This window comes from Kushneria phyllosphaerae, from assembly GCF_900312995.1.
Lineage (GTDB): Bacteria > Pseudomonadota > Gammaproteobacteria > Pseudomonadales > Halomonadaceae > Kushneria > Kushneria phyllosphaerae.
Genome location: NZ_ONZI01000001.1, coordinates 514,184 through 627,310, shown reverse-complemented (window position 1 = coordinate 627,310; position 113,127 = coordinate 514,184). Strand labels below are relative to the sequence as shown.

The 113,127-nt window shown below is 60.7% G+C and carries 105 protein-coding genes, 1 tRNA gene and 1 riboswitch (2 of these 107 only partly in view); of the genes, 55 read left to right on the top strand and 51 right to left on the bottom strand.

The genetic code is table 11. The features are described 5' to 3' along the window. Positions 1-121, bottom strand: partial view of an SEC-C metal-binding domain-containing protein gene (locus KSP9073_RS02750; protein WP_108841412.1) — the 5' portion only. Its footprint begins 65 nt before the window's first position; 121 of the gene's 186 nt are visible here — the first part of the coding sequence; its start codon is at positions 119-121; its stop codon lies off the left edge, out of view. A 370-nt stretch (positions 122-491) separates the two neighbouring features. On the opposite strand from KSP9073_RS02750, the gene KSP9073_RS02745 reads away from it, so the two are divergent. Then, positions 492-986 (top strand): Hsp20 family protein, encoded by a 495-nt coding sequence (locus KSP9073_RS02745; RefSeq protein WP_108841411.1) that lies wholly within the window; start codon positions 492-494, stop codon positions 984-986. A gap of 93 nt (positions 987-1,079) precedes the next feature. On the opposite strand, the gene KSP9073_RS02740 is transcribed toward KSP9073_RS02745, so the two are convergent. Then, complete coding sequence (locus KSP9073_RS02740) at positions 1,080-1,748, bottom strand: GntR family transcriptional regulator (protein WP_108841410.1); 669 nt, start codon at positions 1,746-1,748, stop codon at positions 1,080-1,082. 283 nt (positions 1,749-2,031) lie between these two features. On the opposite strand from KSP9073_RS02740, the gene KSP9073_RS02735 reads away from it, so the two are divergent. The 6 genes from KSP9073_RS02735 to KSP9073_RS02710 all read left to right on the top strand — a co-directional run bounded on the left by KSP9073_RS02735 (position 2,032) and on the right by KSP9073_RS02710 (position 9,081). Beyond that, positions 2,032-3,270: an NRAMP family divalent metal transporter gene (locus tag KSP9073_RS02735; protein WP_108842005.1), complete on the top strand. Its 1,239-nt coding sequence runs from the start codon at positions 2,032-2,034 to the stop codon at positions 3,268-3,270. A 35-nt stretch (positions 3,271-3,305) separates the two neighbouring features. Further along, a complete protein-coding gene (locus tag KSP9073_RS02730; RefSeq protein WP_108841409.1) occupies positions 3,306-4,076 on the top strand; it encodes a LamB/YcsF family protein in 771 nt (256 codons plus the stop codon). Continuing rightward, complete coding sequence (locus KSP9073_RS02725) at positions 4,073-4,855, top strand: putative hydro-lyase (protein ID WP_108841408.1); 783 nt, start codon at positions 4,073-4,075, stop codon at positions 4,853-4,855. The genes KSP9073_RS02730 and KSP9073_RS02725 overlap by 4 nt, the downstream gene beginning before the upstream one ends. A 33-nt stretch (positions 4,856-4,888) precedes the next feature. Continuing rightward, positions 4,889-6,496 (top strand): 5-oxoprolinase subunit B/C family protein, encoded by a 1,608-nt coding sequence (locus tag KSP9073_RS02720; protein ID WP_108841407.1) that lies wholly within the window; start codon positions 4,889-4,891, stop codon positions 6,494-6,496. Further along, complete coding sequence (locus KSP9073_RS02715; RefSeq protein ID WP_243409082.1) at positions 6,493-8,271, top strand: acetyl/propionyl/methylcrotonyl-CoA carboxylase subunit alpha; 1,779 nt, start codon at positions 6,493-6,495, stop codon at positions 8,269-8,271. The genes KSP9073_RS02720 and KSP9073_RS02715 overlap by 4 nt, the downstream gene beginning before the upstream one ends. 180 nt (positions 8,272-8,451) lie before the next feature. Then, entirely contained in the window at positions 8,452-9,081 is a 630-nt protein-coding gene (locus tag KSP9073_RS02710; RefSeq protein ID WP_108841406.1) for a hypothetical protein, read from the top strand. Between the two features lie 57 nt (positions 9,082-9,138). On the opposite strand, the gene KSP9073_RS02705 is transcribed toward KSP9073_RS02710, so the two are convergent. Continuing rightward, positions 9,139-9,642: an Lrp/AsnC family transcriptional regulator gene (locus KSP9073_RS02705; protein WP_108841405.1), complete on the bottom strand. Its 504-nt coding sequence runs from the start codon at positions 9,640-9,642 to the stop codon at positions 9,139-9,141. Positions 9,643-9,712: 70 nt separating this feature from the next. Then, the gene (locus KSP9073_RS02700; protein WP_108841404.1) at positions 9,713-10,369 is read right to left on the bottom strand and encodes a hypothetical protein; all 657 of its coding nucleotides are present in this window, start codon (positions 10,367-10,369) and stop codon (positions 9,713-9,715) included. A 307-nt stretch (positions 10,370-10,676) separates the two neighbouring features. Here KSP9073_RS02700 and KSP9073_RS02695 point away from each other — a divergent pair, with 307 nt between their 5' ends. Then, entirely contained in the window at positions 10,677-11,603 is a 927-nt protein-coding gene (locus KSP9073_RS02695; RefSeq protein ID WP_108841403.1) for a 2-hydroxyacid dehydrogenase, read from the top strand. A gap of 132 nt (positions 11,604-11,735) precedes the next feature. Here the strand turns inward: KSP9073_RS02695 and KSP9073_RS02690 are convergent, their stop codons facing one another. The 10 genes from KSP9073_RS02690 to KSP9073_RS02645 all read right to left on the bottom strand — a co-directional run bounded on the left by KSP9073_RS02690 (position 11,736) and on the right by KSP9073_RS02645 (position 25,068). After that, positions 11,736-12,794 carry a CAP-Gly protein gene (locus KSP9073_RS02690; RefSeq protein ID WP_108841402.1) on the bottom strand — a complete coding sequence of 353 codons (1,059 nt, stop codon included), beginning with the start codon at positions 12,792-12,794 and terminating at the stop codon, positions 11,736-11,738. 303 nt (positions 12,795-13,097) lie between these two features. Next, the gene (locus KSP9073_RS02685; RefSeq protein WP_108841401.1) at positions 13,098-14,558 is read right to left on the bottom strand and encodes an NAD-dependent succinate-semialdehyde dehydrogenase; all 1,461 of its coding nucleotides are present in this window, start codon (positions 14,556-14,558) and stop codon (positions 13,098-13,100) included. Between the two features lie 29 nt (positions 14,559-14,587). Further along, entirely contained in the window at positions 14,588-16,240 is a 1,653-nt protein-coding gene (locus KSP9073_RS02680; protein ID WP_207771392.1) for an ABC transporter ATP-binding protein, read from the bottom strand. 4 nt (positions 16,241-16,244) lie between these two features. Then, positions 16,245-17,102: an ABC transporter permease gene (locus tag KSP9073_RS02675; protein WP_108841400.1), complete on the bottom strand. Its 858-nt coding sequence runs from the start codon at positions 17,100-17,102 to the stop codon at positions 16,245-16,247. A gap of 65 nt (positions 17,103-17,167) precedes the next feature. Beyond that, on the bottom strand, positions 17,168-18,124 hold the full coding sequence (locus tag KSP9073_RS02670; RefSeq protein WP_108841399.1) for an ABC transporter permease: 957 nt from the start codon (positions 18,122-18,124) through the stop codon (positions 17,168-17,170). A 105-nt stretch (positions 18,125-18,229) separates the two neighbouring features. Continuing rightward, positions 18,230-19,867, bottom strand: coding sequence for an ABC transporter substrate-binding protein (locus KSP9073_RS02665; RefSeq protein WP_108841398.1), 1,638 nt, complete (start codon positions 19,865-19,867; stop codon positions 18,230-18,232). Between the two features lie 102 nt (positions 19,868-19,969). Further along, positions 19,970-21,244 carry an NAD(P)/FAD-dependent oxidoreductase gene (locus KSP9073_RS02660; protein WP_108841397.1) on the bottom strand — a complete coding sequence of 425 codons (1,275 nt, stop codon included), beginning with the start codon at positions 21,242-21,244 and terminating at the stop codon, positions 19,970-19,972. A 49-nt stretch (positions 21,245-21,293) separates the two neighbouring features. Continuing rightward, positions 21,294-21,968: a haloacid dehalogenase type II gene (locus KSP9073_RS02655; RefSeq protein WP_108841396.1), complete on the bottom strand. Its 675-nt coding sequence runs from the start codon at positions 21,966-21,968 to the stop codon at positions 21,294-21,296. 197 nt (positions 21,969-22,165) lie between these two features. Further along, positions 22,166-23,497: an NAD(P)/FAD-dependent oxidoreductase gene (locus KSP9073_RS02650; protein ID WP_108841395.1), complete on the bottom strand. Its 1,332-nt coding sequence runs from the start codon at positions 23,495-23,497 to the stop codon at positions 22,166-22,168. 95 nt (positions 23,498-23,592) lie between these two features. Beyond that, the gene (locus tag KSP9073_RS02645) at positions 23,593-25,068 is read right to left on the bottom strand and encodes an aldehyde dehydrogenase family protein (protein WP_108841394.1); all 1,476 of its coding nucleotides are present in this window, start codon (positions 25,066-25,068) and stop codon (positions 23,593-23,595) included. Between the two features lie 252 nt (positions 25,069-25,320). Between KSP9073_RS02645 and KSP9073_RS02640 the strand changes: the two genes are divergently transcribed. Beyond that, positions 25,321-26,175 carry a GNAT family N-acetyltransferase gene (locus tag KSP9073_RS02640; RefSeq protein WP_108841393.1) on the top strand — a complete coding sequence of 285 codons (855 nt, stop codon included), beginning with the start codon at positions 25,321-25,323 and terminating at the stop codon, positions 26,173-26,175. Between the two features lie 172 nt (positions 26,176-26,347). Here the strand turns inward: KSP9073_RS02640 and KSP9073_RS02635 are convergent, their stop codons facing one another. The 3 genes from KSP9073_RS02635 to KSP9073_RS02625 form a co-directional block, all read right to left on the bottom strand. Then, positions 26,348-27,298 (bottom strand): 3-hydroxyacyl-CoA dehydrogenase family protein, encoded by a 951-nt coding sequence (locus KSP9073_RS02635; protein ID WP_108841392.1) that lies wholly within the window; start codon positions 27,296-27,298, stop codon positions 26,348-26,350. A 52-nt stretch (positions 27,299-27,350) separates the two neighbouring features. After that, complete coding sequence (locus KSP9073_RS02630; RefSeq protein ID WP_108841391.1) at positions 27,351-28,319, bottom strand: sugar phosphate isomerase/epimerase family protein; 969 nt, start codon at positions 28,317-28,319, stop codon at positions 27,351-27,353. Positions 28,320-28,418: 99 nt separating this feature from the next. After that, the gene (locus KSP9073_RS02625; protein WP_108841390.1) at positions 28,419-29,810 is read right to left on the bottom strand and encodes a GntP family permease; all 1,392 of its coding nucleotides are present in this window, start codon (positions 29,808-29,810) and stop codon (positions 28,419-28,421) included. Between the two features lie 184 nt (positions 29,811-29,994). Here KSP9073_RS02625 and KSP9073_RS02620 point away from each other — a divergent pair, with 184 nt between their 5' ends. The 6 genes from KSP9073_RS02620 (at position 29,995) to KSP9073_RS02595 (ending at position 36,680) form a co-directional block, all read left to right on the top strand. Beyond that, positions 29,995-30,942 carry a LysR substrate-binding domain-containing protein gene (locus tag KSP9073_RS02620; protein WP_108841389.1) on the top strand — a complete coding sequence of 316 codons (948 nt, stop codon included), beginning with the start codon at positions 29,995-29,997 and terminating at the stop codon, positions 30,940-30,942. 104 nt (positions 30,943-31,046) lie between these two features. Further along, positions 31,047-32,267, top strand: a complete 1,221-nt coding sequence (locus KSP9073_RS02615; protein ID WP_108841388.1) for a pyridoxal phosphate-dependent aminotransferase — start codon at positions 31,047-31,049, stop codon at positions 32,265-32,267. Between the two features lie 120 nt (positions 32,268-32,387). After that, positions 32,388-33,584: a multidrug effflux MFS transporter gene (locus tag KSP9073_RS02610; protein WP_108841387.1), complete on the top strand. Its 1,197-nt coding sequence runs from the start codon at positions 32,388-32,390 to the stop codon at positions 33,582-33,584. Between the two features lie 142 nt (positions 33,585-33,726). Then, positions 33,727-34,788, top strand: a complete 1,062-nt coding sequence (locus KSP9073_RS02605) for an ABC transporter substrate-binding protein (protein ID WP_108841386.1) — start codon at positions 33,727-33,729, stop codon at positions 34,786-34,788. Between the two features lie 5 nt (positions 34,789-34,793). Then, a complete protein-coding gene (locus KSP9073_RS02600; protein WP_108841385.1) occupies positions 34,794-35,837 on the top strand; it encodes a FecCD family ABC transporter permease in 1,044 nt (347 codons plus the stop codon). Positions 35,838-35,873: 36 nt separating this feature from the next. Continuing rightward, positions 35,874-36,680 (top strand): ABC transporter ATP-binding protein, encoded by an 807-nt coding sequence (locus KSP9073_RS02595; RefSeq protein ID WP_108841384.1) that lies wholly within the window; start codon positions 35,874-35,876, stop codon positions 36,678-36,680. A 1-nt stretch (position 36,681) separates the two neighbouring features. On the opposite strand, the gene KSP9073_RS02590 is transcribed toward KSP9073_RS02595, so the two are convergent. Next, positions 36,682-37,356 (bottom strand): GntR family transcriptional regulator, encoded by a 675-nt coding sequence (locus KSP9073_RS02590; RefSeq protein ID WP_108841383.1) that lies wholly within the window; start codon positions 37,354-37,356, stop codon positions 36,682-36,684. Between the two features lie 258 nt (positions 37,357-37,614). Here KSP9073_RS02590 and KSP9073_RS02585 point away from each other — a divergent pair, with 258 nt between their 5' ends. The 4 genes from KSP9073_RS02585 to KSP9073_RS02570 all read left to right on the top strand — a co-directional run bounded on the left by KSP9073_RS02585 (position 37,615) and on the right by KSP9073_RS02570 (position 41,776). Beyond that, positions 37,615-38,652 carry a 4-hydroxythreonine-4-phosphate dehydrogenase PdxA gene (locus KSP9073_RS02585; RefSeq protein ID WP_108841382.1) on the top strand — a complete coding sequence of 346 codons (1,038 nt, stop codon included), beginning with the start codon at positions 37,615-37,617 and terminating at the stop codon, positions 38,650-38,652. Positions 38,653-38,750: 98 nt separating this feature from the next. Next, positions 38,751-39,701 (top strand): Bug family tripartite tricarboxylate transporter substrate binding protein, encoded by a 951-nt coding sequence (locus KSP9073_RS02580; protein ID WP_108841381.1) that lies wholly within the window; start codon positions 38,751-38,753, stop codon positions 39,699-39,701. An 85-nt stretch (positions 39,702-39,786) separates the two neighbouring features. Further along, on the top strand, positions 39,787-40,260 hold the full coding sequence (locus KSP9073_RS02575; protein ID WP_133240970.1) for a tripartite tricarboxylate transporter TctB family protein: 474 nt from the start codon (positions 39,787-39,789) through the stop codon (positions 40,258-40,260). Positions 40,261-40,264: 4 nt separating this feature from the next. Then, positions 40,265-41,776, top strand: a complete 1,512-nt coding sequence (locus tag KSP9073_RS02570; RefSeq protein ID WP_108841379.1) for a tripartite tricarboxylate transporter permease — start codon at positions 40,265-40,267, stop codon at positions 41,774-41,776. Positions 41,777-41,843: 67 nt separating this feature from the next. Here KSP9073_RS02570 and rhtB read toward each other — a convergent pair whose 3' ends face one another. Next, positions 41,844-42,467, bottom strand: coding sequence for a homoserine/homoserine lactone efflux protein (gene rhtB / locus KSP9073_RS02565; RefSeq protein WP_108841378.1), 624 nt, complete (start codon positions 42,465-42,467; stop codon positions 41,844-41,846). A gap of 122 nt (positions 42,468-42,589) precedes the next feature. Continuing rightward, positions 42,590-43,285: an IclR family transcriptional regulator gene (locus tag KSP9073_RS02560; protein WP_108841377.1), complete on the bottom strand. Its 696-nt coding sequence runs from the start codon at positions 43,283-43,285 to the stop codon at positions 42,590-42,592. Between the two features lie 150 nt (positions 43,286-43,435). Between KSP9073_RS02560 and KSP9073_RS02555 the strand changes: the two genes are divergently transcribed. From KSP9073_RS02555 to KSP9073_RS02545, 3 genes are all read left to right on the top strand, one after another. Then, positions 43,436-44,299, top strand: a complete 864-nt coding sequence (locus KSP9073_RS02555; protein WP_108841376.1) for an SDR family oxidoreductase — start codon at positions 43,436-43,438, stop codon at positions 44,297-44,299. 141 nt (positions 44,300-44,440) lie between these two features. After that, on the top strand, positions 44,441-45,703 hold the full coding sequence (locus KSP9073_RS02550; RefSeq protein ID WP_108841375.1) for a D-mannose isomerase: 1,263 nt from the start codon (positions 44,441-44,443) through the stop codon (positions 45,701-45,703). 123 nt (positions 45,704-45,826) lie between these two features. Then, positions 45,827-47,029 (top strand): PQQ-dependent sugar dehydrogenase, encoded by a 1,203-nt coding sequence (locus KSP9073_RS02545; protein WP_108841374.1) that lies wholly within the window; start codon positions 45,827-45,829, stop codon positions 47,027-47,029. Positions 47,030-47,086: 57 nt separating this feature from the next. On the opposite strand, the gene KSP9073_RS02540 is transcribed toward KSP9073_RS02545, so the two are convergent. Together KSP9073_RS02540 and KSP9073_RS02535 are read right to left on the bottom strand one after the other, a co-directional pair. Next, a complete protein-coding gene (locus KSP9073_RS02540) occupies positions 47,087-48,046 on the bottom strand; it encodes an MBL fold metallo-hydrolase (RefSeq protein ID WP_243409081.1) in 960 nt (319 codons plus the stop codon). Continuing rightward, positions 48,033-49,856: a glycoside hydrolase family 15 protein gene (locus KSP9073_RS02535; protein WP_108841372.1), complete on the bottom strand. Its 1,824-nt coding sequence runs from the start codon at positions 49,854-49,856 to the stop codon at positions 48,033-48,035. The genes KSP9073_RS02540 and KSP9073_RS02535 overlap by 14 nt, the downstream gene beginning before the upstream one ends. A gap of 321 nt (positions 49,857-50,177) precedes the next feature. Between KSP9073_RS02535 and KSP9073_RS02530 the strand changes: the two genes are divergently transcribed. Then, on the top strand, positions 50,178-50,969 hold the full coding sequence (locus KSP9073_RS02530) for a sulfite exporter TauE/SafE family protein (RefSeq protein ID WP_108841371.1): 792 nt from the start codon (positions 50,178-50,180) through the stop codon (positions 50,967-50,969). Positions 50,970-51,095: 126 nt separating this feature from the next. Further along, positions 51,096-52,538 (top strand): YfcC family protein, encoded by a 1,443-nt coding sequence (locus KSP9073_RS02525; RefSeq protein WP_108841370.1) that lies wholly within the window; start codon positions 51,096-51,098, stop codon positions 52,536-52,538. A gap of 79 nt (positions 52,539-52,617) precedes the next feature. Here KSP9073_RS02525 and KSP9073_RS02520 read toward each other — a convergent pair whose 3' ends face one another. The 4 genes from KSP9073_RS02520 to KSP9073_RS02505 all read right to left on the bottom strand — a co-directional run bounded on the left by KSP9073_RS02520 (position 52,618) and on the right by KSP9073_RS02505 (position 56,406). Further along, positions 52,618-53,220, bottom strand: coding sequence for an SEN1982 family lipoprotein (locus KSP9073_RS02520; RefSeq protein WP_108841369.1), 603 nt, complete (start codon positions 53,218-53,220; stop codon positions 52,618-52,620). Positions 53,221-53,369: 149 nt separating this feature from the next. After that, entirely contained in the window at positions 53,370-54,326 is a 957-nt protein-coding gene (gene mmuM / locus KSP9073_RS02515; RefSeq protein WP_108841368.1) for a homocysteine S-methyltransferase, read from the bottom strand. Next, positions 54,323-55,765 (bottom strand): amino acid permease, encoded by a 1,443-nt coding sequence (locus KSP9073_RS02510; protein ID WP_207771391.1) that lies wholly within the window; start codon positions 55,763-55,765, stop codon positions 54,323-54,325. The genes mmuM and KSP9073_RS02510 overlap by 4 nt, the downstream gene beginning before the upstream one ends. 299 nt (positions 55,766-56,064) lie before the next feature. Next, the gene (locus KSP9073_RS02505) at positions 56,065-56,406 is read right to left on the bottom strand and encodes a zinc ribbon domain-containing protein YjdM (RefSeq protein ID WP_108841367.1); all 342 of its coding nucleotides are present in this window, start codon (positions 56,404-56,406) and stop codon (positions 56,065-56,067) included. A gap of 263 nt (positions 56,407-56,669) precedes the next feature. On the opposite strand from KSP9073_RS02505, the gene KSP9073_RS02500 reads away from it, so the two are divergent. The 3 genes from KSP9073_RS02500 (at position 56,670) to KSP9073_RS02490 (ending at position 59,423) form a co-directional block, all read left to right on the top strand. Then, positions 56,670-57,242 carry a manganese efflux pump MntP gene (locus tag KSP9073_RS02500; protein ID WP_108841366.1) on the top strand — a complete coding sequence of 191 codons (573 nt, stop codon included), beginning with the start codon at positions 56,670-56,672 and terminating at the stop codon, positions 57,240-57,242. A gap of 92 nt (positions 57,243-57,334) precedes the next feature. Beyond that, entirely contained in the window at positions 57,335-58,495 is a 1,161-nt protein-coding gene (locus KSP9073_RS02495; protein ID WP_108841365.1) for a hypothetical protein, read from the top strand. A gap of 115 nt (positions 58,496-58,610) precedes the next feature. Next, entirely contained in the window at positions 58,611-59,423 is an 813-nt protein-coding gene (locus tag KSP9073_RS02490) for a mechanosensitive ion channel family protein (RefSeq protein ID WP_108841364.1), read from the top strand. Positions 59,424-59,495: 72 nt separating this feature from the next. Here KSP9073_RS02490 and arfA read toward each other — a convergent pair whose 3' ends face one another. Further along, the gene (gene arfA, locus KSP9073_RS02485) at positions 59,496-61,010 is read right to left on the bottom strand and encodes an arabinosylfuranosidase ArfA (RefSeq protein WP_108841363.1); all 1,515 of its coding nucleotides are present in this window, start codon (positions 61,008-61,010) and stop codon (positions 59,496-59,498) included. A gap of 58 nt (positions 61,011-61,068) precedes the next feature. After that, positions 61,069-62,487 carry a glycoside-pentoside-hexuronide (GPH):cation symporter gene (locus tag KSP9073_RS02480; RefSeq protein ID WP_108841362.1) on the bottom strand — a complete coding sequence of 473 codons (1,419 nt, stop codon included), beginning with the start codon at positions 62,485-62,487 and terminating at the stop codon, positions 61,069-61,071. Positions 62,488-62,778: 291 nt separating this feature from the next. Here KSP9073_RS02480 and KSP9073_RS02475 point away from each other — a divergent pair, with 291 nt between their 5' ends. From KSP9073_RS02475 to KSP9073_RS02455, 5 genes are all read left to right on the top strand, one after another. Beyond that, positions 62,779-63,117 (top strand): tRNA-binding protein, encoded by a 339-nt coding sequence (locus KSP9073_RS02475; protein WP_243409080.1) that lies wholly within the window; start codon positions 62,779-62,781, stop codon positions 63,115-63,117. An 11-nt stretch (positions 63,118-63,128) separates the two neighbouring features. Next, complete coding sequence (locus KSP9073_RS02470; protein WP_108841360.1) at positions 63,129-63,788, top strand: HD domain-containing protein; 660 nt, start codon at positions 63,129-63,131, stop codon at positions 63,786-63,788. Positions 63,789-63,903: 115 nt separating this feature from the next. Further along, positions 63,904-64,182 carry a hypothetical protein gene (locus tag KSP9073_RS02465; protein WP_108841359.1) on the top strand — a complete coding sequence of 93 codons (279 nt, stop codon included), beginning with the start codon at positions 63,904-63,906 and terminating at the stop codon, positions 64,180-64,182. 125 nt (positions 64,183-64,307) lie between these two features. Next, positions 64,308-64,943: an NAD(P)H-dependent oxidoreductase gene (locus KSP9073_RS02460; RefSeq protein ID WP_108841358.1), complete on the top strand. Its 636-nt coding sequence runs from the start codon at positions 64,308-64,310 to the stop codon at positions 64,941-64,943. 272 nt (positions 64,944-65,215) lie between these two features. After that, a complete protein-coding gene (locus KSP9073_RS02455) occupies positions 65,216-65,419 on the top strand; it encodes a cold-shock protein (RefSeq protein WP_086621314.1) in 204 nt (67 codons plus the stop codon). A gap of 215 nt (positions 65,420-65,634) precedes the next feature. Here KSP9073_RS02455 and KSP9073_RS02450 read toward each other — a convergent pair whose 3' ends face one another. Further along, a complete protein-coding gene (locus KSP9073_RS02450) occupies positions 65,635-67,200 on the bottom strand; it encodes a methyl-accepting chemotaxis protein (protein ID WP_108842001.1) in 1,566 nt (521 codons plus the stop codon). 210 nt (positions 67,201-67,410) lie between these two features. Between KSP9073_RS02450 and KSP9073_RS02445 the strand changes: the two genes are divergently transcribed. After that, positions 67,411-67,893, top strand: coding sequence for a GNAT family N-acetyltransferase (locus KSP9073_RS02445; RefSeq protein WP_108841357.1), 483 nt, complete (start codon positions 67,411-67,413; stop codon positions 67,891-67,893). A gap of 15 nt (positions 67,894-67,908) precedes the next feature. Here KSP9073_RS02445 and KSP9073_RS02440 read toward each other — a convergent pair whose 3' ends face one another. Beyond that, on the bottom strand, positions 67,909-69,234 hold the full coding sequence (locus KSP9073_RS02440; protein ID WP_108841356.1) for a DUF2254 domain-containing protein: 1,326 nt from the start codon (positions 69,232-69,234) through the stop codon (positions 67,909-67,911). A 166-nt stretch (positions 69,235-69,400) separates the two neighbouring features. On the opposite strand from KSP9073_RS02440, the gene rluF reads away from it, so the two are divergent. Continuing rightward, on the top strand, positions 69,401-70,504 hold the full coding sequence (gene rluF / locus KSP9073_RS02435; protein ID WP_108841355.1) for a 23S rRNA pseudouridine(2604) synthase RluF: 1,104 nt from the start codon (positions 69,401-69,403) through the stop codon (positions 70,502-70,504). Between the two features lie 60 nt (positions 70,505-70,564). Beyond that, a complete protein-coding gene (locus tag KSP9073_RS02430; protein ID WP_108841354.1) occupies positions 70,565-71,401 on the top strand; it encodes a YrhK family protein in 837 nt (278 codons plus the stop codon). A 106-nt stretch (positions 71,402-71,507) separates the two neighbouring features. Here KSP9073_RS02430 and KSP9073_RS02425 read toward each other — a convergent pair whose 3' ends face one another. From KSP9073_RS02425 to KSP9073_RS02410, 4 genes are all read right to left on the bottom strand, one after another. Then, positions 71,508-72,074 (bottom strand): HD domain-containing protein, encoded by a 567-nt coding sequence (locus KSP9073_RS02425; RefSeq protein WP_108841353.1) that lies wholly within the window; start codon positions 72,072-72,074, stop codon positions 71,508-71,510. A 125-nt stretch (positions 72,075-72,199) separates the two neighbouring features. Continuing rightward, positions 72,200-73,129, bottom strand: a complete 930-nt coding sequence (locus tag KSP9073_RS02420) for a retron St85 family RNA-directed DNA polymerase (RefSeq protein WP_108841352.1) — start codon at positions 73,127-73,129, stop codon at positions 72,200-72,202. 24 nt (positions 73,130-73,153) lie between these two features. Continuing rightward, on the bottom strand, positions 73,154-74,188 hold the full coding sequence (locus tag KSP9073_RS02415) for a retron St85 family effector protein (protein ID WP_108841351.1): 1,035 nt from the start codon (positions 74,186-74,188) through the stop codon (positions 73,154-73,156). Positions 74,189-74,607: 419 nt separating this feature from the next. Continuing rightward, positions 74,608-74,684, bottom strand: a tRNA-Arg gene (locus KSP9073_RS02410). 179 nt (positions 74,685-74,863) lie between these two features. Here KSP9073_RS02410 and KSP9073_RS02405 point away from each other — a divergent pair. The 4 genes from KSP9073_RS02405 (at position 74,864) to KSP9073_RS02390 (ending at position 78,354) form a co-directional block, all read left to right on the top strand. Next, positions 74,864-75,187 carry a c-type cytochrome gene (locus KSP9073_RS02405; protein WP_108841350.1) on the top strand — a complete coding sequence of 108 codons (324 nt, stop codon included), beginning with the start codon at positions 74,864-74,866 and terminating at the stop codon, positions 75,185-75,187. A gap of 80 nt (positions 75,188-75,267) precedes the next feature. Beyond that, positions 75,268-76,122 carry a hydroxyethylthiazole kinase gene (gene thiM, locus KSP9073_RS02400; RefSeq protein ID WP_108842000.1) on the top strand — a complete coding sequence of 285 codons (855 nt, stop codon included), beginning with the start codon at positions 75,268-75,270 and terminating at the stop codon, positions 76,120-76,122. Positions 76,123-76,126: 4 nt separating this feature from the next. Further along, positions 76,127-77,689, top strand: coding sequence for a 1-hydroxycarotenoid 3,4-desaturase CrtD (gene crtD, locus KSP9073_RS02395; RefSeq protein WP_243409079.1), 1,563 nt, complete (start codon positions 76,127-76,129; stop codon positions 77,687-77,689). Next, a complete protein-coding gene (locus KSP9073_RS02390; RefSeq protein ID WP_108841349.1) occupies positions 77,689-78,354 on the top strand; it encodes a carotenoid biosynthesis protein in 666 nt (221 codons plus the stop codon). Before crtD ends, KSP9073_RS02390 begins: the two co-directional genes overlap by 1 nt. Positions 78,355-78,496: 142 nt before the next feature. On the opposite strand, the gene KSP9073_RS02385 is transcribed toward KSP9073_RS02390, so the two are convergent. Next, on the bottom strand, positions 78,497-79,585 hold the full coding sequence (locus KSP9073_RS02385) for an acyltransferase family protein (RefSeq protein WP_108841348.1): 1,089 nt from the start codon (positions 79,583-79,585) through the stop codon (positions 78,497-78,499). A 254-nt stretch (positions 79,586-79,839) separates the two neighbouring features. On the opposite strand from KSP9073_RS02385, the gene KSP9073_RS02380 reads away from it, so the two are divergent. Beyond that, entirely contained in the window at positions 79,840-80,877 is a 1,038-nt protein-coding gene (locus KSP9073_RS02380) for an Ldh family oxidoreductase (RefSeq protein WP_108841998.1), read from the top strand. A 12-nt stretch (positions 80,878-80,889) separates the two neighbouring features. Here KSP9073_RS02380 and aphA read toward each other — a convergent pair whose 3' ends face one another. Both aphA and rep read right to left on the bottom strand, forming a co-directional pair. Continuing rightward, a complete protein-coding gene (aphA, locus tag KSP9073_RS02375) occupies positions 80,890-81,456 on the bottom strand; it encodes an acid phosphatase AphA (RefSeq protein WP_108841347.1) in 567 nt (188 codons plus the stop codon). Positions 81,457-81,832: 376 nt separating this feature from the next. Then, positions 81,833-83,884: a DNA helicase Rep gene (gene rep, locus KSP9073_RS02370; protein WP_108841997.1), complete on the bottom strand. Its 2,052-nt coding sequence runs from the start codon at positions 83,882-83,884 to the stop codon at positions 81,833-81,835. Between the two features lie 120 nt (positions 83,885-84,004). Between rep and KSP9073_RS02365 the strand changes: the two genes are divergently transcribed. Both KSP9073_RS02365 and KSP9073_RS02360 read left to right on the top strand, forming a co-directional pair. After that, entirely contained in the window at positions 84,005-84,586 is a 582-nt protein-coding gene (locus KSP9073_RS02365) for an STN domain-containing protein (protein ID WP_108841346.1), read from the top strand. A 104-nt stretch (positions 84,587-84,690) separates the two neighbouring features. Beyond that, positions 84,691-85,197 carry a GNAT family N-acetyltransferase gene (locus KSP9073_RS02360; protein WP_108841345.1) on the top strand — a complete coding sequence of 169 codons (507 nt, stop codon included), beginning with the start codon at positions 84,691-84,693 and terminating at the stop codon, positions 85,195-85,197. Here the strand turns inward: KSP9073_RS02360 and trmL are convergent. From trmL to pyrE, 3 genes are all read right to left on the bottom strand, one after another. Further along, entirely contained in the window at positions 85,155-85,619 is a 465-nt protein-coding gene (trmL, locus tag KSP9073_RS02355; RefSeq protein WP_108841344.1) for a tRNA (uridine(34)/cytosine(34)/5-carboxymethylaminomethyluridine(34)-2'-O)-methyltransferase TrmL, read from the bottom strand. The two genes, KSP9073_RS02360 and trmL, sit on opposite strands and share 43 nt — an antisense overlap. 170 nt (positions 85,620-85,789) lie before the next feature. Continuing rightward, entirely contained in the window at positions 85,790-86,341 is a 552-nt protein-coding gene (locus KSP9073_RS02350) for a YfaZ family outer membrane protein (protein ID WP_108841343.1), read from the bottom strand. Between the two features lie 174 nt (positions 86,342-86,515). Then, a complete protein-coding gene (gene pyrE, locus KSP9073_RS02345; RefSeq protein WP_108841342.1) occupies positions 86,516-87,169 on the bottom strand; it encodes an orotate phosphoribosyltransferase in 654 nt (217 codons plus the stop codon). 86 nt (positions 87,170-87,255) lie between these two features. Here pyrE and KSP9073_RS02340 point away from each other — a divergent pair, with 86 nt between their 5' ends. After that, complete coding sequence (locus tag KSP9073_RS02340) at positions 87,256-88,017, top strand: exodeoxyribonuclease III (RefSeq protein ID WP_108841341.1); 762 nt, start codon at positions 87,256-87,258, stop codon at positions 88,015-88,017. 217 nt (positions 88,018-88,234) lie between these two features. Here the strand turns inward: KSP9073_RS02340 and KSP9073_RS02335 are convergent, their stop codons facing one another. Beyond that, the gene (locus KSP9073_RS02335; protein WP_108841340.1) at positions 88,235-88,633 is read right to left on the bottom strand and encodes a RidA family protein; all 399 of its coding nucleotides are present in this window, start codon (positions 88,631-88,633) and stop codon (positions 88,235-88,237) included. A 283-nt stretch (positions 88,634-88,916) separates the two neighbouring features. Between KSP9073_RS02335 and KSP9073_RS02330 the strand changes: the two genes are divergently transcribed. Then, on the top strand, positions 88,917-89,516 hold the full coding sequence (locus tag KSP9073_RS02330) for a TetR/AcrR family transcriptional regulator (protein WP_108841339.1): 600 nt from the start codon (positions 88,917-88,919) through the stop codon (positions 89,514-89,516). Positions 89,517-89,553: 37 nt separating this feature from the next. Here KSP9073_RS02330 and rph read toward each other — a convergent pair whose 3' ends face one another. Beyond that, positions 89,554-90,276: a ribonuclease PH gene (gene rph / locus KSP9073_RS02325; protein ID WP_108841338.1), complete on the bottom strand. Its 723-nt coding sequence runs from the start codon at positions 90,274-90,276 to the stop codon at positions 89,554-89,556. 142 nt (positions 90,277-90,418) lie between these two features. Here rph and KSP9073_RS02320 point away from each other — a divergent pair, with 142 nt between their 5' ends. Next, positions 90,419-91,285: a YicC/YloC family endoribonuclease gene (locus KSP9073_RS02320; protein ID WP_108841337.1), complete on the top strand. Its 867-nt coding sequence runs from the start codon at positions 90,419-90,421 to the stop codon at positions 91,283-91,285. A 67-nt stretch (positions 91,286-91,352) separates the two neighbouring features. On the opposite strand, the gene KSP9073_RS02315 is transcribed toward KSP9073_RS02320, so the two are convergent. The 4 genes from KSP9073_RS02315 to KSP9073_RS02300 form a co-directional block, all read right to left on the bottom strand. After that, the gene (locus KSP9073_RS02315) at positions 91,353-91,688 is read right to left on the bottom strand and encodes a DUF190 domain-containing protein (protein WP_108841336.1); all 336 of its coding nucleotides are present in this window, start codon (positions 91,686-91,688) and stop codon (positions 91,353-91,355) included. 72 nt (positions 91,689-91,760) lie between these two features. Next, on the bottom strand, positions 91,761-92,288 hold the full coding sequence (gene ppa / locus KSP9073_RS02310) for an inorganic diphosphatase (protein ID WP_108841335.1): 528 nt from the start codon (positions 92,286-92,288) through the stop codon (positions 91,761-91,763). Between the two features lie 30 nt (positions 92,289-92,318). Next, positions 92,319-93,623 carry a phosphopyruvate hydratase gene (gene eno / locus KSP9073_RS02305; protein ID WP_108841334.1) on the bottom strand — a complete coding sequence of 435 codons (1,305 nt, stop codon included), beginning with the start codon at positions 93,621-93,623 and terminating at the stop codon, positions 92,319-92,321. 60 nt (positions 93,624-93,683) lie between these two features. Further along, a riboswitch (Fluoride riboswitch) is annotated at positions 93,684-93,747 on the bottom strand. A gap of 183 nt (positions 93,748-93,930) precedes the next feature. After that, the gene (locus tag KSP9073_RS02300; RefSeq protein WP_108841333.1) at positions 93,931-94,845 is read right to left on the bottom strand and encodes an MBL fold metallo-hydrolase; all 915 of its coding nucleotides are present in this window, start codon (positions 94,843-94,845) and stop codon (positions 93,931-93,933) included. Between the two features lie 255 nt (positions 94,846-95,100). On the opposite strand from KSP9073_RS02300, the gene acuR reads away from it, so the two are divergent. Next, on the top strand, positions 95,101-95,736 hold the full coding sequence (gene acuR / locus KSP9073_RS02295) for an acrylate utilization transcriptional regulator AcuR (RefSeq protein ID WP_108841332.1): 636 nt from the start codon (positions 95,101-95,103) through the stop codon (positions 95,734-95,736). A gap of 63 nt (positions 95,737-95,799) precedes the next feature. Continuing rightward, entirely contained in the window at positions 95,800-96,783 is a 984-nt protein-coding gene (gene acuI / locus KSP9073_RS02290) for an acrylyl-CoA reductase (NADPH) (RefSeq protein WP_108841331.1), read from the top strand. A gap of 24 nt (positions 96,784-96,807) precedes the next feature. On the opposite strand, the gene KSP9073_RS02285 is transcribed toward acuI, so the two are convergent. Beyond that, positions 96,808-97,989: an MFS transporter gene (locus tag KSP9073_RS02285; RefSeq protein WP_165814127.1), complete on the bottom strand. Its 1,182-nt coding sequence runs from the start codon at positions 97,987-97,989 to the stop codon at positions 96,808-96,810. 138 nt (positions 97,990-98,127) lie between these two features. On the opposite strand from KSP9073_RS02285, the gene KSP9073_RS02280 reads away from it, so the two are divergent. The 4 genes from KSP9073_RS02280 (at position 98,128) to KSP9073_RS02265 (ending at position 103,909) form a co-directional block, all read left to right on the top strand. Continuing rightward, positions 98,128-99,021: a LysR substrate-binding domain-containing protein gene (locus KSP9073_RS02280; RefSeq protein ID WP_108841329.1), complete on the top strand. Its 894-nt coding sequence runs from the start codon at positions 98,128-98,130 to the stop codon at positions 99,019-99,021. 58 nt (positions 99,022-99,079) lie between these two features. Continuing rightward, entirely contained in the window at positions 99,080-99,781 is a 702-nt protein-coding gene (locus KSP9073_RS02275; RefSeq protein WP_108841328.1) for a CPBP family intramembrane glutamic endopeptidase, read from the top strand. 229 nt (positions 99,782-100,010) lie between these two features. Continuing rightward, the gene (locus tag KSP9073_RS02270) at positions 100,011-102,218 is read left to right on the top strand and encodes a hybrid sensor histidine kinase/response regulator (protein WP_165814126.1); all 2,208 of its coding nucleotides are present in this window, start codon (positions 100,011-100,013) and stop codon (positions 102,216-102,218) included. Beyond that, a complete protein-coding gene (locus KSP9073_RS02265) occupies positions 102,215-103,909 on the top strand; it encodes a response regulator (protein ID WP_108841326.1) in 1,695 nt (564 codons plus the stop codon). The genes KSP9073_RS02270 and KSP9073_RS02265 overlap by 4 nt, the downstream gene beginning before the upstream one ends. Here the strand turns inward: KSP9073_RS02265 and KSP9073_RS02260 are convergent. Then, positions 103,903-105,336 carry a WecB/TagA/CpsF family glycosyltransferase gene (locus KSP9073_RS02260; protein WP_243409078.1) on the bottom strand — a complete coding sequence of 478 codons (1,434 nt, stop codon included), beginning with the start codon at positions 105,334-105,336 and terminating at the stop codon, positions 103,903-103,905. The genes KSP9073_RS02265 and KSP9073_RS02260 overlap by 7 nt on opposite strands. Before the next feature lie 354 nt (positions 105,337-105,690). Here KSP9073_RS02260 and KSP9073_RS02255 point away from each other — a divergent pair, with 354 nt between their 5' ends. The 4 genes from KSP9073_RS02255 (at position 105,691) to KSP9073_RS02240 (ending at position 110,228) form a co-directional block, all read left to right on the top strand. Then, positions 105,691-106,974, top strand: coding sequence for an oligosaccharide flippase family protein (locus KSP9073_RS02255; protein WP_108841325.1), 1,284 nt, complete (start codon positions 105,691-105,693; stop codon positions 106,972-106,974). Further along, a complete protein-coding gene (locus KSP9073_RS02250) occupies positions 106,971-107,900 on the top strand; it encodes a glycosyltransferase family 2 protein (RefSeq protein WP_165814125.1) in 930 nt (309 codons plus the stop codon). Before KSP9073_RS02255 ends, KSP9073_RS02250 begins: the two co-directional genes overlap by 4 nt. A gap of 304 nt (positions 107,901-108,204) precedes the next feature. Next, positions 108,205-109,197, top strand: coding sequence for a glycosyltransferase family 2 protein (locus KSP9073_RS02245; RefSeq protein WP_207771388.1), 993 nt, complete (start codon positions 108,205-108,207; stop codon positions 109,195-109,197). After that, the gene (locus KSP9073_RS02240) at positions 109,194-110,228 is read left to right on the top strand and encodes a glycosyltransferase family 4 protein (RefSeq protein ID WP_108841323.1); all 1,035 of its coding nucleotides are present in this window, start codon (positions 109,194-109,196) and stop codon (positions 110,226-110,228) included. Before KSP9073_RS02245 ends, KSP9073_RS02240 begins: the two co-directional genes overlap by 4 nt. 1 nt (position 110,229) lies before the next feature. On the opposite strand, the gene KSP9073_RS02235 is transcribed toward KSP9073_RS02240, so the two are convergent. The 3 genes in view from KSP9073_RS02235 to KSP9073_RS02225 are tightly spaced (at most 35 nt apart) and all read right to left on the bottom strand, a layout consistent with a single transcriptional unit that may run on beyond the window. After that, on the bottom strand, positions 110,230-111,429 hold the full coding sequence (locus KSP9073_RS02235) for an O-antigen ligase domain-containing protein (protein WP_207771387.1): 1,200 nt from the start codon (positions 111,427-111,429) through the stop codon (positions 110,230-110,232). Positions 111,430-111,464: 35 nt separating this feature from the next. Next, positions 111,465-112,877 carry a GumC family protein gene (locus KSP9073_RS02230; RefSeq protein WP_108841321.1) on the bottom strand — a complete coding sequence of 471 codons (1,413 nt, stop codon included), beginning with the start codon at positions 112,875-112,877 and terminating at the stop codon, positions 111,465-111,467. Continuing rightward, positions 112,874-113,127, bottom strand: partial view of a polysaccharide biosynthesis/export family protein gene (locus KSP9073_RS02225; protein ID WP_133240969.1) — the final stretch only. 955 nt of this gene lie beyond the right edge of the window; the window shows 254 of its 1,209 coding nt (coding positions 956-1,209); its start codon lies off the right edge, out of view; the stop codon is at positions 112,874-112,876. The genes KSP9073_RS02230 and KSP9073_RS02225 overlap by 4 nt, the downstream gene beginning before the upstream one ends.

Here is a 113,127-nt window from a genome sequence, read left to right as displayed (position 1 = left end):
CATCCTTCAAGGCGTTGCGCACCGGTGTCTGAGCGCCGTGATTACAATTGGGGCCGTGGACGTGTCCATGATGGTCATGATCGTGCTGACAGTTCGGGCCGTGAATGTGGGGCTGATTCATGTGATGTTTTCCAGTGATCGTAATCCCGTGATTATCGACGCCTGGCGACAAAAAAGAAGCCCCCGACAAAGACTAAACATACCGCTATCAAAAGCCTGTGCCGGACGCCCTGCTCCGGTTGAAAATTTTTTTGTATTGACCCGTTGAAACCTGAAGAGCCGACCCTATTTTGCCTGACAGTGGTGCGCAATCGGCTGACAGGGATTTTTTTCAGGGAAGACTTGAAACGCCGCAGGACGCCACTATTTACCATAATGTCGCGATAACAGGCTCACTCAGAGTTGCCAACGCGAGCGCAGATGCTGCCCATGCAGGTCTGCAAGTACCCACTCACGGTAGTGACAAACTTTGCTGTTAATCAGGAGGTTTTATGAACGCCATGACCCTTTCCCCACTCTTTCGTCGCAGCATCGGCTTTGATCGCCTGAATGATCTATTCGAGCAGGCCGTTCACAACGACGGACCCAGCTATCCGCCCTACAACGTCGAAAAGCACGGCGACAATGACTACCGTATCGCGGTGGCCACGGCCGGATTCGCCGAGGAAGAGCTTGATGTTAACGTCGAAAATCGCGTACTGACCATTACCGGCGGGCGCAGCGAGCAGGACAGTGGCACGTCAGGCGTCACCTGGCTGCATCGCGGCATCGCCAAACGCGCGTTCCGGCTCTCCTTCAGGCTTGACGAAAACATCGAGATCCAGGGCGCAAGGCTTGAAAACGGCCTGTTGATGGTTGACCTGCTGCGCGTGGTTCCCGAGCAGCAGCGCGCCCGTCAGATCCCGATCAACACGGGCCGGCATGCCCTGAGCGACTTCTCGAACCAGAAAGCACGTGCCGAATCCGGCGAGACCGTCAGCGCCTGAGAGGCCAATATCGCCCGCTCAGGGCGATAAAAACGACGTTAAAAGGCCCCGCCAGCCATGGCGGGGCCTTTTGTCATTTGATCATCGAGGCCTTCAAGTCGCAACCTGACGCTCCCAGGCGGCCAGCACAACCCGTTCGGACTGAGCCAGATACTGCTCCAGCAGAGCCACGGCCGCTTTTGTATCACTGGCTTCAAAGGTCTCCAGCACCTGCCGGTTCATGTCGACATAAGGGGCATGCAGCCACTCCTTGTCGGACATCAACCCGAAGGCGAGACGCAGCTCGGCCAGAATCTGGCGAAAAAAGCCGTTCAGCCGAGGGCTGTCCGCCAGCGCCACGATGGCACCATGAAAGGCCATGTTGGCCGTACCCACTGCCAGCCAGTCCTGCTGCTCGCTGCGCGCGTGCGCCTCATCCACCGCGACGCGCATCTCTCTTACCGCCGGATGGCTGGGCCAGGCCTCGCTGAGCGCACGGCATTCGATAAAGCGCCGCAGGCGGTAGATCTCGACAATGGAGGCGGCATCGGGGCTGGTCACGAAGACACCGCGATGCGGCTGATGCGTGACCAGACCTTCATGGGCCAGCGTGCGAAAGGCTTCCCGGAGTGTATTGCGCGACACGCCCAGCCGCTCACACAGCGCAACTTCCGACAGACGCTGCCCGGGAGTGAACGCCCCTTCTACCAGCAGGCGTCGAATGCCCGCTGCCACGGTGTTTCCCAGAGATTCCCGCCTGTCTTCCAGAGCCTGCTTTTTCATGTAAACGCAATTCCGATCATGACGTTGAGACCCACCCAGTGTTCCCGATAAAGGGGGCTGCCGACAAGCTCGCCTCTCGCCCCGAACTCGCGCACCAAAAAAGAGCCTCATCGCGTTCTGTTGCGCCGAAATGGAACGCAAGTCGAATATCTTCACGTCGCCTTCGGGGCTATTGTTGAACAATCAACACGGGCAACACCTACAAAATCCGGCCGATCAGCCCATTGTGGCACGCCAATTGCTGGTATGGCCTGTGCCCCCTTCCTCTTTCGGAGCCTTTGACATGGCAGATACTCCTGACGTCGGGTTCGCCCGCTCCCGACGTGCCTCACTGATTGGTGCCGTCTTTTTGATGGCCACCTCGGCCGTGGGCCCCGGTTTTATCACCCAGACCGCTACCTTTACCGCCACAATGGGCGCGGCCTTTGCCTTCGGCATTCTGGCCTCGATCCTGATCGACCTGGTGGTACAGCTCAATATCTGGCGGGTGGTCACCGTCACCGGCATGCGCGCCCCCGAGGTCGCCAACGCGGCGCTGCCCGGCAGTGGTTATCTGCTGGCCGTGTTGATCATCATTGGCGGACTGACCTTCAACGTCGGCAACATCGCCGGCGCAGGCCTGGGGCTCAATGCCCTGCTGGGGCTGGACACGACATGGGGCGGGCTGATCAGCGCCGTGATTGCCGCCGGTATTTTCTCTTCCCGACGCGCCGGCGTGGCCATCGATCGCATCATCATCGTGCTGGGCGTGTTGATGATGGCGATGACGGTGTTCGTCGCCATCGCGTCCAACCCGCCCGTGGGCGAGGCGCTGCGCCAGACCGTGATGCCCGACACCATCAACTTCGCCACCATCACTACCATCGTGGGCGGCACCGTCGGCGGCTACATTACCTATGCCGGTGCCCACCGTCTGCTGGACCGCGGCCTGGGCGGCGTCGATAACGTCGAGACCGTCTCGAAGGCGGCACTGCGCGGCATCCTGGTCACCGGGCTGATGCGCTACATCCTGTTTCTCGCCATTCTCGGCGTGGTGGCCAGCGGCGTGATCATCGACGTGTCCAGTCAGAGCGCCAACCCGGCCGCTCAGGCCTTTCAGGCCGCCGCCGGAGAGCTGGGCCTGCGCGCCTTTGGCCTGATTCTGTGGGCCGCCGGCATCACCAGCATCATCGGGGCGGCCTACACCTCCATGAGCTTTTTAAGCGCCTTTCGCCCCGGCATCAGCGAGGGCATACGTAACCGCGCCACACTGGTGTTCATCGCCATCTCACTGATCGCCTTCGTGTCGATAGGCACCCCGCCCGCTGCGCTACTGGTGTTTGTCGGTGGCTTTAACGGCCTGATTTTGCCGGTAGGGCTGACGCTGTTCATTTACGTGGCCTGGCAGCGTAGTGACCTGATGCACGGCCATCGCTACCCACGCTGGCTGCTGGTCTCCGGCGCCGTGGTCTGCGCGCTCACCTGGTATATGGGCTTTAACGCCATCGGCCCGATCTTTGCCTTTCTGACACCGTCTGCCTGACCTTTTGACACTGTCTTCCTGAACAGGAGCCTCACATGTCCTTTATCGATTTAAACAGCGATCTGGGAGAAAGCTTCGGCCAGTGGCACATGGGTGATGACGCTACCATGCTCGGTATTGTCACCAGCGCCAACGTCGCCTGCGGCTTTCATGCCGGCGACCCGGCCGGCATATTGCGCACCCTGAAGGCGGCGGCCAGCCATGGCGTCACGGTCGGTGCTCATGTCGGCTATCCGGATCTGGTGGGTTTTGGCCGACGCAACATGGACATCGCCAGCGATGAACTGCGCGCCGATGTGATCTATCAAATCGGCGCCCTCAAGGGACTGGCCCGCGCCGCCGGCACGCAGGTGCGCTATGTCAAGCCACACGGGGCGCTCTACAACACCATTGCTCACGACCGGCGCCAGGCAGATGCCGTGCTGGCCGCCATTGATGATGTCGATGCCTCCCTGGTCCTGATGACGCTGGCCGGGTCGCCGCTGAACGAGTGGGCGTGCAAGGCCGGCCTGCGCGTGGCCGCCGAGGCCTTTGCCGATCGCGCCTACAACCGTGATGGCAGCCTGGTCTCGCGCCGGGAAGCGGGGGCCGTGCTCCACGATGCCGACCAGGTCGCCGAACGGATGCAGCGTCTGGCGCGAGAGGGCGTGATCGAGTGCATCGACGGCCACGACATTGCCCTTCAGGCCGATTCCATCTGTGTCCATGGCGACAGCCCCGGCGCCGTCGCACTGGCGGCTGCCGTACGATCACGACTGGCCAGAAGCGGCATCAAGCTCAAGGCCTTTGCAGAGACAGGGCCATGAGCGCACTCGAGCAGGCCCGTCAGGCGCGCGAGCGCTTTCGAGCCGGTGAGCGTCGGCCCACTGCCGGACTCGCCCCGGGCATGACCCAGGCCAATCTGATCGCCCTGCCACGTGACTGGGCATGGGATTTTCTGCTCTATGCCCAGCGCAATCCGCAGGCCAGCCCGGTACTGGAGGTCAGCGATCCCGGCGACTGGCGCACCGTCCTTGCCGAAGGCGCGGATCTTCGCACCGACCTGCCGCGCTACCGGCTCTGGCGCGACGGCGTGCTTATCAAGGAGCTCGATGATGCCAGGCCCTGCTGGGAGGAGCATCCGGATCTGATCACCTTTTTGATCGGCTGTAGCTTCACCTTTGAAAGCGCCCTGATCGAGGCCGGCATCGAGGTTCGCCACATCACCGACAACACCAACGTGCCGATGTATCGCACCACTCTGCCCTGTCGTCCGGCCGGGCGACTACGGGGCGAGGTGGTGGTCTCGATGCGTCCGCTCCCGGCCGCCCATATTGCCCGGGCAAGCACCATCACCGCACGCTACCCCGGCGTTCACGGTGCCCCGATTCATGTGGGCGACCCGGGCGCATTGGGTATCCGGGACATCGACCAACCCGACTTCGGCGATCCCGTACGTATCGAGCCCGGTGAAATCCCGGTGTTCTGGGCCTGTGGCGTGACCCCGCAGGCGGCCGTGATGGCCTCGAATGTGCCCTTTGCCCTCACCCACGCCCCCGGGCACATGTTCATTACCGATGTGCCGGGCAACCGCTATCACGTCTGACCGACACGCCACGGCACGCTTTCAGGAGTTCCTGTGAGAATACTTCCCGTCAATCTGAGCACTCTGCTCGTCGAGCTGGATGACCTGTCGCAGGCACTGGGGCTTTTTGACCAGCTCCAGCGAGCGCCGATCAGCGGGGTCACCAACGTCATTCCGGCCGCGCGTACCCTGCTGGTGAGCTTCATGCCGGCACGCATCAGCGCCGAACAGCTGAGCCATACGCTGATGGCATGCCCTGTCAGCGTTGGTGCCAGCCACCAGCACGGCGAGCTGATCGAGATTCCCGTGTACTACAACGGTGAGGACCTTGATGACGTGGCAAGACATTTGTCGCTGAGCACCGACGAGGTGATCCGGCGTCACGGCGCACATGAGTATCAGGTTGCCTTCTGCGGCTTTGCGCCAGGCTTTGCCTATCTGGCCGGCGGTGCAGGCTTTGACGTGCCCCGGCGCGATACGCCTCGCACCCGTATTCCGGCCGGTTCCGTGGCACTGGCCGGCACCTTCAGCGGAATCTACCCGACCGACAGCCCCGGCGGCTGGCAGCTGATCGGCACGACACCGCTTGAAATGTGGGACATCCATCGCGAGCCGGCCGCGCTGCTCCAGCCCGGCATGCGTGTGTGCTTCAGCGCTACCGGAGATGCGCCCGAGCGGGTCAGCATCAGCGTGCCTCGCGATACTTCCGAGCCCTCGACTACCGACACCACGCCTTGCCTGGAAGTCCTGCAGCCCGGGCTTCAGAGTCTTTTTCAGGACCTCGGCCGTGAAGGCCAGACCGGCCAGGGCGTCTCCGGTGCTGGCGCCATGGACAAAAGTGCCCTGCGCAGTGCCAACCGAATTGTCGGCAACCCCTCCCATTCCACGGTCATCGAGACCGCCCAGGGTGGGCTGTCGCTGCGCTGCCACCGACCCACCATCGTGGCCGTGACCGGCGCGCAAACCACGGTATCGATCAAAACCGCCGAGGGCACCCGGCATGACGGCGCACGCTGGCAGCCCATTGAGCTCGCCGAAGGCGACACCCTGACGCTGGGTGCGACCACGGCCGGCGTGCGCTGCTATCTGGCCCTGCGCGGCGGCTTTGATGTGGCCCCGGTGCTCGGCAGCTGTGCCACCGATACGCTGGCAAAACTCGGGCCGGCACCGCTAGCGCGCGGCGATACCCTGCATTCTGCCGGGCTTGCCATCACGGCACTGTCGCTCGGTGAGTCGCCGGAATTCGATCTGCCTCGTGCCGGTGAGTGCATCACGCTCGATATCATCATGGGACCGCGCAGTGACTGGTTTACCGATGAAGCGCTGACCCTGTTGTGCGAGCAGACCTGGCAGGTCACTCCACACTCCGACCGGGTCGGGATCCGACTTGAAGGTGAGCACCCACTGACGCGCCAGCGCAGCGAAGAGCTGCCCAGCGAGGGCACGGTCACCGGCGCCCTGCAGGTGCCGGCCAGCGGTCAGCCGGTACTGTTTCTGGCCGATCATCCGCTGACCGGTGGCTACCCGGTGATCGCCTGTGTGGCCGATCACCATCTGGACCTGGCCGGGCAGATTCCCCCCGGCACCACCGTTCGCTTTCATCCGCTTACCCGTTTCGCACCGCTGGCCGGTGAGAACAGCCTGCATGAGGTCACGTCATGAATGCCCCCGAGACACATCCCCCGCTGAACAACAGCCTGCGCCCCCTGAAAAGGGTTCTGATTGCCAATCGTGGCGAGATCGCGGTGCGCGTCATTCACGCCTGCCGCGATTACGGCGTCACGTCCGTTGCCGTCTACGCCGAAGGGGATCTCGACGCCCTGCATGTGCGCCTGGCCGATGAAGCCTATGGCCTGGGCGGTGAACGCGCCGGGGAAAGCTATCTGTCAATTGAGAAGCTGCTCGACGTTGCCCGTCGTGCCCATGTTGATGCCATTCACCCGGGCTATGGGTTTCTTTCCGAGCGCGCCGACTTTGCCCGCGCCGTGCAGGACGAAGGGCTCGTCTGGATCGGTCCGAACCCGGACACCATCGATGTGCTGGGGGACAAGGTTCAGGCACGGCGACTGGCGCTCAAGGCGGGCGCCCCGCTGGCTCGCGGCACCGAAGACCCGGTAAAAAACGCCGAGGACGTCGTGGCCTTTGCCGAGGAGGTGGGCCTGCCGATCGCCATCAAGGCGGCGTTTGGCGGCGGCGGGCGCGGTCTCAAGGTGGCCTGGCGCATGGACGAAGTCGCCGAGTGCTATCACTCCGCGGTCCGGGAGGCCGAAGCCGCCTTCGGCCGCGGCGAGTGCTTTGTCGAGCAGTATCTTGATCGCCCGCGCCATATCGAGGCCCAGATCATGGGCGATACCCACGGCAATGTGGTGGTGGTCGGCACCCGCGACTGCTCGCTGCAGCGGCGCAATCAGAAGCTGGTCGAGGAAGCCCCAGCCCCCTATTTAAGCGACGAGCAGCGCCAGCGGATCCATCAGGCCGCCCACGACATCTGCACCAGCGCCGGCTATATCAGTGCCGGCACGGTCGAATTTTTGCTCGCCAGCGACGACACCCTCTCCTTTCTTGAGGTCAACACGCGCCTGCAGGTGGAACACCCCGTCACCGAAGAGACGGCCGGCGTGGATCTGGTTATCGAGCAGCTGCGCGTTGCAGAAGGTCATCCCCTCTCCTTTACCGAAACGCCGACGCCGCGCGGCCACAGCTTCGAATTTCGCATCAACGCCGAGGACGCCGCCAAGGGCTTTCTGCCCACGCCCGGCACCGTCGACGTCTTCACGGCCCCCACCGGCGCTGGCGTGCGCCTGGATACCGGCGTGATGAGCGGCGGGCGCATCTCAGGCCATTTCGATTCCCTGATGGCCAAGCTGATCATCACCGGCGCCACCCGCGAACAGGCCATCGCCCGGGCGCGACGCGCGCTTGAGCATTTCGAGATTGAAGGCGTGGCGTCAACACTGCCTTTCCATCGCGCGGTGATGGCGCACCCGGATTTCACCGGCCCAGACACGTTCAACGTGCATACGCGCTGGATCGAGACCGACTTTCAGGACACGGCTCTGGAGTGGGCACCTCGCCAGCCCCCGGCCACCGAACCCGGCATGCTGCACGCCATGATCGATATCGACGGCAAGCGCCACCGCATCGGGCTGCCCGCCGCGCTGCTTCAGCATTTTGGCTCAAGTGAGGCAGGCCTTGCCGTCGAGACGCAGCAGGCGTCGACAGAAGGCAACGTTACGGCACCCATCAGCGGCACGCTGCTGGCCTGGCAGGTCGAGGACGGCGCTCGGGTCAACGAGGGTGATGTGATCGCGATCATGGAAGCGATGAAAATGGAGATACAGATTGCGGCCGAGATCAGCGGCCTCCTTACCCTTCAGGTCCAGGCGGGCGAGTCGATCGAGGCCGGGCGTGTCATCGCCGGGATTACCCCACAGTAACGGGCCTGATACCAAAGAGAATGCGAAAGGATTCGCTAACCGCTGCCGACCTGCCAGATTGAAGGGTGTCCCGGCCTGATGATCGATGCCCCTGCGGTGAAATGACGTCATGACGTCGATGTCACCGAATGGACGACATCGGCCATGGGCCATCCGGGGTACACCACAGGAGTACAGGTCATGGAAGAACAACTCGTTGTTGCCGTATATGACACCGAAGCCAACGCTGACGCCGCCATGCAGGATCTGCGCAATGCCGGCATCCCTGAAAGTGCCATCAACCGTCATGCGCAAACTGAACACGACAGCGCCGTGTCACATGAAGCAAGCGAAGAGGAGAAAAAGCCGAGCTTCTGGCAGCGCCTGTTTGGCAAGCATGATCATTCCGAGGACACCAGCGCGTACGACCGCAATGTAGAACGCGGCGCCACCGTGATCGCCGTTAGAGCACTGGTGGCCGATCTGGATCGCATCGAGGATATTCTGGAGCGACACGACCCCGTCGACATTGACGAAAAAAGCGTCGAACACCGCGACGGAGAAGGACTGACTGGAAGCATGGGGGCCGGCACGGCGCCGAAGGTGACGTCCGGGCATGACAACGCTCACGCTGACCCAGCCATGCTCGCTGATCGCGAGGCGCCACTACCGCTTTCCGAGGATGACCTCGTCACCGGCCAACATGACGGCGAGCGCAGCACGCCGTCACGAGTCCGTCGCCACAATGTCGATGCCCCATGGGATGACAACGATGCTCCACGTGACGAACCGACCGGTCGTGACGACCCGCTGGACCTGAACAAACGCTGAGTTTTTCGCCATCAAAAAAAACCCGGTGCCAGGCATCGGGTTTTTTGTGTTCTGACGTCAGGCGCTGCCAGGACTGCCTGACAGCAGCGTGCGCAGCGGGAGCTGCTCCTTGACGATGGGCGATTTAATCACGATGTAGCTGAAATACTTTTCGATGCCGATTTCGCGCTCGATCAGTGCCTCCATCACGCTTTGATAGTGGGCAATGCTGCGGGCAATAAAGCGCAGCAGATAATCATAGCCCCCACTGATCAGGTGACATTCCATCAGCTCGTCGATCTCGCGAATGCTTTGCTCAAAGCGAAGAAAATCCTCCCGGCGATGATCACACAGGGTGACCTCGGTAAACACGGTCACGCTTTCCAGCATTTTGGTCAGATCAAGGCGCGCCTGAAACGAGGTGATATAGCCGGCACCTTCAAGTCGCTTGACTCGCTGCAGGCAAGGACTTGGAGAGAGGCCGACGGCGTCGGCCAGATGCACGTTGGTCATGCGACCATCGTTTTGTAGCTGAACCAGAATATTGATGTCGATGCGATCGAGTCGAACGGAACCCACCATGAAGCGCCTTTTTTTTGTGTCTTCGGGCCCGCCTGCTGCTGCCAGAGTGTGCGGGGGTCGCCTCCCCTGTCTAAATGATTTCACGACGCAGGGCAAGCTGATGCGCGCCGATGAAGTCACCCAGCGATGTGAACTGCCACGTCGTCGGCGCACCAAAAGGCGCCTGGCCCGGCCTTGATCGTGTAATGCGACAATAGCCCGCACCGCGTAACGTCGGCGCAGGCCCTGCGCTTACCAGAAGCACCTCGGGGTCCTTCACGATCTCGTGGATGGCAGCCCGGGCGGCTACAAAGCTGCCGGTGGCCAGCCGCTCGTGGGTGGCAAGCCCGATCCGAGCGTCCAGCGCTGCAAATTCACGTTCATCGAGTGAACTCACCACACTGAGCCGGTAGAACTTGCGCAGATAGTGAATGGCGCCCGGGGCATCTTCATAGAGCGTGCCGGCATCCACCGTGCCGGCAAAGGTAATACCGGCCTGCCAGTCACTTTCAAGCCCCCACTCGCGGGCCAGCGCGCAGTAGACCACGCAGTGGGCCGACACCGTGTTCATGTCGGCATCGGTCAGCGCATGCAGGGCCCGGAAGTAATCCGCCAGCACCTGGTCCTGCGCCGGTGGGTCTCGCATCTGTTCCAGCAGCGGCGCAAGCCCTGCGATGATCGTCGTGTCGCGATCCATCAACACCCCGTGTGCGGCAATGCACAGTCTTGGGTAATCCGTCAGCTGCATCCCTTGAGCTCCTCTTCGCTCTGGTCGACTTCGGGCCCGTTATGGGCGAGCCTCTCTGCCATGCTTTCCAGACTACGATGCCCGCGGCCTCAGGTGACGTGCGTATTTCGCCCCGTTACCGCGGATCGCACTGAATCCCGGGGGCTGCACGGCATGATTCACTGAGGCGGCTTCCCGACAGTGCAATCTGCGCTCGAAACCCGAAATTCGGACCATTCACGTCGCGCAGCGCCCCATAACGGTATCGCATGCGCGTTGATCAAGGGCACGATAGAAGACCTGTCCAACCATCGTGAGGCGCCCTGTCATGGCACTGCTGTACAAATCCGATCCCGACCGCGGCCGACGCTGGCAGGCCCTGTTTGCCGAGCACGCCCCGGATATCGAGTTTCGCCAGTGGCCGGACATTGGCGACCCCGAAGACATCCGCTATCTACTGGCCTGGCAGCCGCCGGAGGATATCGCTACCCTGCTGCCCAACCTTGAGGTGCTGTTCGCCACCTCCGCCGGTATCGATCAGTTCGACCCGGGCGTCCTGCCTGACGGGCTTCCCGTGGTGCGCATGCTGGACCCTGCCATCGAGCAGGGCATGATCGAATATGCCACCTTCGCCACGCTCTGGCGGCATCGTCACATGAGTGATTACGTGCGCCAGCAGCACGACCGACACTGGCAGGCCCACATGCTTGTTCCTGCCGGCCGGCGACGCATTGGGGTGCTGGGGCTCGGGCAGCTGGGCGGTGCGATCGCATGCCATCTCAAGGGCTACGGCTTTCAGATCAGCGGCTGGGCGCGCACGCCGCGCAACCTGCCCGGCATCACCACCCATGCCGGCGTTGAAACACTCGATGCGTTTTTATCCGAATGCGACATTTTGATCTGCGTTTTGCCGCTGACCCGGGATACCCGCGGCGTGCTCGATCACGCCTTGTTTGAGCGTCTGCCGCAGGGGGCATCACTGATCAATATGGGGCGCGGCGACCATCTGGTAGAGGCCGACCTTGCCCGGGCACTGGACAGCGGCCAGCTCTCCGGCGCGGTGCTGGATGTGCTGGCCGAGGAACCACCGGCGCCGGATCATCCCTTCTGGCATGACCCACGCATTCTCATGACGCCACATGTCGCGGCCATGACCCAGCCCGATACCGCTTTCCCGGTGCTGCTTGAAAACCTGCGCCGCCATCAGCGTGGCGACGCCATGATCGGACAGGTCGACCGCCAGCGCGGTTACTGAATACCGCCGGGGCCGGCGGACATGAAAGGCACAATAAAACGCCCGGCACATGGCCGGGCGTTTTGGGGCAATCAACCCTTGAATGTCCTGATGAAATGCCCTGATGGATCGTCCTTATGGACAGCCCCGCGCTTAACGACGACGGGTCTGCACATCATGACGCGTCTGCATCCTGCCGCCCAAAAGCCCGGCAAAGCTGCTGATCAGGGCAGCGATGACCATGGCAACGAAAGCCATCATGGCAGAGTTGCGCAGGCTTTCGGCGGCCTGTTCAGCCCCTTCACGCAGCGATTTCTCGGCCTCGGCCAGCTCCTGCTGCGCCTGTTGGATGTAGGTGTCCAGACGATCGACCTGCTGTTTCATCTGTGCCACGCCCTCATCGAGTCGGGCCATGGATTCATCAACAAACTGTTCGGCGTCGGATTGGCTCATGTCGGTGTTGCTGGCCAGTGCATTGACCAGCGCATCACGATCAACGTCCTGCTTGATGTTTTCAAGACGCGCCTGCTGCTTGTCGACCAGCTCCTTGAGGATGGCTTCATAATTGGAAGGGTTACTGGCCAGATGGCGGGCAGCGGTCTGAATATCATCACCAGCCGCCTGCGCCTGATTGCTCAGATACTCGGGCTGCAGTGAGCCGGTATCCGTATCACGCAGTACCTGACTGACCTGACGTTGAAGGTTCTGATCCTCCAGCAGGGAATCGCCATCAGGGGAAAAATCGAAGTTTTCGCTGAGGTGCTCGCCCAGAGAAGAGGTGGCACTGCCAAGCCCCTTTGCCACACTGCCGGTGACCTGACCGGCCCCTGAAACGATCGAGCCCACCGCACTGGCGCCGCCGGAGACGATACTGCCGGCGGCAAACCCGATCAGTACCATCGATATCAGCGTCGCGGTCGCCCAGCTCAAAAAACCATGGATAAAACCACGCACGTTGGCCAGTCGCCCCGCCACGAAACCACCGGCAGCAAAGCTGATCACCAGAAACACGGCAGAGGAAATGCCAAAGGCCGTACCCAGCCCGTCAAAGGGGTTGTTCGACATGGGGTCGATCACACTGGAACCGATGGCGGTTCCCAGCAGCGACAGAATGGCGGAAATGGCGAGCACGGTCACCACACCTGCAATGACACTGCCCCATGAGACGCGATCGATCGACTCACGCACGGTTCCAACGGTGGTGTCGGCCATTGTCTAATTCCTTTTATGAAGCGCCACCTTGTGACGCTCTTCAACAGGTCAGTCCCGATGGGCACCGAACTGTTTCCATTGAGACAGGCCATGCCTGCCCCTCATTTCTTCATGCCATCACACCTTTTCAAGGTAGCCTCATAAGTGCCCGCAGGCGCTGTATTTAATATTTATTTCATTGGAATGGTTAAAGTTGGTCATCATCGAGGTCCAGACCACGTAAAACGGCCCGGCATCTGCCGGGCCGTTTAGCCATTACCGTTCTGGTCTACGGTCGTCCTTATTTGCGATGATCCGCTTGATTTACGATAGTCCGCCCATGTGGAATGCCTTTTCCTCGAAGTACTCGTCAAGGCCCTGGCGCGCGCCTTCGCGCCCCAGCCCCGACTGCTTGACGCCGCCGAAGGGCGCCACTTCCATCGAGATCGCACCGGTATTGAGCCCCACCATACCGAACTCCAGTGCCTCGCCGACGCGCCAGGCGCGGCGCATGCTTTCGGTGAAGAAGTAGGCCGCGAGACCAAACGGCGTGGCATTGGCCATGCGCAGCGCCTCTTCTTCAGTCTCAAATCGCATGATCGGTGCCACCGGGCCGAAGGTTTCCTCGCGGGTAATCCGCATGGTTTCGGTCACGCCAGTCAGAAGGGTCGGCACCACCTGCCGACTGTGGCCATCAGGCACGCCGCCGCAGACCAGCTGTGCGCCGTGGTTCAGCGCGTCATCGATATGGGCTGCTACCTTCTCCACGGCCTGATCGTTGATCAAGGGGCCAATACTGACGCCCTTGTCCATGCCGTTGCCGCACTTGAGCGCGCCCATCGTTTCTTCCAGGCGCGCCACGAAACGGTCGTGAATGCCGGACTGCACCAGAATGCGGTTAGCACACACGCAGGTCTGACCGGCGTTGCGAAACTTGCTCGCCATGGCACCGGCCACGGCAAGCTCAATGTCGGCATCATCAAAGACGATCAGCGGCGCGTTGCCCCCCAGCTCCAGGCTCAGGCGCTTGATCTCCTCGCTGCACTGGCGCATCAAAAGCCGCCCGACACGGGTCGAGCCGGTAAAGGAGAGCTTGCGCACCACCGGGTTACCGGTCAGCTCGCCACCGATGCCCTCCGGCAGGCCGGTGACGATGTTGATCACGCCGGGCGGGAAGCCGGCACGCTCGGCCAATACCGCCAGCGCCAGCGCCGACAGGGGGGTGAGCTCCGAGGGCTTGATCACGATCGGACAGCCCGCGGCCAGCGCCGGGGCGCACTTGCGAGTGATCATGGCGTTGGGGAAATTCCACGGCGTAATCGCCCCACATACGCCCACCGGCTGCTTGAGGACCAGAATGCGTCGATCTGCCGTCGGTGCAGGGATGGTCTCGCCGTAGGCACGGCGGGCTTCTTCTGCAAACCACTTCACAAAGCTTGCCCCGTAGCGGATCTCACCGCGGGACTCCTCCAGCGGCTTGCCCTGCTCGCGGGTCATGATCAGCGCCAGGTCTTCAAGATTGTCCAGCATCAGATCGTGCCAGCGCATCAAAAGCGACGCCCGGTCCGCCGTCGGGCGGGCGCGCCACGCGGGCCAGGCCGCCTCGGCGGCGGCAATGGCACGGCGGGTTTCCTCTGCGCCCATGGCGGCCACGCCAGCGAGTGTCTCGCCACTGGCCGGGTCAATGACATCGATGGTCGTGCCATCATCGGCGCGGCACCACTGACCGTTGATAAACCCTGCGACCTGCCAGAGTGACGGGTCGTTCAGCACCGGTCTGCTCATGTTGTCCTCTCCTGCCTGTTGGTAATGATTCATGCCACCGGCACTGCCGTCTCGCGACGCTGTGGCCGGCTTTCCAGCCAGCCCTGCCGCAGTTCAGGCACCGAGCCGATCAGCCGGCGCGTGTACTCATGCTGCGGGGTGTTCAATACCTGCCTGCACGGCCCGCTTTCCACGCACTGCCCCTGATAGAGCACCATCACGTCGTCGCACAGCGAGCGTACGGTGGAGATGTCATGGCTGATAAAGAGATAGGCCACGCCCAGCTCGCGGCGCAGTTCGACCAGAAGCTCCAGAATGGCCGCGCCGACGACCGTATCGAGGGCCGACGTCACCTCATCACACAGGATCAGATCCGGTTTGGCCGCCAGCGCCCGGGCCAGGTTGATGCGCTGTTTCTGACCGCCGGAGAGCTCGCCGGGCTTGCGCTCCAGCAGGTTGCGCGGCAGCTTCACCAGATCCATCAGTTCCTCGACGCGGGCACGACGGGCGCGACGGTCCAGGTTGAAGTAGGTCTCCAGCGGCCGATTGAGCAGGCGCTGGACACTGTGGGCCGGGTTGAGTGCATTGTCGGCACTTTGAAAGACCATCTGGATACGGCGAAACTGCTCCGGCGTACGTCCGCGCAGCGTGGTCGAGAGTTCGCGCCGATCAAACTGGACGGCTCCATGAGACGGCGCCACCAGCCCCGCCACTGCACGGGCCAGCGTCGACTTGCCCGACCCCGACTCCCCGATCACGCCCAGCGCCTGACCGCGCACCAGATGCAGATTGATGTGCTCAAGCACCACGTTCTCGGGGCGACCGTGCGTATCGCGCGCGCCATAGCCGACCTGCAGGTCATCGATATCCAGCAGCTCGGCGCCGTGGCGGCCTTCCACGGGAGACAGGTGATCCTGCGGGCGGGCCGCGGCCAAAAGGCTGCGGGTATAGTCGTGCGCCGGCTGTTCCAGAATGGACGCCGTGGTGTTGTGCTCCTGGGTCTCGCCGTTTTGCAGCACCAGCACCTGATCCGCCATCTGCGCCACCACGGCCAGATCGTGTGACACATAGATCGCCGTGGTGCCGCGCTCGCGCATTACCTGCTTGAAGGCGCGCAGCACCTCGATCTGGGTGGTGACATCCAGCGCGGTGGTCGGCTCGTCGAGCACGACCAGTGCCGGGTCAGTAATCAGCGCCATCGCTGCCATCACGCGCTGCAGCTGCCCGCCGGAGACCTGGTGCGGATAGCGCTCACCGATGTGCTCAGGCTCCGGCAGGGCCAGATCATGAAACAGCGACACGGCCTTTTGACGCGCCTCCTGACGGCTCATGACGCCGTGAATCAGCGCGCCCTCAATGACCTGGTCCATCAGCGTGCGCGAGGGATTAAACGCCGCGGCCGCACTCTGGGCGATGTAGGAGACCCGGTGCCCGCGCAGCGCACGGGTCTGAACGGGATTGAGCGACAGGATATCGGTCTCGCCCAGGCGCACGCTGCCACCGGCAATGCGACAGCCACTGCGGGCATAGCCCAGCATGGCCAGCGCAATGGTGGTCTTGCCCGAGCCTGACTCACCGATCAGTGCCAGGACTTCTCCCGGTGCCAGTTCAAAATGGATATCGTTGACGATGACACGTTCCTCACCGCCCGGCGGGGTGGCGCAGATCCTGAGATCGCGCACGGAGAGTGATTCTCCCAGCATGATGTCACTCCTTTTGCGAGCCGCGACTGTTGGACAGACTGTCGATCAAGAGATTGGCACCGATGGTCAGCGTGCCAATGGCCAGCGCCGGGGCAATGACTGCCAGCGCCCCCTGGCTCAACCCGCCGATGTTTTCACGCACCAGCGAGCCCAGATCCGCCGCCGGTGGTTGAACGCCCAGCCCCAGAAAGCTCATGCCGCTGAGCAGCAACACGATGAAGACAAAGCGCATGCCCATGTCGGTCAGTACCGACTGGATCATGTTGGGCATGATCTCGACGGCAGCAATGTAAAAGCGTCCTTCACCGCGGGTCCGGGCCACCTGAACGTACTCGAGCGTGGCCAGGTTGGTCGCCAGGCTGTGCGAGATGCGAAAGGCCCCAGGGGCATAGCTGAGCACGGCTGCAATGATCAACAGGGGAATGGAAGTACCAAAGGCGGACACCATGACCAGCGCCATCATCTTGCTGGGAATCGAAATCAGGGTGTCGAAGATGCGGCGTATGCCCTCCTCCAGCCAGCGCGGCAGCAGGACGGTCAGCATGCCAAATCCCGCCCCCACCAGACTCGACAGCAGGGCTGCCACCACGGCCAGTCCCACGGTGTAGCGGGCCCCGGTCAGAATGCGACTGAGCATGTCGCGCCCCATGTAGTCGGTGCCCAGCCAGTGGGCAGCACTCATGCCGCCATAGATCTCATCGGAGACAAAGGCGCCCATCGGATAGGGCGAAAAAAGAGGACCGAAAATGGCGATCAGCACCCACGCGCCGAACACACTCAGCCCGATCCAGCGGGTCAGCTTCAAACGGGGTTTGTTGCGCCGTGCAGGCGTGGCGATCGGCAGTCGGCTTCCCTGGCTCATGCGCCGGCGGGACGCCTGGTGTGGTGACAAGCCTGGGCGACGATGTGGCATGGCATGGGTCTCACTCATCGGTTTCGCAGCCTCGGATTGGAAAGGATCGCGCACAAGTCGGCCACCATCACCAGAATCAGATAGGCGCCGCAAAAGAGCATGGCGCAAGCCTGAACCAGGGCGAGATCCCGGTTGGACACGGCATCCACCATCAGACTGGCGATACCCGGATAGTTGAAGATCGTCTCGACGATAATGACCCCGCCCAGCAGGTAGGAGAGGCTCAGCGCCACGGCATTGGCGATCGGCCCGACCGCATTGGGCAGGGCATGGCGCAGCACGCGACGCATGGGGGGTACCCCCTTGAGCCGCGCCATTTCGATATAGGCGCTGTCGAGCTGATCGATCAGCGCTGCGCGGGTCATGCGCGCCATCTGCGCAATCAATACGCAACACAGCGTCAGCACCGGCATGGCGTAGATCCGCACGAAATCGCCCAGATTATCGACCGTCGAGACATAGGAAAGGGCCGGCAGCCAGCCCAGATGTACAGCAAAGATCAGCACGGCAATCGTTGCGACCAGAAACTCCGGCACCGCCACCATGGACAGCGTCACGATATTGAGCACCCGGTCCACGTTGCCGCCGCGACGCATGGCCGCCACCAGCCCCATGAGCAGGGCCACGGGCACGGAAATGGCAGTGGTAATGGCCGCCAGCAGCAGCGAGTTGGGCAACCGGTCATTCATCAATTGGGACACTGCCATGCCATTACTGGCCGACATGCCCAGATCACCGGTGGCAAAACCGCTCAGCCAGTGCCAGTAGCGCAGCAGTGCCGGCTGATCGAGCCCCAGCTCAACGCGCAGTGCCGCTACCTGCTCGGGCGTGGCGAACTGCCCCAGGATCTGCTGGGCAGTGTCACCCGGCAGCAGGGAGGTAATGGCAAAAATGACCAGCGACACCAGAAACAGTGTCAAAAGACTTGAGGACAGACGTCCCAGCACCAGTTTGGGCATGGTGTTGCGCATTCTTCGCCTCCGGATTGGGGGCCGGTCGGGGCGCGAAAACCGCGGGCAATCCGGGATTCCGCGCCTGATTCGATGGCCGCAGTGACAGGAAAGGCAACAGTGCCCTTACGCGTTCCACCAGATGTTTTCAGCGCACATGTAGCCCATGAAGCTGCCCAGCGGAATGGTTTGATCCATGCCGCCGATGCGAGCGTCATAACCTTCCACATCACTCAAAAACACCGGAATGCCGATGCCGCTCTCGTTGTGAATCATGGTCTGCATGTCGGCATACATCTGCTTGCGTTTGGCGACATCGGGCTCGCTTCTGGAAGCCACCAGCAGCTGGTCGAACTGCTCGTTTTTCCAGCCCGACTCGTTCCAGGGTGCCTTTGAGGCAAAGAACTGTGAGAGAAGAATATTGGCCGTGGGGCGCGCGTTGATGTTGCCAAAGCCCAGCGGGTGCTTCATCCAGTGATTGGACCAGTAGCCGTCACCCGGCACCCGATTGAGGTTGATATTGAGCCCGGCCTGGGCGGCAGACTGCTGCAGCAGCTGGCCCATCTCTTCGGAGTAATTGGCCGCCGGCGAGACCACAATCGGCACGCGGGCACCGGAGACGCCGGCCTTTTTCAAAAGCGCTGCAGCCCGCTCGGGATCGTATTCACGCTGTGGCAGGCCATCGAAATAATACGGGGAAGACGGTGCGATCGGCTGGTCATTGGCGATCTCGCCGTAGCCGCGCAGGGCCACGTGCTTGATCTGCTCGCGATCAAAGAGATATTTCATGGCCTCGACGAACTCGGGCCGGCTGCCGGGCTGTTGATCCACCCGCATGATCAGATCGGTGTAGTTGCCCGAATTGGTGGCCTTGACCCTGTGGCCATCGCCCTGCTTGATGCGATCGGCGTTGCGCCCGGTGAGGTTGTTGATCATCTGGACATCGCCGGAGAGCAGTGCATTGACGCGCGCTGACTCGTCGCTGATGCCTACCATCTCGATGGCATCAAGATGCGGATAACCCTCGCGCCAGTAGCTCTCGTTACGCACCGCCACCGAGCGCACGCCGGGGCTGAACTCCTGACACTTGAACGGCCCGGTGCCGATGCCCTTGGAAAAATCGGTGGTGCCATCGGGCACGATCACCAGATGGGAAATCGCCAGAATCGAGGGCAGTTCGATATTGGGTGAGGTCAGGTTGAATTCGATGCGCCGGTCGTCCAGCGCCTTGATACTGCCGATCTGTTCGACCATCGACAGCACCTTGGAGCCGACGCCCGGGTCCTTGTGGCGCATGATCGAATAGATGACGTCCTGCGGCGTCAGCGATTTGCCATCATGGAAGGTGACCTCCGGGCGCAGGGTAAATACCCAGCGATCGCCGTTGTCGCTGCTTTCAAACGTCTCGGCCAGCGCCGGCTGCGGCTCGAGCTGCTCGTTGAACCGGGTCAGACCATTGTAGAAGGTGTAGGCGCGTACGTAATCAATGGCCGTGGAGCCCTTCGCCGGGTCCAGCGACTCGCTCGAGGAGGACGAGTGCGCCGCCATGCGAATGCGCCCGCCACGTTTGGGTTCGGGCTGCGCCTGAGCTGCCCAGCCGCGCGACAGGCCCGGCCACATGCCGCTGCCTGCGGCCACAATGCCAGCCGCACCCAGCATTTTCAGCGCCTGACGGCGGGACAGTCCGGCCTGCATGGCGCGATAGACCTGCAGGCTCTGCTCCGGGGAGACGAATCCGTCATCACCCTGTTTATTGTGTGTCATGAGCCTTCTCCTTCTGCCTGAAATTGTTATTGCATTCGGATACAGCGCTGCATCGATGACAGCCTTGAGCTGTCCTGTTGTTCTGGACGTTCGTGTTCCTGACTAGTGCAGCCGGTCCTGCAGGCGATACCAGCTGCCCACCAGAGGTAAAAACCAGGGTTTGCCGAAATGGCCGGGAATCGCCGGCCAGTCATCGCTGTGCCAGGGATACTCCTTGCGCTGACCCAGCATCATCTCGGCCAGCATGCGGCCCATGTGAACCGACATCTGCACACCGTGGCCGCTGAACCCCATGACGTAGTACATGCCGTCATGGCGACCGGCGTGCGGCAGGCGGTCGCGACTCATGTCCACCAGCCCGCCCCAGCAGTGCGACAGCGGCGTGTTGCCAAGCTGCGGAAAGGTCTCGGCAAGGCCACGGCGCAAAATCTCGCCGCTTTTGGCGTCGGACTTGCCACCGGACATGGCGAAACGGGCGCGTCCGCCGAACAGCAGGCGATCATCCGGGGTCAGGCGGAAATAGTGGCCGATGATGCGGCTGGTCACGCACGCCCGACGATGGGGAATCAGCTGAGCGCACTGATCCTTCGAGAGCGGCTCGGTGACCACAATAAAGCTGCCCACCGGTGCCATCCGACGACGAAACCAGTTCAGCGGACCAACCTGAGAGGCGCCGGTGGCCAACAGCACATCGTTGGCCAGAAACTCGCCGTTCGGCGTGGTCAGTCGATAGCGCTCGCCCTCGCGCTCAACGCCGTTCATGGGGGTATGTTCAAAAAGATGCGCGCCGTGACGCACGGCCGCCTCGGCCAGCCCCGCACCAAAGCGACCCATGTGCATCTGGCCGCCGTTTTTCTGCCAGAGCGCGCCATGAAAGGCTGGTGAATCCACCTCACGCCGCGCCTCTTCTCTGGAGAGCAGCGCCACGTCAGGGTCGACATCGCGGCGAATCGCCTCACAGGTCCGGGCAAGCTTTTCGTAGTGTTCGGGTTTGGCGGCGAGCTTGAGCTTGCCGCGACGCAGATAGTCGCAGGCAATGCCCTCCTCCTCGATCACCTGCTCGACAGAGGCCACCGCCTCGCTGTAGCTGCGATAATGGAGCATGGCCTGCTCGCGGCCGAGCTGGTCGACCATGCTGGCGTAGTCCTGGGCCACACCGGTATTGCACTGCCCGCCGTTGCGACCGGACGCTTCGCCGATCACGCGCCCGGCCTCCAGAAGGGCCACGCGGGCGCCTCCACGGGCCAAAGTGCGCGCCGCGGACAGCCCGGTAAGACCACCGCCGATGACGGCCACATCATAGTGACCTTCGGGAGGATGGGTGCGGGCACCGGTGAAGGCCGGCGCCGTATCAAGCCAGTAGGACTCAAACTTCATGGACGCTCTCCCAAAAGGGGTCGCAGTGACGATTCACGGACCGACCGGCTCAGAGACCGACCAGTGCCGGCAGACCGCGGATATCGGCAATCTCAGTGGCCCCATAACCGTCACAGAAGCCCTCGTGATTGCGCGCCACGAACGCCTTGTTTTTAATGCCCATGAAGTGCGCCGACATCAGGTCATAGCGAAAGCTCGAGGAAACATGCAACAGCTCATCGGGCTGGCAGCCCAGGGTATCGATCATCGCTTCGAAGGCCGCCAGACGGGGTTTGTAGACCTGAAACATTTGCGCCGTGAAGACCTTGTGAAACGGCACTTCCAGCTTTTTGACGTTGTCCATGATCTGGCTGTCATCAGCGTTGGAGTAGATCACCAGCGGGATTTTATCGGCGATTTTGGATAACCCCTCGATCACGTCCGGATGGGGGCCCCAGCTCGGCACGGCCTCGAAATAGCGCATGCCTTCGTTATCGCGATACGCCACGCCCCAGCGCTTGCAGGTACGCTCAAGTGCCGTGCACAGCACCTCTGAATAGGGCTTCCAGGGGCCGAGCACTTCATCAAAGCGATAGGCACCAAAGGATTTGACGAAGGCGTCCATGCGATCGGCATCCGGGATGCGATCGGCAAAGAGTTCGCGCGTCATGGCGCCCATCTGAAAGTTGGTCAGCGTGCCGTAGCAGTCAAAGGTGATGTACTTCGGGCGCATGATGTCGCTCATGGTGTGTCGTCCTGTGTTGTCGTGCCGTTAACGGCGAAGATTGTTGTGGACGGTTTGCTGTGGACATTGGCCCCCAGCGGGGGCCATGGCTTCATTACAGCACTTCCCGACCATCGCAGGACGCTGAAAGCCCGGGGGCTGTCGGTACAAAACGCCCTTTTTCATGGAGCGCACAGCACAGACTGCGGCAGGCAGGATCACATCATCTCGGGCTGACGAATGCGGCTGCCGCGAGCAAAGCGGTCAATATGGTAGGGCGCGGGATCTACTACAGGCGTGGCGCCGGTGATCAGATCTGCCGTCAGCTGACCGGCTGCCGGGACGATGCCAAAGCCGTGACCGGAAAAGCCCGAGGCGATGATAAAGCCCGGAATGGCCTCCACCGGTGAGATGATCGGCACCATGTCCGGCGTGGTATCGATCATGCCGCCCCAGGCGCGGGCAAGATGCACGCCCTTGAGTGACGGGTATTCCGCATGCAGCCCGGCCAGCGCGGCGCGCGCCTGCACCATGTCGGGGGTGGGGTCCAGAATGCGCTGGCGCTCAAAGGGCGAGATCTGATCGAATTGCCAGCTGCCGGCGGCTTCAGGCCCCTGAAAGAAGGAGCGCCCGACCCGCACCTGCAGCTTCTTGGCCAGCTTGCTGCGATAGGCGCCGTAGAATTTCGTGGCGTAGCGCAGCCCCTGAGGGCTGATCTCCACCCGACCGCGGCCGGGCAACGCCAGCGTATAGCCGCCGTCAAGGCGCCGTCGCAGGGCAATTTTCGGGGTGGTCAGACAGCCCGGCGTGACCTCGGGGGCGGTGGTGGTCTGTACGGTAGTGCCCATGATGTTGGCTGCCGGCAGCTCGACCCCATGACGGCGGCAAAAGCGTGAACTCCAGGCACCGCCGGCACAGATCACGCTTGAGGTCCGAATCAGGCCGCGTTCGGTCCACACGCCACTGATGCGACCGCCGGAAAGCTCCAGCCCGCGCACGGCGCAGTTTTGATGCACATACGCACCGCGTTCGCGGGCACCAGAAGCGATGGCCGGACACGCCATGGCGGGTTCGGCGTGGCCGTCGGTGGGCGACCAGATGCCACCAAGCCAGCGTGATGTGGTGCCGGGTGCGCGTTCATGGGCCTGCTCGGCGGTCAGCACCTGGCTGACAAAGCCATGCGCCCGGGCCTTTTCGCCCCAGGCCTCCCATTTGGCCAGGCTTTCGGGGTTGTCAGTGGTATAGACGATGCCGCTGCGACGAAAGCCCACGTCACGGCCGATCTCGCCAGACATCGCCTCCCAGCGATTCAGGCTGTGCATCGCCAGCGGCAGCTCGAACATGTCGCGGTTTTGCTGGCGTACCCAGCCCCAGTTGCGGCTCGACTGCTCACAGCCGATCAGCCCCTTTTCCAGAAGCGCCACCGACACGCCCCGACAGGCCAGCTCATAGGCCGTGGTGGTGCCCACAATGCCGGCGCCGATGACCACGACATCGACCTGCTCGGGAAAGTTGGGACTGTCGTGAACGGTATCTACGTTGACGAACATGTTCGAAAACCTCTTCTCTTGTTGTTGGCCGTCAGCCAATCGATACGTCATTGTGCGACAGGTGAGGCATCTCTATCTGCACCTCAGGCCGCACCTCAGGTGTTCAGATCGATCAGCACACTCTTGTGATGCAGGTTGGCCTCAAAGGCGGCCCGGCCCAGATCACGGCCGATGCCGGAGCGCTTGTAACCGCCGGTGGGCAAAATATAGTCATTGCTGCGCCCATAGCGATTGACCCACACGGTGCCGGCGCTGAGCCGGCGTACGGCGCGCAGCGCCCGGCCGATATCGGCGGTGTGAACCCCCGCCGCCAGGCCATAAACCTCGTGTTCGGCCAGCGCCAGCGCCTCTTCTTCGTCATCAAAGGCCTGCACGCTCAGCACCGGCCCGAAAATCTCCTCATGCACTGCCGGGTTATCGCTTTTATCGACCCGCAGTATCGTGGGCCGATAGAAACAGCCGCCAAACGACGTTTCAAAGCGCGTACCACCTGCGATCAGCTCGGCACCGGCGCCCAGGGCACGCCCAATGACCGACTCGATACGGTGGGTCTGGGTCTCGGAGATAATCGGTGAAAAGCGCGTCCCTGCCTGCCAGGTCAGCCCGGGGGCCAGCCCGTCGAAATAGGTTTTCAGCCGCTCGAGCATGGGCTCAAGCAGTGAGCGCTCGATCAAAAGGCGCGAGCCTGCCACACAGACCTGGCCGGCGTTGCCGGTAATGGCAGCGGCAAGCGTGGCCGCGGTGCGATCCAGATCGGGAATGTCGCCAAACACCAGCTGCGGGCTCTTGCCGCCCAGCTCCAGCGTCACGGGTTTCGGGCCGGTCTCGGCGCAGGCGCCCATGATACTGCGGCCGGTGGCGGTCGAGCCGGTAAAGGTCACCTTGGCCACATCGGGATGACGACACAGGGCGTCCCCGGTGGTGGCCCCATCGCCCTGAATCACGTTGAAAACGCCCGGCGGCATACCGGCCTCGATGGCCAGTTCGGCCAGACGTACCGCCGTGAAGGGCGTCATTTCGGAAGGCTTGAGCACCACGGTATTGCCGGCTGCCAGTGCCGGTGCCACCTTCCAGCAGGTCATGCTGAGTGGAAAATTCCAGGGCGCGATGGCACCCACCACCCCCAGCGGCTCGGCAATCTGCATGCCCAGACTGTCATGGGCGGTGGCCGCCACTTCGCCGCCGTGCTTGTCGGCAAACTCGGCAAAAAACCGGACCCCCTCGGCGGTATAGGGCACATCCCAGGCCCGCGCCTGATCGATCGGCCGGGTAGACCCCAGCGCTTCAAGCGGGGCCAGATAGTCGATATCGGCCTCGATCAGATCCGCCCAGCGCCGCATGATGCGCGCCCGTTCGCGCGGGGCGCGCCGCGCCCAGTCAGCATGCAAAAACGCCTGCCGAGCGCTGGTCACTGCCTCATCGACCCGAGCGGCATCGGCCACTGGCAGCCCGGCATAGGCCTGTCCATCGGCCGGTCGAGTGACCTCGAGCGCCGCACCTCCCTGCACCTGACGGCCATGAATGAAGTGGGCACAGGGGATCGTGATATGGGCAGGATCGAAACTCGGCATGGTGGGCTCTCTCGAGGGGTGAAGGGGCTCGCCCGGAACACCGGGCGAGGCACTCCCTTCATGCTAAGGCCAATGGCCCGGCACGGGGTGCCGAGTGTGGCCGCACTCGACGCAGTTGATGCGTCAAAGCCGTATCGATTCGGTCAGATCTGCCGAATTGCATGGCCGGCCCTGCCCGGGCGTGGCACACGATCAGAGCGCATGCGACAGTAACCCTCCCCCTACCTGACACCTTCATGGGAGCCTGCTGTCATGTCTTCATCCTCATCGCAATGCTCGGCCGATACCTCACAGGAACTCTGCTGGCGCCCGCTGCATGACAACGATCTGGTGCAGGCGCATGGGCTGTCACAGCGGCTGGGGTGGCCGCATCGCCCTGAGGACTGGGCCACGATGCTCAGGGTGGGCCACGGCGTCGCCATCGAAACCCCGGACGGAACATTGATCGGCACCGGCTTTTGCCTGCCGCAAAATCGTACCGCCACGCTTGGGCTGGTGATCATAGATGACGCCTGGCAGGGCAAGGGGCTGGGACGCGCCATGATGACCCGCCTGATGGCACTGGCCGAGAATCGTACCCAACTGCTGGTCGCCACTGTGGCCGGTGCTCCGCTGTATCAAAAGCTCGGATTTACGCCGTTCAGTACCGTCTGTCAGTACCAGGGGGTGGTGACAAACGCCCCGGAGACGCCGGAAGCGCTTGAGGGGCTGCGTGCGATGACCGAGCAGGACCTTGAGGCCATCATGGCGCTGTCGCCCGATAACGCTGTCCATGTCGAGGCCGTGCGTCAGGCCACGCAGGGCGTCGTGATCGAGCGCGACGGCCAGCTCGTGGGGCTGGCCCTGCGCCGTCCCTACGGACGCGGCGAGCATATCGGCCCGGTCATGGCCGAATCAGCGGCACAGGCTCAGGCGCTGATGGCCACGCTGCTCTCACATGCACAGGGCGCCTTCGTGCGGCTGGATCTGGTCGACCCACAGGAGGACAGCCTGCTGACCGAATCGGGCCTTGCCTGTGTGGATCGGGTCGTGCGCATGCGCCGTGGCCCGGCGGTGGATGATAGCGTGCTGCCCCGCTTTGGCCTGATCAATCAGGCGATGGGATAAACGCCTGCCGGCCCTGATCGACGAGACGATGTTTCACGTGAAACATCGTCACCAGTGAACGAGGCCCTTGCGCTGACAGGCATCCGGCTTTCTGACACGACGACCTCTGTACACAAAAAAGCGCCCGCTCGAATCATCGAGCGGGCGCTTTTGAACATTGCCGTCAGCCGGATTATTTCATCGGCGGCGGCCCGAGTTCCTTCATCAGCTCGGAGAGCTTCACGTAGGCCCGGTTGCGCCAGGCAATCAGGTCAGGAATACGCTCGGCCGGCACGTCGGTGAAACCGCCGCCACTCTTGGTCCCCAGCTTGCCCTGCTCGATCAGCGAACTCAGTACCTCGGGCGTGGCGAAGCGCTCGGGGAAGTCGGTCTGCAGCGACTGATAGCAGAAGTTGTAGACATCCAGGCCTGCCATGTCGGCAATCGCAAACGGGCCGAAAAACGGCAGTCGGAAGCCAAACGTGGTACGCACCAGCGTATCGATGTCTTCGGGGCTGGCCACACCTTCTTCCAACAGCTGCGTTGCCTCGTGAAACAGCGCGTACTGCAGACGATTGAGCACAAAACCGGTCACGTCCTTGACCGTGGCCGTCTCCTTGCCGGTCTCATGAACGATCGCACAGGCGCGCTCGACAACGGCGGGGTCGGTGCCTTCATGCGGGATGATCTCCACGCCCGGCACGAACGGTGACGGATTGGAGAAATGCACGCCCAGAAAACGCTCTGGGTTGGTGACCGCTTCGGACAGTTTGGCAATCGAGATGGTCGAGGTGTTGGTGGCGATGATCGCATCCGGACGCGCCGCAGCACTGACACGCTTGAAGATCTCATGCTTGATATCGATCTTCTCGGGCACGGCTTCTTCGATGAAATCGGCGTCACGTACCGCGTCCTCGATGGACTCGGCGACTTTCACCTGACGTTCGATGCGCTCGACGGCGTCGCTCGGGAACAGGCCGTCGGCGACGAATTTGCGGGTTTCCTCGATCAGACGCTCGCGGTTGGCCTGGGTGACTTCAAGCGATACGTCACTGATCAGAACCTCGGCGCCGGCCAGCGCCATGACCTGGGCGATACCGCCGCCCATGTAGCCCGAGCCGACAATGGCAATCTTGCGTGTCATGAAACATTACTCCCTGTGGTCATGATGTCATCATTCTGCGGTCCCGGGCTCATCAGCCCTGGCGGACCTGGCTCTTGCCGAGGGCATAGTCCGACGTGCGCGGCAAAACCTTCTCGCGCAGGTACTGCTGGTTGGTGCTGGACACGCTCAGACCGTCACCGCCGTAGTGCTCGGTACAGATCATGCCCTGATAGCCGTTGGCGATCGCAATCTCGATCGACTTGCGGTAGTTGATCAGTCCAAGCTCCAGCGAGGTGGGCATGGCCACATAATGATCGCGCGCCACGTCCTCGTCACGGATATAGTTCTTGACGTGCCAGTAGTTGGCATACGGCAGGGTCTTTTCCATGATTTCGAGCCACGACTCGATCGGGCGGTGCAGGCGCACCAGGTTGCCCACGTCGGGGTTGATACCGACGTTATCCAGACCGATGTCCTTGACCAGCGCCACGGTGGAATCCGCCGTACCGATGTAAGTGTCCTCATACATCTCAAGCGAGATCAAAAGGCCCAGCTCCTCGGCGTGACGCCCCAGCTCCTGCAGGCGCTTGACGGTCAGATTCCACGCATCCCGATCCCCTTCCGGGGATTTGTAGCCCTCCACTGTCCAGAACCACAGCTGCTTTTGCTGCTCGGGCGTCAGCGCCTGGTGCAGGCCCACCGACACCACGCGCGCGCCCATGGCCGCCGCGGCTTCCAGCGTACGGTGGGTATAGGCCAGATTTTCTTCACCATGTTCGGCATCCATCACGCTGCGCCGCACCGCCGAAATGGCGGGCAGGCCAAGGCCGGCCTCTTTTGCCGTACGCACCAGCTCATCAAGGCGCTGGGTCGACAGATCGCCCGGTTTGATCCAGTTATCAAAGAGATCGACATTGGTAAAGCCTGCCGCGCGGATTTCATCAAAAACGCTGCGCCAGTGAGAGGCGTCGGCCTCGTTGACGCTGCGTCCCTGAGGATCGACACCCGGAAAGGGAAGGGTTGCGGCCGTGATCGGCCAGTCATCAGCGGTATAAGCCATGAGTACATCTCCTTGTGAGGGGCTTGCAGAAGGCTTGCAGGGGCCGCAATCAGGGCCCGGGGCAACCTGCCCGCAGACCCGCTGTTGTAAAGGAAGGCGTTACGAGACCAGAGCGAAAATCGCCCAGGCCAGCGCAAAGGCCATCAGGGAAATGCCGACCGACATCACGCTCCAGGTCCGCAGCATGGTGCGGGTCTCGACCTGCAAAAACCGGCCGACCAGCCAGAAGCCCGAATCGTTGACGTGGGAGTAACCGATGGCGCCGGCCACGATGGCGGTAGTTATACAGGCCGCCGGCATGCCGGCCAGTTCCGGCTGGGCCAGTACGGCAGGCGCCATGATGCCGGCGGCCGTGGTGCCGGCCACGGTGGCCGAGCCCTGGGCGATACGAATGACCGAGGCAATGAGGTAACCGGCCAGAATCAGCGGCATGCCAATGGCATCCAGGCTTGCCGCCAGCGCGTTACCAATGCCGCTGGCGGTCAGCACGCCGCCGAACATGCCCCCGGCACCGGTAATCAGGATGATGGTGCACACCGGCGCTAGGGCCTTTTCAATGATGTCGTTGATGGCATCCATCGGCGCCTTGAGCCCGCGGCGAAAGATCAACAGCCACATTGCGACACAGGTGCTGATCAACAGCGCAATCGGGGTCTCACCAATGACGATGAAGACGTCCAGCAGAGGGTTGTCATCCGGCAGGGTACCCGCCGAGATTAGCGTCGAGATGCCGGTATTCATGAAAATCAGCACCAGCGGCAGCAAAAGCACCAGTAACACGGTGCCAAAGGCAGGCGGCGACGCACCGTCGTTTTCCTCCCCGCCCATCACGTCCGGAACCGGTTGAAATGGGGTCTTGTTGGCAAGGGTGACGGCAAGGCGATAGCCCATCACATACCAGGTGGGCAGACCGACCAGCAGCCCGACAAAGAGCACCAGACCAATATCGGCGTGCAAAAAGACCGCTGCAGCGACGGGCCCGGGATGTGGCGGCATCAGGGCATGCATGACCAGAGCGGCCCCCGCGACCGGCAGACCGTACAGCAACACCGAGCCCTTGAGCTCGCGCGCCACCGCAAAGATGATCGGCAACATCACCACATAGGCGGCGTCGAGAAAGATCGGAAAGCAGAACAAAAGCGCGGCAATCGATAACCCCAGGGGCGCCCGTTCACGTCCGCAGATGCGAATCAGGGTGTCAGACAGCACGCGAGCCCCGCCCGAGACGGCAACGATCCGCCCCAGCACGGCGCCAAAGCCGATCAGCATGGCCACGTTGCCCAGCGTTTTGCCAAAACCGCCGGTCAGGGTCGCGATCAGATCGCTGACGTCGATACCGGTGGCCAGCGCCGTGGCGATACTGACCATAACCAGTGCAAAGAAGGGATGCAGACGAACGCGAATGATCAACAGCAGCAGGATGGCGATGGCACCCGCCGAGATCGAAAGCAGAAGAGGTGTGGATAAAGCGGCTTCGGTGGCGCTGGGCATAACCGGCTCCGGGTAAGGCCATGGCGTCCGGGGCAGGCCGATGCGCCATTGGTCGCAAAATGCCTTACATCACTGTAAGTCCAATACCGCAGACGATATCTTCCCCGGGTAATACCCGACCAATGCCGGTCATGCCGAAAGGTGATGACCATTTTGATATCACTTTCATAACGAGCCGCACGTCATGGGCACTCTGCCGGAAGACTGGTTTTTTAGATCACGACTAAAGTTGCGTCATCTACAGCTTTTTGTGGCCCTTGGCGAACAGGGCAATCTGCATCGCAGCGCCGAAGTGCTGGGCATCAGCCAGCCCGCGGCCTCCAGACTGCTGATTGAACTCGAGGAGCGTCTGGGCACCACCCTGTTCGAACGTCACGGCCGCGGGCTCTCGCCCAACCTGTATGGCGAACTGATGATTCGCCGCGCCCGAACCATCATCGATGAACTTGAACGCGCCGGGGAGGAATTCAACGCCATCCGTGCCGGACACGCCGGGCTGGTCCGGGTCGGCACGGTCATGGAGCCCGCCGTGGCCCTGCTGACGCGGGCCATTGAGCAGATGCACGGCGAGCGCCCGGGACTTCGCATCAACGTGCACGTGGACGTCAGTCGCGCCCTGATCTCCGGCCTGCTCGACGGTCATTACAATTTTGTGATCTCTCGCATTCCGGCCGGCTTCTCCGGAGAGCACTTCGTGTTTGAAGAGATCGGCGAGGAGGAAATCTGCTTTATCTGCAGTCGCAACCATCCACTGGCCGAGCAGCCGGTGCCGGCGCTTTCTGCCATGGTCGACTACCCCTGGGCGCTGCAGCCGCCCGGCACCCTGATGCGCCAGCGTGTGGATGACCTGCTGCGTCATCGTGGCCTGGAGCCGCCCCACTGGATTGTGGATACCTCGGATCTGACCACCTCACTGGCGCTGGTCAATGCCTCGTCGTTTTTGACCGTGGCGACCCGGGGCGTGGCCGAGCTTTTGTGCGATCCGCAGCGCTTTCGCATCATCTCGTCGTCCACGCGCCTGAGCGTACAGCCCTACGGGCTGGTCAGCCTGCGCCGCCAGCAGCTGCCACCGGGGGTGGCCGCCATGATGCATCTGCTGCGCCAGCTGATTCGTCAGCCGCCGCCGATCTGATGATCTGACGACACCCTTCATGCGGCCACGCGGCGTGCGCGTGGCCGCCCACGGTCAAAGCCGTTACTCTGGGGACCTCTCCCCTGCTGACCGGAAGGTTGACCATGACCACGCTTGCCCGCCGCCTGAGCACGATAAAGCCCTCTGCCTCGATTGATATCTCGCGCCGCGCCGCCGAGATGCGCCGGTCGGGACTGGATGTCATTACCCTGTCGCAGGGCGAGCCCGATTTCGATACGCCCGTCCATATCGCACACGCCGGCAAGCGCGCCATCGACGAAGGCCACACCCGCTATACCGATGTCGATGGCACCCCCGAGCTCAAAAAGGCGGTAGTGGCCAAGTTCGAGCGGGACAACGGTCTGCACTACGCCACCGATCAGATTTCGGTGGGCACCGGGGGCAAGCAGGTCATCTTCAACGCCCTGTTTGCCCTCATTGACCCGGATGACGAGGTCATCATTCCGGCGCCGTACTGGGTCTCCTATCCGGACATGGTGCGTCTGGCCGAGGGCATGCCGGTCTGTGTCGAGTGTGATGAAACCCAGGGTTTCAAGCTCACGGCCGAGCAGCTCGAGGCCGCCATCACGCCGAAGACGAAATGCCTGATTCTCAACTCCCCCGGCAACCCGACCGGCGCCGGCTATCACCGCGAAGAGCTGGCCGCACTGGGTGAGGTATTGAAACGCCACCCCCAGGTGTTCGTGATCAGCGACGACATCTATGAATATCTCGCCTATGACGGCTGGACCTTTACCACCCTCGCTGCCGTGGTGCCGGAACTGTTCGAGCGCACCCTGACCGTCAACGGCGTCTCCAAGGGATACGCCATGACCGGCTGGCGCATCGGTTTTGGCGGCGGCCCGAAGGATCTGATTCGCGCCATGGCGATGCTGCAGGGACAGATGACCACCAACCCCAGCGCCATTTCACAGGCTGCGGCCGTGGAAGCCCTTGATGGTCCCCGCGACTTTCTGGAAGAACACCTCGAGATCTTTCGCCAGCGCCGCGACATGTGCGCGGCGGCTTTCAATGCCATTGATGGGCTGTCGTGCCGCGTTTCTGAAGGCGCGTTTTATCTTTTCATCAGCTGCCAGGGATTGATCAATCGTCAAACGCCCGAAGGCGAGGTGCTTGAAAGGGATGTCGACGTGGCGCGGTTTCTGCTCGAGCAGGCCCATGTGGCCGTCGTGCCAGGCACGGCCTTCGGTCTGGCGCCCTGGTTTCGGGTCTCCTTTGCCGCCGCCACCGAGCGGCTGGGCGAGGCCTGCGAGCGTATTGCCCAGGCCTGCGAAACCCTGACAGCGCCTGACGCAAGCGACTGATGTCGACCCGGTCGGTCGTCCCCTTGCCGGGGCGGCCGACGGGCAGCGCGTTGATAATGCCTCTCATGTCGCCATAATGGCGGCTTCATTTCCTCGACCGACTTCAGGCATAAACGCTTCATGGCACCCAGACCCCCTTCTCACCTCTCGCTGGCCGTGGTGCTGGCGCTGACGGCCGCCATCGGCCCCTTCTCGCTTGACGCCTATCTGCCCGCCTTCCCCGCCATGGCCGAATCGCTTGGCGTGTCGATCAGCGATGTCTCTCTGAGCGTCTCGGTTTATATCTTCACGATGTCGATCGGCCAGCTCATTGGCGGGCCGCTGTCCGACCAGCTCGGGCGTCAGAAGATCATGTTCTCCGGGCTGATCCTCTACAGCGTGGCCAGTCTTCTGATCTGGCAGAGCGAGCAGCTTGAAAGCCTGCTGGCCTTTCGCGCCCTGCAGGCCTTCGCCGCCGGCTGGACCCTGGTGTCGGTACCGGCGCTGGTGCGTGACCGTGTGCAGGGTGTGGAGGCCGCGCGCCTTTTCAGCCTGATCGGCCTGATCATGGTGGTCGCCCCCGGTATCGCGCCCACCGTGGGCGGGCTGCTGCTGAGCCTGGGCGGCTGGTCATTCATCTTTTTGTTTCTGGCGCTCTATGCCCTGCTGGTCATTCCACTGCTGAAGCTGGTGGCCTTCAAGAAGACCGGCGCGGCACCAAAGGGAGCACCGGGTCCGAAGGTCAACATCCTCAGGCGCTACGCTCAGGTGCTGGCGACCCGTCAGGCCCTGCCCTTTCTGTTCTGGCAGGCCGCCTCGTTTTCGGTGCTGATGATCTTTGTGACCCACGCCTCCTTCGTCTATCAGACCCATTTCGGCGCCAATGAACACACCTTCGGGCTGCTGTTCGGGGCCAACGTGATCGTCATGCTGATCGCGAACCTGACCAATCGCTCCCTGCTGGAGCGCTTCGGCTCGCGGCGCATTCTGCGCGGCGCCACCTGCATTCAGGCCACGGCGATTGTCGTGCTGATACTGGCCAGCGTCTTCGATGCCGGGCTTTATGTCTTTTTGCCGGCGATGATGGTCAGCATCGGCATGGTCGGCGCCATTGCGCCCAACATCCAGGCCACCTTTATCGAGTACTTCGGTGTTAACAGTGGCACGGCGGCGGCGCTGCTGGGCGCCTCGCAGTTCGGCATCGCCGGCATTGTCAGCGCGCTGTCCTCACGCCTGCCGACCTCGGTCACGGCGGTGGTGCTGGCCATGGCGGCGTGCTCGGCGGTCTGTCTGTGCATGCTGGTACTGTCCCTGCGCCAGGAGCGCGCCGCGGTCTGAACCTGTCCGGCCGGATCCTGGCAACGATTGAATCACTGCATGAATGATGCAACATGCCCGACTGAATCCTGCTCGCTTTTGTCGGCCGGGTTCGTCGGGTATGTTCGTATCTCGATCCACCGCTCCTTCACCGGTCCTTCTGATGCCCCTTGCGCTTTCACGTCTGTCCCTGTGTGCCCTGTCGCTTTTGCTCATGCTACCGGCCCTTCAGGCAGCGGCCGCCGACGCCGGTAGCCACCATCCCGTGACGCTGGACAACTGCGGCACACACATCACCCTGAAGGCCCCGCCGCAGCGGGCGGTCAGCATCGGCCAGAACACCACTGAAATACTGCTCTCGCTGGGCCTGGCCGATCGCATGGCCGCCAGCGCCGTATGGATCGGTGACGTGCCGGAGAATCTGAAGGCCGCCAACGACCGTGTACCGCGACTCTCCAGCGGCATTCCGGGCCTTGAAAGCGTGCTGGGACAAAACCCCGACCTGGTCGCAGCGCAGTTTGAAACCGATATCGGCCCCCGGGGTCGCATCGCCAGCCGCGAGCAGTTTGCGTCACTGGGCGTGCCGACCTATCTCTCTCCCACCGACTGTGTGGGACGCCTTTATGGCGGCGACACCAACCCTGATGGCGCCCGCACCCGGGCGTTCGACATGTCGCTGGTATATCGGGAAATTCAGGAACTGGCGGAGATTTTCAACGTCTCGGCGCGCGGTGTTGATCTGGTCGAGGCGCTGCGCGCGCGCGAGGCCCGCGCCGCGGCCGCAGATGCCGGCATGCCAGCGGATCTCTCCATGGTGTGGTGGTTTTCCAGCGCCGAACTTTCAGGCGATGCCTGGGTGGCCGGACAGTTCGGTGCGCCGGGCTACATCATGAAAAAACTGGGGGTGCACAACATCATCAAAAGCCAGGAGGAATGGCCGGCGGTAAGCTGGGAGCGCATCGCAGAAGCCGACCCGGACGTGATCGTGCTGGGCCGGATGACGCGGCGCAACTTCCCGGCCGATGACGTGGCTCAAAAGATCGACTTTCTCGAGCATGACCCGGTTACCCGAGAGATGCGCGCGGTGCGAGAGCACCACTTTATCGTGCTGGATGCCCAGGCGATGAACCCGACCCTGCGCACCCTGGAGGGTCTCGAGATCGTGGCCAATGGCCTGAGCAGGCTGAGGCTGACCGGTGCCTCCGCACCGGATGAGACGCCATGAGTCCCATGCAGGGCCGTTTCGCCGGCGCCCGGCATCGTCAGGGGCTGCACCTGGGGTTGATCGTACTGGCGCTGATGGTGCTGGTACTGTCGATGGCGCTGGCAGTGTCGATCGGCGAGATTCACATCCCACTGGCCACGACCTTCAAGGCACTGGGCAACGCGCTCGGGGTCAGTGAGTACCCACTTGATCGCATTCATGAAAGCATCATTCGCGAATATCGCCTGAGCCGGGCACTGGTGGCCGCCTGCTGCGGCGCGGGGCTGGCACTGTGTGGTGCCATCCTGCAGGCGCTGCTGCGCAATCCGCTGGCCGAACCCTACGTGCTGGGCATTTCGGCGGGCGCCTCGACCGGGGCGGTGTGCATCATGGTGCTTGGTGTGGGCGGCGGTGCGATGGGGCTGTCGCTGGGGGCCTTTCTGGGCGCGCTGGGCGCCTTTGCGGTCGTACTGGCGCTGTCCCGCGGCGCATCCACCAGCCCCAATCGCATCATTTTAGCCGGCGTTGCCGGCTCGCAGCTGTTCAACGCGCTGACGGCCTGGGTGATCAGCACCTCGGCAAGCGCCGAGCAGGTGCGCGGCATCATGTTCTGGCTGTTGGGCAATCTGGGCGGGGTACGCTGGCCGGAGGTAACGCTGGCACTGGCGGTGGTGCTGCCGGGCTTTGCGATCTGCCTGCTGTTTGCCCGGGCGCTGGATGCCTTTACCTTTGGCCAGGACGCCGCCGCGGCCCTGGGCATTCCGGTCGGCGCCGTCCGCCTGATCCTGTTTGCCGTTACCGCACTGATGACGGCCACCATGGTCAGCATGGTCGGGGCCATCGGCTTTGTCGGGCTGGTCATCCCTCACGCCGCACGCTTTATGGTGGGCACGGCGCATGTGCGTCTGCTGCCGGCCTCGCTGCTGATCGGGGCCATCTTCATGGTGCTGGCCGACATCGTCTCGCGGGTGATTTTGCCCCATCAGAGCCTGCCCATCGGCGTGGTCACCGCGCTGGTTGGCGCGCCGGTCTTCGCCATGATCCTCTATCGCGCCCGGCCACCCTTATGACAAAAGTGACCACTTACTTACCCGGAGAGACATAGCATGTCGATACAGGCCCACGCGGTCAGCTGGTCGACGGCCGGCCGCCTGATTGTCGATGACGTGAGCCTTGCCATTACGCCCGGCGACACCGTCGGGCTGCTCGGACCCAACGGCTCGGGAAAGTCGTCGCTTTTGCGCCTGTTATGCGGCCTGCGGCGCGTGACCAGAGGCGTTGTGACGTTTGATGATGCCCCGCTTGAGCAGTTGAACCGTCGCGACGTGGCCCGGCGGCTGGCAATGGTCGAGCAAAACGCCACCACCGATGCCGACGTGACGGTGCTGGATGTGGTCCGGCTGGGCCGCACCCCGTGGCGCTCGATACTCAGCGGCTGGCGTGAAGAGGACAGCACTGCCGTTGAACAGGCTCTGGTCCAGGTCGGCATGGAAAGCCGACGCTACCAGAGCTGGCATACGCTCTCCGGTGGTGAACGCCAGCGCGTCCACATCGCGCGGGCACTGGCCCAGCGCCCGCGCGAGCTTTTGCTGGACGAACCCACCAACCATCTGGACATTCAGCACCAGCTGGAGATCCTCGCGCTGGTTCGACGCCTTTCCACCACCTGCGTGATGGCGCTACATGATCTCAATCTCGCCGCGATGTTCTGCGACCACCTGGTGCTTTTAAAGGAAGGCCGCGTGGCAGAAGCGGGTAAGCCGGAGTCAGTACTCACTCCCGAGCGCATTCTTGATGTCTATGGCGTGGATACCGTGATCGAGCGCTCACCGCATCATGGCTGCCTGCACGTGCACTATCTGCCGCGTAAAGAGATGACCCTGCCGCGTAAAGAGACGAGCTCGCAGGCATGACTCACACCATGTGTCTGACCCGCTGCCAGGCATAGCCCAGATGCTCCCCCAATGCGGCCACCAGCGTCTCGGCATCGCGGCCCTCCAGCGCTGCCATGATCATCTCGTGCTCACATACCGCGGATGCCCATTTCTCGGGGCCATCATGTCCGATAAACCGGATGCGCTTGAGTTTTGACTGCAGCGAGGTGTGCACCTGCGCCAGCGGCTCATTGTGGGCCAATGCCACGATGGCTGTGTGGATCTGCTGGTTGGTCTTGTAATAATCGAGCCGGTTGCCCGAGTGGTAGTACGCCATCATTTGATCGTGCAGCCGACGCACTTCCATGATCTCTTCATCGCTGGCGCGATCACAGGCAATTCTTGCCGCCAGTTCCTCAAGCGACCGGATCAGGACCAGCATGTCCTCAATATCGCGCGCTGAAAACTGGCGCACACGCGCCCCGCGTTGTGGCACCAGCTCGACCAGCCCTTCGCTTGCCAGAAAACGCAGTGCCTCACGCAGCGGCGTGCGCGATACGCCCAGCGTTTCGCACAGCGGCCCTTCATAAATTCGCACGCCCTGCTCCAGCTCGCCTTCAATAATCATGTCGCGCAAGCGATTGGTAATCGCATCATGCAGCGAATGCCGGGAAATGGTGCCGGCAGCCTCATTCAGGCCCTGTGTCCTTGTCATGTCATGTCCTTTTGCCCTGAAGCTGAATCAATATTGGCCCGGCACCCTTGTATCGCCTGGCAGGTCATCACAACAGCATGCCCGGCTATATGACAGCGTTTTGAAGCATCATTTCAGGCAATGGCAAGAGATGCTCCAGGACTTATGGTTAAGACCGTAATGCCAATTTTGGGACCAACGTATAATGTATACATTATGCATTAGGGCGCACTCTCATCGTCAAGACACACTTCCTGTTCTTGAAAGGTGAGACATCACATGACAACCAGTACGTCTTTTTCTGGAGCCCACCGCCCCCTGATTGCACTGGCCATGGGCGACCCGGCAGGCATCAGCCCGGAGCTGACGGCCCGCCTGGCGGCCGACCCGCAGGTCAATGCCGCCGCAAGGCTCGTGATCATCGGGGATCGACGCGTGTTCGATGAAGGCGCCCGTTCCGCAGGGCTTTCCCCCGACCTGGCCGACACCACCCTCGAGGGCTTGAAAGCCGGCGCACCGGATCAGGTCGCCTTTATCGATCTCGGCCATCTATCCCCTGATGAAATCGAACGCGGCGTACCCTCACTGGCAGGCGGCACGTTCTGTTCACGTAATTTTAACGAAGCACTGGCGCTGGCCAATGAGGGTCACGTGGAAGCGGTCTGCTTCACCCCGTTCAACAAGCAGGCGATGCGCTACGCCAATCCTGACTACGACGATGAAATTCGTTTCGTGGCACGGGCCATCGGCTTCAGCGGGAAGGCACGCGAGTTCAACATTCTGGACAACATCTGGAACGCGCGGGTGACCTCGCACATTCCGCTGTCGCAGGTCGCTGCTTCGCTCAATGAAAACGCCATTCTCGAAGAGATCGCCCTGACTCAGCAGTGCCTGGAGCAGTCGGGCATCGAAACCCCGCGCATTGCGGTGGCAGGTCTTAACCCGCATGCCGGCGATGGTGGCAACTTCGGCCGGGAAGAGATCGAGATCATCGAACCGGCCGTGGCGCGCGCCCGCGACAACGGCTGGGCCGTCGAAGGGCCCTTTCCGGCGGATACGGTCTTTCTACGCGCCCCTCGCGAGGGCTATCACGCTGTGCTGACCATGTATCACGATCAGGGACAGATCGCGATGAAACTGATGGGCTTTGACAGCGGCGTCACAATGCTGGGCGGTTTTCCATTCCCGGTCTGCACGCCGGCCCATGGCACAGCATATGACATCGCAGGCCGTGGTATCGCCGATATCGGCGCTTCACGTCAGGCCCTGCTGCTGGCAGCCCGCATGGCTTCCCGTCTGCAGCAGACAGTGGACTGAGCCGGACGGCCAGATATTCGAACACCGTGTCTGCCTGAAGAGACAGTGACTGACCAGGCAACGCGTTAAAACGCAGTGACGCTAACCGGGAGAATCACATGAAAATTTCAATACTGGCGGCCGGGCTGGTCGCATTGGGTCTGACAACACAGGGGCAGGCCGCAGAGTTTCCCAGCAAAACCATTGAAGTGGTCACTCACTCCGGCGCCGGTGGCGGCACGGACCTGACCGCCCGCGCCATGGTTCGTGCCGTTGAGCCGATCATGGGTACCGACATGATCGTGGTCAATCGCCCGGGCGGCGCCGGGGTAGTATCGCTTAAATACCTCGCCGACCGCCCCAGTGACGGCTATACGCTGCTGACCTGGACGACCGGACACGCCGTACAGCAGGCCAAGAATGGCGCGACCACGGCAGAAGGGCTGATTCCGATTGCTCGTGCAACCAACGACCCGCAGGTACTGATGACCGCCTGTGGAAAATTCGAGGATGCACAGGCCTTTATTGATGCCCAGAAGGAAAAGCCGCTGCGCTATGGCGTCACGCATGTGGCCAACATCGATGACGTGTCGGCCTTCATGTTCGGCAGGGCAGCCGGCATTCAGCAGCCTCAGATCGTACCGTTTGAAGGCGGTGGCGATCTTGAAACCAATCTCATCGGCGGCAACGTCGACGTGGCGGTCCTCAACTACGGTGAAGCCGCCGCACAGATCGATGCCGGGAAAATCTGTCCCATGATTGTCATGGCCGACACACGCCTTGCAAGCGCACCGGATGTGGAAACCACGGCCGACCTGGGCATCGATGCCGACTACTCCACCGTACGCGGGTTTGCCGTGGCCGAAGGCACCCCACCCGAAGTGGTGGAAAAACTGCGTGCAACGCTGATGGAAGGCATGCAGGGCGACCAGTTCGGCAAATTCCTGACCTCAGCCATGGGGCTGAGCCCGGAAACCTCCGTTGCCGATTACAAGGTCTGGGGCGAGCAGATGAATGCGGCGGTGAAGAACATGAACGCAGCGCTTGTCGAGCTGGGATATATCGAATAACCCTTTGATCAACGCTGGCACGGCCGGTCCGCCGGTCGTGCAGGACAGCCGATCAAAGCCCTTTTCCATCGACCGGGGCCATTTCATGCAACCTTCTCGCCTTGTTCGTCATTCAGGACCGCTGCTGGCGGCAGGACTGCTCGCCATCCTGGCCTTTGTACAGACCTATACCTTCAAGTCGGTCCCGGCCATTCTGGCCCGCGGCCTTCAGCCGGCCACCTTTCCGCGTCTGGTGACGGGGCTGATTCTGATCCTTGCCGTCATCGCCTTTATCCACGACCTCAGAAGACCGCCGGCACCGGGGGAAGCCCTGCCGAAAGTGCTGTTTTCCACCACGCTGCTTTTGGTGATCTTCTCGGCACTGCTCGCCTCGAACCTGTTTTTGATCGCGCTGATCACGGTCACGGTGGGCACGGCCCTTTTATGGGGAGAGCGACGCGTGCTGGTACTGACGGCGCTGGCCTTGTCACCGGTCATTGCGATTGTGCTGTTCGATATCGGCCTTGAAGTCAGATTTCCACGCAGCCCGCTTTTGAACCTCTACTACGAATGGCGCTGATACCATGACCGATCTATTGATGTCCGGGCTTTCTGCCCTTGCCGATCCGTCGCTTCTGTTGCTGATTGTGGTCACGACTCTGGCGGGTACCGTGATTGGCGTGCTACCGGGCCTGAGCGGCACTACAGGAGCGGCACTGGCACTGCCCTTTACGCTGACCATGGACCCGGTCTCGGCGGTCGTAGTGCTGGCCACCATTTATGGATCTTCCACCTTTGCCGGCTGTATCACGGCGATTCTGATCAACACCCCCGGCACGTCCGCATCGGCCACGACCTGTCTGGATGGCTATCCGTTGGCCAAAAAAGGAGAGGCCGGCCGCGCCATTGGCATTGCCACCCTCTCCTCCTGTTTTGGTGGAGTCGTCAGCGTAATCTTTCTGCTCTTTGCCGCGCCCATGCTGGCCGGCATTGCCTATGAGTTCGGCCCACCGGAATATTTCGCGCTGTCCATTTTCGGTCTGTCGATGCTGGCGACCATCGGCGGCGGCTCGGCGGCCAAAAATCTGATGGCCGGGGCCTTTGGCGTGCTGCTGTCGACCGTTGGGGTGCACATGATGACCGGCACCGAGCGCTATACCTTTGGTACCAGTGCGCTTTATGACGGTATCGGCTTTGTGCCGGTCATGATCGGACTTTTCGGCATCGCAGAATTTTTAAGGCAGTCAACCGAACTGGGGCTCAAGCGGGAAGTTCTGGGCATGAAAGCTGCCCGCCTGCCAACATGGGCAGATATTCGCCAGATCAAAAATACCGTACTGCGGGCCACCGGCATCGGTACCTTTGTCGGCGTGCTGCCGGCTGAAGGGGCCACCATCGCGTCGATGATCAGCTATAACGAGGCACGCCGAACATCCAAAAACAAGGATGCGTTCGGCAAGGGCGCCATCGAAGGCATTGCGGCCTCGGAAGCGGCCAACAACTCGGCGGTCGGCGGCTCACTGGTGCCAACCCTGGCCCTGGGTATTCCGGGCAGTCCCACCGCTGCCATCATTCTGGCGGGCCTTCTGGCACAGGGTGTGCAGCCGGGGCCGACGCTTTTCAACGAGCAGGGCCATCTGCTCAGTGCGCTCTTTGCAGCACTTCTGGTGGGCAACCTGCTGTTTCTGGTCATCGGACTTGGTGGTGCCAGATTCTACGCACGCATTACGCAGATCCCGGTGCCGATCCTTTGGCCACTGGTGTTTCTATTTTCGATTATTGGCGCCTATGCCATTCGACAATCGGTGTTTGATGTCTATGTGGCGGTTGCCTTCGGGGTCATCGGCTTTTTAATGCAGCGCTACGGTTTCTCGGTCGTGTCACTGGCCATCGGCCTGGTGCTGGGGGTGATGGTCGAGCAACGCCTCGGGCAGAGCGTGGCGATGTACAACGGCAACTGGCTTTTGATGTTTACCCGCCCGATCGCGCTGGTGTTTTTCGCTCTGACCCTGCTGTCCCTGTTTGGCCCGATGGTCTCGAGCCGGCTCAAACGCAAAAAGGCGCTGGCACGCACGCTCCACCATACCCGTACGTAGTTGGCTGACATGAAAACGCCCTGCCGGATTATCGACAGGGCGTTTTTCATTCATGGCCCGACCATCGTCAGGCCCGCCAGGTGGCCAGAAGCCCGGCGACAAAAACAAACAGCCCGCCAAACAGACGATTGAGCAGGCGCTGCTGGCGCGGTGAGCGCAGCCAGCGGGCGACCAGCGTCGCAAGACCTGCAAAGCCGCACATGACCAGAATGTCGATGCCGATCATGGTCACACCCATCACCGTAAACTGCGTGACGCGCGACAGCGCCGGGTCGAGAAACTGCGGCAGCAGCGCAATCATGAAAATCGTGGCCTTGGGATTGGTCACATTGACCAGCACGCTCTTCCAGAATCGTCTTGCCGCGCCTTCGTGAGGCGCGCCCGTCGAGGCGGCCTCGATATCGACGGTCTTCTCTCGCCACTTGCTGATGCCCAGATAGATCAGATACGCCACCCCGACCCACTTGACTAGTGCGAAAGCCAGTTCAGAAGACGCCAAAAGCGCCCCCAGGCCCGCGCCCACGACCAGAATCTGCACACCCAGCCCGACCTGCAGTCCCAGAATCGCCGGCAGGGTGCGCTTGAGCCCATAGCGCATACCGTTGGACATGGTGTTGATGGCACCGGCACCGGGCGTGATGCTGATCAAGATCGAGGCGGCCAGAAAGGCCCAGAAGAGCTCGGGGGACATGCAGGCATCCTCGTGGCAAACGAAAAGGGATCAACATGATAAGCCGAAGGACTTGAGAGAGAAATATCGCAGGACGCTTCATATGCCCTCGTGACCCTGCGCCATTCACGCTGTCACCGGCATCAGTCCTGGCATAACCGAGTCATCAGGGCAGCCAGTGTTTCAAGCCTTGACGAGGACAACCGAACACTCGGCCCGGCGACGCCGAAGCCGGCGCGCAGCTCGCCATCCTCAAGCCAGGGGACAGCCACGGCATTCACTCCCGGCAGGTAATTCTCTTCATCCAGGGCATAGCCACGCGCGGCAATGCGGTCAACCTCGCCGACAATGCCGGGGCCAATTCGACTGGCGTGTAATGACAATAGCTGCTGTCGGAGCATTGGCATGAAAGCCAGAAAGAGCAGACCAATGGCCGAGCCTTCCATTGGCGTGCGCTCGCCCTGTTGACTGGAGGCGCGCAGGGTTTGAGGGCTTTCAATGGCGTCCAGAAAGAACACCTCATCGCCAGAGGGCACGGCAAGAAATACCGTCTCGCCGCTGGCTTCTGCCATGGCTTCAAGGCGCGGACGCAAGCGCCGTCGCAGGCCACTGTCATCACCGGCAATACGTGCGAGATTGAGGATACGATCGCCCAGATAATAGCGCGTATCGCTGTGCCGACGACGCACATACCCCAATGCAGTCAGCGTTTTGAGAATGTTATGCGCTGTCGTGGCCTTGAGCTGGGTAACCTCGGCAATCTGCTGCAAACGCAAGGCGCCACCGGCATTGGCGATACATTCCAGAATATGGAGAGCCCGCTCGATGGACTGGATCATAACGAATAAAACCTTTCATAATTTTCAATATTGTTGAATATAACGCATATATTTGAAATATAAATCCTTTAACACTAAATTTAGTAAGGTCTTTTCCTGAAAAGCGTTCTCGCTTTTTCTTTATTTCGCCCGGACACAAGGAGCCGTCCAATGGTCAGCAAAACCGAGATTCATGCTCAGCAGCAGGAACTGCCCGGCAGGGAATCTCTGATGCAGCCGCCTGCGGAGTTCATCCGCCCGGGCTATCGCGGCAGCGCAAAGCTTGAGGGAAAAATCGCCTTGATTACCGGTGCCGACAGTGGCATCGGTCGCTCGACAGCGATCCATTTCGCGCGTGAAGGCGCCGACGTCGCCGTGATGTACCTCAGTGAAGAGGAAGACGCCCTGGAAACGCAGCGATTGGTGGAAGCCGAAGGCCAGCGCTGCCTGCTGATTGCCGGCGATATCCGCAATGCCGCCTTTTGTCGAGACTCGGTGCAAAAGGTGGTCGACCATTTCGGGGGGCTCAACATCCTGGTGAACAACGCCGGGACTCAGCAGGTCAGCACCGATTTGACCGAGCTGAGCGACGAGCAGTGGGAGCAGACCTTCGCGACCAACATGCACGGCATGTTCTACCTGACCAAAGCCGCACTGCCGTATCTGAGCGAAGACGATGCGATTATCAATACCGCCTCGGTGAACGCCTATATCGGCCCCGACTTTCTGGTGGACTATAGTGCCACCAAGGGCGCGATCATCAGCTTTACACGCTCGCTCTCCAACCAGGTAGTGGGAAGTGGCATCCGGGTCAATGCGGTGGCTCCGGGGCCGGTCTGGACGCCATTGCAGCCAGCGACACTGGGCGCCCACGACCCGGAGATGCTCGAAAACTTTGGCGCCGAGACACCCATGGGACGTGCCGCGCAGCCATGGGAGCTGGGACCATGCTATGTTTTTCTGGCGTCGCTGGACGCAGCCTTCATGAGCGGTCAGACGCTGCATCCCAACGGGGGCGTCGTGGTCAACGGTTGAGGCCTGGCGGCTGGCCGGCAACCCGGAAGGTGTTCACCGGTTCACGCTGGTCGGCCAGGGTGGCACGGACATTTGCGCGCGCCACCATCATTAATGATGACGACTATCTCACTTCCCTGGGCGAAGGAGGCCCAAACTCATATGTCCGGTACCACACCCTATCTCCCCTCGCGTCATGACAGCTGGCTCGACCGTCCAGCGCACCACCACTGGCTCGAGACGGAAGGCCAGCGGCTGCTGGCCTTTTACCGCGCCTCGCGCCATCCCGAGTGCGGTTTCGCCGCGCTGGATGACCAGGGCCGACTGCCCGACGATGCCCATCCCGACACCATGATCACCGCGCGCATGACCCACTGCTTTGCGCTGGCGGCCATGCGCGGTGAGCCCGGCGCGGCGTTACTGGTGGCACACGGTGTGGCCGCCCTGCGGGGTGACCTGCGCGATCACGAACACGGCGGCTGGTTTGGCGCGCTGCCGCGTGAAGGCGAGACGCAGACCAAGCAGGCCTATATCCACGCGTTTGTCGCACTGGCCGCCGCCAGCGCCTGGCAGGCCGGCCACGAAGATGCCGGTCCCCTGCTGGAGGATATTCTTGAGGTCCTCGAAACGCACTTCTGGGACGAAAACGAAGGCCGGCTGCGAGAGGGCTTTTCCCGCGACTGGCGCGAGGATGAGGCCTACCGCGGTGGCAACAGCAACATGCACGCCACCGAGGCCTTTTTGCAGCTTGCCGATGTGCTTGATGCCCCCAAATGGCGTCGGCGCGCCCTGTCGATTGTCGAGAAGATCATCCACGCCCACGCCCGACCCAACGACTATCGCGTGGTCGAGCATTTCGACAGCGACTGGCAGGAGTGGCGCGACTACAACCAGGACAAGCCCGGCGACCCGTTTCGCCCCTACGGCGCAACCCCTGGCCATGCCTTCGAGTGGTCCAGGCTGATGCTGCATCTGGAAGGCAGTCTGCTGCGCGATGGCGATCATGCACCGGGCTGGCTGATCGAGGACGCCCGCGGCCTGTTTGATCATGCCACCGAACTGGCCTGGCACGTCGATGGTGAACCGGGGCTGCTCTACACCCACAACTGGGACAACCAGCCGGTCGTCCACGAGCGCATGCACTGGGTGGTGGCCGAGGCGGCAGCGACCGCGGCCATGCTGCTCAAACGCACCGGAGACATCGGCTACGAGCGCTGGTACCGCTGCTTCTGGGACTATATCGATCGTTTCATGATCGATCGCCAGCAGGGCAGCTGGCATCAGGAGCTCGACCGCCACAACCGCCCCTCCGCCACCGTGTGGTCCGGCAAGCCGGATCTTTATCATGCCTACCAGGCAACCCTGCTACCCCGCCTGCCGCTGGCACCCACCATGGCGCGGGCGATCGCGGACGGCATGCTGTAGTTTCTCAGCCAATGCACGGCCTTTCGGCTTGAGTCAAAGCTGAAGGGGCCGGGCAGTGACACGTTTGGCATGCGAGGCTGAATCGATCCACAAGTGTTGATTCAGCCTGCCGGGAGAGTGTCCATGCGTGTCGCGTCGTCAATATCACCCCTGTTTGCCCTGCTGATCCTGTCTGCGCCCGTCTTGGCCGAGCCGGTCCCGACCGGACCACCCAATGCGCCGTCCCAGACGCCGGCCTTCGAGGGCCAGACCCACGCACCGCAGCTGCAGGAAACGCTCGAACTCGAATCCAAAACCATCGCCGACGGCCTTGAGCATCCCTGGGGGCTCGCCTTTCTGCCCGGTGGTGACATGCTGGTGACCGAACGAGCCGGGCGGCTGCGCCGCATCACGCCGCAAGGCGAGATATCAGAACCAATATCGGGCCTGCCCAGGGTCGATGCCCGAGGCCAGGGCGGGCTTTTGGATGTCAGTCTCGGCCCGGATTTTGACACTGAGCGGTGGGTCTATTTGAGCTACGCCGAGCCGCGTGACAGCGGTGAAAATGCCACCGCGGTGGCCCGCGGCAGGCTCACCGAGGATGCCACTCGCCTGACCGGCGTCGAGACCATCTTCCGCCAGCAGCCGGCCTGGGATTCCACCAAACACTTTGGCTCACGGCTGGTGTGGGGCACCGATGGCACACTCTGGATCACGGTCGGCGAGCGCTCGCTGGTCGAGCCGCGCCAGCTGGCCCAGACGCTGGACAACACCATTGGCAAGGTGGTCAGAATCAACGCCGACGGTTCAATTCCCGACGACAATCCCTTCACCCAGCGCAATGAGGCTCGAGGCGAGATCTGGTCCTATGGCCATCGCAACGTGCAGGGTGCCACCCGACACCCGGACACCGGCGAGCTCTGGACCATCGAGCACGGCCCCAAGGGCGGCGATGAACTCAACCGTCCCGAGCCCGGACGCAATTACGGCTGGCCGGTGATCACCTACGGGGAAGACTACTCCGGGGCGGCCATTGGCCAGGGCATCACCCATAAAGAGGGCATGGAGCAGCCGGTTTATTACTGGGACCCGGTCATCGCCCCCGGTGACATGACGTTTTATACCGGTGCGCTGTTTGACGACTGGCAGAACAACATCCTGATCGCCTCGCTCAACCCGGGCGGCATTGTCCGACTGACGCTGGAGGATGGCCGCGTCACCGGCGAGGCGCGCTATCTTGAAAACCTGGGTCGGGTCCGCGATGTCGACCAGGGGCCGGACGGCGCCCTGTGGCTGTTGACCGACCAGAGCGATGGTGCGCTGATCCGCGTCCAGCCGCAGAAGTAATGTGGCTTCAGGTTACAACGTCCCGCGGTTGCCTTAACCGCGGGGCGTTACTGCCCGTCAGCGTGGACCCGGCATCTGGCACGACTCAAGCGCGCGACAGTAGCGCTCGACCGAATATTTGACGGCCTGGCCGGCGCCCGAAGGGATTTCACTGTCCTTGAAGGCACAGTAGAGCGCGTCAAAATCGAGCGCCTCCAGGGCCTCGCCCATGGCCCTGACGGTGGTCGCCGGCAGCGGAATGTTGTTGGGATAGGACCACATGAACGAGGCCAGCCCGTCCGGGGTCACCAGCAGCGTATCGCCGCCCAGCAGCAGCTTCTGCGTCGGGTAATGCAGCACGCTGGCCCCCGGAAAATGGCCGCCCAGCCGGTGCAGGGCCACCCCCGGCAAAAGATCGAGACGATCCCCCTGCCAGAACGACAGCCGTGACGAGGGCTGCATGATCCACTGGCGGTCATCCTCATGCACATGTACCGGGCAGTCGAAAGCCTCGGCCCAGCTGGCGATGGTGCTGTAGTAATGCGGATGGGAGATGGCAATGGCGGTCAGGCCGCCAAGCGCCTGGATCTGCTGGAACGTGGCGTCATCAAGCAGGCTGATGCAGTCCCATAGCACGTTGCCGTGGGGCGTCTGCAGCAGCAGCGCACGCTGACCGATGCCGAATTTCGGCGTGCTGCAAAGGCTGAAAAGCCCGGGCGTGAGCGACTCGAACTCGTTGGCATACTGCGCGGCAAGTGCCTCGGGGGTGGTCCAGCGCTGGCCACTGGCCGGTACATACTGACGCTCGTCGGCACAGACCGGACACCGATCAGGTGTCTGGCCCGTCTCGTCATACTGTACGCCGCAGGTGGCACACAAAACGCCCTTCTTGAGCATGTCCCCTTTACTCCTGATTGAGTGGCTGTTGTTATTCATGGCCATGATGGCACCGCTGGCCCGGGTCTGTCGCCGCTCACGCGCTCGGTCATGACCCCGCCAGTAGCGCTCATCCAAAAGTGCACCTCTAGTAGTGCGCATCCTCCAGCGTGCGACCGGAGAGCGCATTGGCCGCGCAGATCTGGGCCAGGTGACTGAGCCCCTGAGGCACATTGCCCAGATGCTCGCCGGTCGAAGGATCGACCATTTCGGTCAAAAGCCCCAGGTTACCGTTGGTGGCCTCGAGCGCCTCATCCATCAGCGTGCGGGCTTCCTCCTTTTCCCCCAGCGCCGCCAGCGCCTCAACCATCCAGAAGGAGCAGGCGACAAAGGCACCTTCTTCTTCATGGGCACCGGAGTAGCGATAGATCAGCGAGCCGCGGCCCAGTTCCTGACGAATGGCGCGATAGGTCGAGAGCATGCGCTCGCGATTGACCTCGGCGCCAAAGCGGTGGGTCAGGCACAGCGCCGCGTCCAGCCCTTCCACGCCTTCGTAAAAGACATAGGCCCCGCGGGCCTCGGACCAGCAGTGCGTCTCGATCCACTCGGCGATGCGGTTTCGCTCCCGCTCCCAGCGCGTTTTCCAGGTGGCTTCGATGTGGCCCTCTTCAGCCAGCTGTACCGCGTGCGTCAGCGCCAGCCAGCAGGCCATCTTGGAATGCGTGTAGTGTCTGTAGTCACCAGGCAGCTCCCAGATGCCGGCATCGCGCACCCGCCAGCGATCGGCGCACTGGTTGGCCAGATCGCCCAGCAGCCTGGCAGTATCGATATCGATGATGTGGCCGGCATCAATAAACAGCGCCGCCGTGGCGAGCATGTCGCCATACATGCCGAGCTGGATCTGATCGCGGGCATTGTTACCCACCCGCACCGGCTGCGAGTGCTTGTAGCCGGTCACGGGCGGATACGTCTCGGCCGGGATCAGATCGCCCGTGAGCGTGTAGCACACCCGCATATTGGGCCCGTGGCGACGAATCGTCTGGGTCAGCCACGAAAAGGCCGCCTGGGACTCCTCGATGGCGCCGGCATGCACAAACGCCTTGATCACCATGCAGGCGTCGCGCACCCAGGCGTAGCGGTAGTCATAGTTCTTGTCACCGCCAAGGCGCTCGGGCAGTGAGGTGGTCGCGGCCGCAGCAATGGCGCCGCTGGGGGAGTAGAGCAGAAACTTGAGTGCCAGCGCCGAGCGATAGACCCATTCGGGATATTCGCCGTGAAACTCGAGCTTTTCGATCCAGTCGCGCCAGGCAAAATCGCTGACCTCGATACGCCCATCGATGCTCTCGATCGAGGGCACCGCCAGCGGCTGGCCCTCGGTCGCCAGCAGCGCCACCATCGAGCGTTCACCCTCACGCGTGGTAAGCGTGCCCCGGGTGTATCGGTCGCAGCATTCGCTGATCTCCACATCCTCGGAGCAGCGCAGCATCGCCATCAGATGGCCAACGTTATAGACCCGACCCATGGGCGTCGTCTGTAGCCAGGGGCTGACCGTTTCGGTGCGGGTGCCGGCATGAAAGCAGATATCAAACGTGACCTCGCCCTCAAGCCCTTCCACACGTCGCGCCAGCTCACACCAGGGCAGTCGCCCGGCGGTATTGCTGTTGATCGACTCGGTGACGCGGGCCTTGCCATCACTGGTGATAAAGGTGGTCTCCAGCACGTTGCTGTTTTTTCGATATTGTCGCTCGACGCGGTACTCATCACGCGGGGTTAGCAAGAAGTAACCACCCACTTCAGGCTCGAGCAGACGATCAAACAGCGGCGGTGAATCCATGCTCGGCGCACACCACCAGTCAATGGCACCATCCAGTGCAATCAGCGCCACCGAGCGGCCCTCGCCGATGGCGGCGTAATCACCCAGCGGGGCAAACCCTTCTTCTCGTTCGGGATTGGCAACCTGTCTTTTGCTCATCAACACACATTTCCTTGATATAAAACGTCACATTCCATGTGTCGCCAACCGATGCCGAGGGCGCAGGCCGACCATCGTGCAAGTTGGTTTTGCCGGCGCGCACATGAAAAAGATAGATATGGATTAATCTTACTGTGGACGCGCCAGACCCATCGCGCCAATGCCGTCATACGCCCTTGAGCATAGAGGGGTTCAGGCGGGCGAGCCGTGACCACTACAGCATCGCCTCTCAAGGCACTATGCTTGTCGACATTCCCGGCCGATGCCGGGCCGGTCTCCATCGCACGATGACGCTGTACTCCCAATGACCCTGGACTTCGCATGATCTTTCTTCTCTATATGGCACTTGGCATCGTGGCAGGCATTCTGGCCGGGCTTTTCGGGGTCGGCGGGGGCCTGATCATCGTTCCGGTCATGATTTACAGCTTTACCCTGCAGGGCGTGGATCCCACGGTCATGACCCACCTGGCGGTAGGGACATCACTGGCCACCATCGTGTTCACCTCGCTTAACTCGATTCATGGTCACCACCGGATGGGCGCCACGCGCTGGCCACTGGTGGGCTGGATGAGCATCGGCATCGTGGGCGGTTGCGCGCTGGGCGCCCTGACCGCGTCGTGGATTCCCGGCAGTGACCTGCAGACCGTGATCGGGCTTTTTGCCATCGCCATGTCGATTCAGATCGCCTTCAACCTGCGCCCGAAAGGCGGCGGCACGGCGTATCGACCGCCGGGCAGATCGTGGCTGGTCGGTGGAGGGACGATTATCGGCTGGGCCTCGGCCATCTTTGGTATCGGCGGCGGCTCGCTGACCGTGCCCTTTCTGCTGTGGCGCAACCTGCCGGCCCAGCAGGCCGTCGGCACCTCGGCGGCCTGTGGCCTGCCGATCGCCATTGCCGGTGCCCTGTCGTTCATGTGGTTCGGTCATGGCCATGCCGATTTGCCCGCCTGGAGCATCGGCTATGTCTACCTGCCCGGCGTACTGGGGATTGCGCTGACCAGCATGGCATCGGCGCGCATTGGCGTGCGTCTGGCACATCGCCTGTCACCGACGCTGTTAAAGCGCCTGTTTGCTGCACTGCTGCTGGTCATCGGTATCAACTTTCTGCTGTAGGCGGCATGACGGGCGGGCCCCCCATTTGTCGCCGACTTTCGTCTGGTGGCCAGTTGTGAAACTATCGGAATTGCGGCAGCCACAGGGGCTGCCCTGACGCCAACCAAGAACAACGAGCCATCCACCATGTCACAAACGCCTTCCCGGAACGCATCGGCACGTCCGCCAAAGAAACGTTCGTTTCAGATTCCGCATATTTACGCCATTCTTTTCATCTTTATCCTGCTGGCAGGTCTGGCCACCTGGCTGATTCCGGCCGGCGCCTACGACACCGTGCCCGGCCCCAATGGCCGCACCACCATCGATGCGGCGTCCTTTCACTGGGTGACGCCCAGCCCTGCCGGGCCAACCGAGCTTTTGCTGTCCATTCCGCGCGGGCTGCTCGGCGCCGGCGAGGTGGTGTTTTTCACCCTGCTGATTGGCGGCATGTTTGCCGTGCTCAGGCGCACCGGCATCATCGAGCTGGGGGTGGATCACCTGACCCGCCACTTTGCCGGGCGCAGCCTTTGGGTCATTCCGGTGCTGATGGTTTTGTTCGGCGGGCTGGCCACCATCATCGGCACCCAGGAGCTGTCGCTGGTGTATGTGCCGGTGATCCTGCCGCTATTGATTGCGCTGCGCTTTGACTCGGTAACGGCCGCCGCCATCGCGCTGTGCGCCACCACGGCCGGCTTTGCCGCCGGCGTCATCAACCCGATCAACACGGGGCTGGCGCAGCAGCTTTCCAGCCTGCCGCTCTACTCCGGATATGGTCTGCGCCTGGTCGCGCTGCTGGCCATGCTGGCCGTTGCGGTACTCTGGGTCATTCGCTATGCCAGGGGCGTGCGTGACAACCCCGAGGCAAGCCTGGTCCATGACGAGGTTGATGAGCAGCAAAAGCGCGCGCGTTATCAGCACGCCCTCAACGACGTCACGGCACCCGCCACCGGGCGTCAGAAGCTCTGTATCGCGGTGACGCTCGCCCTGTTTGGCGTGCTGGTATATGGCGTGCTCGGGCGCGGCTGGTTCATGTCGGAAATGGCCGGGCTCTTTATCGTCATGGGCATTGCGGCCGGTCTGGTCGCCGGACTCAAGGTCGACGAGATCTGCGAGGGCTTCAACGAGGGCTTTCGCGACGTACTGATGGGCGCCATGATCGCCGGCATTGCCCGCGCCGTGGCCGTGGTGCTTGAAGATGGTCAGGTGCTCGACACCATGGTCCACGCGCTGGGCCATCTGGTCGGCGGGTTGCCCACGGCGCTGTCGGCGCTGGGCATGTATATCGCGCAGCTTGGATTCAATTTTGTGGTGCCCTCGGGCAGCGGCCAGGCGCTGGTGACCATGCCGATCATGGCCCCACTGGCCGATGTGGTGGGCGTCACCCGCCAGACGGCCGTGCTGGCCTATCAACTGGGCGACGGCATCGGCAACATTCTCTACCCGACCTCTGGCTACTTCATGGCCACGCTGGCACTCGCCGGTGTGCCCTGGCAGAAGTGGGTACGCTTTTTTCTGCCGCTGTTCGGGCTCTGGGTACTGATTGCCGTGGTGCTGTTGGTCGTTGCACAGGCGAGTGGCTGGCACGGCTGAAACAGGCAGCCTTCAAGACGCTATCCGCCATGAAAAAGGCGACCCCGTGGGGTCGCCTTTTTGACGCAAGGGTTCGTGATTACTCGGCAAAGCGACGCTCGGTCTGCCATCCATTATTGGTCAGAATCATCATCGCGCGTTTGTGCTGGAGAGCATCAAGACCTTCGAGCCCGCCCTTGTAGGCCTTTTGCAGGCTGTCTTCCTCGGCCCAGTCCGGCAGGTCATTAATCTTGTAGCTGTAGCGCACGTGCGACACGGTATAGCCGCCGTCGATGGCCTGAGCCGGTGTGAAGTTATCGACGCCTTCAATGCGGACCTTGCCAAAGCAGAAACCACCCTGCTCGAGCCCATCCTCACGGGCATACAGGTCGCGACCCTCCCTGGTCAGCGTGTAACGCTGGCGGCCATCGCTCAGGTCTTCACGCTCAAGCAGGCCGGCCCTGGCCAGCGCATCGGCACGCTTGGCGCGGTCGGCCAGCTCGGGGTGCTGACTGACGACACGCGGATCCATCACGAACGGCATGCGCGGTGCTGGCGCTTCCAGGCAGACGGCCGGCCCCATGTTGCCAACATCGTCCTGCAACGCGGAGCGGAAGTTGCCCTCGGTGGCCTCTTTGGCATCACCGCAGGCGCTTAGCAGGGCTGCCAGCGGTAAAAGGGCCAGCACGCGATATGACTTCATGACAATGACTCCTGATCTAACTTGAATTCGGTATGCCTGCCCGAAAGCGTAGCCCCTTTATTGCAGCCCTGCGGTCCAGACAGTCGATGACATGTCAAAAAAATGCCCGCCGATGGGCGGGCATTATCATCACTCAGGTGCTCGACAAATCAAAGCCCGGCGCGAAAGGCCGAAATGGCGCGAACATCTTCGGGTGTGGTGCGACAGCACCCGCCGATCAAACGCGCGCCACGCGCATACCACTGCGCGGCCTGCTCGCCGAATCCCGGGCCATGAGCGGCGTCGCAGGCGCCCTGCCAGGTCTTGCTGGTGGCGTCATAGGTCTCGCCCGAATTGGGATAGACGATCAGCGGCTTGTCGGTGGCCCCGGACATCTGTTCAAGCAGCGACGGAATATGCTCAAGCGCGGTGCAGTTCACGCCCAGGGCCGCCACCTGCGGCTGATCATTGAGCCAGCGAGCGCACTCGGCAATCGGCGTGCCTTCGCTGATGTGCTCGCCATCATGGGCCGTGAAGGTGATCCAGGCGCTCATGCCAAGGAATTCACGCAGCACCGTGACCAGCGCTTTCGCCTCGATCAGTGACGGCAGGGTTTCACAGGCCAGCACATCGGCACCGGCGGCCGCCAGTGTGGCCATGCGGGCGCGGTGAAAGTCCACCAGACCGGCCTCGTCAATATCATAGTGGCCGCGATACTCCGAGCCGTCGGCCAGATATGCCCCGTAGGGCCCGACCGAGGCGGCGACCAGCGGTTTCGGCCGGCCCTCGTGGCCCGCCTCGCGCCAGAAGTCGTCGCGCGCCTTAACGGCCAGAGTCACCGAGCGCGTGATCAGCTCGAGTGCCTCGGCTTCGCTCATGCCGCGCGACATGTAGCCCTCGATAGTGGCCTGATAGCTCGACGTGATGGCGATATCGGCGCCGGCCCTGAAATAGTCCAGATGCACCTGACGGATCAGCTCGGGATTTTCTGCCAGCACGCGTGCCGACCAGAGGCTGTCGTTGAGATCACAGCCCCGCGCTTCCAGTTCGGTGGCCAGCGCCCCATCCACGATCAACAGCGGATGATCCAGCAGGGCCCGGGCAATGGGATCAACGGTCGTGGTCATGAGGTCTCCTTCACGGCAGAGGAATCGGCCCCGCCCTTGCGGCGCGGGTCGGTCAGATAAAAGGCCAGATAGCACACGGCGATAAAGGGAATACCGCAGTAGAGGGCGATGCGCTGGGTCGGGTCAAAGGCGATCCCGACAAAGCAGAGCAGACAGGCAATAAAGGCCCCCAGCGGCACCCAGGGATAGAAAGGCGCACGGTAGCCGAGCGTTGCCGGATCACCGCCGCCGCGCACAAACTGACGGCGAAAGCACATCTGGCTGACAGCAATACTCATCCATACCGCCACCACGGCAAAGCCCGAGATCGAGACCAGCACCAGATAAAGCGTGTCCGGGGCAAAGGCACTGGAGAGCAGCGCCAGAAGCCCGCCCAGCATACTGAACAGCAGCGCGTTAAGCGGAATGCCGCCGCGGGTCACACGGGCAAATACTGACGGCAGGGTGCGCTGCTCGCCCAGCGACCACAGCATGCGCGAGGCGGCATAGAGCCCCGAGTTGGCGGCCGACAGCAGCGCCGTGATGATGACGAAATTCATGATGTCACCGGCATGGGGGATGCCGGTCATGGCAAAGACCGTCACGAACGGGCTTTCGACCAGGCCGGCCTGTTCACGCGGCAGCATCGCGGCAATGACCACAATGGTGCCGACGAAAAACACCACCAGCCGCCAGAGCGTGGCCCGAATGGCCAGCGGCACGTTCTTTTCCGGATCCTCGGTTTCCCCTGCCGCAATGCCGATCAGTTCGGTGCCGGAGAAGGCAAAACTGACCGCCAGCATGGTGACCAGAATCGGCATCACCCCGGTGGGAAAAAAGCCTTCCCGAGTGAGATTGTGAAACATCGGGGCCGGCTGCCCTTCCGGCCCGGCCAGACCAAAGATCGCCGCGCCGCCGACGATGATAAAAATCACCACGGTGGCGACCTTGATCAGCGAGAGCCAGAACTCGGTCTCGGCAAAGATCTTCGGCGTGAAGGCATTGGTCAGAAAGACGATCAGCGCAAAGAGCGCGCTCCAGATCCAGATCGGCACGTCCGGAAACCACTTCGCCATCAATAGCCCCGAGGCGGTGAACTCCGAACCCAACGCCACCGTCCAGGTCAGCCAGTAAAGCCAGGCCACCGTGTAGCCGGTACCCGGGCCGATATAGCGTGTGGCGTGGGCGCTGAAGGCCCCGGTCTCGGGCATGTGCACGGACAGTTCGCCCAGACACATCATCACCAGATAGACGACCACGCCGCCGATCAGGTAGGCCAGAATTGCCCCCATGGGGCCGGCCTGATTAACGGTATAGCCCGAACTCAGAAAAAGCCCGGTGCCGATCACACCGCCCAGTGACAGCATCACCAGGTGGCGTGACTGCATGCTGCGCTTGAAATCGCGGGACGTGCCGCGGGGCTCCGGAATGTCCGGACCATCGGATGACGTTTTGCTCATGACGCTCTGCTACCGGTTGCCATAAAAAAACGCCTTTCAATAAATAAAAGGCATAAGAGCGCGCATTATACGGGCCATGGGCGCGGCGTCATCCGTTGTGTTGCCTCTCTCTGCCAGTGATGTTTCACGTGAAACATACCGATGGAGAACTTTTATTGGTTCCCGATGCTGACAAGCCCAGCTCTTCCATCGCACTTTGACGTCCACCACTCGATACAAGAGTGGCCGCCTCTTCATACAAAAGGGCCGCCTCTCGAGGCGACCCTTTCATGTGTAATGCAAGAGCCAATGTCCAGGCATCAGGCCTTTTTAACGAACTCGGACTTGAGCTTCATGGGGCCAATACCGTCGATCTTGCAGTCGATGTCATGATCGCCGTCGACCAGGCGAATATTTTTCACCCGAGTGCCGACCTTGACGACCAGCGACGAGCCCTTGACCTTCAAATCCTTGATCACCGTGATCGTATCGCCATCGACCAGTGCATTGCCGTTGGCATCGCGAACACTCGCGCCCTCTTCACTGGCAGGGGCCTCACCTTCCTGCGCCCACTCATGGCCACACATGGGGCACACGAACATGGCACCGTCTTCATAGGTATAGTCGGCGTCACAGGAGGGGCAATGGGGCAGTGCTGACATTCGATTGTCCTGTCTGGAAAGTGCAAATGGGCGAACATCTTACGCCATTTTCAGCATCAACTTCCCGTGACCCGACCATCCAGACCTGAAAACAACCGCGGTAAAGTAATCCTCCTTTGTGGAAAACTTTTACCCTTTGTTTATAAATACCTGTTTTAATTGATATTTTTAAAATCCACAGGCACTATCGCGGCTCATTTTCGACCGCCCTGCCCGCTCGGGTCATTGCTTCATGACAAACGGTTTCGACCGTCCTGGTTTTTATGCGCCCCGCTGCCCTTGCCTTTCTTGCCCTTGCCATGTCCACCGATGCCTTTGCCGCCGCCATTGGCAAGGGCGCTGGCACCGCCCGCCCAGGGTTATCAAACGCCCTTCGTACCGGACTGCTGTTTGGCACCATCGAAGGGATTACCCCGATCATCGGCTGGGGACTTGGCATGGCGGCAGCGCAGATGATCGCGCAGTGGGATCACTGGATCGCCTTTGTATTACTGACAGGACTCGGGGCGCACATGATTTACGCCGGCATGACCCAGAACGACGACCCGTCGCCGTCGTCGCGTCAGCCGCTGGGCATGCTGATGCTGACAGCGCTGGCCACTAGCATCGATGCACTGGTGATCGGCATCAGTCTGGCCTTTTTCGACGTCAATATCACCCTGGCGGCACTGGCCATCGGTGTGACCACCATGGTCATGGTGACCACAGGCATGATGCTGGGCAACGTGGTTGGCCAGCGCGCCGAAATCGCCGGCGGCGTGCTGCTTATGGCACTCGGGAGCGCCATCCTGTACGAGCATCTTTATGCGCCCATGTCCCTTCAGGCTTTTCTGTAGCATCGCCTGAATGCCCAACCTGCGCTATAAAGTAACAGGGCGTTACGTTTCGTCCCGTTACCGACCCCGGCTGCAGGAGCGCCTTTTCTGTCATGATCCGTACCACGCCCCCACCCGAGCCCCATCCGCTGGTGCCGTTAAAGGAGCTCGCGCTCCCGGCCTGGCCCGAGCGTGCCGCGGTCAAAATGGCCATGATACGGCTGCGCGCGCTATTGACGCGCAGTGACGATCGCCCCTTCATTGCCGAAGACCGCCTCGATGACAGTACCGGGGGCTTCACTGACATGGCCGCACCGCCGGTTTACACGCCCTTGATGACAGAGCTGGACGAGACGCTGGCCGACTGGGCCACCGACCCCACGCCCGGACGCTGGATCACCCCGGTCGTGCTGCCACCGTGCGATGAGCAGGATCTACTGTCACAGTGGGCACGGCGAGGTCACCATGAGATGCTCGACCCGCCGACACGGGATGCCCTGCTGACCGATACCCCCGAGCAGACACTGGACCTTTCCGGTGATGGCGTGCTCGTTATCCCGCGGCTGGAAGACTGGTTTCTGCGCCATCGCAGCGGCCTGGGCCTGATCCGCGCACTGCTGGAATCGCTGGCCGGTCTTGAGCGTCACTGCGTGATTGGCTGCAGCAGCTGGGCCTGGGCATTTTTATGCAAGGCGGTCGATGCCCATCTGATTTTGCCAGAACCGATGACTTTCAAACCCTTCGATGAACCGCGCCTGCGTCGCTGGCTTGCCGACATTGTCAGACAGCAGGCCGTTGAAGGCACCCGTTTTCGCCTGAGCAGCAATGGCAAGAATATCTTTGCCGTCAACAGGAAGGACAAACCACGCGAGGAATATTTCGAAACGCTGGCCGCCCGCAGTCGCGGGATAGCCTGGGTGGCCTGGCATATCTGGCAGCGCAGTCTTAAAAAGGCCAGCGATGTTGAAGACAATGATCACAGCGACGATGATCAACAGACGCTCTGGGTGGTCGCGCTGGAGGAATTTTCGCTGCCCGGCAGCGATGGCACCCAAGCGCTACTGATCCTGCAGGCGCTGTTGATTCACGACAGCCTCAGCGTCCAGGAACTTGAGTGCGTGCTGCCCGACCCCGGCTCCAGTGGCATGCGCCATGCACTGCACCGCGCCGGCTTTATCGGGAAAAAAAACGGTCGCTACCATTGCCGCCCGGCCGCCTATCCGGCCATTCGCGACGGTCTGGCCACGGCCGGTTTTCCGCTCGATGACTATTGATTTAAAACCGCTGACTCAAAACAGTTGAGCCAGAACCATTGAGTCAAAAGCAGGGCGCCGTGGTTGAGCCACCGCATTGGCTCAAGGGCGGGGTATCCCGCAAGGAGAAACTTTCATGTCACAGCAGGTCTCGGAGTCTCCCGAAGCGGCGCAGATGATTCGCGACATCGGCGACATCCACTTTATCAATATCGCCCTGATCATTCTGGCCACTTGGATGGCCGTCTCGCTGGTCAAGCGCGCCCTGCCCTGGATGGCAGAGCGTGGCCCCAACCGGATGCGGCTCTGGCTACTGGGTGCCGTCCCGATCTTTCGGCTGATGGCCACAGCGTTTGCGGTGGCCTGGATCATACCGCTGGTGTTCAAGGTCACCGTGGAGAACTTTTTGGTGATCGCCGGCGCGGTCAGTGTGGCCGTTGGCTTTGCCTTCAAGGACTACATCAGCAGCCTGATCGCCGGGCTTGTGGCTCAGTTTGAAAGGCCGTGGCGAGCCGGCGACTGGGTGAAGGTCGGCAGTGATTACGGCGAAGTGCGCTCGGTTGGCATGCGTGCCATCACGCTTCGTACCCTGCACGATGACATCATCACGGTGCCCAATCTGAAGCTCTGGGACAGCAACATTGCCAACTCCAACGACGGTGAGCGCACGCTGATGTGCGTGGTCGATTTCTACCTGGCCCCTCACTTTGATGCCCAGCGCATGCGCGCCGCGCTGCGCGATGTGGCGCTGACCAGTGCGTGGCTGTGCTATGACAAGCCGATCATCGTCTTCGTCGAGCAGGCCGAGATCGGCACGCACATCGAGCTGCGCTGCTATCCGTTCGAGATGCGCGACCAGGGTCACTTCATCAGCGACCTGACCGTACGTGGCAAGGAAGCGATCCGGGCACTCGGTGCCAGGGAAGCCACTGCCCCGGCGGCGGCCTGACTCAAAAAAGCCGGCATCGCAATGGCGACGCCGGCTCAAGGCACGATTCAAATGCGAATGACGCTGGCGGCGTCAGGCGCCCACCGAGAGCCGAATCATGTGATAGCTCAGCGGCGCCAGGTTGCCCTTGAGCGCGCCTTCCTCAACGCCTACACCGTCACCCGCGATCGGACGCACCTGATCCGGCTGGCTGGCGGTGTTGATGGCTTTCATCTGCGGATGGTTCAGGCACTGGTGCTCGACCAGGCGGGCATTTTCAAAGCCATGCAGGGCCACGTTCAGATCCAGCGCTTCCTTCTGATGACGATTGACGGCAAAGAGCGTCACGAACCCGCCCTCTTCATCGTGGACGGCCGAAATATCCAGGCACGGCACGTCATCAAGCTCGCGGGTCTGATAGGTGGGGCCATCCACGGCCAGCTGCAGCGCCTTGCCACGGCCGTAGCGCGACGCAAACATCAGCGGATAGAAGATGGTCTGGCGCCAGGCATCGCCGCCGGTCTCGGTCATGATCGGCGCGATCACGTTGACCAGCTGGGCCATACAGGCGATGCGTACCCGATCCGAACGGCGAATGAAGGTGTTGAGCACACAGCCGATCAGTAGCGCATCCTCAACGTTATAGACATCCTCCAGAATCGGCGGCGCAAAGTTCCACTCGGTGCCTTCCAGCACGCGGCGGTCCTGCTGGACGCTGTGATACCAGACGTTCCACTCGTCAAAGCAGATATGGACCTGATGGCGGGTGCGCTTTTTGGCCTTGATGTAGTCGATGACCCCGGCAATCGAGACGATATAGCGGTCGAGCTGCTCGGCGATCGCCAGATAGTCGCCGAGCTGATCCTCGTGGTTGGTGAAGTACATGTGCAGCGAGATGTAGTCGACCGTCTCGTAGCAGTGATCCAGCACGGTGGCTTCCCACTCGGGATAGCTGGCCATGCCCGGATTGGAGGAGCCACAGGCGACCAGCTCCAGCGAGCGGTCGTAGGCCTTGAGCGCCTTGCCGGTTTCGTTGGCCAGATGGCCGTATTCGGCGGCCGTCTTGTGCCCGATCTGCCAGGGGCCGTCCATCTCGTTGCCCAGACACCAGAGCCGCACATTCCAGGGATCCTTGCGACCGTTTTTAATGCGCTCATCACTCCAGGCGCTGCCGCCGGGATGGTTGACGTATTCCAGGAAATTGCGCGCCTCATCAATGCCGCGCGAGCCCAGATTGACCGCCAGCATCATCTCGATGCCGGCCTGCTCGCACCAGTCGGCAAATTCGTGAATGCCGATCTGGTTGGACTCGCGGCTGTGCCAGGCCAGATCCAGGCGCACCGGGCGCTCTTCACGTGGGCCGATGCCGTCTTCCCAGTTGTAGGCCGAGACAAAGTTGCCGCCCGGATAGCGCACCAGCGGCGGCGCCAGCTCACGCACCATTTTCAGGACGTCCTGACGAAAGCCATTGGCATCAGCCTGCGGATGGCCGGGCTCATAGATGCCGCCATAGATGGCGCGGCCCATGTGTTCCAGAAAGGCGCTGTAGAGACGCCCATCGATGATGCTGGTGACAAAGTCGCGGTGCAGGGTCACACGGGTCTGCATGGGATTCTCCCGGTCAGCAGTGAAAGCTCAGAGTTCAGGGTCAGGGTTGGAGTCATGGTCAGGTGGTCGCCGGACGGGCGCCACGGTGGGTATCTCTTGCCGCGGTCTCACCCGGGGTCTCACCCGAGCGGTCCCCGGCACGCGCCTCAAGATCAACGCGAATGCGGTCCATCTCGGCGTCATCCAGCCCGAAGCGCCAGCCGGCCAGCGTCATCAGAACACTCACCACCGCCGGAATCAGGGTAAAGAGCAGCACGATCATGGTCAGCGCCGACTCGCTCTGACCCTCGGCACCGCCTACATAACCGCCCATCGACAGCATGAAGCCGACCAGGCCACCGGCGGCTGCCAGTCCGAGTTTGAGGAAAAAAAGGTTGCCGGCAAAGGAGACCCCGGTATTGCGATAGCCGCTCTGCCATTCGCCGTAGTCTTCGGCATCGGCCATGAAGGCCCAGGCGATGGGGGTGCCGATGCCGTGAAAAATATTGATCAGCAGAACCACAAACGCTGCCAGAAACACCTGATCGGCCGGCACGAAATAGAGCGCCACACAGGCCGCGACCAGCGCAATCGAGCTGAGAATGAACACCCGCAGTTTGGTCGAGTGTCGCGTCAGCAGCGGCGAGATGGCCGTACCCGCCATGCCGCCGAACACCCCGGAGGTGACAAAAATCGAGATACCGGCCGCACCCAGGCCCAGCACCCAGGTGGCGTAGTAAATCGCCGCGCCCTGACGCAGAAAGAACTGAAAGGCCTGAAGGAAGGTAATCGCCAGTACCTGGCGCCACTTGGGGTTGGCCGCCAGCGTTTTCAGATCCGTGATCAGCCCGTGGGAGGTGTTTTCAACCGGCTGAACGCGTTCACGCACGGTGGCAAAACAGAAGCCGAACATGAACAGTGCAATCACGCACATCAGCCCCATGGTGATCTGAAAGCCGCGCGCCTGATCGCCCTCGCCGAACCATTCCACCAGTGGCATCAACGTCGAGTTGAGAATCAGGTAAGCCACGCCGACCAGCACAAAACGCCACGACTGACACGACACCCGCTCGCGGTGGTCACTGGTCACCACGCCACCCAGCGCGCAGTAGGGAATATTGACCGCGGTATACAAAAGCGACATCACCGCATAGGTGACAAAGGCATAGATGATCTTGCCCTGATCCGACCAGTCCGGGGTGGTGAACATCAGCACACAGGCCACGGCCAGCGGTACCGGAATGAACAGAATCCAGGGGCGGAAGCGCCCCCAGCGGCTGCGGGTACGGTCGGCAATCGCGCCCATGATCGGGTCGGTAATGGCATCGACAAAGCGCATCGACAAAAAGATGGTGCCGACCACCGCCGGGGAAATGCCGTAGACGTCGGTGTAGAAATAGGAGAGATACATGACCACGGCGGCAAAGGTCATGTTGTTGCCGGCGTCCCCCATGCCAAAGCCGATCTTTTCGACAATGCTGATGCTGCCCTTTTTCATGTTGTTCTCCTGCGTGAGCGCGGCGCACCTTGACCGCCACAGCGGACAAATTCCCGGGCAGCGGACCGATTGGTTCGATCACTCGAGCATAAGAAGATATGCAAGTGTTTCACTAATAGCGGCCTAACCAACAAGCTATATCCAACTGGTTATGTCCTTTGCCAGGTCATTGAAAAGACGACCAATGTCGTCAATACAGACGCCAATGGAACTGCCAAAGTTGTAGGACTTGAACGTTTATTACGACCAATGGCGCAGATCAGATTGTGCAAAACACGAAAGGAGCCATCAGTGTCGACACTGAGCTGGGAAGAGTTTTCCAAGGTGGAACTGCGCGTGGGGCGCATCACACAGGCCGAAGTGTTTGAAAAGGCACGCCGGCCGGCCTATGTCCTGCAGGTGGATTTCGGCCCCGAGATCGGCGTGCGCAAGTCCAGTGCGCAGATCACCGAGCTGTATGACCCGGCAACGCTGGTGGGCCGGCTGGTGGTGGCGGTGACCAACTTCCCGCCCAAACAGATCGGCCCGATCATGTCGGAGTGCCTGGTCACCGGCTTTCACAACGCCGACGGCGCCGTGGCGCTGTGCGTACCGGATCAGGACGTGCCGCTGGGCACCCGACTGATGTAGGCACGACGGCCATGTCTTCTTCTCTTTTCGCTCCGCATCAGGCGCTGGCCGAGTCTCTGCTGGCCCATCTGCCTGATGACACTGATGGCGCCCACGATCTGGCGCATCTGGTACGGGTGTGGCGCAACGTGCAGCGCATTGCCGCCGTGGAAGGCGGCGACCGCGAACTGCTGCTGGCCGCGACCCTCTTGCATGATGGCGTCCATGTGCCCAAAAACGATCCGCGCCGGGCACAGGCTTCACGGCTGGCCGCCGAGCAGGGCGGCCGTATCCTCACTGCGCTTGGCTGGCAAACCGCCCGCATCGATGCGGTTAGACATGTCATCGAGGCGCACAGCTTCTCGGCGGGCATCGAACCACAAACGCTGGAGGCCAGAGTCCTGCAGGACGCCGACCGGCTCGATGCGCTGGGCGCGCTGGGTGTGGCGCGCTGTTTCTATACGGCCGGGCAGATGGGCAGCGCGCTGTATGACCCGTTCGACCCGCAGGCCACCAACCGAGCACTGGATGATCAGCGTTTCACGCTGGATCACTTCGAGACCAAACTTTTGACGCTCAAGGAGGGATTTCAGACCGCCACCGGCCAACAGCTGGCGACGCAGCGTCATGCACGGCTTCTGGCGTTTCGGGAGGCGCTGCTGGAGGAGATCGGCGAGGCGTCGATCCGGTAACGAAGCTTTCGTATCGGAGGCGGCGTGAGACCTTTGGTGATACGTCCAAGGCCGAATGGACAGCGCCGCTTCTTCACAACAGCATGGTGGAGTACGCCTTCCAAAGGATAGAGCCATGAGCGCCCCCTTTATTACCGACAATCTGTTACTGCGCTGCCGGCGCGAGCAGCGTGTTCAGCAAGAGCGTAATCGTCAGAGCTTTGACCCGGCCGCCATCAACGACCGAAAGGAACTCTCCCTGCTGGTCGAGCAGGCACTCGCCGATGGCGAGGACTACTCGAGCATCGTTGCACGACATCGTGACATCGAGCTTACCGAGGCCGAGCTGATCGATCTGATCGGTCCGGAGCAGGCGCTGCGCGATCGTCTCGAAAGGTTCGGTCAGCTACACTGAACCCCGTCCCCTGTGTCGAAGGCCCTGCCGGTGCACTGCGCCGGCGGGGCCTTTTCGCGTGAGCCAGTGTCACCCTGTGCCACACCCGAGCAGGGCCTGTTTAATCACCGCAAGGAGTCCACGACATGTCACTGAACGATGCCCTTCACTGGCGGTACGCCGCCAAGCGCCTGAATGGTGAGCAGGTGCCCGAGGAGACGCTCGAACGGATCATGGAAGCCGCCCGGCTGGCGCCTTCCTCCTTCGGTCTGCATCCCTGGTCGCTGGTGCATGTCAGAAGCCAGGATCTGCGCGCACGCCTGCATGAAGACGCTGCCCCGCAGCCGCAGGTGATCGAGGGCTCCGATCTGCTGGTCTTCGCCGTCCATGATCGCGACTTCAAGGCGCAGGTCGATGAGCACGTGGCTCATATGGCCCACACCCGGGGCGTCGAGGAAAGCTCGCTCGACGGCTTTCGCGACATGGTCAAGGGCGTGATGGATCAAAAGGGCAGCCACGAGGCGTGTCTTGAATGGGCAGCACGCCAGGCCTATATCGGCATGGGCGTGGCGCTGAGTGCCGCCGCGCTCGAGAAGGTTGACGCCTCGCCGATGGAAGGCTTTTATCCGGACAGGCTGGATAAGGCACTCGGCCTGCGTGAAAAGGGGCTTAAAAGCGTGGTCATCATGGCACTGGGCTATCGTGACACCGAGCGTGACCCGGGCGCCGGACGCGCGAAGGTGCGCCGCGACCGGGAAGATTTCATCTACACCATCGAATGATGGCCGGGGCCGTCAACAGTGGGCACGAGGCCTGAGTGTCTAGAAGCCTCGTGGTGGTTGATTGCTGGCGGAGGTAAATTCTTTTCGAACGTTTGATTGACCCTGCCCCCGTTAGCATGCCACGATGATCTCAGTTGGTTAGCAAGTCGAATATAGTCAGTTGCACTCGAAGTCCTTCGGTAGCCTGGTTTTATCCCCCTTGTTTTACCTGCTTTATCTGGGGCAACACCCGGTCACTTTTTATAGCGCTTTATGCGCAAGGAAATTCGAATATGTCTACTGGCACAGTCAAGTGGTTCAACGACGCTAAAGGTTTCGGCTTTATCTCTCCTTCTGACGGCGGTGACGATCTTTTCGTACACTTCTCCGAAATCAAGGCTGAAGGCTTCAAGTCACTGCAGGAAGGCCAGCAGGTCTCCTTCGAAGTGACTCAGGGCAAGAAAGGCCTTCAGGCTGCGAACGTCCAGGCAGACTAACCTTCGGGTTAAACTGCCTTCGAGCCGAGAGGCTCTGAACAACAAGGCCCGCGAAAGCGGGCCTTGTTGTTTTTGTATTTAGGGTTATTATCGGTACATCCACCGCTTATGCAGCGTACAGGTATTGTCATTATCCGATCAATACACCCTGAAAGGCCCCGCCATATGCGGGGCCTTTTGATATCCAGCTTTCCGCTGGCCTGCTACCTCTTGTATCAGGCGCTTGCCGTTTCCCGCACACGAAAGGTTGCCACAAGCTTTTGTAATTGACCGGCCTGCTCTTCCAGCATGCCGGCCGCGGCGGTTGACTCCTCGACCATGGCCGCATTTTGCTGGGTCACCAGATCCATCTGGGCAATGGCGGTATTGACCTGATCCACGCCACCATCCTGCTCGCGCGAGGCGGTCGCGATATCGTTCATCAACGTGGCAAGCTGCTCGATGGCGCCGCGGGTCTGCTCAATGCTGCTGCCACTTCGCTCTGCCTGCACCACCCCGGAAGTAATCCGCTGACTCATGGTTTCCAGCAGCTGGCGAATTTCACCGGCCGAGGTGGCACTGCGATTGGCCAGCGCTCTGACTTCCGAAGCCACTACGGCGAACCCTCGTCCCTGTTCGCCGGCGCGAGCCGCTTCCACCGATGCATTAAGGGCCAGAATATTGGTTTGAAATGAGATCGAATCGATGGTGCCCAGAATGTCGTTGACGCGCTGGGACTGCGTGGCAATCTCTTTCATCAGTGACAGGCTCTGCACTACGTCACTGCTACTGCTGCGGGCACTGCCGGTAGCCTCAGCGGTCAGTGTATTGACGCGCTGGGTCGCTTCGGTGTTGTGTTTCACCGTCGAAGAGATTTCCTCCATGCTGGCCGCGGTTTCTTCCAGTGAGGCAGCCTGCTGCTCGGTGCGGGCGGCCAGATCATGGCTGGCGTGCGAGAGTTCGCTGGCGCCGGCATGAACGCTCTGGCAGGTCTCGCGAATGGAGGTCACCAGATTCATGAGCGAGGTGTTCATCTTCTTCATCGCCATCAGCAGCTGCGCGGTTTCATCACGACCGGTGACGATGATCTCCTGGGTCAGATCGCCCTGAGCGACCTGCTCGGCCACGTACACCGCGCGATTCAAAGGGCGTGTAATGCTACGGGTAATGACAAATGCCAGTGCAATGGCTGCCAGTATGGCAAGGCCTGCAAACGTCAGCAGGCTGGCCATGGTCTGGACATGGGCAGCAGCAATGGTGTCATCAGCACTGTCCAGACGAGCGGCCGCGACGGTATTGATCTGGTCGGCCAGCAATTCAAGCTGGTAGACCTGCTCCTTATAAGTGCCAAAGGCAGCATTGGCCTGTTCTGGTTCGGTCAGCTCACCTTCAAGAATGCGCTGGTGAATGGCCTGAAATCCCGCGGCATAAGCCTCCAGTGCCGTGCCGGCCTGCACGTAGAGCTGGCGCAGCTCATCGCTCGGGGCGAGCTGCTGGCCTTCTGTCAGAGTCTGCGACAGCGACTGGCGCGACGCTTCCCACTTGTCATGGTAGTCGGCCACCTTTTCAGGTGTAGCGATATTGATAAAACTATCTTTTTCAAAACGACGCTCCTGCAGGGCAAGACGCTGCACGTTCAGGGCATTCTGCGCCAGCAGGGCATCCGTATTGATTGCCCTGTCAGCGGTGTCCTTCATGTTGCCAAGCCCTAGCAGCCCGACCACAGCGCTGGCAATCAAAAGCAGTGTGAGAACACCAAAGGCCAGCCCCAGGCGTGTGCCGATATTCAAGCGAGTCAACATGATCATGTCTCTCATGGAGTGAGTGACTGGTTATATCGACGGTAGGTCCTACTTACTTTATGATAGCTAGCAACAATAACTTATTTAGCATCTATAGTTTTAAGAAATAACAGCGCTTGTTTCCTGACCATCCGGCGGCAGGCAACGACTGTACACGTTGCACTAAACCGGTTTATATCAAAACTCCCTGATACTGACCGGCTGTCCAACATGTCCATCGAGATTGTTCCTCTCCACGAGCATCCAGCATTCATCGATGCTTGTAGCGCCTGGGCCTACGGCCAGTGGGGTGTACATAGCCCGCGTACGCTGGAAGATACCCGCCTGCTGTTTGCCAGCGCCGCCCACGGCAGCGGCCTGCCGTTGACCTGGGTGGCGCAGCACGGCGATTACCCGGTGGGCATGGCAAGCCTTGCCGATAATGACTGCTCGAAACGCCCGGACCTGCGCCCCTGGCTGGCCGCCGTGTTCGTACACCCCGACTATCGCGGCCGAGGGCTGGCATCGCGTTTGATCAAGACGGTCGAGGCGGCGGCCTGCGCGCGCGGAGAAGACCGGCTATACCTGATCACCACCCACCAGCAGACGCTTTATGAGCGCCACGGCTGGCGTAGGGCAGGCACGGTCGACTACCCCAACCGCCCCTGCATTCTGATGGAGAAGCACTTCGCCCCTGCTGACGTGCAGCCATGAACCGGCAGGCCGGCGTCAGCTTGATGCCGACCGTTCCGGCAGACGGACATTGATGTGCAGACGATGCAATCCCCTGGTGAGCCGCGCCTCGATAAAGGCGACTTCCAGCGGGGCGGTGAAATGGTCCGCCATGTGCTGGATCACCCGGTCGGTGTGGGCCTGAATGACCCGATGGTCATCGTCTTTTGCGAAGTTGGACATTGTCTTGAAGGCCTTCAACAGTGACAGGCAGATGCTCAGGTCCTGGCCGCCGTAGTGGAGGATGGGATCAAAGACGCGGAACATCAGGCTTTCGAAGCTTTCCTCATGCCAGGAAATCAGACAGCGCCCGTCGTCATCCACCAGCATGTTGGGCGGCGTCAGCGTCAGTCGCTGGGAAAGCAGCTCGGTCATCTGATGAATACACAGCCGCGCCGTACCCGGATCATTGATCCCCGGTGACAGCGCCTTGATGGCCACTTCCATCAGCTGCGTCAGCCCGTTGACGTAGTGATCCCGCGTGGACTCCCCCTCGACATATTCCAGGCAGGCCAGAATACGGTCCACCAGCACATCCCCCGGCGCTGCGTCCGCCTCGATGTCTAGAATCGGAAATTTCTTGACCACGAAATCGCCAAAAGTGAACCCGAGATGGATGGCAATCTCATGATGGCGTGCAATTCTGGCCAGTGCGCTGAAATTCACGCCCTGGATATAGCCGCTGTCGCGGGAGTAGACGGGATAACCGGTAACGGGCTGGCACCCGTCGGGGCGATGACGATACTCGTCGCTTGCCTGTTTTTTCCTGAGCTTGTCCAGCGACAGCTGGGTCGAGACGAGCAGCCCCTGGGTAATCGCATTGATTTGGACGGACTGGGAGGTGCCATGAATGAAAAAGACGAACATGGCCAGGCTATTGATCACCATGGCCGCCCCCAGATAGACCGCCAGCGAGCGCCAGGTATCCGGCGTATCCCCGATGGTCGGCACCAGCAGCAGAATCAGCAGATACAAAATGGTGCCAAGATAGTGCCCCAGCACCTGCTGGTGGCGCTTCTCGGTCATGATGCCAAACACCAGCTTGTTGGAGAAATTGCTGCCGGCCTGGGTCAGCACGGACATGACCGTGGAGAAGCTGAACACCAGAAGTGAGATCATGCCTGCCATCAGCGTGCTCAAAAGCGTTCGGGCCGTGTCGGGCTGGTCAAAATCCAGAAAATCCAGAACCCCCGGCAGGGTGTTGATCTCCAGCGTGACAGCGGCCAGCCCCAGCACGACATAGATCGTGATGATGATGCTGGTCAGGTAGGCGATACTGTTGCGAAAGCCGTTGATAAAATCGAGTACCCGTGACGTGCTCATGGGGAGATGACCGCTCCTTTGATGAAAATGTGCCGGTCACCGCACGACACGTTTGATCTGCCGCGCAGCGTAGCAGAGCCCAACCGCCACGCTTTAGGCAAAAAAGACCCGAACACTCGCTGTTTTTTGATACCACGCTCAATCATTTTCAACCCTGTGAAACGCCATGCCATTACGAACATCGACCCGAATCAATAAATACATCAGCGAAAGCGGCCTGTGCTCGCGCCGCGAGGCAGACCGCTTTGTTGAACAGGGCAAGGTCTGGCTCAACGGCCGACGCGCCAGCACCGGGGATCAGGTGGTCGCGGGGGATCGGGTCACGGTCAACGGCCAGGAGATCGAACCCCGGGAAGAAGACGACCTGATCCTGATTGCACTCAACAAGCCCGTCGGGATCGTCAGCACCACCGAGTCGAGCGAGAAGGCCAACATTGTCGAGTTCGTTAAACACGGCGCGCGCATCTTCCCCATCGGCCGGCTGGACAAGGACTCTCAGGGACTGATCTTTCTGACCAACAACGGCGACCTGGTCAATCGCATCCTGCGCGCCGACAACAACCACGAGAAGGAGTACCAGGTGACGGTCGACAAGCCGATCACCGAGGACTTCATTCAAGGCATGCAAAATGGCGTGCCGATTCTGGGACAGATGACCCGCCGCTGTCAGGTCGAGAAGGTCTCCACGTTCGTCTTCACCATCACACTGGTGCAGGGGCTCAACCGCCAGATCCGTCGCATGTGCGAGGTTTTCGGTTATGAGGTCACCCAGCTGATCCGCACCCGGATCATGAACGTCTCGCTCAAGGGACTGGCCATCGGCGACTGGCGCGACCTGACGACCAAAGAAATCGACACCATCATCGAACTGACCGAAGGCTCCAAAGCCGAGCCGACGGCCTCAAAGCCCAAATCCTCACCACGGGCCAAAAGCGCTCAGCAAAGGCCCGGAGAGAAACAAAAGCCCGACCCATTGGGCATTGGCAAGCCGGCGCTGGATAAAATGTATTCAAAGGGCAAGAGCAAACCCGCCCCGACCGGCAAGCCCCAGCCCACCGGTGGCAGCCAAAAGGCCGGCAGCAGCGGCAAGCCGGGCGGTAAAGCGGGAGCGCAATGCAAACCGGGCGGCAAACCCGCAGCGCAGTGCAGAATGAATGGCAAACCAGGCGGTAAGCCAACGCCCCAGGGCAAATCAAACGGCAAGGGCAAGACCGGTGCCAGCAAGCCTTCGCCCCGCGGTCAGGGCGGCCGACCCGGCAAAAAGCGCTAAACGCTATACAACCTGACATCGACCGCCCACACTTTGCGTTTTCCCTGCAGGACCATCTTCATGCCGCATTTATTTACCGATCGCCCCCGAAGTGCCCGCCCGGGCCGGGGCAAGAGCGATCTCAAAAAGGACTACCGCTGGGAAGGCATCAACGCGGTGCTCTACGAGCTGGGCGGTGTGATGTTTATCGTCGGCAGCGTGATGTTCTACCCTCGCCTTGAACACATCCGTGATATCGGCGCCTGGCTGTTCTTCGTCGGTTCTCTGGTCTATCTGGTCGTTCAGGCCCATGACGTCATCGAAGTGCGCCGTTTCTGGCACAGCAGCAAAAAGGTCTCGCCCTCGCAGCTTCTGGAGCTCATCTCGCTGGCCGTCTACATCATCGGCACGGTGCTTTACGCCGTGGGCAGCCTGTTCTTTCTCTCCTGGTGGCACTGGATCGAGATCGGCGCGTGGATGTTCATCATCGGCTCGGTGCTCTTTCTGATCGGCGCCTGTCTCAACGTCATGATGGTGATTCGCGCCTCTGCCCTTCTTACCCTGCAGCTGATGAACCTGACCGCCGTTACCTTCGTGGTGGGTTCGGTGCTGTTCGTGGTCGCCTCCATCCCCTATCTCTGGGGCTTTGACAGCGTGGCGGACCATGACCAGCTGCATAACCTGCTGGCCTCGCTCTTTCTGGTCGGCAGCGCCTTTTTCATGATTGGCGGACTGTTCAACCATCAGCGCGCGCGCATTGTCATTCGCCACCGCTTTGATGCTACCGCCGAGGACAGCGAAGCCGACGAGCGCCTGCTCGCCTTCATGCGCGGTGAGCTCAACGACCCCGAGCACAACCTGGATGACAGCTACGACTACGAAGACAGCTCCACGGTAAAGCCCGCAGAGCCTGCCTGAGCGAAGGGCAGCCTGCTCCAGGGCTCCATCAAAAACCCCGACCAGCGAGCGCTGATCGGGGTTTTGTCTTTTAAAGCTCAGGCAGTAACAGGAAGGCGAAAAGGCGCTACTGGCCACCATCGATCCGCCGCTGGGTTTCACCGTCGACCAGGGTGCGCAGCATGGTCAATACCGGCTCGGCATCGGTCTGTTCACGCCCGTAGGTGAGATTGAACGTGTAATCGAAGTCAGCCGGGTTATCGCCCTGACTGTGCTGAAGAATGGTCTCGAGCTTATCCAGGCCCTTCACCAGCCGCGCCTCGCGCGAGGTGCCCTGTTCGTAGTCTTCCCACAGAGCGAGAAACTCAAGCTTCAATGCCTCATCCAGCGGCGCCATGACCGTGAGCAGGTCCAGCCGCTCCTGAGTGTTCTTGTCGGCGTTTTGCGCAATCGCCGGCTGATCCCCGTGGATCGCCTCACCCAGGTCATGCAGCACGCAAAGCTTCAACACCCGCGTCATGTCCAAAGGCGCCAGCTCGCGCTCGAACGTCATCGCCATCAGACACAGCCGCCACGTATGCGCCGCCGTATCCTCCTGCCGCCCGGTGGTGGTATAGGCCGTGCGCAGCACGCTCTTGAGCCGCTCGGCTTCCTTTAAAAACGCCAGTCCGTTGCCGAGTCGTTCGATGTCCATGAGATTCCGGCATTATGTAAAATGAACTTATGACAAGGAATGGTTCAAAACATCTATAAAAAATAAATTATCAATCAGACTTGATATGAACCCACTAAGTTAAGGTAATGAAAACTTGCACATTATTAACTTCCCTTCACAACTCTAACCATTAACTCTTTTCCAAACTTCATTTCCAACTTTGAAATAGCTCCTGGTTCTATATGCTCAAAAAAAGCTATCAAACCTCTAAGCCTCGGAACACTAGAAGGTTTTAACTCCCCTTTTTTGTATTTATAAACTTGACTTCTTATGAATCTTTTCCTCTTTCTACCGATAGAAATTTTATTATCAGATGTAACTGTAATTCCTGTCACTTTGATATTATTTTTTTTAGATAGCGAAAGAGTTTTACTCTCGTTTAGCTTTAATCTAGGGTAGGCCATGCTCTCAAGAATGCTTTTTACTTTTTCTTTTATTGAATAGCAAGCCTCTTGTTCTTTAGTTGAAAAAGTTAAGTCATCTGCATAGCGTGTATATGCTATTTTTCGCTCCAGACACCAAAAGCTTATTTCCTCATCGAAAGCATAAAGTATTGCGTTGGATACAGCTGGTGAGCTAGGAGCACCAACACTCAAACAAAGCTTTCCTTCATCTTTTATACATAAAATTCTTGCTAAATCTCGAACATCGTCATCATCAAGCTTTATTTTCTTATCATGCAAAAAATTTTGTATATCCTCAGACTTTATAGAACCAAAAAAGTTCTCAAAATCAAGCTTCAAAAAATATTTGTTATTTGAATGTACTAAAGCATTATCTTTTATGCTCACTTTAGCTCGGTAAGCCATAGCGCAATCATGTATATCAAGATGTGAAAACACCTTTTCAATTACCCAGCGCTGAAGCTTTTTAGTTTCTTTAGCAGGTTGATTTATTTTTCTAAAACCACCATCTTTTTTAGCTATAAAAAAGGATTTATAGGCAACAGGAGCTCTAGCTATAAATAAAGACAGATCTTTTTCAGGTATAAATAGCGAAGACGATATAAGCTGCCTTAATTTACTCTCGCTCATAAATGACCTCTAAAAAATATTACATCAAAAAAGTTCTTCAGATACTTCATTCAAACCTTTAATTGATTTCAACCTTTTGGAGTGAGCAGATTCGCTACTGTTACGATAGAAATCGATAATTTCGGATCTCAATCTAGCAAAGTCTCCATCGTTTCCCTCTTTATGATGAAATTTTATTCGGTAAAAATCTTTTTCTGATGAAAGTATATAAAATACATAGCTACCTAATCCCTTGTTCTCTAAAACACCAAACTCTATTAGTACCCTAAGACCCTTTTCAATAAAGTTTCCATCAACTTCTATCTCGGGAAATTCTAAGAATGAGATCTTTGCGAAATCCAGTATTTCTTTTATCGTAAGCGCTCTAAATATCTTTATTAATTCAAGTATAAATATCAGATAATGAAATTTGTTTTTTACATCAAATTTTTCATTCTTATTAAGCCCCTTTAAATACTCACTCACATCACCTATGACAAAATTCATCGTTTCTTCGGTTACTACACCGCAGTCTGAAACTCGAGGGTACAAACAAACTGAATGTTCATTTCTTTTTCTTAGATATGATAAAGCACCTAGATTAATAAAAGAATCGGCAAATTCAAATTCATCATTATTAATAACCAGAACTCGACCATGGAACTCATTTAATTGAGAAAACATACCCAGCTCAACTAAAGAGCCTGAACTTTCTAGGAAAATTAAAACGATGGAGCAAGCATAAGCTAGCATGACCTCCATTTCGACCAAATCATTAAATAAATCGTGATCTTGCCAGCTTTTCATCTCCTCAGGCATAAACATATTGAAAGGGCTTTTACAATTCTGAAGATAGACTTTATAAAATGCTTCTCTTAGTGAAGCGAATTTTTCTTTTTCTATGTTTTGGATGTTTACACCTGTTAGAGATCCATTTTTTTTAGGCACCTGTCCACCACACACGAGAACCATATGCTTTTTTGGGAAAGCAACCTTGGATTTTGAAAAATCTATATTTTCTAAATACTCGGCATAAAAATCGATTAAACTTTCTGGCTTTTTTTCGTCAGCAGACCCCATAAATATGTTCCTAAAACAAAAAAATTGCCTTGCCTTATTTTGATAAGGTCAAGGCAAAATAAGGCCTACAATAGATCAGCTTCAACTATATATGGATAGCATATGCTTTTTACCACGAAGCAGCCGCATAGAAATGCTGCGGGTTCGAGTGGAGCGAAGCGGAGCGAAAACCCGCAGCATTTCTATGCGGAATAAATCTCTCCAATCGCTTTTGAGCCTGGCTATACACCCGGCTATAGCTAAAAAATTGCTAATGAACGCGTAAAAAGCTTATATAGGCTATTCAAGCATCAACTTAAAGTCAATGCGCGCTATCCACTTCTAACGTTGCGTTTAAAATATTCAAAAAAATCAATACTTAAAACACATACATTGCAATATGAGTTTTTATATGACGGCTATCAATATGAGGTAGGAAGTGGCGCGCTTGTTGGGATTCGAACCCAAGACCCCCGCCTTCGGAGGGCGGTACTCTATCCAGCTGAGCTACAAGCGCGCAGGTGTCTTTGCAGGAAAGACAGCGCGCTATCCTACCGCTCGCGCCTGTCACTGTCCACTCTCGGGCGGGGCCGAATGCCTTTCCCGACACCACACCATGCAAGCGCCGCGTGCTCTTTTATACTGACCCTCACATCATAACAATCACCTGACCTGACCACGCTTGAGGACAAGACCATGCGCACCCACTTTATGCCTCTGATGACGGCCACCGCCCTGATGGTCGGCTTTTACGCTACGACCGCTGCCGCCCATGCCGACGATATCAACGGCCAGCGCATCTATGACAGCAACTGCACCGGCTGCCACGATGGCGGTCGCGGCCCGCAGCGGGGCTCAAACGGCTGGAAGGTACGACTGAAAACCGGAGATCAGAACCTGTATAACCATGCCATTGAGGGCATCGGCAGTATGCCGGCGCGCGGCGGCAACGAGGCACTCTCCGATGAGGAGGTGGAAGCGGCTGTCGATTATCTGGTCGCTCCCTCCAAGGATAAGTAACGTTTATCCTGATGCACCAGATCACCCTGTCTTTTCTGATCACCCTGTTTTTCTGACAATCGAGGGAGTCCACGATGGGCATGAGCGAGCAACCGGGTGGTGAGCCCACTATCGACATGGTCATTCAGGCACACCAGGCGCTGAAGTCCCAAAAGCCGCTGGTACAGTGTTTGACCAACAACGTGACGGTCAATCTGGTCGCCAATGCGCTGCTGGCCGCTGGCGCCACGCCGGCAATGATCGACAACCCCGAAGAGGCCGGACGCTTCGCCACTCAGGCCGATGCGGTGCTGGTCAACCTGGGCACGCCGCAGGGTGATCAGGTCAAGGCGATGCACAAGGCCGCCAGCGGTGCGCATCAGGCAGGAAAGCCCTGGGTGCTCGACCCGATTGGCGCGGGCAGTATGACGTGGCGCCACGGTCTGGCGCTGGAGCTGCTGGAACATCGCCCCACGGTGGTACGCGGCAACGCCTCGGAAATCATGGGGCTGGCCGGACAGGATGGCAGCGCGCGCGGGGTGGACAGTGCCATGAGTCCGCAAAGCGCGGTCAACGCCGCGCGCGAGCTGCTGATCCAGGCGTGTACGGTCTCGGCCTCGGGGCCGGTGGACATGCTGCTCGGGCCGCTGCTGGATCGCCATCACAACGGCCCGGCGCTGGTCGAGATCGGCGGCGGCAGCGACTGGCAGCCACGGGTTTCCGGCACCGGCTGTGCCCTGGGCGCGATCATTGCCGCCTACTGCGCGGTGGTGCGTGACCCGCTGTGCGCCGCCGTGGCTGCGCATGTTCACGTCGCCGTGGCCGCCGAGCTTGCCGAGGAGCACGCCCAGGGGCCGGGCAGTTTTGCCATGGCCTGGCTTGATGCCCTCGACCAGGTCGATGAGCACCTGCTGCGCCAGCGCGGGCTGATCGCCGTACGCTGGCTGGATGCCTGAGCCGGTGCCGTCTGCATCGAGTGAATCCCTCCCCCGCATTGGCATCATTGGTGCCGGCATTGCCGGGCTGGCCGCCGCGATCCGTCTACGCCTTGAAGGCGCTCACGTTGAGGTGTTCGAGGCCGCCGACACGGCAGGCGGCAAGCTCGGCGAGCTGGTGCTGGGCGAGTATCGTTTTGGCATTGGCCCCTCGCTTCTGACCATGCCGGAATACATCGACGAACTGTTTGAACTTGCCGGTGAAGTGCCCGGTGATCACTTTCGCTACCGGCGCCTAGACACCGTGTGTCGCTACGCCTGGGAGGACGGCACCCGACTCGATGCCCGCGCCAATCCCAAAGCCTTTGCCGAGGAAGTCGAGCGGGTGCTGGGCGTACCGGCGCAGCGGGTACTGAAAACGCTGGCCCACGGCGAGGAAAAGTATCACCTGACCGGGCGAACCTTTCTGGAAAAGTCGCTGCACACGCCAGGGACCTGGCTGACGCCGGAGGTAGGCCACGCCCTGACCCGGCTGCACCGGCTCGACCTCACCCGCACCCTGCACCAGGTGCATGAGCGCGATCTGGGGGAGCCGCATCTGGTCCAGCTGTTTGACCGCTTTGCGACCTACAACGGTTCCAACCCGTACCGCGCACCGGGCCTGCTCTCCATGATTGCCCACTTCGAACACGGCGCCGGCGCCTTCGTCCCTGAAGGCGGCATGCCCGCGATCGGCCGCGCCCTTTATGGCCTGGCCGAGCGCCTGGGCGTGGCCTTTCACTTCGAGACGCGCGTGGCCGAGATTCTCACCCAAAAGCAGGGGCGCCGTCCGCGCGCGGTGGGGCTGCGCCTGGAAGATGATCGGCAAATGTTATTTGATCGAGTGGTCAGCAACATGGATGTGTTTTTCACCCATGAGCGGCTGCTGCCCGATGCCCCGGCGCCCCGGCGGGTACTGGCGCGGGAGAAATCGACCTCGGCACTGATCTTTTACTGGGGTGTGAATAAATCCTTCCCCGAACTGGATGTGCATAACATCTTTTTCAGCGAGGATTACGCCGCCGAGTTTGGGGCGCTGGAGGCGGGTACGCTGTGTGATGACCCGACCGTCTATGTCAGCATCTCCTCGCGCTACGATGACAGCGCCGCACCCGCAGGCAGTGAAAACTGGTTCGTGATGATCAACGCGCCCTTTGCCACGCCGGAGCAGGACTGGTCAGCGCTGATCGAGCGCACCCGCGAGCGGGTTATCCAAAAACTCGAGCGGATGCTGGGTCATGAAGGTGAAAAAGCTGGGCTGCGCGAAGCGATCGTCGAGGAGTGCGTGTTTGACCCGACCACCATCGAGGCGCGCACCCTGTCGCATCTGGGCGCGCTATACGGCACCAGCTCCAACGATCGCATGGCGGCCTTCATGCGCCATCCGAATGACAGCCGCCATGTCGACGGCCTCTATTTCTGCGGTGGCAGCGTGCACCCGGGCGGCGGCCTGCCGCTGTGCCTGTTATCCGCCAGGATCATGACCGATGTCATGACACGGCGTGAGCCGCTGGCAAGGCACACCCCTGACTCGAAGGACGATGTTTGATGGTTTCACAGGTTCCTGCCCCATCCGAGCGCCGTCTGCGCCCCATGCCGGTCATCGTGCTGTTGACCCTGATTTATCTGGCCGGGGTCATCGGCATTGCCCTGCCGGTGCATGATCAGTTCATCCGCCTGACCCCGCTGACAATGCTCGCCTCACTGGGGTTGGTGATGGCCTTTCATCCGGGTCCGCGCCGGCCACTCTGGGGCTACGTGGCGCTGTGCTATGGGGTGGGGTTCATCGCCGAGGCGATCGGCACCTCGACCGGACTGTTGTTCGGGGATTACGCCTACGGCCATGTGCTGGGCCCGACACTCTGGCACACGCCGCTGATCATTGGGGTCAACTGGGCACTGCTGCTGTACTGTCTCAATGTCGCCGTACAGCGTGTGCTGCCAGGACTGTCACGGCCGCTCAAGGGCGTGATCGGCGCCGGGCTGATGGTGGCGCTCGATATGCTGATCGAGCCGGTCGCCATCCATCACGAGATGTGGGCCTGGGGCGAGACGCTGGTGCCACTGAGCAACTACATCGGCTGGTTTATCGTCTCGCTGCCGATCTCGATACTCTTTCACTACCTGTTCAGGCGCACCCATAACCCGGTCGCGATCGCCGTGGCGCTGTTAATGGCAGGTTTTTTTGGCGCGCTGAATCTGCTGGGAGTTTAAGGCTGGTCAAACAGACGCGCCTGAGAACGGCCTATACGACAGCGCCACGCCTTCAACGATGAAGGCGTGGCGCTATCGTATTCAAGCGGCGCAGCATGCGTCGCCATCGGCCGGTCACGCCGGCATCGAGGGCGCAGACAGGCTAGGCGGCCGGGTGTAACAGTCCGGAGCGGTAGGCCAGGCGCCGGAAGGTGTGCGGCATGGTGAAGAGCACGCGCCCGGGGCCACGATTGAGCGCGCGATGGGCCAGCAGGCACAGCGCGCCGATCAAAAGCGTCATGGCCAATGGCGTCACGGCCAGTACTCCATTTTCAAGGGCGCCCTCGATGTACAACACCTCGGGCATGACAGCGACCAGCGCAAAAATCAACAGTTTGTGAATCACATAGATCGGCAGGGTGCGCCTGCCGATATCGCACAGCAGCCCCATTTTGAAACGCTGCGTCAGCAGCGCAAACAGATCGATGGTGGTCGAGACCATCAAAAGGGCGAGCACCAGTTTGACGCCCGGCGCCTCCATGGACCCCAGTTTCCACGCAAGGCCCAGCGCCATCAGCGTCAGCACGGCAGTGATCAAAAAACGTACCGGGTTACCCTGCGTATAGTGACGCAAGATCAGCGGCTGGCAATGACAGCCAATGGCGAAAAAGAAGAGATAGTTCAAAAGCGTGCTGATGTTCCACAGCGATGGTGGCAGCCACAGACTGGAGATTAGATGCATGGCCACGCCCAGACCGATGCTGATGGCGGCCGGCGATGACGTATGCTGGATCAGCTTGCAGGCCACGAAATAAAGCACCAGCGCGTAGAGATACCAGAGCCCCGTATCGGCGCTGATCAGCTGTATGACCATGCCCATAAGGGTCTCGGGATGGGCACCAGCGCCGGCGATGTCCACGTCCAGAGGCTCGATGACGCTTTCGGTAAAGAGCCAGTAAAGCCCCACCCACAGGGCATAAACCCATAGTAGATTGGCCACACGGCTGGAGCGTATCTGCCCCCAGCCGCGCCCCGTGATCGAGCGGCTGGCCAGAAACCCGGAGATGAGAAAGAACAGCGGCATGCGCAGAGGCTTGAGTGCCGTGATACCCAGATTCCAGAGCGTGGGGATGGCCGTCTGACCAAAATCGATCTGCTGAAGCACCATCTGATTGAAGTGATAAAGCACTACCGCAAGGATACACACTCCCTTGGCGGCATCGATCCAGTCGATCCGGCGTGCGCTGGGCATGCAGACTCCTCGTTTTACCTAATCAATTTTTAAATGAACCAGAGGTATTATCCGCAGCGCCATGAACTAATCCATACAGGGAAAAAAGACTACACAATTTAACGACACTCGTTACGTTCCGACCTTTGTGCGCGCTACCTCCGTGACACCTTTGTCCAGCAGGCACCGCCGGGCAGGACGTTTATGCTGGCTGACCGCTGACGCGGCGGATGCAGGTTCAAGCCCGCCTGTTTCACACTGACCGGGAGCCTTTCATGGAACACGACATCACACTTTCGCTTGAAGACGCGCAATCGCTGAGCCAGCGCATTCTGCGAAAGACAGGCTTTAGCGAGGGTCATGTCGAGGCCATTACCCGAAGCATGGTCGCCGCCCAGCGCGATGAGTGTCACTCTCACGGTCTGTATCGTCTGCTGGGCATCGTGGAGACGGCCAGAATGGGCGGGCTGGACCCGCAGGCGGTGCCGGAGGTGATTGATCAGGCACCCGGCATCGTGAAGGTCGATGCCCACTACGGCAGCTCGCTGCTGGCGTTCGAGCAGGGACTGGCGCCCTTGCAGGAGAAAGCCGAGCGCAATGGCATCGCGGTGCTGATGATCAATCACTGCTTTCACTTCTCGGCGCTGTGGTCGGAGGTGGAAGCGCTATCCGCGCGCGGGCTGGCGGGGCTTGCGATGAACCCGACCCATGCCTTTGTGGCCCCGGCCGGTGGCGTGCGGGCGCTTCTGGGCACCAACCCGTTTGCGTTTTCCTGGCCGCGCCCGGGCGGCACGCCCTACACCTTTGACTTTGCCACCAGCGTGGTGGCCCGCGGTGAAATCGAGCTGCACCGCCGCGCCGGCAACGCCATCCCTGACGACTGGGCGCTGGATGATCAGGGCCAGCCGACCACGGAGGCGACCGCCGCGCTGGCAGGCGCCATGCTGCCCTTCGGCGGTCACAAGGGCTCGGCGCTGTCCACCATGATCGAGCTGCTGGCAGGCCCGCTGATCGGTGACGCCCTGAGCCATGAGACCCAGGCGGCCAATGAAGACGGTACCGGCCAACCCTGTCACGGTGAGCTGGTGATGGCCCTGTCGCCCCGGGCCTTTCTGGGCGAGCAGTCCGAGGCGGGGCTTCTACACGCAGAAAAGCTTTTTGAGGAGATTTTGGGGCAGGGCGCGCGACTGCCCTCAAAACGCCGTTTTGAAGCGCGAGCGCGCAGCCTGACATCCGGGGTGTCGATCCCGGCGGCGCTCTACCGGGATCTGAAAGCCCTGGTCGACGACAACACCCCGAGGCCACACGCCTGATCAGTCAATGATTTAGAACTGAGAGTCTTTCAGCACGCGCTCACCATAAATACCGTTTTGTGGGATGGGCGTGTAGCTTGAGTTCGCCGCTCGCATCACACGAATACCTTCTGCCCCTGCCTGGCGCGCCGAGATAATATCGCCGTCGGCATCGCCGTAATATATTTTGATGTCATGCTCTTTGATATACGGAGTTTTGGTATAAACATCGCGACTTGATCCGGCAAACACCACATCGTGCATATTCTTGATGTGGAAAGTTTTTTGAAGATACGGCGTGGTGAAATTACATTCCGAGCCCGTTCTGCCGGTAATAAAGTAGATGTCATCCCCGCGCTTTTGATGCATCTCGATAAGCTGCTCGGCAATATGCTTGGGCATACTGAATTTATCCCAGCCACAATTTGCCTTGTCCCAAAATTTCTGATTATTCAGGTAGCTATAATCATCTGGTGAAAACTCCTGTTTGCCGCGATAAAACACCGGCGTGCTAAACAGTGTGGTGTCATCAATATCAAAACCCACGGCCATTGGCGCCTTGCCTGCCAATTCCTTTTCGAGTTCCTCAACGCTCACCATATCGAGATCATTAGGGATTCCCCTGTTGAGTAATTCACGGTGGAATAGCCTTGATGGGTACCGGGTGTTTTGGGATCGGCATGGGCGGTGCTCACAAGCGCGCCAATAATGAGTGCTGTTATTGTTAATGATGTGCCACGCAAAATATTATCCTTTTTAATCCATCAAGACCGTCGCGACGATAACCCCACCGGGTCACGTCAGGTGGGGTTGGCATATAAGCCCGTGATGGTACATCAAATGTGCCCGGGGTATTTCCAGGCGAGCAAGGCATGTCGCATTGCCCGACATCCGACGTGTTGATTCCGGCGGCGCTCTACCGGGATCCAAAGGACCTGGCCGGTGAGGATCCGGCCGGTGAAGAGGAAGAGGCGCCCTAACCCAAAAGCGAACGCAGACCGGCGATGGCACTCTGGCCACGCTCGCGCTTTTTCTCGGGGTCTTCCTTGTCGGCGCGGCCGTACCACTCCAGATCGTCGGGCGGCAGTTCCTCAAGAAAACGGCTTGGGACACAGTTCATCATCTCGCCAAACTGCTTGCGCTGCTGGGCCAGCGACAGCGTCAGGGTCTGGCGGGCACGAGTGATACCCACGTAGGCCAGGCGGCGCTCTTCCTCGATGGTGTCCATCTCGATCGCGTTGCGGTGCGGCAGCAGTTCTTCTTCCATACCCATCACATAGACATGCGGGAACTCTAGCCCCTTGGAGGCGTGCAGGGTTAAAAGCTGCACCTTGTCGGTGTCGTCCTCCTGGGCCTGCTGATCGAGAATGTCGCGCAGCACCAGCCGTGAGATGGCAGCCTCGACGTCGTCGGTCTCCTCGGCGACGTCATCACCTTCCTCGGTATCACGGTGCATCGACTTCTCGAGCTGATCGATCAGGATGTACACGTTGCCCATGCGCTTTTCAGCAACGATGGGCGCGCTGGCGTTCTGATAGAGCCACGCCTCGTAATCCATCTCGGCAAACATCGCCCGGATCGCGGCGATCGCATCGCCCTGATCCATGCGTTTGCGGATGCCTTCCAGAAAGTGATTGAAGCGTCCCAGCCGATCGACGGCGCGCTCGGAGAGCACGTGCGAAAGTCCCATTTCGCTGCAGGCGGCAAAGAGACTCACCTTGCGCTCCTGAGCGTAGTTGGCCAGTTTTTCCAGCGTGTTGGGGCCAATCTCGCGGCGCGGCACGTTGACGATACGCAAAAACGCATTGTCATCGGCCGGATTGATCAACAGCCGCAGATAGGCCATGGCGTCCTTGATCTCGTTGCGCGAGAAAAAGGAGGTGCCGCCGGAAAGCTTGTAGGGAATCTGGTGGTGCTGAAGTTTCAATTCCAGCAGTCGGGCCTGGAAGTTGCCGCGATAGAGCACGGCAAAATCACGCCACTGGGCGCTCTCCTTGATGCGCCGGGTGAGAATCTCGGTCGCCACCCGCTCGGTCTCGGCCTCCTCGTTGCGATTGACGATGATCCGGATCGGCTCGCCGCGACCCTTGTCCGACCACAGCGTCTTTTCATAGACGTGGGGGTTATTGGCAATCAGGGTGTTGGCGGCCTTGAGGATAATCGAGGTCGAGCGGTAGTTCTGCTCCAGCTTGATGACGTTAAGCCTGGGGAAGTCCTCGCCGAGCTGCACCAGATTCTCCGGGCGCGCGCCTCGCCAGGCATAGATCGACTGGTCGTCATCGCCCACCACGGTGAAGGTCTCGCGCTCGGCCATCAGCATGCGCACCAGCTGGTACTGACTCGAGTTGGTGTCCTGATACTCATCCACCAGCATGTAGTGGATACGCCCCCGCCAGCGCTGCAGCACTTCCGGGTGGCGCTCGAACATCGTCGCCGGCAGCATGATCAAATCATCGAAATCGACCGCGTTGTAGGCCTTCAGGTGGCGCACGTAGTGCTCGTAGATGCGCGCACAATACGCATCATCCTCGGTCTCGGCGTGCGACAGGGCATGACCCGGCAAAATCAGGTCGTTTTTCCAGGTCGAGATCCGGCTCTGCACCTTATTGATCTGATCGCCGTCGATCTGGGCATCCTTTTGCATCAGATCACGCAACAGTGCCTTGGCATCCTCCGGGTCAAACAGCGAAAACCCTGGGCGCAGGCCCAGCGTTTTCAGCTCCGCGCGGATAATGGTCAACCCCAGGGTGTGGAAGGTCGACACCGTCAGGCCATGACCGCTGCGCCCGGGCAACAGTGCCTGTACGCGCTCCTTCATCTCGCGGGCGGCCTTGTTGGTAAAGGTCACCGCTGCGATTCGGCGGGCGCTCATACCGCACTCGAGGACCAGATACGCAATCTTGGTGGTGATCACGCTGGTCTTGCCGGAACCGGCACCGGCGAGCACCAGACAGGGGCCATCGATGTATTTCACGGCCTCACGCTGACGCGGATTGAGACCGCTGATGCGGTTGCGAATATCGGACATGGGAACAACCTGATGGAAGGCAGATGACGCGAGCACATCATGATACATCCTGTGCCCGCACCTGTGCTGTAATGACAATGCCTGAACAAGCCACGCCCATCCGCCCAGGAGAGGAAAGCCATGCGTTATCAGCTGTTTGCACCGGGTGTCAGACAACGTCTTTTTCACGCCGGTGCGGGTCTGTTGCTCAGCGCCACCACGCTTGGGTTGTCCATGCCGGCCAGTGCGGCCTGTCAGCTTCAGGCGATGAGGTACGACTATCCCGAACAGCGCCTTGATCAAGCCCTGCAGCAGTTTGCCCACACCAGCGGCTGCCCGGTCGAGATGGATATGGCCCTTATCGAGGGGCACAAGGCCCGGCCCCTGTCCGGCCAGTTTACCCCCGACGCCGCCCTGATTCAGTTGGTGCGGGGCTCGGGGCTTGAAGTGCATCTGGACAACGACCATTATCGGATCAATCAGAGTGACCGGGAGCGCATCGAAGACCTTGTCGAGACGTTTCGCTACCGGATCGACAGCGCCCGGGACAACGAGCAGCTCAGCCACGACGATGCCGGGGCGCTGGAGGCACAGCTTGATGCCATTGCGGCGCAAAGCGATCAGCTGATTACCCAGCAGGGCTTTTTGAGTGCGGCCGAAAAAGCCAGCTACGAGCGCCTTTTCGCCTGGATGGAGGGGCGTCTGGCGCCATCAAGATTCTGACATCACCAGCACAAGCCTTGTCCGGCATGAGCCCTGCCCGGCATGAGTCCAAGACAGCAACCTGCGCCACGACACCTGCGCCACAACAACAAAAGGCACTGATCATGAAGATCCTTCAGGATGACCTGAGTAGCGAAGCGACCATCGCCCTGATTCGCGCGCATGTGATGGATCTGGCCGGTCATTCTCCCGAAGAAAGCTGCCACGCCCTTGATCTGGACGCGCTGCGCGCCCCCGGCGTGACCTTCTGGAGCGTGTGGGAAAGCGACACGATTGCCGGCTGCGGCGCGCTCAAGGCCCTCGATGACACGCACGCCGAGATCAAGTCGATGCGCACGGCGGCGACCCACCTGCGCCGCGGAGTCGCGGCCAAACTGCTCGATCACATCATTGTCGAGGCGCGCGCACGTGGTTTCAAAAGGCTGAGCCTCGAGACAGGCCCGCATGACATCTTTGCCCCGGCACGCAGCCTCTATGCCCGCTTCGGCTTTGAAACCTGCCCACCGTTTGGCAGCTATCAGGAAGATCCCTACAGCGTCTTCATGACCCGGGCACTCGATGGCCCGGACTATAGCGCGCCATCGAAATCCAGCTGCCGCCAGGCTTCATAGACCAGCACCGCGCAGGCGTTGGACAGATTGAGGCTGCGGCTGCCTTCGCGCATGGGAATGCGCAGACGCTGATCCTCGGGCAGCCCATCAATCAGGGGCTGCGGCAGGCCGCGGCTTTCCGGCCCGAACATCAGCGCGTCGCCCTCGCGATACGCGATCTGGTCGTGACGGGTCTGCCCGCGGGTGGTGATGGCCAGCAGGCGCTGCGGCTTGACCGTGCTCATGAAGGCCTCAAGGTCGGCATGGACCTGGACGCGGGCCCACTCGTGGTAATCAAGCCCGGCCCGGCGCAGGCGCTTGTCATCAAGCTCAAAGCCGAGTGGTTCGATCAGGTGCAGGCGAAAGCCGGTATTGGCGCAGAGTCTGATGATGTTGCCGGTGTTGGGGGCGATTTCCGGCTCGAACAGGGCGATGTCCAGCATGACGGGCGTCTTCTCTACTTCGGGGCCGGTGTTGTCGTGATCAGCTTGCGATCAACGGCTGAAAGTCTTGTGACCAACGGCTAAAAGTCTTGTGACCAACGACAGCGGGCCCGGCACAAAGGCCGGGCCCGCTCATGCTCAAGAGCACATCGGTCTAGAATCCGACCGATTTAGAAACCAACAGACACGCCCAGTTCCGGACCGCTGAACAACGTTTTGGCATCGCGGTTGTCGAAATCGGTATGGTAGTAGCGATAGCCGACGTAACCATAGGTATTGGCGATCAGCGTGGCGCGCGCGCGCACGCCGTACTCATAGCTTTCGTTGACGTCGCCATGGCTCAGCCCTTCCGGCGTGTAGAAACCATAACCACCGACGCTGACACGCGGGATCGGGGTATCGACATAGGCCGAACCGCCCAGACCCAGACCGCCGCCGTTGCCGTAGTCGCTGTCCAGATACTGGTAGCGACCGCCAACAGAGAGGTCTACACCCGGCAGATAGGGCGAGAACATCAGCTGACCGGAATAGGCCTTGGTATTGTTGCCGCTGTCATTGGTGCTGAAATAGCCCAGTCCAGCGGAAAAGCCCGGCAGCAGACCCTGAGTGGCCTGAAAGCCGTGAGCGTCCTTGCCGCCGCTGGCAGAAAGGCTCAGGGCAGACGCATTGAGACTTGAGAGGGCAAGGCCTGCCCCCAGTACCGAGATGATGATCTTTTTCATTTTTGAAATCCTTGGCTTGTTGTCCCCTTGAACGGGACATGCGCTGTCAGAGATAAATCCGTTCGCCTGCGGAAATACAGACCGGTGGGCACCGGCGCATTGTGCCATCATGATGAAGTAAATCGACATGATGTCATCTTTTTTGTTAAGGCTACCTTACGGCGCTCGAAGCGGTTATTCCTGAATGCCGTAGCGCGCGCGGTAATCTTGAATGGCGCGAGCGTGCGGTGTCAGGCTGTCATCGGCGCGGGTTTCAAGATACTCAAGAATACCCGCCAGTGTGACGATAGGGATGACCGGAATGCCATAACGGCGGCGAACGTCCTCGATGGCGCTGATGTCCCCCTGACCGCGCTCTTGGCGATCCAGCGCCACGACCACACCGGCAGCCGTGGCACCGGCCGCCTCGATCAGGGCCATGGATTCCCCGATCGCGGTGCCGGCGGTGATGACATCATCAATGATCAGCACGCGCCCGGACAGCGGTGCGCCGACGATCGAGCCGCCTTCACCATGATCCTTGGCTTCCTTTCGATTGAACGACCAGGGCAGATTACGGTCATGATGAGTCGCCATGGCAATGGCCGTACTCGAGGCCAGCGGGATGCCCTTGTAGGCAGGACCGAACAGGAGATCGAACTCCAGTCCGGCGCGCTGGATGGCACCGGCATAGCAGCGCCCCAGCATGGCCAGTGCCGCGCCACTGTGAAAGTGGCCGGCATTGAAGAAATAGGGACTGATGCGCCCCGACTTGAGAGTGAACTCACCAAAGCGGAGCGCCTGCTCGGCAATGGCGAATTCTATGAATTCTCGCTGCTCATCGTGCATGTCATACCCTTATTTCTTGTGCCGGCTCTTTACCCAAACCTGTCAGGCTCGGGTATCATACACGCGCGAAAAACAAGGGACCATGTATGAAAATCGCCAGTATCAACGTCAATGGCATGCGCAGAGCGGTCGAGCGGGGCTTTCTCGACTGGCTGAAAGCGCAGGATGCCGACATCGTCTGCGTGCAGAACCTGAAGACCAAAAGCTTCGAGCTGGACGACTCGATCCTCTATCCGGAAGGCTATGAAGGCTATTTCCTGGATGCAGAACAGGACGATTTTGCCGGCGTCGGTATCTACTGCCGCAAGATTCCCAAGGCGATCATGTATGGTCTGGGCTTTGAGCAGTGCGACAACGAAGGTCGTTTTCTGCAGGCCGACTACGAGCGTTTCAGCGTGGCCTCCTTTCTGATGCCGGAAGACCCGCACGCCAAACAGCGCTTTATCGCACAGTACAGCGACTACCTCAGCAAGCTGCGCCGCAAGCGTCGCCAGTACATTATCGCCGGTAGCTGGTACATCGCCCACAAGACCGTCGATCTCGATCACTGGTCCGAGCATCAAAGCACGCCCGGGTTTCGTCCCGAAGAGCGCGCCTTCATGGACCAGGTCTTCGGACCAATGGACTTTGTCGACACCTTCCGTGAAGTCGAGCGCAACGCCGGCCATCACACCTGGTGGGAAAAGCCCGACAGTGACGTGCCGCGCAAGCGTCAGGACGGCTGGCGCACCGATTACCAGATCACCGGGCCCGATATTGCCCGCACGGTCAAAAGCGCCTGGATCGATCGCGACGCCGACTTCAGCGAGTTCGCGCCGCTGATCATCGAATACGATCTGGAGCTCTGACCTCTCGCGGTCGGTGACGGCCCGGCCGTGATCGACCGCTTTTGGCTCCTGGCTCCTGTTGGCCACCGTCCGGTCCCTTCGCGCAACGGCCCCGGCAGCTTCTGGCTGCCGGGGCCGTGTCGTTGTGCGGCTGACGTGCCAGATCGCTCGGATCAGCTGAGCGTGCCCATCACTGGCCTCCCACTGACACCGACCTTCCAATCGCAACAAACCCTGTTCAGCATGACCCGGGGATGCGTGCCACTACCTTGATTTCAAAATCAAAGCCAGCAAGCCAGGTCACGCCGACGGCCGTCCAGTTGGGATAGGGTGCAGCAGGAAAATGCGTGTCCTTGATCGCCATGACAGTCTCGATCTGATTTTCTGGATCGGTATGAAAGGTCGTTACGTCGACAAGGTCTTCCAGTCCGCAGTCAGCCGCGGCCAGGACTGCCTTGAGGTTCTCGAAAGCCAGCGACACCTGACGTTCAAGATTCGGCTCGGGAGAGCCATCTTCGCGACTGCCCACCTGACCGGATACGAAAAGAAGATCGCCCGAGCGAATCGCGGCCGAATAACCATGACGTTGATACAGCGCGTGTCGCTGGGCGGGGAAAACAGGTGCAGGGTGTAACATGAACGCACTCCTCATGAAGGGTTGCCATGACAGCACACATGAATTTCACATACAAAGCGTATGTTAGTACAGGGGCCCTCTACCTGCAACAAACATACGACTCGTATGTTAAATTAACCACATGATGCCATCCGCCTTCCGACGCTCACGCTCAAGCGCGCCCGGGTAGAATGAACAGCAGACAGAATCGATACCCCACTCATTTTGAAAGCCGGCGCAGGAGCATACCCGCGGCCTGACCGCTCTTTCGCCTTGAACACGGGCGATACCAGCAGGAGATACAATGACCAGACGCAGTCGCGCAGAGATGCTGAAGGAAACACGCGCCAACCTGATCAAGGCGGCGCGGTCTGCCTTTGCCGAGAAAGGCTATGCCGGTGCCTCGATGGATGACCTTACTGCCCGGGTCGGTCTCACTCGTGGCGCGCTTTATCACCACTTCGGGGACAAGCGTGGCCTGCTTGCCGCGGTTGTTGAAGAGATTGACAGTGATATGGCAATGCAGGCCCATGAAATCGGCCAGCGTCAAACGAACAGCTGGGAAGCGCTGATGAAAGAGGGAGAAGCTTATATCGAGCTCGCGCTTGACCCGGAGATACAGCGCATCGTTTTGCTTGACGGCCCCTCGGTACTGGGCGATCCAGCGCAATGGCCCAGCCAGAATCGCTGTCTGCAGGCCACGATGACAACGCTTGAGAGGCTTATGGATGAAAGCTTCATCAAGCCGGTCGACATTGAGGCCGCCGCTCGGCTGTTAAATGGCGCAGCGATGAACGCAGCCCTTTGGGTCGCCGGTAGCGACACTCCGGAAAAGGTACTTGGAAGGGCGATCCATGCTTTTCGTCAGCTGGCATCGGGGCTCAGAATCAGCCCCGATCGATAGAACATCACCGCCTTGAACGCACGGCGGCAGCGCTGACTTATTGCGGTATGCCCAGCGCTTCGCGCTGGTGGGAAAAGAGCTGCTCGCAGCCGGCTTCCGCCATGTCCATCATGGCGTTAAGCTCGGCGCGCGAGAACGACTTCTTCTCGGCCGTGCCCTGCACCTCGATGATGCCGCCATCGGCGGTCATGACCACGTTCATGTCGGTCTCGGCGCGCGAGTCCTCGGCGTAGTCCAGATCGGTGACGGCCTGCCCCTTGTAAATGCCGACCGAGACCGCGCTGACCAGCTGCTTGAGCGGATCCGTCTTGATCTGCTTGCTGCGCTGCAGCGACTGGAGCGCATCGACCAGCGCCACGCAGCCGCCGGTGATTGCAGCCGTGCGGGTGCCGCCATCGGCTTGGAGTACGTCGCAGTCGATGGTGATGGTGAACTCACCGAGCTTTTTCAGATCGATCGCCGCACGCAGGCTGCGCCCGATCAGGCGTTGAATTTCAACGGTGCGCCCGCCCTGCTTGCCACGCGCCGCTTCCCGGCCGCTGCGGGTATGGGTCGCGCGCGGCAGCATGCCGTACTCGGCGGTGATCCAGCCCTGCCCCTTGCCACGCAGCCAGCGCGGTACGCCGGCCTCGACACTTGCGGTGCACAGCACCTGGGTATCGCCAAAGGCGACCAGCACCGAGCCCTCGGCATGCTTTGTATAGCCGCGGGTCAGAGTAATTTCACGGGTTGCCTCGGGGGCACGTCCACTGGGTCGCATGAGCGTCTCTCTACTGGTAAAAATGAAACATACAAATCAAAAAGCGGTCGGGCATCTTACACGCCCGCCTGCATGATGACCGAATCGTTTAAACTGATCGCATTCATCTCTTACCGTTCCAACTTTCACGCAAGGATGCCCCATGGCTCGCAGCATGACCGCCTTCACCCGCCAGACGCTGGATGCCGACTGGGGCAGCCTTGCGCTGGAACTACGCTCGGTCAATCAGCGCTACCTGGACCTGCACTTTCGCCTGCCCGAATCACTGCGCGACCTGGAAACCCCTTTTCGAGACAGCCTGCGCACCACGCTGTCGCGCGGCAAGATCGAGTGCTCACTGCGCTTTGAGCGTGCCCAGGGCAGCGGCGACAGCCTCGACATCAATGTCGAACATCTCGAGGTACTGATGGAAACGCTGACGCGCCTGCGCCGTCACGCACCGGAAGCCTCGATGCCGACCCTGCTGGAGCTTTTGGATCACCCCGGCATTTCACGCGGCGGCGAGATCGACATGGACGCCGTGCGTGCCGCCGCCCTCAAGCTGATGTCTCAGGCCCTTGAGGATCTCAACACCGGCCGCGAGCGTGAAGGCGAGCAGCTCTGCGCGCTGATTCGCGAGCGACTCAGCGCCATCCGCGCTCAGGTCGATGACGTCCGAGCCCACCTGCCGGCCGTGCTGGAACGCCAGCGCCGCCAGATCCTGGAACGTCTGGACACCGTGAAGGCCGAGCTTGACCCCAACCGGCTGGAGGCGGAAATGGCGCTGATGGCACAAAAGGCCGACGTCGCCGAGGAACTCGACCGCCTCGACACCCACGTCGGAGAAGTCGAGCGCCAGCTTAAACAAAAGGGTCCGATCGGGCGCCGGCTCGATTTCCTAATGCAGGAACTCAACCGCGAAGCCAACACGCTCTCGTCCAAGGCCGCGGTCACCGACACCACCCGCTGCGCGGTGGAGCTCAAGGTGCTGATCGAGCAGATGCGCGAACAGATTCAAAATATTGAGTAAGCGCTGATTGCATCAGCCCGGTGGCGGACAACAGTGGCTTCCGAGGGAGCCACTGTTAATATCGAACTCAGCCACCCTGCTCGTTCAACTGCCCGAAATGAACCGGCCGGCAGATGCAAAAGACTGGCGCTCCGGTGTCTTCAACGGCCGTAATGAAGCGATCTGCCTCTTCCTCACCCATGGCATACATGAGTTCGATCGGCTGATCCGCCAGCTCGAAGAAATGAGCGGAATGCAGCCTGCCATCTTCTCCGACACCCTCGACATCGCTGCGCCGGGTCATTCTGGTAATCCCAAGCTCGCCTGCTGTCTCCGTGACCAGATCATAGATGCGCTTGCCGTTATAGCGACTTGATTCCGTCACAATAAAAATGACCTCATACCCGCTTTTTAAACGATTCATCGTTCCACCTCGCAGTCAGACTGCATTGATAATGACGCACCGACGCCGGGAGCAACCCGACATCGCGACGCCTTACGCATGGTAGCGCTCGACGGACGAGACGATCTCTTCACGGGCCCGGTCGAGGTCATCCCAGCCATCGACCCGCACCCATTTGTCCTTTTCCAGCCGCTTGTACTGCTCGAAGAAATGCGTGATGCGCTCCAGCACCCCGGGCTCGACGTCCTGCCAGCCGTGGATGTTGTCATAAAGCGGCGTCAGAGCAGCATGCGCCACCGCCAGAATCTTGGTATCCGGCCCGGCTTCATCGGTCATGCGCAGCATGCCAATCGGGCGAGATCGAATCACAACACCCGGGTCCAGTGGGCAGGGCGTCAGCACCAGTACGTCGATTGGATCGCCATCTTCGCTCAGGGTCTGAGGAATGAAGCCGTAGTTGGTTGGATAAACCATCGATGTCGACAGAAAACGGTCCACAAACAGGGTGCCGCTGGGCTTGTCGCCCTCATATTTGATCGGATGATGATCGGCGGGGATTTCAATGACAACGTTGATGTCGTCCGGAATCGACCGACCAGCTGGAATCAGGTCATAGCTCATGTTCTATCTCCTCGGAGAATAATGGAACGCTCAGGCCCTGCGTGTGCGAAAGGCGTCACGCCCGGCAAAGCGCGCCTGGTAGCCCAGTTCATTTTCGATACGCAGCAGCTGATTGAATTTGGCCACCCGCTCGCTGCGACAGCCGGACCCTGTTTTCATGTGGCCGCAGCCGATCGCCACGGCCAGGTCGGCAATGAAGGTATCCTCACTCTCGCCGGATCGATGAGACAGATAGCAGCCATAGCCATGTCGATTGGCCAGGGTGACGCATTCAAGCGTTTCGGTCACGGTGCCAATCTGGTTGGGCTTGATCAGCACCGAGTTGGCGACCCCCTGATCAATGGCCCGCTGTAGCAGTTCGGGGTTGGTACACAAAAGGTCGTCGCCGACCAGTTCCACCCGGCCCGCCAGCCGCCGGGTCAGCGTCTCCCAACCGGCCCAGTCGTCCTCACCCAGCGGGTCTTCAAGCAGGATGATCGGGTAGCGATCCAGCCAGCTCTGCCACAAGTCGGTCATCTCATCGGCAGTTCGCAGGACGTTGTCCGAACGGCTGAACCGATACCCATCGCCTTCAGCCATTTCGCTGGTCGCCGGGTCGAGTGCCAGCGAAATGTCTTCGCCGGGTCGATATCCGGCTGCTTCAATGGCATCGAGGATCAGCTCTACCGCCTGTTCGTTGCTTTTCAGCGCCGGCGCGAACCCGCCCTCATCACCGATGCCGGTGCCAAGGCCTCGCTCGGCCAACAGGGTTTTCAGCGCATGAAAGGTCTCTTCGCCCATCCGGATCGCTTCTGCAAAAGAGGGCGCATGATGGGGAACAATCTTGAATTCCTGAAAATCCAGGTTGTTGCTGGCGTGCTGACCACCGTTGATCACATTCAGGCACGGCACCGGCAAAAGATGGGCATTGCTGCCGCCGAGGTAGCGATAGAGCGGTTGGCGATAGTGACTGGCGGCGGCGCGCGTCAAGGCCATCGAGACGGCCAGGATGGCATTGGCGCCCAGGCGGGATTTGTTATCGGTACCGTCGAGTTCACACATGAGATGATCCAGCCGACGCTGCTCGTCCGCCGGCCGGCCGATCAGTACCGGCGCAATCAGATCATTGATATTGGCTACGGCCTTGAGGACACCACGGCCCTGGTAACGGCCGAGGTCTCCATCACGCAGCTCAACAGCTTCACGATTTCCGGTAGAGGCGCCTGACGGGACGATGGCCCGACCACTGGTCCCATCGTTAAGTACCACGCAGGCCTCCACGGTGGGATTACCCCGTGAATCCAGCACTTCGATAGCAGAAATAGAAACGATATTGCAGGAAGGTTGTGCTGACATGACGTAACTCCTGATCATTCATGAAAATGCCGCCAGCCATTACGGCGGGGTATTTTCACGAGTTGAGCAGGCATCATCAGCCGAAACGGCGGTTATAAGGAGGAATGCCATCTCCCTGTTCAAACAATGGCACCGATTTGATCCCTGCGCCACTGTCCATCGGGATTTTTCCGGGATCTCGACCAGAAGCCCTCAAAAGCGCGGCAACTCTGGCCGCTTTTGGAGGCTCTGATCAAGGCCACCGCACCGGCAACGGTCGATAACCCGCAGCAGGCCGGCGAAAGGAGAGGCTCCTGTCGATGACCGACTACGCCCACGCCGTGCCATCAAACGCATTCAGCGGCATCTTCAGATAGCGCCGGCCGTTGCTTTCCGGCTCGGGCAGGCGCCCGCCGAGAATGTTGATCTGTAGCGCGTGCAGGATCAGCTTCGGCATCGGCAGTTCACTGTCGCGCTTTTGGCGCAGTTCAACGAACGTCGCCTCGCTGCTTTTCCCCACCTCATGTTTATTGAGCTCGCGCTGCTCGCGCACCGTGCTTTCCCACTGCGGATCACGATCCCCCGGCATGTAGTCGTGACCGGTGAAAAGCCGCGTATCATCCGGTAACGCGAGGATGTTCTGGATCGAATGCCAGAGCTGATGGGCGCAGCCGCCGGGGAAGTCGGCCCTGGCGGTGCCAAAATCGGGCTGAAAGAGCGTGTCGTGTACAAAGGCAGCATCACCGATCACGTAGGTGATCGAGGCCAGCGTATGGCCCGGTGAGTGCATCACGCGACACTCGATGTCGCCCAGATGGAAAATATCGCCGTCATCGAACAACCGGTCCCACTGGCTGCCGTCATCGCGCAAATCCGGCCAGTGGTAGATCTCCTTCCACAGCGTCTGCACCCGGGTGACTGGCCGACCAATGGCGGTCGGTGCGCCGGTGTTGTCATGCAGATAGCGCGCCGAACTGAAATGATCAGCGTGGGGATGCGTGTCCAGAATCCAGTCGACCTCAAGCCCTTCGCGCTTGATATATTCAAGCAGCCTGTCGGCCTGCAACGTGGCGGTGGCCCCGGCCTTCTCGTCATAGTCAAGCACCGGATCGATGATGACGCAGCGGCGCGTCACGGGGTCGGAGACCACGTACTGAATGCTGAAGGTGCGGGGATCGAAAAAGCCGGCAACATTGGGCCGGGCATTGTCCGGGTCCCCCGGGGATAGGGCGAAGGTGTTCATGGCGGCTCCCTGACAAGAAACGCCCCCAGTCTAGCGTCATTTTGGACAGAATTGATGTCCGCCGTTGTCACAAACGCGAACGTGTCTGGCGGGCTTTTTGTGACGCCCTGGCTCCTTGATGACCTGGCTTTTTGATGACCTGAGGCAGAAAACGCCCTGAATCCTGCCCGTCGCGCTCCTCCGGCGCGGTCGATTCAACGTCGTCTACAAGCATCGTATTTTGATATTTTGAGACGATCGGTCTAAATTAAGAAAATGACGACATCAACCTCTTCGGGCAAACGCCGTGGCCGCCCACCCAAAGTGCCCCGCAATAATCCCGACACCCGGGATGCCCTGATTCGGTGTGGCGTTGAGGTGCTCACCGAGCAGGGGTTTGTCTCGGCCGGCATCGACGGCGTGTTGAAACGGGTCGGCGTCCCCAAGGGATCGTTCTATCACTACTTCGAGAGCAAGGAGGCCTTCGGCCACGCCGTGCTGTCGCACTATGCCGACTATTTCGCGCGAAAGCTCGACCGCCGGTTACTCTCTGACGAGACGTCGCCACTGGAGAGACTTCGCCTGTTCACGCAGGACGCCCAGGAGGGCATGGCACGTCACGACTACCGCAGAGGCTGTCTGGTGGGCAATCTGGGGCAGGAAGTCACGCTTCTCCCCGAAGGCTTTGACCAGCGGCTGGAAGCCATCCTTCAGGACTGGCAACGCCGGGTGGCCGATTGCCTGCGACTGGCGCGAACGCACGGCGAACTGGCCGCCGAGGCCGACTGCGACACGCTGGCCGCCTTTTTCTGGCTGGGCTGGGAGGGTGCGGTACAGCGCGCTCGGCTGGTCCACGGGCCGGCGCCTCTGGTGCTCTTCAGTCAGGAATTTTTCGCACGATTGCCACGCTGATATCCATTCGGCAATTGCTCAATGCTCGCATCGAATCACCGTCCATTCTTCAAGGAGGTTCACATGTTCAACGCCATTTTAGTGGAGCAGACCGACCAGCAAGGTTGCGCCGCCATCACACAACTGGAGACAGCATCGCTCCCGCCGGGCAATGTCCTGGTGCGCGTCGAATGGAGCACGCTCAACTACAAGGATGCGCTGGCGATCACCGGCAAGGGCGCGGTCGTGCGCCGCTTCCCCATGGTGCCAGGCATTGACCTTGCCGGTGTCGTCGAGCACAGCGAGCATCCCGAATGGACAGCAGGCGATCGCGTACTGCTCAACGGCTGGGGCATCGGCGAGGAGCACTGGGGAGGGCTTGCGCAGTACGCGCGCGTTGACGGCGACTGGCTTACCCGGCTGCCACCTTCGCTGAACAGCCATCAGGCGATGGCCATCGGCACCGCCGGCTACACTGCCATGTTGAGCGTGCTGGCGCTGGAGCGTCATGGCCTGACGCCGGAGCGCGGTGAGGTACTGGTGACGGGCGCCAACGGGGGCGTCGGCAGCTACGCCATTGCCCTGCTGGCGGCACGCGGCTACCACGTTATCGCAGCGACCGGACGCCCTCAGGAGTCGGCCTTTCTCGAGCGACTGGGTGCCGCCGAGATCATTGATCGCAGCGAACTATCAAAGCCTGGCAAGCCGCTGGCCAGAGCGCGCTGGTTTGCCGCCATCGACTCGGTCGGCAGCCATACCCTGGCCAACCTCTGCGCCATGACGCGCCCCGACGGCCTGATCGCGGCCTGTGGCCTGGCTCAGGGCATGGATTTTCCCGCGACCGTGGCGCCCTTCATTCTGCGCGGCATCAGCCTGCTTGGCATCAATAGCGTCACTCGACCCGCCGAGGAACGACAGCACGCCTGGGCGCGACTGGCCGAGGATATTGATCCCGCCCTGCTCGGCGAGATCTCACGGGATATCCGTCTGAGCGATACGCTGGACGCCTCCGAGCAGCTTCTGGAAGGCACCATACGTGGCCGGCTGGTAGTGGACGTGAACAGCTGATCCTTTGACACCCCCCCTGCGGCGCTACCGCTCAGGTGTACCTGGTCCGAAACTGTACCTGGCCCGAAACAGTAGCCCGGTCACCAGCGATAGCGCCGCCGATGCCGTGAACACCACCATCAGATTGAAAAGGCCGGCCAGATAGCCTGCCACGGCAGGACCGGCAACATTGCCCAGCGCATAGATGGACAGTACCGCGGTAAAACTGATGCTCGAGATGTCGGGATACAGCCGTTGACTGATAAACGAAAAAATGGCACTCAGACTCATGAGACAGAGGCCCTGAAGGGCGGCAGACACCAGCAGGCCTGCCCAGGTATTTGCCCCGATTCCGATGCACAACAGGGAGACCGCAGAGCAGAGGAAAATTCCCTGCACCAGACGGCGCAGGCCAACACGCCGCTCAACATCTGCCGTCCATAAACCAACAATCCCGCCAACACCAAAGGCAATGAACAAAACCGCGCCGGCCCCCTCGGCCTGCAGGCCCGACAACCCGCCCATGGCGTCAATTTGATCGGCGGCAAACGACAGATAGATGCCACTGGTGATACCAAACGACAGGGCAATCCAGTAAATGGGCCGGATCCCCTTGTGCATCAATCGCCTGAATTTTTGTCGATCAAATGACGGCGCCGTCGTTTCCGGCAGCTGGCGCAATACCATCAGATTATACAGTCCACACAGTAGCGCCATACCGGCAAACCCGAACCAGATAAGGCGCCAGTTCCAGTCAAGCAGGGCGACGGCCAGGGCCAGCATCCCTGCTCCGGCCATGCCAAAGGTGGTGCCCGTACTGACCACGGACAGCACGCGACCATGCCACTCACTCATGATGGCGCGCCCAACGGCGTCGTTGAAAGGAGACCAGCACAGGCCCGCGCTGGTGGCTGAAAGGATGATGCCGGCGGCAAATATCATCGTGTTCTGTGTGCCGGCCACAAGGGCCATTCCAGTGGCGGCGGCCAGCGCGCCAACCACCACCGGCACGCGCGAGCCATAACGCACGACGAGATGGGCAGACACCAGCAGCGCCAGAAAAAAGGCCGCAAAGGCACTGCTGGCGATCAGACCGGCATGCGCGGTGCTCAACGAAAACACATCACGAAACTGTGGAAGAAACAGTCCATAACCCATCCGGGCCGGCCCGAACGCCATGGCAGTGCACAGGGCACCCCCTACGGCAATGGACGCGGTCTTTTTCATTTCAGCTCGACTTGTCTGTTGTGTCACTCTTGAGTCACTCGCTATCAACACCACGGGGAGGGGGCGTTGCCAGGGTACGCGTCCTCGTGTGACCATTAAATCTATATTTAAAACACCCTGTGTATAGAAAAACTAAACATGCCCGATCGAACACTCGACATCGAACTGCTGCGTACGCTGCACATGGCGGGGTCATTGGGCACGCTGCGTGCAACAGCCACCCGTCGACACTGCACGCTCGGCGCAGTCAGTCAGCAGATCAAGCGGCTGGAGCAGCAGCTGGACCGCCAGCTGCTGGTGCGTTTCAGGACAGGCGTTCAGCTCACCACGGAAGGCGAGCAGCTGATCGCACAATCGCTTGCCCTGCTGGCCGAACACGACGCCCTGCTTGAACGTCTTTCCCATCCATCGACGCAGGGGGTCGTCCGAATCGGCCTGCCGAACGAGTATGTGCCCCAAATGCTCGACAGCCTGCTGCCGGCGCTTCGACAGACGGTGCCCCGGGTCCGACTACAGGTGAAAACGGCCAACAGTCTCGAACTGCGGCGGGCAGTGGATCAGGGTGAACTCGATCTGGCGGTTGCCCTGTATTCCGACCGGGATGCGCAGCCCTGCGGCCTTCCCCTTTGGCGCACGCAGCCCGTCTGGGCGAGCCCGGCCGGTCACGGGCTACACCTGCTTGATCCATTACCGCTGGCACTGCATCCCTGTGACTGCACTTACCGGGCCATCGCACTGGCCGCATTGAATGACAATGGCCGAAGCTGGGAGACGGTATTTACCAGCACCAGCCTGGCCGCGATCGAATCGGCCGTTGCCAATGGCCTGGCCGTCAGTGTTCTCAACCGGGCACGGTTAACCAAAGACATGCAGACCCTGGGCAGCAGGGAAGGCTTTTTGCCGCTGCCGGAATGTCTCGCCTGCCTGATCGAATCGCCGGAAGTTGCCACGCATGACAGGGCGGCAGTGGCGCTGGTCAAAAGTCGATTGCAATCCTCCAATCTGATCCAGAAGGTAAAACTGGCGGGGTAGCCGTTCCCTCACTTGGCGTCAGAGCTGCAAGCCTTTTTCACTTACTGGAACTCCGGTCATGACCACCGCCCGTCCCGTTTGCCAACGCCCGCTGTTTCAAATTTTGTTCGGCCTTTTGATGTTTGCTGTCTATCTCGGCAGCCAGTTTTTAAGCGTATGGGTACTGCAACACGTCATGAACGATGCCGACTTTGCCACTCTTATTGAGGGCTATGGCTTTGCGGTGCTGCTGGCGCCGTCATTGGCATTGATGCTCGCAGGGTTTTGGGCATGGCGGCGCTGGTTTTCCCCGCAGCCGACGCTGGTCGGGCACTTCACCCGTGGTGATGTCATGCGCGGTATTGGTTTGGTGCTGCTGGTACAGGGCCTGGCGGCAGCGGTTAGCGTCTGGCTGGACATGGCGCCCGAGGCGTTCATGACCTCGCTTTATGACGGCAAGAGCCCGCTCCAGAGTGGCGTCATGGCATTTTGCGTACTGGTCTGGGCGCCGATCATCGAGGAGCTGGCGTTTCGTCACTTCCTGATCGCGCGCATCGATGATCAAACGCGCGGCTGGCGCGTGGGACTTCTGGTCACGTTCAGCGCGCTGTGCTTTGCCGGGCTGCACATGTTCCAGTACCACCATCTGCTCACCTTCATGGCACTTCTGGGCTGGGGTCTGGTGCTGGGCTACTACCGCTGGCGCACCCGGGGCCTTTTGCTGCCCATGCTGCTGCACGCCCTTATCTCCAGTATTGGCCTGATTGGCGCGCTGTTTTAGCCCTGAGCCACGCATTCCCGGGCGCTGGCCGGCACCGCGACCGCTATCGGATAACCGACGTTAATCTCATGTCCATCAATCGTTGACATAATTTCATTAGAACCTTCTATTTAAAGGAATGATTCACGATGGGGTGCGGTTCAATTACGAAAGGAATGGCAAAAATACGGGCCTATCGCTGACACCCGCCCCAGGATGGAGGCGATACCGCCGAGACAAGGGAGCCACCATGCACAACGGCAGCGATATCTTGAGCACTGATCTGCTGAGCCGCATGCAGCATCACGCCTTGCTGATGCTGGACCGACACGGCTTGATAACCCTGGGCAGTGCCGGTGCCTGGCAGATCGCAGACGTCACGCCGTCACAGGCACTGGGCCAGCATCTGTTCGACATTCTGCCGGAGTGCCGAGTCGCCTCCTGCGATCACGACGCCATTCTGGACCAGGCCAGACAGGAACGTCGTGTCATCAGCCAGCGATATGCGCGTCAACGTCCGGACGGTCCTTGTTTCTGGATCGACATGAAGGTGGAGTATCTGCCGTCCGAGGTAGATGACGAGAGTGTTTTCATGGTCAGCCTGGTTGATATCACCGACCCGCTCGACGCCGAACAGAAACTACAGGAGAGCCTGCGTACGCTGCGTGAAGCCGAGCAGCGCGCCGGCCTGGGTCACTGGCGGCTGGATCTGGCGACACGAACGACCCAGTGGTCACAAGGGATCTATCACATTCATGGCTTTGACGAGAATGATGAGAGCCTCGGTCTCGAGGATGCCCTGACGGCCTACAGCGTCGAGGATCGCCCCCACATCGAGGAGCTGCTGGAAGAGGCCATCGCCGAGCAGAAAAGCTTTGCCTTTCGCGCCTCCCTGCAGCGCCCGGACGGCTCCCTGAGGGCTGTGGACGTCAAGGGCGGCCCAGAATTCAACGACCGGGGGGAAGCCGTGGCCCTGTTTGGCGTGCTTCATGACCGCACGACCGAGAGTCAGGCCACGCGCCGGCTGATCGCGGCGCGCGATGAGGCCATTGCCGCGGCGCAGGCCAACATGACGCTGCTGTCGACCGTCAGCCATGAAATCCGCACGCCCCTGACCGGTATTATCGGCATGATCAATGCCCTGCAGCTCGAATCGTGTGACGGTGAAAGGGCCCGACTGCTTCGTGCCATGCAAAGCGCCGCTCGAACGCTGATGACCTCGCTCAACGATGTGCTCGATCACGCCAGAATGGAAAACGGTCGGATCGAGCTGGAAACCGCGCCGTTTGACCTGGCAGACACGCTGCACGCCACGGCCGATCTGTTTCTGGCCAACGCCCGCGAGAAAAACCTGGTGCTGGAACGCGACGTGCATGGCCCTGTCTGGGTCATGGGCGATACGGTTCGGCTGCAACAGATCGTCTCCAACTTCCTCTCCAACGCCATCAAGTTCACCTCGGTCGGCCATGTCAGGCTCTCGCTACAGCACACAACCCTCCAGGACCTTCTGATCAGCGTCAGTGACAGTGGCATCGGTATCACCGTCGAAGCTCAGCAGAGGCTGTTTACGCCCTTTCACCAGGCTGACAGCTCTATCGCAACCCGCTATGGCGGCACCGGACTGGGGCTCTCCATCTGCCGACGCATTGCCGAGACCATGGGCGGCACGGTGGGGGTCGAGAGCACCCTCGGCGCCGGCAGTCGTTTCTGGCTGCGCGTTCCCCTGCCGTCCACTGACGCGCCACCGGCCACACCGCCGGCCGAAGGGTATCGGCACCTGCATGCCGGGGAAACACAGGCGGCGCCCCACCTGCTGGTGGTGGATGATGTCGCCACCAATCGTCTGATAGCAGAAGGCCAGCTCAACGCCATGGGCGCCACCTGCGAGAGCGCCGAAAACGGTTTTGACGCCCTGCTCGCCCTTTGCAGCGAGCGCTTCGATGCCGTGCTGATGGATGGCTCGATGCCACTGCTGGATGGATATACCTGTACTCGGCTGATCCGCCATCTGCCGCCCCCCTGGTGCGATATCCCGGTGCTGGGTTACACCGCCCATCAGGAGGCAGAGGTAGGGCTGACAATGAAAAAGGCCGGCTTCAACGATGTGCTGGAAAAGCCGCTGGATCGCGAGCGACTGTTGTCGCTGTTGCCGCCGCTGCTGGAGCGCTGGCACAACCGATGCGAAGGCTTTGAACCATTATTGCCACTCTCGGATGAGGCTACTTCCCGGGGACTGCGCCGGATCCATGAGGCGCTACGCCTTGGAGATGCCGATCGGGCACATGCCGAGACGAACACGCTGTCACGGGGCGGCTCAGCGGCGCAGGCGTGGGCTTCATTTATTGATCGCGCCATGGATCTGCTGGCGCCCGCGCTGATCGCCGCGCTGATCGCCGCACTGACCGCCGAGCAGGCGTCCTCGGGCGGGACGTCAGAAAGCAAGGAGGAAAGGTCATGAGAGATGACCCTGCTGCCGACGCCGAAGTGATCGCCAGACTCAGGCGACGCCTGCAGCGCTCGGAGTCGGCACGAGAAGAGGCAGAAACCATTCTCGAGCAGCGTAACCGGGAGCTCTGGCACGCCAATCGGGAGCTTATGGCACGCGAAGGTGATCTTCTAAAGCGGCTCAACCGGGAAAGCCGTTTGCTGCTGCGGGCACAGCGCACCGCTCAAATGGCGAGCTTTCACATCGATCGCGACGGGAATTTCTCGGCGTCTCCCGAGTTCCAGCAACTGATGGGGCTGGATGAGGGCCATCGACCCGACAGCCAGACCTTTCTTGACAAGGCGCATCGCCTTGACCGCGGCCAGGTGATGGCGCTGGTCGAAACGCTACAGTCGCTGCGCCCCCTTGATGAGGATCGGGAATACGAACTTCGCATCCTGCGCCACGGCAGGACCTGCTGGCTGCGCTGCGTTATCGCCTGCGAGCAGGATGAGCTGGGCAATGTCGAGGATCTACTGGGCACCATACAGGACATCACCGAGCAACGCCGTTCGGAGCGTCGCGAGCGAGCGCTGGGCCTGGTGGCCGAGCGTCGCGTTCGTCAGCTGACCCGTCTCAGCGGCGAGCTTCGGGAGAGCCGCCACGCTACCGAACAGGCCTACCAGGCCAGAAGCGAATTTTTGCAGGCCATGAGTCACGAGATCCGAACGCCGCTCAACGGCCTGCTGGGCATGCTTGACCTGCTCTCTCTGGGCGAGCTCAACCGCGATCAGGCGCAGCGGCTGACCATCGCCCGCGAGGCATCGACACAGCTGCACCGCCACATCGAGAAAATCGTCGATCTGGCCTATGCCGATACATCACTGACCGGGCCGCCGACAGACGTCGAGCTACCCGAGGCGTCTTCACTGCCTGCCCGGCTTTTTGAGCCGAATTCTGCCCCGCGATGGCTGGTGGTGGATGACATCGAGACCAACCGTCTGGTGCTGTGTCAGATGCTCGACGTCATGGGCTGTCGCAGTGAAGAGGCCACCGATGGCGATGAAGCCGTGGAAAAAGTGCTCGCCGAGCGCTTTGACGGTGTTTTGATGGACATCATGATGCCGCGAATGTCCGGCAACGAGGCCGTTGCGATCATCCGTACCCACGAGCGACTGGCGAGTCTGCCCATCATTGCGGTCACGGCCCATACGCGTCGTAGCGAACTGGTGGGCCTGATCGATCAGGGATTCTCGGCGGCGCTGAACAAGCCGGTGGATCGCCAGCAGCTGGCAGCTCTGATGCGTCAGCACATGCTGTCTTCAACACCGCCTGTCGACGATGTTCCAGCATCGCCCCCGCAGGCTTCCCGGGTGCCTGAGGCGGCACTGGATGAAGCGCATTTCCTGTCCCTGTTCGGCGCCCTGCCGGCCGACAGGCGCGAGCTGCTGCTGCAGGCCGCCATCGGCGATATCGAGCGACTGGTGGAAGAGCTTGATTCGGCCTTTCATGAGAGCAATAACGACCGACTGCAGCGGGCAGCACATAGTCTCAAGGGCGTGGCAGGCAATTTTGGTGCGACCGGACTGCTGGAGAGTGTGGTGGCCTTTCGTCAGACACCGTTTGAGAAAGCAGAACCACTATTGAAAAGTATTCAACAACAGGGCGCGGCGGTGATCACTCACGCCCGCGCCCTGTTTCAGACCATGACCTCATCTCAGTAGGCACCCCGGCTGGCAAGGACAGCCGGCACGGTCTGGAGGATCAGCATGATATCGCGGCGCAGCGAGCGCTGGGACAGATACTCGATGTCCATGATCACCTGACGGTCAAAGGGGATGTCTGCCCGTCCGGAGACCTGCCAGGTGCAGGTAATGCCGGGCTTGCCCATCAGTCGCTGCCAGCTGGCACCGGCATAGGTGACCACTTCTTCGGGCAGCGCCGGACGCGGCCCCACGATCGACATCTCGCCGCGCAGCACATTGATCAGCTGGGGCAGCTCATCCAGCGACGTCTTGCGAAGCCAGTAACCGACCCGGGTAATGCGCGGATCGCGTTTCATCTTGAAGCAGACACCATCACGCTCGCTCTGAGCGACCAGCGCCGCCCGCCGGGCCTCGGCATCCACACCCATGGAGCGAAACTTCAGCATGGTAAACGGCCGGCCACCGGCACCAATGCGCTGCTGGGCAAACATCACCGGCCCGCCATCCTCACCGCGAATGATCAAGGCCACCATCAACAGCAGGGGGGAAAGCATCACCAGCGCCATGACCGAGATCATGATGTCCAGCGTACGCTTGAGCAGCTGATAGCCGGTACCGGACGGTACCCAGAGGGTCGTGGCATAAACAAGGGCATGAAGGATAAACAGCAGATTGCCAATCAGGTAGCGACTGGCCAGACGCTGCGGCTCCTGCATTAGCCGCCAGCCCCACTCACAGCCGACCCGACGCACCAGCGCCGGTGCCCGCACAACGTTACCCGCGTAGTAGTCAAAAAGCCCCCCGACCCCCAGCACCACGGACGCATCGATGGCCTGACGATGTTCGGCAATCCAGTTTTCCTGTACCGGTACGCCGAAGCCGACAAACAAGAGCGCCGGACCGGCCGCATTGATGGCACCGATGACATCATCGTTTTGATCATGATCGAAATAGCCATGCTGCGTGCCGGCAACGATCAGTGCCGGGTAGCGGGATTGCATCTCGTGCGCTGCGCGCTCGGCCGTGCCCGGTGTGCCGCCCAGCAGATACAGCGGCAATCCCCGTGCAGCGGCCTGCTCGCACAGCAGCGGGAACAGATCGGTACCGTTGAGATTGTCACCCAGCGGGGCCCGCGCAAGTTTCGAGGCCAGCCGCATGCCGCTGCCATCGGGCAGAAGCAGATCGGAGCTCTGAAGGTGGTGTCGATAGGTAGCATCCCTGGCGGCCACGTTGATGCAGTGAGCATTGACGAAGTTAACCGTGTTTCGCTGTCGAGAGGATGCCATCACCATGATGCGGGCGACGGCCTCTTCACGGGTTGCTGCCAGCAGTTCGAGCCCGAACAGGGTCGTACACTTCGGCGCGGTTGCCACGGCCGAAGACATGGCCCGGGAGCCGGTGAAGGGGATGGCGGTATGGATCTGCTCGATGGGTTTGACGTACATGTTCATGGTCGCCTCCGATGGGCCTGTGTGCTTGTCACCGGAGTTAATTCACAAACCGTGCCAATTTGTAAAAATTGTTATCAAACAGTTTCTTATAGTTCAAAAGCACGTATGGACGTAAAGTTTATGTTCGAAATTCCAGTTATTTATCGCATATTGCAAATATGCAAAAAGCGAAATGCTTAAAATCTTTGCGTTATGCAACAAAACATCCATGCAATACGCGAAACGCTGAAAAACATCTGTCGTCGCCCGTCATAAAAAAAATGTAAATCTTTTGAAAGCTTGAAGATTTAATGGAGTTGGCACGAAAAATGTTAGAGGAAAGGCAACGACACACAACGGACCTTTCTCATGACTCCATTCGCCCGCTATCGTGGCCTTCTCAGTGCCGACATGAAGCAGCTCAGCCGAGGGCTGGCCGCCTTTGGCAGTGCCGAAATGGCCACCCGGGTGGTCAGGATTCTGACCATCGTGGTCATCGCCCGTCAGGTGTCTCCCACCATCATGGGTCTGGCAGCCCTGGCCCTCAGCCTGTTTGAAATTGTCCGGGTGCTGGCCAACGCCGGTATCGGCCAGCGCATCATTGCTGCCGACGACGACAGCCTGGCCGCTGTCTGCAACACCGCACATCGGCTTTTCTGGCTGTGGTGTCTGATGGTCTGCGCCGTACAGCTGATGCTGTCAGGCATCCTTGCGCTGGCCGGCATGCATGACATCGCCCGGATGCTGACCATCCTGTCAGGCGTCTATCTTCTGATGCCGGGTGGTCTGGTGCAGGCCTTTCTGCTGATGCGGGAAGAACGCTTTGCCACCATCGCCTCCATCGCGGCAGGCCAGACCATCGCCGATCATCTGCTGACCCTGGGACTGGTACTGATCTGGCCCAGCGCCTGGGCCATCGTATTGCCCAAGCTTCTGACCGCCCCCCTGTGGCTGATCGGCATGCGCCGCGCGCGTCGCTGGGCCTCCAGCCCTGAAGCAGGTCTTGCCCCGTGGCGCGACTTCATCGGCTTTGGTGCCAGTATTCTGGTCTGCGAGATGACCAATGCCGCCCGTGCCCAGCTCGACAAGCTGCTGATCGGGGCCTTTTTCGGTGTTCAGGCACTCGGGATCTATTACTTTGCCTTCAATGCAGGCCTTGGCATGACGACCTCTTTCATTGTCGCGCTGGGTCAGGTGCTGTTTCCCCGTCTCAGCGCCGCACCGGATGCCATGGCTCGCCGCCGTCGCTGCCGTCAGGGGCTCATGCTGGGGCTGGTGCTCTTTCTGCCGGTGCTGGCCGCTCAGGTTGGGCTGGCCCACTGGTATGTCCCGCTGGTCTTTGGCGAGCAGTGGCGCGACGCCGCCCCGCTGGTCGCCGTTCTGGCACTGGGTGGCGTGCCGATGATTTTTGCCGCCGTGGCCAGTGCCTGGCTGCGGGCCAACAACACACCGGGCGCCGAAGCCCTCATGACCAGCCTGGCCGCTGCCGCCGCACTGGGCGGTATCCTGGCCTTCTCCGGCGCCACCCTGATGATGGCCGCAGCCGCCTACGTCGGCGGACTGGCACTGATTTTGATCCCGGGTTCCCTTTATGCCATCTATCGTCGCCATGACGACAAGCACACGGTTATCGCAAGGAGGGTATGCGCATGAACACGCCAAAATTTTCCGTCGTTATTCCGGTCTACAACGCTGGCGCCGAACTCAACAGGACCCTTCGTAGCGTCCTGGCCCAGAGCCTGGCCGATTTCGAAGTCTGGCTTATCAATGACGGCTCGACCGATGACACCGCTGACCGTCTGGCGCGCTGGGTTCGACATGACGCTCGCATCCGGGTCATCCATCAGTCCAACCAGGGGGTTTCAGCCGCCCGCAATCGCGGTGCGGCACAGGCACGGGGCGAATGGATTGCCTTCATGGACGCCGACGATCTCTGGGACTCACACAAGCTCGAGCAGCACTGGCAGTTTCATCAGCGCCATCCCGGCGTGGATGTCAGCTATGCCGGCATCGCCTTTCTGGCCGACGAGCACGACACCCTGCAAACGGCGGCCACCTGCTCCACGGTACCGGAAGGCCGTCTGACGCTTGTTCAGGCGCTGGGTGAAAACCCGGTCTGCACCTGTTCCAACCTGGTGGTACGCCGTGCCTTCTGGGAAAAAGGCGTCACTTTCCGCGATGGCATGCAGTATGCCGAGGATCAGGAGTGGCTCGCCCGTGCCATCGCCAAAGATGGACACGTCATGGGACTCGATCAGGTTCTGGTAGGCTATCGCCTGTCACCAGAAGGTCTGTCCACCAATCTGGAAGCCATGTACAGCGGCTGGCAACAGCTGGTCGAAGACTACGCCGACCGATTCGATATCGTCCCGGCGCGCGCGCTCTACTGCCGATATCTGGCCCGTCGGGCCCTGCGTGCAGGAAGCTCGCCGAGTCGGGCCTGGCACTTTGCCTGCGAAGGCGTCAAAACCTCGCCTCACGCCTTTTTGCAGGATTATCGCCGCGGCGGCCTGACCCTGCTGGGCGCGATGATCAGCCCGATGCTGCCGGTCTCGCTGCGCCAGCGCCTGTTCGCCTGACCCCGTGCGACTTGCACCTGTTTGATCTGGACCTGTTCGACTGCGTCAGCGCTGATCACACGGCGCCGCCCCGGAAGGGGCGGCGCCGTGTGGCGTTTCACGATGTCGCTTCATGCAGGCTCATCAAAATCATGCAATACGCAACAACCTTTGCAATATGCAAAGTCTGGCAAACGCCGCACCGTTGCAATCTGCACCACCTCTTTTCTTGAAGATCATAACCCATTGAAATGGAAGGCTTTAAAAAGTTGGCACGCTTTTTGATACCTAAAAGACAGAGTGATCAAAAAACAGGAGCAGTGCCATGAATACGCCCATCTTTTCCGTTGTCATGCCGGTGTACCACGTTGAGCAGTTTGTGGCCGAGGCCATCGAGTCGGTACTGGCGCAGACCTTCAAGGATTTTGAGTTGATCATTGTCGATGACGGTGGTCACGATGGCAGCCTGGCCATCTGCCGAGGCTTTCAGGATGCGCGCATTCGTATCCTAAGCCAGCGCAATCGCGGACTGGCCGCAGCCCGCAATACCGGTATCGCCGCCGCCCGAGGCCGCTACATCGCCCTGCTGGATGCCGATGATCGCTGGCACGCCACTCGCCTGGCCATGCACTTCATTCATCTCAATGCCAATGACCGGGTGGATGTCAGCTACAGCGGTTCACGGCTGATCGATGGCGATGGGCAGCCACTGGGCATTGCGCAGCGCCCCCGGCTGGCCGGCGTGCGTCCTCACCATATCCTGACCCGCAACCCGGTAGGCAATGGCTCGGCCGCCATCATCCGGCGCAGCGCGCTGGACCGCGTCGCCTTTGCTCATCCCGAAGAGCCGGGACGTACCTGCTGGTTCGACGAGAGTTTCCGCCAGTCCGAGGACATCGAAATGTGGCTGAGAATGAGCGCCGGCGCCGGCTGCGTGTTCGAAGGCATCAGTGGTCTGCTGGTGGATTACCGCATCGTGGAGGGCGGGCTCTCTGCCAACATCATCCGCCAGTTCGACAGCTGGCAGCAGGCGGTCGACAAGGCCGGCAGCTATGCCCCCGCGCTGATCAAGAAATACGGCCAGCTCGCCCGCGCCTATCAGCTGCGCTACCTGGCCCGTCGAGCAGTACAGCTTCAGGATGGCGGTTTTGCCTTCTCGCTGACCTGTCAGGCCCTTCACACCAGTCCGGCCCTGCTCTGGCGTGACCCGCTCAAGACTCTGGAGACGGCTCTGGCCGCCGTGGCCGCCCGCTGGCTGCCGCAGGCCACCTTCCAAAGGCTGCTCGCTCGGCGCCAGCAAACAGGAGACATCGCATGAAGAAGCTAAAGGTGGTTCATCTGCTTGACGATCTCTCGCTCGGTGGCGTCACCCAGGCCCTTGCGATCTTTGAACAGGCGGCCCTGGCCGAGGTCATTGAATCCAGCGTGTGCCAGGTCAACCCGGAAGGCTGTCGCGTACCGGAGATCGATGCCGATATCATCATCACGCACTTTTCGCCGCGGTGGCGGGCGCTGCCCTTTATGGCAGCACTGCGCTGGCGTTACCGGAATGCCCGGCTGATGCATATTGAACACAGCTATACCGCGGCCTGGGAGGCGCGCTGTGTACCGCACCGCTGGCGCTTTCGCCGCATGCTGTCACTGTACTATCGCTTTTTCGAGCGGGTGGTCGCGGTCTCGAAGGCCCAACGCCAGTGGTTGCATCAGGCGGTCGGCGTCCCGGCGCGGCGACTGTGTGTCATTCCGCCCTGGAGCCCGACCGAAGCGTTGGAGCACCTGCCGCTGTCGGACTGGCGCGGCCAGCGTCCGCTGGTCGTGGGTGCCTATGGTCGCTTCAGCGAGCAGAAGGGGCTGGAGGCCTTGATCGAGCGTTTTACCGCGCTGGACAGTAAACGCTTTGAGCTGCGCGTAGGCGGCTTCGGGCCGCTTGAGGACACGCTTCGCAAGATCGCCGGGGAAGCACCCCATATCCATTTCACCGGGCCGGTGAGCAGTCGGGCAGAGTTTCTGGAACAGTGTGATGTCATTGCCATTCCATCGCGCTGGGAAGCCTGGGGGTTGGTCGCGACCGAAGCACGCCAGGCCGGTCGCCCCATCCTGGTATCGGATGTGGACGGGCTGCCAGAGCAGGTCGGTCAGGCCGGATATCTGGTGGACTTCGATTCGCCCACCGGATTGCGCTACCGCCTGGAGGAGATGACCGGCATTGAGCTGATTTGCATGGGTCACGCAGGGCGCTCGTCGGTCACTGATCTGGTGAAAGAGCGCACCACAGCCTGGCGCGAGCTGTTGGCACCATGCCCCCATCAAAACGCCGAAAGGCTTTTACAGGGCACACGGCCGGCGTAAGTCAGCCCCGTTGCCGACGCAGGGCAGCCTCACGCGCCGCAATGCCCACCAACACCAACGCTGGCCAGTAGAGATAGCTCAGGATTTCGAGATTTTCGCCGAAGCTGTAGAGCGTCAGTGTCAGCAGCATGGAGAGCGCGACACGGCCCACGGCCTGATCAACAGAGAGTCGCGCCGCCATCCACATGCTGGCCGCCATGGGCAGTACCAGAGCGACCACCCCGGTCAGCCCCTTGACGAACAGCAGACCGAACCAGCTGTGATGGCTACCGATCGGCATGTACTCCACCAGGTGGGGGCCGTTTTCGACCACGGCATGACCGAACCAGGGCGCCTCATTGCGCCAGCGCTCTACGGCAATACGTCCAAGCGCCGCTCTTACTCGACTGGAGTCGGCTCGCGCGCCGGTAAAGCGATCGATGGCAGTTTCTACCAGAATATTGATTTGAGGCGCAAAGAGCCCCAGAAGAAAAATCGCCGGTGCCGCCGTAAACCAGAGCCATGCGCGCTTGAGCCGGCTGAACGCAAAGGCCAGCGGCCAGACAATCGCCAGGGCCACCAGTGCCAGCCGCGACTGACACAAAAGCGCCAGCAAAAGCCCGGCCATCACGCCCACCACTCGCCAGCCCCGATGTTTCTCCTCCAGAGCACAGAGAATATGGACGACCGCAATCATCCCTGCTGCCGGCGACCAGGGCGCAAAGAACTGCCAGCGCGGCGTGCCGGCGCCAGGCTCCAGCGTATAGAGAATCACCGCGAAGTATTCCGGCCCCGAGCCGCCGACCACCTTGAGAGGCGACACATACAAAAGCCCCGGCAGCCCGATAGAGGGCGCCACCAAAAAAAAGGGCATCAGAAAGAGGGTCTGCAGCCCCAGCCGACAGACAGCCCGATAGATCACTTCAGGGCGAATGGAAAGCGCCGCCCCGGCCAGCGGGAAAAGGGCCAGCAGCGCCCATCCCTTGGCCCAGCCGATGGAAGACTTGATGGTCTTGCCGGTGCCCAGCTCGTTGAGCTGATGCCCGGCGATCAGAATCAACAGCATGGCCAGCATGCCCAGCAGCCAGATCCAGATCGCCGGGTGTAGCGGGGGCGGGCGCGAGTCGGCCGGCAGCGCCGGCGCAATATAGAATGTGATGGCCGCCATCAGCGCCAGAATCCAGCTCAATGCCGGCCCGGCGATATATAACCCACCGATCATCCAGAGCAGCCAGGTGCTCTGGATGGCAACAGAGATTATTTTTTCGGCAGCAGTAACTGGATAATTGGTTGACGTAGCCACAACAGAAGAAAGCCCATAATGATCATCATGGAAGCCACGATCGCCCCGGCCAGCGCCAGCTTGACAGAGGGCGAGGCCGGACGATCCGGCAGGGAAGGCGGTTCAAAGGTCTGCACCAGCGGGTAAGAGGCGAAGGGGTCCGACTTGTTGGTATCCAGACGCGCCAGCGCCGAGGAGAAAACCGCCTCGGCTACCTGCTGCTCGCGCATCAGATCAGACAGCCGCGCGGCCTCACGGACCAGCCGATCTGTTTCACGGCTGCTGCGATGAATCTGCTCACGTACTGATTCAAGTGCGGCACCAGCCCCGGCGCTGACACCGGCCGAGCTCATCCACTCATCCATCAGCCGCTCGCGGCTGCCGTTGACCGCCAGATCCACAAAATCGTTCAGTGCCCTCAATGACAGTTCGGTCAGGGCCCTGCCGCGCTCGACCAGTGCCGAGCGCAGCTTGTCACGCTCGGCACCCAGCTCGGTCATGCGCAGGTGGCGATCGCCCAGCGTGGCACGGGCCTGCGTCCACTGCGTCGACACATCGGCATAGCTTTTTAACAGCGACTGAAACAGCGGATCGGCCTTCAAAAGCTGGGCGTGACGGGCCTGTGCCTCGGAGAGCCCAAGCAGTGAGGCCAGTCGCTCAAGGCGAGCGTTTTCACGCCCCGCGTCTCGCAGCAGCTGCTCTTCACTGATCTGCAGGGCATCCACCCGCCCCAGGCGTTGATTGAACTGATCCAGCGTGGCGAGCCCCGTCTCGCCCTGAAACTGCAACACCCGTAGCTGGGCCTGCTGCAGCTTCTGCTCGAGCTCATCCAGGCGCAGCAGATCGGCAGCCTCGCGCTTGACGGCTTCATCCTCGCGCAGCCTGTCCAAAAGGTTTAAAAACGCATGGCGCAGCGCCTCCAGCCGCTCGCGGGCCTGATCCGGCGTGCTGCCGGTGATCGACACCATGATCAGGTTGGTCTGATCGACCAGCTTGATGGTGGGTTTGGGCAGGGCGTCGCTGCCATCCTCCAGCCGCTCGGCCCCCCGCTGCAGGGTCAGATCAGCGCCCAGCAGTCGCTTGTAGTTCTCGGTCGGGCTCAGCGTCGGGCTGGAAAAGGCCGAGCTGGTCTGGGACATGGCCTGGCCGATCGACGCCAGGTTGATTGACCCGCCAGCGCCGGATCCGGGCAGAATCAGGGTCATGGCGCTTTTGTAACTGACCGGCGCGGCGACAATATAAAACACCGTCAGCGCCCAGATCCCGATCAAAAAGGGCGCGACGGAGACGATATAGCGTCGGTAGCGCCCCGGCGATGGCAGACCGTCGCGTATCAGCCGCCACAGCCTCAGCAGGCGGCGCTCGGCCAGGGTCGATTCATGGCTCATTGCGCCAGATCCTCCAGCAGGATAGCGGTGGAGACCGATCCCAGCGCATTACCAAACATGGCGATGGCGTCACGCACGTTCATCATGCGGCTGTCGTAGCAGGCAATGGCATCGCCGGGCATCAGAAAGGGGTTGATGCGATCACGGCCGGCGCTGGCCAGCATGCCCTCGACATCGCGCTTGATCACCACGCTTTTCTGATTGATGGGGTTGGTGGAGATTAAAAGGGCCTGGCGATGCGCGCTCATGG

What these genes read in the sequence shown, in the direction of transcription:
- KSP9073_RS02680 (WP_207771392.1), bottom strand. Translation starts at nt 16,240, where the DNA reads ATGCTGGGAGAATCACTCTCCGTGCGCGATCTCAGGATCTGCGCCACC.
- KSP9073_RS02550 (WP_108841375.1), top strand. Translation starts at nt 44,441, where the DNA reads ATGTCCGGTACCACACCCTATCTCCCCTCGCGTCATGACAGCTGGCTC.
- KSP9073_RS02230 (WP_108841321.1), bottom strand. Translation starts at nt 112,877, where the DNA reads ATGAGCCATGAATCGACCCTGGCCGAGCGCCGCCTGCTGAGGCTGTGG.
- acuR (WP_108841332.1), top strand. Translation starts at nt 95,101, where the DNA reads ATGACGACATCAACCTCTTCGGGCAAACGCCGTGGCCGCCCACCCAAA.
- KSP9073_RS02505 (WP_108841367.1), bottom strand. Translation starts at nt 56,406, where the DNA reads ATGTCAGCACTGCCCCATTGCCCCTCCTGTGACGCCGACTATACCTAT.
- KSP9073_RS02670 (WP_108841399.1), bottom strand. Translation starts at nt 18,124, where the DNA reads ATGCGCAACACCATGCCCAAACTGGTGCTGGGACGTCTGTCCTCAAGT.
- KSP9073_RS02695 (WP_108841403.1), top strand. Translation starts at nt 10,677, where the DNA reads ATGGCACTGCTGTACAAATCCGATCCCGACCGCGGCCGACGCTGGCAG.
- aphA (WP_108841347.1), bottom strand. Translation starts at nt 81,456, where the DNA reads ATGGTGAGCGTTGAGGAACTCGAAAAGGAATTGGCAGGCAAGGCGCCA.
- KSP9073_RS02635 (WP_108841392.1), bottom strand. Translation starts at nt 27,298, where the DNA reads ATGACACGCAAGATTGCCATTGTCGGCTCGGGCTACATGGGCGGCGGT.
- KSP9073_RS02440 (WP_108841356.1), bottom strand. Translation starts at nt 69,234, where the DNA reads ATGAGCACGTCACGGGTACTCGATTTTATCAACGGCTTTCGCAACAGT.
- KSP9073_RS02690 (WP_108841402.1), bottom strand. Translation starts at nt 12,794, where the DNA reads ATGGCCGACACCACCGTTGGAACCGTGCGTGAGTCGATCGATCGCGTC.
- KSP9073_RS02385 (WP_108841348.1), bottom strand. Translation starts at nt 79,585, where the DNA reads ATGCCCAGCGCACGCCGGATCGACTGGATCGATGCCGCCAAGGGAGTG.
- KSP9073_RS02655 (WP_108841396.1), bottom strand. Translation starts at nt 21,968, where the DNA reads ATGAGCGACATCATGCGCCCGAAGTACATCACCTTTGACTGCTACGGC.
- KSP9073_RS02265 (WP_108841326.1), top strand. Translation starts at nt 102,215, where the DNA reads ATGAGAGATGACCCTGCTGCCGACGCCGAAGTGATCGCCAGACTCAGG.
- KSP9073_RS02320 (WP_108841337.1), top strand. Translation starts at nt 90,419, where the DNA reads ATGGCTCGCAGCATGACCGCCTTCACCCGCCAGACGCTGGATGCCGAC.
- KSP9073_RS02445 (WP_108841357.1), top strand. Translation starts at nt 67,411, where the DNA reads ATGTCCATCGAGATTGTTCCTCTCCACGAGCATCCAGCATTCATCGAT.
- KSP9073_RS02715 (WP_243409082.1), top strand. Translation starts at nt 6,493, where the DNA reads ATGAATGCCCCCGAGACACATCCCCCGCTGAACAACAGCCTGCGCCCC.
- rluF (WP_108841355.1), top strand. Translation starts at nt 69,401, where the DNA reads ATGCCATTACGAACATCGACCCGAATCAATAAATACATCAGCGAAAGC.
- KSP9073_RS02710 (WP_108841406.1), top strand. Translation starts at nt 8,452, where the DNA reads ATGGAAGAACAACTCGTTGTTGCCGTATATGACACCGAAGCCAACGCT.
- KSP9073_RS02330 (WP_108841339.1), top strand. Translation starts at nt 88,917, where the DNA reads ATGACCAGACGCAGTCGCGCAGAGATGCTGAAGGAAACACGCGCCAAC.
- KSP9073_RS02625 (WP_108841390.1), bottom strand. Translation starts at nt 29,810, where the DNA reads ATGCCCAGCGCCACCGAAGCCGCTTTATCCACACCTCTTCTGCTTTCG.
- rhtB (WP_108841378.1), bottom strand. Translation starts at nt 42,467, where the DNA reads ATGTCCCCCGAGCTCTTCTGGGCCTTTCTGGCCGCCTCGATCTTGATC.
- KSP9073_RS02450 (WP_108842001.1), bottom strand. Translation starts at nt 67,200, where the DNA reads ATGTTGACTCGCTTGAATATCGGCACACGCCTGGGGCTGGCCTTTGGT.
- KSP9073_RS02540 (WP_243409081.1), bottom strand. Translation starts at nt 48,046, where the DNA reads ATGCGCACTACTAGAGGTGCACTTTTGGATGAGCGCTACTGGCGGGGT.
- thiM (WP_108842000.1), top strand. Translation starts at nt 75,268, where the DNA reads ATGAGCGAGCAACCGGGTGGTGAGCCCACTATCGACATGGTCATTCAG.
- KSP9073_RS02675 (WP_108841400.1), bottom strand. Translation starts at nt 17,102, where the DNA reads ATGAGCCAGGGAAGCCGACTGCCGATCGCCACGCCTGCACGGCGCAAC.
- KSP9073_RS02660 (WP_108841397.1), bottom strand. Translation starts at nt 21,244, where the DNA reads ATGAAGTTTGAGTCCTACTGGCTTGATACGGCGCCGGCCTTCACCGGT.
- KSP9073_RS02390 (WP_108841349.1), top strand. Translation starts at nt 77,689, where the DNA reads ATGGTTTCACAGGTTCCTGCCCCATCCGAGCGCCGTCTGCGCCCCATG.
- KSP9073_RS02430 (WP_108841354.1), top strand. Translation starts at nt 70,565, where the DNA reads ATGCCGCATTTATTTACCGATCGCCCCCGAAGTGCCCGCCCGGGCCGG.
- KSP9073_RS02600 (WP_108841385.1), top strand. Translation starts at nt 34,794, where the DNA reads ATGCAGGGCCGTTTCGCCGGCGCCCGGCATCGTCAGGGGCTGCACCTG.
- KSP9073_RS02605 (WP_108841386.1), top strand. Translation starts at nt 33,727, where the DNA reads ATGCCCCTTGCGCTTTCACGTCTGTCCCTGTGTGCCCTGTCGCTTTTG.
- KSP9073_RS02640 (WP_108841393.1), top strand. Translation starts at nt 25,321, where the DNA reads ATGTCTTCATCCTCATCGCAATGCTCGGCCGATACCTCACAGGAACTC.
- KSP9073_RS02250 (WP_165814125.1), top strand. Translation starts at nt 106,971, where the DNA reads ATGAACACGCCAAAATTTTCCGTCGTTATTCCGGTCTACAACGCTGGC.
- KSP9073_RS02520 (WP_108841369.1), bottom strand. Translation starts at nt 53,220, where the DNA reads ATGAAGTCATATCGCGTGCTGGCCCTTTTACCGCTGGCAGCCCTGCTA.
- KSP9073_RS02575 (WP_133240970.1), top strand. Translation starts at nt 39,787, where the DNA reads ATGCAACCTTCTCGCCTTGTTCGTCATTCAGGACCGCTGCTGGCGGCA.
- KSP9073_RS02465 (WP_108841359.1), top strand. Translation starts at nt 63,904, where the DNA reads ATGAGCGCCCCCTTTATTACCGACAATCTGTTACTGCGCTGCCGGCGC.
- KSP9073_RS02425 (WP_108841353.1), bottom strand. Translation starts at nt 72,074, where the DNA reads ATGGACATCGAACGACTCGGCAACGGACTGGCGTTTTTAAAGGAAGCC.
- KSP9073_RS02380 (WP_108841998.1), top strand. Translation starts at nt 79,840, where the DNA reads ATGGAACACGACATCACACTTTCGCTTGAAGACGCGCAATCGCTGAGC.
- KSP9073_RS02570 (WP_108841379.1), top strand. Translation starts at nt 40,265, where the DNA reads ATGACCGATCTATTGATGTCCGGGCTTTCTGCCCTTGCCGATCCGTCG.
- KSP9073_RS02315 (WP_108841336.1), bottom strand. Translation starts at nt 91,688, where the DNA reads ATGAATCGTTTAAAAAGCGGGTATGAGGTCATTTTTATTGTGACGGAA.
- KSP9073_RS02560 (WP_108841377.1), bottom strand. Translation starts at nt 43,285, where the DNA reads ATGATCCAGTCCATCGAGCGGGCTCTCCATATTCTGGAATGTATCGCC.
- KSP9073_RS02725 (WP_108841408.1), top strand. Translation starts at nt 4,073, where the DNA reads ATGAGCGCACTCGAGCAGGCCCGTCAGGCGCGCGAGCGCTTTCGAGCC.
- KSP9073_RS02730 (WP_108841409.1), top strand. Translation starts at nt 3,306, where the DNA reads ATGTCCTTTATCGATTTAAACAGCGATCTGGGAGAAAGCTTCGGCCAG.
- KSP9073_RS02705 (WP_108841405.1), bottom strand. Translation starts at nt 9,642, where the DNA reads ATGGTGGGTTCCGTTCGACTCGATCGCATCGACATCAATATTCTGGTT.
- KSP9073_RS02610 (WP_108841387.1), top strand. Translation starts at nt 32,388, where the DNA reads ATGGCACCCAGACCCCCTTCTCACCTCTCGCTGGCCGTGGTGCTGGCG.
- KSP9073_RS02300 (WP_108841333.1), bottom strand. Translation starts at nt 94,845, where the DNA reads ATGAACACCTTCGCCCTATCCCCGGGGGACCCGGACAATGCCCGGCCC.
- KSP9073_RS02685 (WP_108841401.1), bottom strand. Translation starts at nt 14,558, where the DNA reads ATGAGCAGACCGGTGCTGAACGACCCGTCACTCTGGCAGGTCGCAGGG.
- KSP9073_RS02335 (WP_108841340.1), bottom strand. Translation starts at nt 88,633, where the DNA reads ATGTTACACCCTGCACCTGTTTTCCCCGCCCAGCGACACGCGCTGTAT.
- arfA (WP_108841363.1), bottom strand. Translation starts at nt 61,010, where the DNA reads ATGCAGACCCGTGTGACCCTGCACCGCGACTTTGTCACCAGCATCATC.
- KSP9073_RS02420 (WP_108841352.1), bottom strand. Translation starts at nt 73,129, where the DNA reads ATGAGCGAGAGTAAATTAAGGCAGCTTATATCGTCTTCGCTATTTATA.
- KSP9073_RS02275 (WP_108841328.1), top strand. Translation starts at nt 99,080, where the DNA reads ATGACCACCGCCCGTCCCGTTTGCCAACGCCCGCTGTTTCAAATTTTG.
- KSP9073_RS02665 (WP_108841398.1), bottom strand. Translation starts at nt 19,867, where the DNA reads ATGACACACAATAAACAGGGTGATGACGGATTCGTCTCCCCGGAGCAG.
- KSP9073_RS02555 (WP_108841376.1), top strand. Translation starts at nt 43,436, where the DNA reads ATGGTCAGCAAAACCGAGATTCATGCTCAGCAGCAGGAACTGCCCGGC.
- KSP9073_RS02620 (WP_108841389.1), top strand. Translation starts at nt 29,995, where the DNA reads ATGGGCACTCTGCCGGAAGACTGGTTTTTTAGATCACGACTAAAGTTG.
- KSP9073_RS02615 (WP_108841388.1), top strand. Translation starts at nt 31,047, where the DNA reads ATGACCACGCTTGCCCGCCGCCTGAGCACGATAAAGCCCTCTGCCTCG.
- rep (WP_108841997.1), bottom strand. Translation starts at nt 83,884, where the DNA reads ATGTCCGATATTCGCAACCGCATCAGCGGTCTCAATCCGCGTCAGCGT.
- KSP9073_RS02650 (WP_108841395.1), bottom strand. Translation starts at nt 23,497, where the DNA reads ATGTTCGTCAACGTAGATACCGTTCACGACAGTCCCAACTTTCCCGAG.
- KSP9073_RS02545 (WP_108841374.1), top strand. Translation starts at nt 45,827, where the DNA reads ATGCGTGTCGCGTCGTCAATATCACCCCTGTTTGCCCTGCTGATCCTG.
- KSP9073_RS02585 (WP_108841382.1), top strand. Translation starts at nt 37,615, where the DNA reads ATGACAACCAGTACGTCTTTTTCTGGAGCCCACCGCCCCCTGATTGCA.
- KSP9073_RS02500 (WP_108841366.1), top strand. Translation starts at nt 56,670, where the DNA reads ATGCGCCCCGCTGCCCTTGCCTTTCTTGCCCTTGCCATGTCCACCGAT.
- KSP9073_RS02580 (WP_108841381.1), top strand. Translation starts at nt 38,751, where the DNA reads ATGAAAATTTCAATACTGGCGGCCGGGCTGGTCGCATTGGGTCTGACA.
- KSP9073_RS02285 (WP_165814127.1), bottom strand. Translation starts at nt 97,989, where the DNA reads ATGAAAAAGACCGCGTCCATTGCCGTAGGGGGTGCCCTGTGCACTGCC.
- KSP9073_RS02530 (WP_108841371.1), top strand. Translation starts at nt 50,178, where the DNA reads ATGATCTTTCTTCTCTATATGGCACTTGGCATCGTGGCAGGCATTCTG.
- rph (WP_108841338.1), bottom strand. Translation starts at nt 90,276, where the DNA reads ATGCGACCCAGTGGACGTGCCCCCGAGGCAACCCGTGAAATTACTCTG.
- eno (WP_108841334.1), bottom strand. Translation starts at nt 93,623, where the DNA reads ATGTCAGCACAACCTTCCTGCAATATCGTTTCTATTTCTGCTATCGAA.
- KSP9073_RS02525 (WP_108841370.1), top strand. Translation starts at nt 51,096, where the DNA reads ATGTCACAAACGCCTTCCCGGAACGCATCGGCACGTCCGCCAAAGAAA.
- KSP9073_RS02535 (WP_108841372.1), bottom strand. Translation starts at nt 49,856, where the DNA reads ATGAGCAAAAGACAGGTTGCCAATCCCGAACGAGAAGAAGGGTTTGCC.
- KSP9073_RS02405 (WP_108841350.1), top strand. Translation starts at nt 74,864, where the DNA reads ATGCGCACCCACTTTATGCCTCTGATGACGGCCACCGCCCTGATGGTC.
- KSP9073_RS02415 (WP_108841351.1), bottom strand. Translation starts at nt 74,188, where the DNA reads ATGGGGTCTGCTGACGAAAAAAAGCCAGAAAGTTTAATCGATTTTTAT.
- KSP9073_RS02460 (WP_108841358.1), top strand. Translation starts at nt 64,308, where the DNA reads ATGTCACTGAACGATGCCCTTCACTGGCGGTACGCCGCCAAGCGCCTG.
- KSP9073_RS02365 (WP_108841346.1), top strand. Translation starts at nt 84,005, where the DNA reads ATGCGTTATCAGCTGTTTGCACCGGGTGTCAGACAACGTCTTTTTCAC.
- KSP9073_RS02360 (WP_108841345.1), top strand. Translation starts at nt 84,691, where the DNA reads ATGAAGATCCTTCAGGATGACCTGAGTAGCGAAGCGACCATCGCCCTG.
- KSP9073_RS02350 (WP_108841343.1), bottom strand. Translation starts at nt 86,341, where the DNA reads ATGAAAAAGATCATCATCTCGGTACTGGGGGCAGGCCTTGCCCTCTCA.
- KSP9073_RS02470 (WP_108841360.1), top strand. Translation starts at nt 63,129, where the DNA reads ATGTCTTCTTCTCTTTTCGCTCCGCATCAGGCGCTGGCCGAGTCTCTG.
- trmL (WP_108841344.1), bottom strand. Translation starts at nt 85,619, where the DNA reads ATGCTGGACATCGCCCTGTTCGAGCCGGAAATCGCCCCCAACACCGGC.
- KSP9073_RS02740 (WP_108841410.1), bottom strand. Translation starts at nt 1,748, where the DNA reads ATGAAAAAGCAGGCTCTGGAAGACAGGCGGGAATCTCTGGGAAACACC.
- pyrE (WP_108841342.1), bottom strand. Translation starts at nt 87,169, where the DNA reads ATGCACGATGAGCAGCGAGAATTCATAGAATTCGCCATTGCCGAGCAG.
- KSP9073_RS02245 (WP_207771388.1), top strand. Translation starts at nt 108,205, where the DNA reads ATGAATACGCCCATCTTTTCCGTTGTCATGCCGGTGTACCACGTTGAG.
- acuI (WP_108841331.1), top strand. Translation starts at nt 95,800, where the DNA reads ATGTTCAACGCCATTTTAGTGGAGCAGACCGACCAGCAAGGTTGCGCC.
- KSP9073_RS02510 (WP_207771391.1), bottom strand. Translation starts at nt 55,765, where the DNA reads ATGAGCAAAACGTCATCCGATGGTCCGGACATTCCGGAGCCCCGCGGC.
- KSP9073_RS02645 (WP_108841394.1), bottom strand. Translation starts at nt 25,068, where the DNA reads ATGCCGAGTTTCGATCCTGCCCATATCACGATCCCCTGTGCCCACTTC.
- KSP9073_RS02270 (WP_165814126.1), top strand. Translation starts at nt 100,011, where the DNA reads ATGCACAACGGCAGCGATATCTTGAGCACTGATCTGCTGAGCCGCATG.
- KSP9073_RS02255 (WP_108841325.1), top strand. Translation starts at nt 105,691, where the DNA reads ATGACTCCATTCGCCCGCTATCGTGGCCTTCTCAGTGCCGACATGAAG.
- KSP9073_RS02590 (WP_108841383.1), bottom strand. Translation starts at nt 37,356, where the DNA reads ATGACAAGGACACAGGGCCTGAATGAGGCTGCCGGCACCATTTCCCGG.
- KSP9073_RS02700 (WP_108841404.1), bottom strand. Translation starts at nt 10,369, where the DNA reads ATGCAGCTGACGGATTACCCAAGACTGTGCATTGCCGCACACGGGGTG.
- KSP9073_RS02280 (WP_108841329.1), top strand. Translation starts at nt 98,128, where the DNA reads ATGCCCGATCGAACACTCGACATCGAACTGCTGCGTACGCTGCACATG.
- KSP9073_RS02260 (WP_243409078.1), bottom strand. Translation starts at nt 105,336, where the DNA reads ATGTACGTCAAACCCATCGAGCAGATCCATACCGCCATCCCCTTCACC.
- KSP9073_RS02595 (WP_108841384.1), top strand. Translation starts at nt 35,874, where the DNA reads ATGTCGATACAGGCCCACGCGGTCAGCTGGTCGACGGCCGGCCGCCTG.
- ppa (WP_108841335.1), bottom strand. Translation starts at nt 92,288, where the DNA reads ATGAGCTATGACCTGATTCCAGCTGGTCGGTCGATTCCGGACGACATC.
- mmuM (WP_108841368.1), bottom strand. Translation starts at nt 54,326, where the DNA reads ATGACCACGACCGTTGATCCCATTGCCCGGGCCCTGCTGGATCATCCG.
- KSP9073_RS02480 (WP_108841362.1), bottom strand. Translation starts at nt 62,487, where the DNA reads ATGAAAAAGGGCAGCATCAGCATTGTCGAAAAGATCGGCTTTGGCATG.
- KSP9073_RS02495 (WP_108841365.1), top strand. Translation starts at nt 57,335, where the DNA reads ATGATCCGTACCACGCCCCCACCCGAGCCCCATCCGCTGGTGCCGTTA.
- KSP9073_RS02455 (WP_086621314.1), top strand. Translation starts at nt 65,216, where the DNA reads ATGTCTACTGGCACAGTCAAGTGGTTCAACGACGCTAAAGGTTTCGGC.
- KSP9073_RS02240 (WP_108841323.1), top strand. Translation starts at nt 109,194, where the DNA reads ATGAAGAAGCTAAAGGTGGTTCATCTGCTTGACGATCTCTCGCTCGGT.
- KSP9073_RS02630 (WP_108841391.1), bottom strand. Translation starts at nt 28,319, where the DNA reads ATGGCTTATACCGCTGATGACTGGCCGATCACGGCCGCAACCCTTCCC.
- KSP9073_RS02340 (WP_108841341.1), top strand. Translation starts at nt 87,256, where the DNA reads ATGAAAATCGCCAGTATCAACGTCAATGGCATGCGCAGAGCGGTCGAG.
- KSP9073_RS02735 (WP_108842005.1), top strand. Translation starts at nt 2,032, where the DNA reads ATGGCAGATACTCCTGACGTCGGGTTCGCCCGCTCCCGACGTGCCTCA.
- KSP9073_RS02235 (WP_207771387.1), bottom strand. Translation starts at nt 111,429, where the DNA reads ATGATCGGTGGGTTATATATCGCCGGGCCGGCATTGAGCTGGATTCTG.
- KSP9073_RS02490 (WP_108841364.1), top strand. Translation starts at nt 58,611, where the DNA reads ATGTCACAGCAGGTCTCGGAGTCTCCCGAAGCGGCGCAGATGATTCGC.
- KSP9073_RS02745 (WP_108841411.1), top strand. Translation starts at nt 492, where the DNA reads ATGAACGCCATGACCCTTTCCCCACTCTTTCGTCGCAGCATCGGCTTT.